A 115,343-nucleotide genomic window follows, 5' to 3' on the forward strand; every position below is an offset into this window, starting at 1 on the left:
GGCTGAGTCTGTTTGCTACTTTTATTGTATTAATCGTGCTGATTTTTCTGATCTATGTCCAAGAGGGAATAGAAACTTTAAGTCAGGCACGAACCTACCGAATTATCTGTCCTTATCAACGTAAAACCTTAGAGCAATACGAAGAATTATTTAAAACTTATAATATGAAAGTCGTTCGCAGTGTGCAGCATAAAACGGAACACCGTATTAGTGGACGCTGGATTTTAATTGGCTCCGCCGAAAATCATAAAAAATTGACTAACTATTTACTGAATGATTCAAATATCCAGGAACTCAGCTTTTAATCCTTTAAGCCTCAAAGCTAAAGGAATTCTGTCTAATCCCGTTTATACTATGCGTATTTGCCAGAGAAAGGATATTGGTCATGACCAAAGAGCTAGAAATTATTGATTTGAAAGTGGGTGAAGGTAAAGAAGCGGTTAAGGGCGCGCTTATTACGACTCACTATACTGGCTGGCTAGAAGATGGCACCAAGTTTGACTCATCACTGGATCGTGGTAACTATTTTGAAACCGTGATTGGCACTGGCCGTGTGATCAAGGGCTGGGATCAAGGGATTATCGGTATGAAAGTGGGCGGTAAGCGTAAACTAATTGTGCCTGCTCATTTGGCTTATGGTGAACGTAAAATGGGGAATATCATCCCGGCCAATTCAAACCTGATTTTTGAAATCGAACTGTATGATGTTAAAACACGTGATTGATTCACTGAAATAAGCTTCATTCATTGTGATGAGTGAATGTTGAACGGGTGAAGTCATAGCTAGATGGACTTCATCCGATGAACTACAAAAAAAGCTTTGCACTCTCTGTTATTCGACGTAGATTATAAGAAGAATAAAGCACTTTTCAGGAAAATACTGTCTTTGCAAAACGTGATAAGGAACGTCTATTCTGTAATATTGATTTGGAGCATTAGCTGGATTCTATTAGTGACGATCCCAGTTTTCGCCCAGGCATCTCCTGACTCTTCCTCTGTCACACAGCACAGTCAACCGCATATTTCCGAAATTCACTTTACTGAAGATCATAGTAGCCAATTGCCCCAAAATTGGCAGTTTTATCCAAACCAGTTTATTACTGAACCAAGTTCCGTACTTACTCCGCAAGAGGTTCAATTACCCGCTTCATTTAAAGACCTGACCGGTTCAAATATTGGCTATGGAACCTTTATCGGACATTTCAAAATTCCATCAGAATTTATCGGACGTCGGATCGCCGTGCATATTCCGGCTGAATATGGTGCCTATCGAATCTATATCGATGGCAAATTTATTCTGCGTCATGGGGAAATTGCCAAAACAGCAGAAGAGCAGAGAAATGAAAGGGCTCCTCGAATCGGTTATTTTGTTCCTGAGAGTGAATATTTCACCATGAGTATTCAGGCTTCAAACTATACCCATCTGCATGGTGGGATTGAGCAGCCTATACGCATTGGAACAGCCGGAACTATTAACCGTCAGTATCAGCAGCTTATGATGAGCATCAGTATAGTCTGTGGACTGGTGCTTGGGGTGGGTTTTTTTACGATTCTTTTTTCAATGTTTAGGGGATCAACAGAACGCAATAGCAAAAGTATTTTTATCTTTGGCTTGTTCATTATTTTTCTGGCCCTGCATAACTTTTTTGCAGCGCCGTATGCCTATTCGATCGTGACTAAGCTCGGTTGGCTATGGGGAACACGCCTAGAATATCTGTTCACTTTCCTGGCGATTCTATTTTTCCTCAGTTATATGTACCTGTTTAATCAGCGCTATTTGCATCGATTTATTTATAGTGTTGCCGCAGGACTTTTACTACTGAACTGTGTCGTAACCCTGTTGACCGATCCGGAAAATTTTCAACGTCTGGCCTTGTATAGTGCGATTTTCGGGATAGTCGTGGTGGTCAATTTTATCTATGGCTTTTATCAGACTTTACATCATAAAGACAATTATTCGCGCTTGACTCTCTATGCGGTCATTTTTCTATGCCTGACCTTTATAAATGACTATTTATTGCTGATCAATGTGATTGAAAGTGTGCATCTGTCTTTTATCTCGACCAGTCTGTATGCCGTGATCATTATGTTTCAGCAGTCGCAAAATTATGCCCATCAAACCTATGCGACAGAGCAGTTGAATATGAATCTGAAAGAGTTAAATAATTCACTCGATCAGAAAGTCAAAGCACGTACCGAGCAATTACGTGAACTGAATGCCAAACTCGAACATCAGGTGAATATTGATGCTTTGACGGGTGCCTTTAACCGCCGTGCTTTAAATGACCAAATCCAGCAGCAGTTTTTATACTGTCAGCAACATCCACACAGTACACTGATTTTTGCCATGCTCGATGTCGACTATTTTAAAAACTACAATGATTATTATGGGCACTTAAAAGGAGATGAAATTTTACAGAATCTGGTCAAGGTCATTCAGACGGTACTCCCCGAATCCGCGTATTTAGCCCGTTATGGTGGAGAAGAATTTGCGATTCTACTTACTGATGTACCTGTCCAGGCAGCATTTCAATCTCTGGAAAAAGTCTTAATCAAGATTCGCGAACAGCAATTTGAACATTTAAATCGCACAGATGATAAATCCTATGTCACGGTCAGTATGGGCATTTCCTGGATGGATCAAACACATCCCTATCCAGATATTCATGCACTGATGAAAGCGGCAGATGTACAGTTATATGCGGCTAAGCAGGCAGGGCGAGATCAATTTAAAATGACATAAAAAAGTTTTAATTTTAAAAAGCGTATTTATATAAATGATAATTTTCTTCATTTTCCGATTGAGGATTCGGTGAGAAAAATCCATTTTTTTGATAATAACTTAAAGCCGTTTGAGTCGATTGGACTTTAATTTTATGAATATTTTTACGCACTAAGGATTTGTGCATCTGATCAAAAAGCTGAGTGCCAAAGCCGAGTCGCTGAAAACGTGCAGCCACATAGTGCATCAGGATTTCTCCTGTGTCACTGACCAGCAAAAAGCCGACAATCTGATCATTTAAAATATACACCCAGCAGTCGTTATAAAGCATTTCCACAATCAACTGGGCATGATTAAACTGTTCCAGCCAGCGCTGGATCACGCTGTCTTCACGTTGATGATCCAAAATACAGGATTGAATACTGTCGTGGATGACCTGAATTATTTGAGGTATATCTTGAATCTTCCCTTCACGAATCATAATTTTATTCATTTACTCGACCATAAAGAGGGACCTTTTATTTGAAGGAAAATGCTCAAAAAAACAAATACCAATCGTGTAGCTTTTTGAGTGCATTTGCTAAAGAACCAAGAGTTAATGATCAATTCTGTAGTGATTTGTCTGCTTTATTTATCCTGATCAATATTGGTCTTTTGAATTAATTCTAATTTTTAACAAGATTTTAGATTTTCATTTCAAATTAAATACTAGGAAATAGGGCTCAACCAAAGAAAAAATCCAAGAAGATCTAAAAAAATCCTCAAGTTTGCTGTACAAAAAATAGACTTGTGTTAAGTTGAAAGAAGATCGCCAAATCAAGAATTGGCAGACCGTGATAAAAATAAAATTAACCACACGAGATGATCAATGATTCTTAAATTCCTGATTTTTTCATGTCTAGCCCTGATAATTTATGCGATGTGGTTTATCGGCATGAAAATCTATAAAACCCAGCGTTATGTAAAAAGTAAACGTGTCAAAAAAGCGGACCCGATTTCCAGGAATGCTGAAGAGAATCAATCTGAGTCTCAGGAAACATTGCATGTGGTCGATGCCTATGAGCTGGAACTGTTTGATGATGTGGCGCAATTATTTTTCCAACATCAGGTTCAGATTCAGGATCGCAATGAAGCAGAGCAGTTACAGCAGGAATTGCTCCGTAAGATGCCGATGCATACCGGTACACAAATCCGTCAGATGGATTTAGGCGAATGGTCAATTTTCTGGAATTTTTATGACCAGTCACTGGAATATTATGTCGGCCGTTATGGGGTATTTTATGCCCATGTCGACCGTTTCGGCGAGGAACACCGTCAGGAAATCAGAACCGATATTCAACAGGCACGTTATGCTTAAGCAGCTAAATGCTTAAATGCTCTAGAAACTAAAATCAAGCTGCATATTTGAGTTGATGTAATTCGCTGAACTTGGTGAGCACTTCATCCCAGAGCTGTTCTGCGCCCTGACGGAAATAACCCATATGTCCCATATGCTTGAGTCCATAATCAGCTGCCTGAATATTGATATAATGCAACGGAGCCTGACGATAATGTTGCATAAAGGCTTGTCTGGATTCAGGTAAGGCCCAGGCATCATCAAGCGCGGCTACGGCATAAATAGGTGTTTTTACCGCCGCATAATGGGCATGCAGGTCTTTCAGTTCAGGATCGGCAAAGAAATAGGTCGGATTTTTACACCATTTGCGCCACTGACGATAAACATCACGTGGCAAGTCAGCGCCCATATTTAAACGGTTCCATGGCAAATAACCTGTCACTGCCACCATCGGTGGGAAAACAATATTCCAGATTACCTGAACCTTGATTCTTTCAGTTAAAGGCATATAACCATGCCAGCCAGCACCAGTGCCAAAGCAGTACATTGCTTCAATGCGATCATGATATTTGCTTAATCCCAAGGCCTGTCCGCCATAGGAATGGCCAATCATATAGATGTCCAGACCGGTTTGGCTGAGATAATCAATCGCAGCGCTGAGATCATATTGTCCCCAGTCCAGATAGGACATCTTAAAATTCTTTAACCGTTTAGGCGCAGAATTAGCCACCCCACGATAATCAAAAGTCAGTACCTGAAAACCTGCATGTGCTGCATAATCGGCAAAGCGCCGGTAAAAAGCTTGGGGAACACCTGTCGCACAGGCGATGACAATATTGGCTTTGGCATATTCACTGCGGTAAAGCTTGCCGGTTAAGGTATAGCCATCTTCTGCCAGAAACTGCACGGTTTCAACCTGAACTTTTCCTTGTTGCATACTGGATATCCTTATACGTGGATTGAATCAGGGGAGGTGAATCTATATTATTTTTAATCTGATCTAAGCCATGATGTCAAAACTCACGAGTCGTAAATGACATCTATGTTTACCTATATGGCATGTAATCGCCTCATACAAAAGGAAGGGCTGCCTCATGCTGATTGATTTTCATCAGGCACAATTACAGAAATTTATGGCTTTAGCGACTCAGGTTGAAGCTGAACCGGAACACTATTTACAGTTTGATTCCGTTTCTGATTTTTATAAGGCCAGCTGGTTAAAGAAATTTCCTGCGGGTACGGTCTGGTATGCTTCCGGCCTAGATGATGGGGCAGAAGAATTTCATGCGGTCATTGAGTATCGTGAAGTTCAGCTTTTACTCAGCTGTGGACCCTGTATATCTGCAAAAATTGCCTGGAAACATTGACCTCAATGCCAATTTTTCTCAATAAAAAAATAATGACAGCCGATGTAAAATTGACTTAAATAGCTTATCTTCTCTGTCAGATGATTCATTTGACTTAATTTGAGTCCATAACCCCTAATAAAAATAAGGAAAATAGATATGGCCCACCAGTTTACCGTAAATGCAATTATTCGCGGTGTTTCGATTGATGAGTTTAAACGTCTGGCAAATGACATCAGTTTGCATGAAGCGGTTTGTCATCGGATCCCTGCTCAAAATATGGAAATTCTGGTTTCAGAAAAGCAGGGACACCTGTATACCCTGAAACGTGCCTACAATCTGGATGTCAAAATCCCAGATATTGCCAAAAAACTGCTAAAAGATGCATTTCGCTTGCAACGTACCGATGTCAGCAATTTAGAAGAAATGACTTCTGTTGTGGAACTAGGTGCCAATCTGCCAATTGAAGCCAAATGTCAGCGTGCCGTTACAGGTGATGAACAGCAGATCCAGTTCCTGTTGAACTGGACGGTGAATGTGAAAGTGCCTTTGGTCGGTGGCATGCTGGAAAAACATGCCGAAGGTGAAATCCGTAAATTCAGTGAGATCGAGATCAGCATCGTGGAAGATGAGCTACGCAAGAATCTGAAGGCTTAAGCTCGTATTTTTACGCTTAGGAAAAGAGCCTGTGAGTCAGGCTCTTTTTTATTTTAGGCTGTTTTTTCAAATTTGCTGCGGTAAAGCAGGGCAGTAAATAGCGTCACTAGACAAACGGTCCAGATATAGTACAGGGCACCAATATTGCTATATAGGCTCAACCATTGTACCAGTGGCAAGGTGATTCCACCTGCAATCGCATAGGCCAGATTATAGGAAAATGAAATTCCGCTGAAACGGATTTGTGCCGGGAACATTTTCACCATGCTATAGGACACCATGCCCACGGTTCCTGAGCTCAGGCCTAGGAGCATATACAGCATGAATACGGTAGATGCTTCAACATTACCTAGACTGTGATAAAAAATCCCAGCCATTGCCGCGACAAAAATAGAGCCAAGCAAAATCACTTTACCTGCACCGAAACGGTCAGCCAGTACACCCGCAATAATGCAACCGAGCATTTGCATCAGGATCGCAGCACTTTGCATTTTGAATGCATCAGCACGTTCGAAGCCAAAACTGGCCACCAGCAGATTCGGCATCGCCAGAATCAAGACCACCACACAGCCGGTCAGGAACCAGGTAAATAACATCCCAATGCCTACAGCAGTTTTGTGGCTTAATAGTACCTGTTTGACTGGTAATTCTTTCGCCAGTTCTTTTTTCGCCTGCATGGCTTTAAAGACTGGAGTTTCTTTCAAATAACTGCGCAGGTACAGTGCCACAAAACCGAAAATCCCACCCAGAATGAAAGGAACGCGCCAAGCCCAGTCTTTGATTTCCGCTTCAGTGAACTGAAGTGAAATAAATAGCGACATTAGGGCACCAAGTAGAATCCCGAGCGATAGGCCGGCAGTCAGCAAACCATTGGCAATCCCAATTCGGCGTTCTGGCACATGCTCTGACACAAAGGTCCAGGCAGCCGGAATTTCACCGCCAATCGCAATACCTTGAATAACACGCATCAATAGCAGCAGTAATGGTGCAGCATAACCAATACTTTCAAAGGTTGGCATGATCCCGATCATGAGGGTCGGTAGCGCCATCAGCAAGATGGATAGACTGAATAGACGTTTACGACCGATCAGATCCCCAAAATGTGCCATCACCACACCACCGAGTGGGCGGAAGAAATAGCCTGCAGCAAAGATGCCATAGGTATTCAGCATGGCCCAAAATGGACTCAGGGTACTTGGAAAGAACAGTTCGGAAATTAGTTTGGCGTAGAACACATAAATGACAAAATCATAGAATTCCAGTGCGCCACCTAGGGACGATAGTCCGAGGGTGCGTTTATCAGCACGGCTCAGATAGGGTTGTGCATTCATGTGGTCGTTCCATTATTTAATATCCATGACTTGAATGCTGATTTTAAAGAAGGGTTATTTTCTTGAATAATCAATCTTTCTTTGTTTAATCTAAACTAAAAGTTATTAAAATTTGAACGAACGAAATTATTTGGAATATTTTGATTAATTATTTTCCTTTCAGGTGAAGTTTTTAAGGCAACCATAAGCTGGATTTCGACATACTACTTAAAACACAGCTTATCTTTTTTAGACGTATTTATTCATTTTAGTATGATGTTCATTCTGTAATTTTCTCTCTAAGATAGAGTTGGATGAAAAAAATACAGGATAGCGCGATGACAAATACCTTGGCGGTGGCGCAGCAAGGCGAGACCATTTTGACCTTAATTGCCAGTCCGGTCACACAAGCTGAATTTGACAATGACTGGTTGCGGCAATTTAATAGTGCCTTGATGGAAACCATGCAGCAACGTCAGGGTGTGGGCATTGCAGCACCGCAGGTTTATGTCTCTAAACGCATTATTATTGTCGCATCACGGCCCAATTTACGTTATCCAGACGCGCCGTATATGGAAGCTGTGACCATGATCAATCCGGAGATTATCAGTGCTTCAGCTACGCAAGTATTGGGTGAGGAAGGCTGTTTAAGTGTGCCCGAACAAAGAGGGAGAGTAGCTCGAGCAGAAGAGATTCAGGTACGTTATTTTACCTTAGAGGGAAATGAAGTGGTTCAGTCATTCAAGGGCTTTCCGGCACGAATTGTACAGCACGAAATTGATCACTTGAATGGAATTCTATTTGTAGAGAAGCTTGCAGAAGCATAATTACTTGGCTTGAATTGCGGTGCCATAAGCGAAGACTTCAACCATACCACCTTGCATGCCAAGTTCAGTCGTACTGAGACGGATTCCCATAATCTGGTCAGCACCCATTTTTTCTGCTTCCAGTTTTAACCGTACTATAGCTTCACGTCGTGCCCGTTCAACGACACTCTCATAACTGGTCAAACGACCACCTAACATGTTTTGCACATTAGCAATCGCATATTTAAAGTAATCATGTGAAATGACCACATTGCTGCTGATCATATGACCGGGGAATGTAGATTCGTTAAAACGGCTATTAGTGACCCGGATATAAGCTAAACGCTGTTCCTGCTCATCCAGATATTGCAGATGCTTGCGCTCGTTATAGCGACCAAAACCGAAACCCACGCTGAACAGAATGGCAAAAATGACAATCTGTATAATCAATCCGTCCATGCATTAGTTCGCCTGTGGAAATGGATCAGGCAGTTTAGGCATGACTGGATCAGCGATGACTGCTGTGCCATAAACAAACAGTTCAGAAGCACCTTGGGCAATATTTGAGGTAGAAAAACGGATACCCACAATCGCATTGGCACCCATACTGCGAGCTTTTTCAATCATCCGGTTCATGGCTTCCTGACGGGATTCTTCCAGTAATTCGGTATAAGCGGTCAACTCGCCGCCGACAATATTTTTCAGGCCGGCCAGCAAATCACGTCCAACATGCTTACTGCGCACAGTACTGCCATAGACCACATCGATTTGCTGGCGAATGGTATGTCCCGGTACAGATTCCAGATTGCTGAGTAACATTCATATCCCTAAATTAGAAAAAATACTTTGATTATTATTACACTTAAAATAGATAGTTTAGTCATTATAAATTTCTTCAGATGACTCAGGCAGCTGGGGTAAATACTTTGTTTGGATCACCCCTTGAGCTGACCAATAGGGAAGTTCAAGTTCAGTAATACCTTCTGCATAAGAAGCCAATTCATACAATGGATAGACAAATACAATTCCATTGGCATTGAAATAGAAATTATCACTTACTTCAAATGCATTTTGCTCAATATGATGTTGTTCAAGCCACTCACGATTATGTTCGTAAAGTTCAGTTTTGAGTTTTTCTTTGCTTGCAGGTGCCAAAATATCATTTAGGCTTAAACGCTGCTTGGTATTGAGATCAAAAATAACGTAGTCACTATGATGCATACCATGTGCAGCGCCTGCTGGGTAATATTCGGAAAAGTATGTAAAGTTTGCGATATTGTAATGCTGACCGATATAACGTACAGCAGTGGTACTGTAGTTGGTTGATGGCATTTCAGGATCAAGAGTGACCTCTACAGCAGGTGATTTGTCGAAAGCTTCAGCATGGTCTTTTTGTAAACGCTCCAAAAAATATTGGTTTAACCAATTTACATTCGTTTTCACTGTTTGCAGATGATATTTAGTGCAACTGGCAAACTCATCCTCACTGGCTGGATGGCATACTTCATTTTTACTGAGCTGTACACGTTCAGTTTTAGCCTTAATCAACGGTAAGCTTTCTTTTTCAGCGACGGTTTCCGCTGTTGGTTCAGGTTTTGAATCTACTGTATTTTTTTGTTGGCATGCGGTTAAGAAAATTGAACTTACCAAGGCAGATAACAATATTTTTTTCATCGATTTACATTTTATAAAGTGTTAAGTCTCATCCAATTGAGTATACAGATTTCTTGATTCAATAAAATATATCGGCTATTGGACCAACGTATAAAAAAAGCCCACCGAAGTGAGCTTTTCTGAAAAAGAGGTTGAGCTTATTTTGCCTGTTCCACACGACGCTGTTCGGTCACAGATGGGCGATACGGCACAGTGTCTGAGGTGTTAACTTTCAAACCACCACCAAGGCTCTTGTACAGTTCAACCTGGCTGTTCAGATTCGCCTGTTCAAGTAATAACAAACCTTGTTCTGCTGCATATGAAGCACGTTGTGCATCCAGTACAGTCAGATAGCTGTCAATACCGGCACGGAAACGTGCTAGAGACAGGCGGTAAGTCGTGTTAGTCGCATCAACCAGACGGCGTTGAGCAGCAATACGGTCACCAATATTCTGACGTACCGCCAGGGCATCATTCACTTCACGGAATGCAGTCTGAATGGATTTTTCATAATCTGACAGCGCAATTTGCTGATCTGTTTCAGAAATACGAATATTGGCCTGACGTGTACCCCAATCGAAAATTGGAATATCCAGACTTGGGCCTATAGACCACGCAAAACTGCCAGATTTGAACAGATCACCCAGATCCGCAGATGCAAAACCTGCAGAACTCGTCAGGCTGATGGTTGGGTACAGACGCGCACGGGCAGCACCAATATTGGCACCTGCAGCAGACAGACGATATTCAGCTGCACGTACATCCGGACGGTTAATCAGCAGATCACTTGGTAAACCTGCACCTAGTGCCGCATTAGAGGTAATGCGGGTAACACGTTGTGCCGGTAACAGGTTGGCCGGTACAGGTTGACCTACAAGTAGATTTAGCAGGTTTTGTGCCTGAGCCACCTGGGTGCGATAGTTGGCAACATCATTACGTGCAGTTTCAACAGAAATCTGTGCTTGACGTACTGGAAGTTCGCTATCGATTCCCACATCAAAACGTTTCTTGTTTAGGTTATAGGATTCAAGCTGGGCTTTCAGTGTTTGCTCAGCCAGTGCCAGATTGGCATTGGCAAATGAGTAACTGAGCCATGCTTGGGCTACCTGACCGATCAGGGAAATCTGAGTCGCATCACGCGCACTTTGAGTCGCCAGATAAGTATCTAAAGCATTGTCACGCAAGCTACGCACACGACCCCAGAAATCTAGCTCAAATGCAGTTACGCCTAGACCGACATTATAAGTCGTCACAGCGCCACGGCTTTGCGGGTTGTTACTGCCAGTATCCTGACGTAACACGCTGCCGCTCGCACCAATGGTTGGCAGACGGTCATTTTCAGAAATCTGATAAGCCTGTTGGGCACGCTGAATGTTTAATGCGGCAGTACGCAAATCACGGTTATTGGTCAATGCCAAGTCCAGTACCTGTAACAGGCGCTGGTCAGCAAAGAATTCTTTATAACCCTGTTCTGCTACAGAAGTACCTGAAGCATTGGTATAACTGCTTGGGATATTTGCCTCTGCAACGGGCTCTGGGCCACGCATGCTTTGACATGCAGTCAAAGCAAGCGCGAGGGCAGATACCGCAATGCTACGACCTGTAATAGACCATATATTTTGCATTACGACTAGTACTCCTGATTTTGTTGTTTTGGTTTGTATTTAAAGATACTTCGAATCCACACGTAGAATACAGGAATAAAGAAGATACCTAAAAGCGTCGAACTGATTACACCACCGAGGACACCGTAACCGACAGAGTGCTGGCTACCCGCACCGGCACCTGAAGCAAGTGCTAGTGGAAGTACACCAAAACCGAAGGCAAGGGTGGTCATGATAATTGGACGTAAACGCATTTTTGCCGCATGCAGGGTCGCATCAAACAACTCTTCGCCCTGTTCCTGCAGCTCTTTGGCGAACTCCACAATCAAGATTGCGTTTTTCGCAGAAAGACCAATTACGGCAATAATCGCTACCTGGAAGTAGATGTTATTCGACAGGTTCGGGTCTTTAAACAGAATCATACCGCCAAAGGTCAATAGTAATGCACCCACGATACCTAGTGGTACAACCAGAAGAACCGAGAATGGAATTGACCAGCTTTCATACAATGCAGCCAGACACAGGAACACGATCAACAGTGAAAGCGCGTACAAGAATGGTGCTTGTGCGCCAGACTCACGTTCTTCCAGAGACAGACCAGTCCATTCATAGTCGAAACCTTGCATGCCCATTTCAGGAAGCTTGGCAATGATTTCTTCCATTGCGCGCATTGCATCACCTGAGCTCACACCCGGTGCTGGTGTACCCTGAATGTTCATCGCAGATACGCCGTTATAGCGTTCCAGACGAGGCGAACCATAGGTCCATTCGCCGGTTGCGAATGCCGAGAACGGAACCATTTCGCCACGGTTGTTACGAACATACCACTGGTTCAGGTCTTCCGGCATCATACGAGAGCTGGCTTCACCCTGAACGTACACTTTTTTCACACGACCACGGTCAAGGAAGTCGTTAATGTAAGAACCACCCCACGCCATGCTCATGGTGCTGTTAATTTCAGAAATGCTGACACCTAAAGCACCGGCTTGTGCATGATCGACAATCACACGGTACTGCGGGTTATCTTCCTGACCATTTGGACGAACACCTGCAAGACGTTTGTCTTGTGCAGCCAGACCCAGAACAGTATTACGCGCTGCTAAAAGTTGCTCATGGCTTTGACCACTTGCTGCTTTTAACTGCATATTAAAGCCGGCAGATACACCCAGTTCAGGCATTGCTGGCAATTGTAATGGCATGATGTAAGACGCATCTTTCACAATCATGTTCAGTGCCATACCACGCTGGATAATTGCACCGACCTGTGATTCTGGTGTGGTACGTTCAGACCAGTCTTTCAGTTTGATAAATGCCAGACCAGCGTTTTGACCTACACCTGTGAATGAGAAACCAGCCACACTGAAGACAGATTGGACATGATCTTTTTCATTTTCCAGGAAGTAGCCTGTCATGGTATTGATGACTTTATCGGTACGTTCCAAGGTTGCATTTGGTGGCAACTGTACCAGCGTCATCACGACACCTTGGTCCTCATCAGGTAAGAATGAAGAAGGCAGTTTCTGGAAGATCAGCACAATAATCCCGATCACCACCGCATAGATGATACCGGAGAAAATCTTGTGGTGGGTCATACGATTGACACCGCCCTGATATTTCACAGAAACACGGTCAAAGCTATGGTTAAACCAGCGGAAGAAACGCGCAGCCGGGTTGTTGCTTTGCGGCTTGTTCGGATCATGCTGTTTCAGAATGGTCGCACACAGGGCAGGGGTAAAGGTTAAGGCCACCACCAGAGACAGAACCATTGCTGTGACCAGCGTGATTGAGAACTGGCGATAGATAACCCCTGTAGAACCACCAAAGAATGCCATTGGTACGAATACTGCAGACAGTACAGAGGTAATACCGATCAGCGCACCAGAGATCTGTTTCATCGACTTTGCAGTCGCGCTCACAGGATCAAGATGCTCTTCAGCCATGACACGTTCAACGTTTTCGACCACAACGATCGCATCATCGACCAGCAGACCAATCGCCAGTACCATCGCAAACATGGTCAAGGTGTTGATCGAGAAGCCGAAGATATTAATGATTGCAAAAGTACCTAATACAACCACTGGAACGGCCATGGTTGGAATAATCGTTGCACGCCAGTTCTGCAAGAACAGGAACATCACGATGAAGACCAGAATGACCGCTTCGATTAGGGTATGAACCACTGATTCAATCGATAACTGAATAAATGGTGTGGTATCAAATGCCAGTGTATCTACCATCCCTTGAGGATAGTTCGGACGTAACTGTTTTAAACGCTCTTCAACTGCTTCAGCGGTATCCAGCGCATTGGCACCGGTTGCAAGTTTAATCGCAACACCGCCAGCCGGTTTACCGTTGAATTTAGAATCAAACTGGTAGTTGTCTGCACCCAGTTCTACACGTGCGACATCACCCAGACGGACTTGTGCACCTGAAGTAGTATTTTTCAGGAAGATGTTTTCGAACTGTTCAGGTGTTTGCAGCAGACTTTGCGCATTCACCGTCGCATTCAGCACCTGACCTTCAATCTGTGGCGCACCACCTAATTGACCGACAGCCACCTGAGCGTTCTGGGTACGGATTGCCTGAGCCACATCACTTGGAGTCACTTGCAGACTAGCCATTTTGGCTGGATCCAGCCAGATACGCATTGCATAAGAACCACCAAAGACCTGAACTTCACCAACCCCGGCCACACGGCTTAAAGGTTCAGAAATATTTGAGTTCACATAGTCTTTAATGTCATCTGCAGTCAGGCTGCCATCAGGCGAATAGAAAGCTAATACCTGAAGGAAGCTGGCACCAGATTTGGTAACACGTACACCCTGACGTTGTACATCATCAGGCAAAAGTGCAGTCGCTGACTGTAACTTGTTTTGTACCTGTACCTGTGCGATATCAGGATCGACACCCTGTTCAAAGTTTAAGGCGATGGATGCCTGACCGTTACCGGCACTGTTCGAAGAAATATAACGCAAGCCATCCAGACCGTTCATCTGCTGCTCGATGATCTGCGTTACTGTATTTTCTACAGTCGCTGCAGATGCACCCGGATAAGTCGCAGAAATGGTGACTGTCGGTGGCGCGATCGTCGGATATTGAGCAATTGGCATTTTGCTGATGGTCAAAATACCCGCCAGCATAATTACCAATGCAATCACCCATGCAAAAATCGGGCGATGGATAAAGAATTGAGCCATGAACCATTACTCCTTATGCATTTGCAGCAGGTTTTTGTTCAGGTTGTTTCTTTGCATCATCTGCCTTTTTTGCATCTGCTGCAGGTTGCTGTGCAGCTGGTTGAGCAGCACCTTGTGGGGCAGCCGCTTGAGGTTGATAAGGTTTAGGCACCACTTGCTGTTCAGGTTTTACCTTAGCAATACCGTCAACAATCACTTTATCACCCGGATTAAGACCTTCGGTTACGATCCAGTTGCTGCCTTGAGTCCCGACTGTCGTTACTGGACGTGGAGTCACTTTATTATCAGCACCCACCAGCATCGCCATGGCTTGACCAGTAGGCGTACGGGTTAACGCCGCTTGTGGAATCATGAAGGCATTTGGAATTTCACCCTGTACGATTTGCGCTGTGGCAAACATACCTGGCAGAAGTAAATGGTTCTTGTTCGGGAATACTGCACGTAAAGTCACAGTACCTGTTTCAGGGTTCACGCTGGCATCCGAGAATGCAAGGCGGCCTTCGACAGGGTAGATGCTGCCATCTTCAAGCTTTAACTTCACTTTGGTGTTGTTTGAGCTGTTGAGGTTGCCTTTACTTAGCTGTTGACGCAGGCGCAGCAATTCAGCACTGGATTGGTTGATATCTACATAGATTGGATCTAGACGCTGAATCGTAACCAGTGGTTCTGTCTGATTTGCAGTTACTAACGCACCCGCCGTAATCGAAGAACGGTTGGTTTGACCAGAAATCGGGGCACGTACGGTTGAATATCCCAGATTGATTTCAGCATTACGTAAAGTTGCACGGTTGGCATTCAAATCAGCTTCAGCCAGTTTGACCTGTGCTGCGATGTCATCGTATTCCTGTTTAGAAATGGCATTGGTACCGACCAGTTGACGGTAACGGCCTTCTTTAACACGCAATACACCTAAATTCGCTTCAGCACGGGCAATCGCTGCACGAGCATTATCGACAGTAGTACGGTTAGTGCTTGAATCGATTTCATAAAGCGCCTGACCTTCACGGACATAGCTACCCTCAGTGAATAAGCGTTTAAGCACCACACCACTAGCCTGTGGACGTACTTCAGAAATCTCAAATGCTGTTGTACGACCTGAGAGCTCTACAGACTGCTCGACACTTTGTGGCTGTGCAACAAGAATACCGACTTCAGTCGGTGGCATTTGCTGCTGAGCACCAGCTTGCTGGCCCTCTTTAGGATCTTTGCTACAACCAACAAGTGCAAGACTTGTTGCTAATGCGCAAGCAGTCAGGGCGGGTGCCCAAAGCTTTGCAGACATCATTGTTCCACCTCAATTGGATTCTTATCTAAATTTTTTTATTTGTGAGCCGTGCAATATCTGATCCAGACCATATACCACAACGAAATCCAAATAAAACTTATACTCCAGCCGGATATGACATCTGAAGGAAAATGTACGCCTAAGTAAACTCTTGAAATACCCATAATCAGCATCCATGCACCTGCACCCATCCAGATGATGGTATGTCGGGGATGTTGCCGATATATGAATATTGCCAGACAGCCGAGACAGGCTGCATAGACACTATGGGCACTCGGGAAGGAGCTTCCATAGCTTTCAACCAGATGAAAAGACTCTGCTGGTCGAGATCGGGCAATACTGAATTTTAAAAGCCAGCCTAGGAGAATTCCTCCGATAATTCCGATACATATAAAAATTACGCTTGCATACTTTTTATACCACAGTAGAAAAATACACCATAGTGTGGATAAAAATAATACAAATGGCATGCCACCTATCACTGATAAGGACTGATTAATTTGATTTAAAAATTCTGTGCGATAGCCGCTAATCCATTCTATTGCAAGCACATCTAACTGGCTTAAAGTTGCAATATCAAGAAATAACACACTGAAAATTAAAAATAAAATTCCGACAATAAGTAACAAGTAATGCATGCCAAAAATCCTTGTCCTTTTAACCGTTATTCAACCGGTTAACTGTCTGCGCTAAAGTGTACTTGCCAGTACACTTTTTTTCAAGAGTGCGTATTTTATGCAAATTCCATTTTTTATTTATGGGATTTTGTACCTAAATGCCCAAATATTCTCGCAATTTTACAGTTTTGTGGATGTATGATTTTCGTCAATTTCAATGGTTTGCTTCGGCGGCCAGAAAAACTCACTTGGGCGAGTCAGGAAATGGGTCATGACCAGTTTGGCGAGCGGTTTCCACTGTTCGAAACGCACCCGTCGTGCGCGTAATGCCACAATAATGGTCAGGCTGAAACTTACAAAAAGGTTAGTCAGACCAATCAGCAGAACACCCAGGAAAGAGATGATAATGAGTCCAATATCTGGACCATTAATATTGATCAGTCCTTGGATAAAGTTGGCAGAGGCAAAGGCAATATGACGAATATCTAAAGGCAAGCCAAGAATGAAACCGATGGTACCCATACTGCCCAGCATAACCCCAAAAATAAAATTACCCGCCAGTGCACCCAGATTACGTTCAATATAATCGGCAAATCGATGCAGACGTTCTTGGCCCATCAGTTGTGACAGACGCACATGAGCTCTCAGACGAGGACCGACCTTCCGATACACTGCCATATTATCGAAATAACCGGCTAATAGGCCTGACAGGAACAAACATACTCCAGCCACTGCTGCATGAGGAATCGCCAAAGAAGTAAATGGATTCAGGTCATATAAGGTTTTGGCTGCTTTGGCATGCGTCATTAATGGCTCATGTAGGGCAAACTCCCACATCAAGGCAATCAGTGCTGCAACCGGAATTGCGATGGAAATATTCCCAAGAATTGCGACAAACTGGGTCCGAATGATATTCACAATCAGTGCAGCCAGTTCAGCAATCTGGGCGGTTTTCGAACCCTTACGCTGTTGTACGGTAGAAGCGAGTGCAGCTGCAGTCATCGCCGGCTGTTTGGTTGCAACGGTGAAGTGCAGCACATGAATGAGCATAAAACCGAGCGAATAGTTCATGCTATAGCTAAAGGCCTGCATTAAAGGTGCCATCGTGACACGCGCCATTAAGACTTTCAGCGAGGCCATAAAGGCAATGATAACACCGGCACCGGCTGCCGATTTATACATGGCCAGAAAGCCTTGCTTGTCGGTACTTACATAATGTTCACCGGTTTTACTGGCATTTTCAGTCACCTGTAAAGCCAAGAGTTCACTATTGGTGGTCAGTAAAGCACGCACACTACGTTCACTATAAATTGCTTCGGTAATATCGGCGATAAACAGACCAATGGACTGATAACGCAGGTCATCGTCGTCCAGCACCATATTCAGCAGGATTTCAATCCGTTCCAGACACTGTTCCAGTAAGGCCAGCATATAGGTCAGGCTGACACTGACCCCAATCCGTTTGGTAGAGCGGCGAATTTTGGCGACAACATCGTGACACTGCTCCAGCATGACCAGAGCTTGGGAAGCATCTGGCGGCGTAATCGCATCCACCAGTTCTACCGTGTTATAGCGTTTTTTATATTCCTGGATAAATTCAATGATCTCACGGTTTTGCACCAGAAAAGGTGATTCATATTCCATGAGCTCAGGCTGAGCATTAATAAATTCAGGATGCAGACCGATCCCACTCACCCGGTAGGACAGAATCGTTAGTGCTTTAATGATCTGATCTTTGATTCGGGTTTTTTCTACCTGATTAGAATGACCCTGATTTGCAACAGCAAAAAGTCGCTGCCAGTCTGCTTCATCAAAATAATCCAGCCAGTATTTATCGGTACGCAAATAGAAAATTTTGCGGAACAATTCCTGAAGCTGCAGATGATCTGGAATCACCGGCAGGATATGTGCCCCGATCCTCTGATTCAGCTGGTTCCAAAAACCATCTAGAGAAAGAATCCCAGTATCGGAAAACAGGCTGGCTTGTTTATAACGATTGATAACTCTTAAAGTGAAACTTTGTAAGGTTAGGACTGCATTGGGAGTGAGCAGTAAGGCCCGGATAAATGCATTAAATTTTGTTTCGATTTCTTCTGTATTTCTGCTGTCTTCTGGGCGTATACGTTCTACAAGTTGGATGAGCAAATTCTCATCCAGCACCGCCTGTGGTTGTTCAAGCTGGTGCTGCATGCTTTGAAAAATATCAAGAAAATTAATATGCATAGGCGAGGTAAGCGGCTATTGAATCCGGTGAAGAGCCAGTTTGGCCAGATTAACGAGGGCCTGACGATACTCTGAATCGGGTAGTGCATTCAAGGCTTGAATTGCAATTTCTGTTTCTTCAGTTGCACGCTGGCGACAATAATCCAAGGCGCCAGAATCATTTACGATCTTGATGACTTCTGCCAAATGATCTGTTCCGCCCGTTGCAATACTGCGACGGATAATTTCATGTGATTCACCTGTAGTATTCTTCATGGCAGCAATCAATGGCAGGGTCGGTTTGCCTTCCATCAGGTCATCACCGATGTTTTTACCTAGGGTTTCAGCATCAGATGTATAGTCCAGAATGTCATCAATAATCTGGAAAGCATTACCGAAGTGACCGGCGAATTTACGTAACGGTTCACGGAACTCAGTCTTGTCGGAAAGAATAGCGGCACCTTCGGTCGCCAGTTCAAACAGGCGAGAAGTCTTGCCATGAATAATGCTCAAATAGGTTTCTTCTGAGGTTTCTGGCTGATGTTGCGATTGCAGTTGCAGAACTTCGCCTTCGGCAATTTCGCAGGTACCCGTAGAGAAGTCTTTGAGCAGGGTCATATTGTTAAGGTCGACCAACAAATCAAAGGCACGCGAAATTAGGAAATCACCCACTAGCACAGCTGTCTGATTGTTCCAGGTCGCATTGGCAGTTGGACGGCCACGGCGTAAGCCTGACTCATCCACAACATCATCATGAACTAGAGTTGCCGTATGCAACATTTCGATAATGGCGGCCAGTTTGCGATGTTGTTCCAGTTCTACGGCACCACAGGCTTTTGCTGCCAACAGGCACATGATTGGGCGCATACGCTTGCCGCCAGCTTCAACCACATGCTTGCTGACCGCCATCACCAGCGCTACTTTTGAGGTAATTCCTTCGTTAATGAATGTGTCCATCGCAGCAAAGTCGTTAGCAACAGGAGCGAGAATATCTTGCTTAAAGTCGATGGCCATGTGAAAGAAAACCTCTAGTTTGGTAAATCGCAGCGGGTAGTTTAACAATTTATAACATGAGTGAAAGCTAAGAAAAGCACAAACTCCACTAAAAATCAGCTTTTTATAGCACTTCTTTGAGTTTAGCCTAAATTTTGACATTTAAAAAATGAACAATATCTTTCCGCTAAAGTTTTTTTCTAAACATTCTCAGGCAGCTGGAAAACTCGGAATTGAGCAGCGTTTTTTGGTCAGTATATCCGGTATTAATCTTTGATTTTGAATGAATAATTTAATGATTTATAGGCTTTGTAATGGAGTTCATGATTATTTCCTTAAAATGGCTTGTTGTTTCTTATAATATCCCTTAAAATCTTTGCCCTTGTATAACCCCCAGTGGCGCGCGTTTTAAGATCGATATATTCCTTTATCGGCACGTCGACACGGGCATGTTTGGAGTACATTATGTACGCAGTAATCCAAAGCGGTGGTAAACAGCACCGTGTAGTTGAGGGTGAAACCCTTAAAGTTGAATTATTGAAAGCTGAAACTGGTTCAACAATTACGTTTGATGACGTACTTATGCTTGTAAACGGTGATAGCATTCAAATCGGTGCTCCAGTTGTAGCTGGCGCTAAAGTAACTGCAGAAGTAGTTAGCCATGGTCGTCACGACAAAATCCGCATCATCAAAATGCGTCGTCGTAAGCACTACCGTAAACAACAAGGTCACCGTCAATGGTTCACTGAGTTGAAAATTACTGGTATCTCAGGCTAATTACTAGGAGTAAATAGACATGGCAACTAAAAAAGCCGGTGGTTCGACTAAGAACGGTCGTGATTCGAATCCTAAGATGTTAGGTGTTAAAGTTTACGGTGGCCAAACTGTAACTGCAGGTAACATCATCGTTCGTCAACGTGGTACTGAATTCCACGCTGGTCAAAACGTAGGTATGGGCCGTGACCATACATTATTTGCTACTGCTGATGGCGTAGTAAAATTCGAAGTGAAAGGTCAATTTGGCCGTCGCTACGTATCTGTTGAAGCATAATTTGCTGAAATAGAAAAAAGACCCACAGTTTCTGTGGGTTTTTTTATGCATGAAGATTTATCGGCTTATAAAGCTGTGACAGCGAATGTAAATATCACTATTGAATCTTCATCATGATGAATAAAAACAGGAATTCTGCATTAATAACAATACAAAACTTCTTATTTTCTATCATCTTAGTTCGAGAAATTGGTTTAATATGAGCCATTAGATAAATAGCAATATGCAAATACAAAAAGGTGAGATTATGAGTATGCTTCGTAAAACTGTATGTGCCATAACAATCGGTACGGCGACACTGGCACCTGTCATGAGCACGACTGTATTTGCCGCAACTGCAGCGACGGAGCAGCAAGCTACTGCGAATCTGGTGAAACAGCTCAGCAATATCCGTAGCTTAACTGCAAATTTTGAACAAACGACTAAAGTCACGAATCCGAAAGCGACCCAGAAAAAAGGCTTAACCGCCCAGCACATGAACCAGACCTTTAAAGGTGTGATGAAGGTGGCGCGTCCAGGTAAATTCTACTGGGAAACTTCTAGTCCATCTAAACAGACCATTGCCACTACAGGTAAAACCGTATGGATCTATGATCCAGACTTGCAGCAAGCAGTGCGTCAGAGTCTAGACGATCAAGTGGCAAATACACCGGCATTATTATTGTCCGGCAATACCAGCCAGATTATGCAATCTTATCGCGTAACTCAGCCGAATAAAGCTAAAACCTATTACACGCTTTATCCGAAAAATACCGATGGGGTGTTTGAAAGCCTGACTATTAGTTTTGGTGCGAACAAAGCGCCTAGCTTGATGATTTTGCAAGATTCCTTAGGTCAGACTACGAATATTAAATTTAGTAATGTAAAACTGAATACCACGATTCCGGCATCTACGTTTAACTTTACTCCGCCAAAGGGCACAGACATTATTGATCAGTAAGCATCAATACACCCTAAATAAAAAAGCAACCTCCGGGTTGCTTTTTTTTGTTCCTAATCGGGATGGATTTGGAGTCATTACAAGGTTGGCGTATATCTAGAAGTTCGGGTGTTTTAGAATAAACAAAAGTTGAGTCAATGAAATTGCAAAATTTTAGGAGCTCAGGATGAAAATCACTTTATATAAAATAGGCTGGATCGGTTGTATCTTATGTTTGAATCTGGGGTTATTTGCCTGTCAGCCTCAAACCTCTTCAGTCACTACATCCGCGCAATCAGAAGACACGGGGCAAATTCAGTCCAAAACAATTCCGGTTAAAGATGCTAATCAGGTCGTGTGTGAAATCGAAGGTTGTGTGCGTTTTGATTTGCAGACTGTAGATACCAATATCAACTGGATTGATCAGTATTTTATGGAGCGGATCCAGCGTACTGAGCCGGTCGCTTTTAGCAAAGTGACCAGTAATAAAATTAAAGCAAAGGATGAGCCGAAATTTATTGATCAGCGTTCCATTCAGGTGAGTTACCTGAATCAGCATGCTCATCTAGCTACTTTTATCTTCAAAACTACTCATCAGCCTGAACGTGCCCAGTCACAATCTCATAGTGAATATGTCAATCTAGATATAAAACAGAAGAAACGTCTAGCTCTTCATCAGGTTGTGCGCGGTAATACAGATGAAAAACTGAAACAGGCTCTATATCAAGCAAATAAAGACTGGCTAGATCGCTATCAAATCACCCAGCAGAAATTAGCATTGAGCGACAATTATTATTTTGACGGTCAGGGCTTGGTACTGGTTTATCCGGCAGGTGAGTTGAGTAAGCCAATCAGTGACATGGCAGAATTAAAAGTACCTTATACGGCATTAAGCGAGATCATCCGGCCCGAATATTTATCACTTTTGCCTCAAACAAGCCTTTAAATATTGCGCTAATAAACTCCAGCCGGTAGGTCAGTCACTGTATTTTTTGACGTTAAGAGCTTACACTATAGCCAGTTTTTTTCTTATCCAAAGATTGGCTATGATCGACCCGAAATTACTTAGAAATAATATTGAGGCTGTAAATTTAGCCTTGGCAAAACGTGGTGTTCAACTGAATGTTGAGGAGTGGGCATCATTAGAAGCTCGACGTAAAGAGATTCAATCCAAAACTGAATCCTTGCAAGCTGAGCGTAATGCCGGTGCCAAGCAAGTGGGTCAGATCAAAAAATCAGGTGGCGATGCCTCTGAAATTATGGCACGCATGTCTGCGATTGGTGATGAAATTAAGGCTGCTGAAGCTGCTCTGGCTGAACTGCAAGCTGAACTAGAAGAAAAATCACTGTCTATTCCAAACCTTCCAGATGAATCTGTACCTGAAGGTAAAGATGAAAATGACAATGTGGAAGTCCTGAAATGGGGGACACCACGCGAATTTGATTTTGAAATCAAAGACCATACTGACCTGGGCGAAATGATGGGCGGTCTGGAATTTGAAACTGCGACCAAACTGACCGGTTCACGTTTCAGCGTTCTGAAAGGTCCTTTAGCGCGTCTGCAACGTGCGATTACCCAGTTTATGCTGGATACGCATACCACTAAAAATGGCTATACCGAAGCCTATGTTCCTTATTTGGTGAATGCAGATTCTCTACGTGGTACTGGTCAATTACCAAAATTTGAAGAAGACCTGTTCAAGCTGCAAGGTGAGAAAGAATTCTACCTGATCCCTACGGCTGAAGTGCCTGTAACCAACTTCGTGCGTGATGAAATCATTGATGCTGACCGTCTGCCACTAAAATATGCAGCACATACCCCATGTTTCCGTAGTGAAGCTGGCTCTTATGGCCGTGATACCCGTGGTCTGATCCGTCAGCACCAGTTTGACAAAGTTGAGATGGTGCAGATTGTAAAACCTGAAGACTCTATGCAGGCACTGGAAGAGCTAACTGGTCATGCCGAAGGTATTTTGCAGGCATTAGGTCTGCCATACCGTAAAATCATTCTGTGTGGCGGTGATATGGGCTTTGGTGCATGCAAAACTTATGACCTTGAAGTCTGGGTGCCAAGTCAAAATACGTATCGTGAGATTTCATCTTGCTCAAATATGTGGGATTTCCAGGCACGCCGTATGAAAGCGCGTTACCGTGCTGACCAGAAAAAAACTGAATTCGTACATACGCTGAATGGTTCAGGTCTGGCTGTAGGTCGTACTTTACTGGCAGTGATGGAAAACTATCAACGTGCTGATGGTTCAATTGAGATCCCTGAAGTACTGCGTCCGTATATGGGTGGCGCAACTTACATCGACTAAATATCGGTGTATGCACCAAAATGTGCATGAAAATTGCTTAGACAGTCAGATTTAAAACTTTTTGAGGCATTTTGTGGATATCTTTCCAATCTCGTTAAAGTTGCAACAGCAACCTTGTCTGATTGTCGGTGGTGGACATATTGCATACCGTAAAGCGGTATTGCTACAGAAAGCAGGGGCAGTCATTTCGGTGGTTGCCCCTGAGATCGAAGCGAGTCTGCTTGAGATTGTTCAAGCGACCGCCGGTCAATATGTTCAGGCACCTTTCAATTCTGAAATTTCTCTACGTTCCTATCGTCTGGTGATTGCAGCGACCAATGATGCTGGAGTCAACCGTCAGGTGTTTGAAGACTGTGAAGCCGAAAATGTGCTGGTCAACAGTGTTGATGATCCGCCACATTGCCGTTTCATGGTTCCAGCAATTATCGACCGCTCACCACTGATTATTTCAGTAGCCAGTAACGGTACTTCACCGGTATTGTCTCGTCAGATCCGTACTCAGCTTGAAGCTACCATTCCGCATGGTATGGGTAAACTGGCTGAGTTCTCTGGTAAGTGGCGTAGTGCAGTTAAAGCCAAGATCACTAATCCCGAGGAACGCCGTATCTTCTGGGAAGACTTGTACGCCAGCCCTTTGAAAGAACAGGTATTTAATGACAATCTGACTGAAGCTGACCGTCTGATTGAACAAGCTTTAAATGAATGGCAAAAGCCAAAAGGTGAGGTTTATCTGGTCGGTGCTGGACCGGGTGATCCAGAGTTATTGACGCTAAAAGCCTTACGTTTGATGCAACAAGCCGATGTGGTGATCTATGACCGTTTGGTCTCTGCACCAATTATGGATCTCTGTCGCCGTGATGCAGAGAAGATCTATGTCGGTAAGGCGCGGTCTAATCATGCAGTGCCACAAGAAGGAATTAATGCCTTACTGGTGAAATATGCCAGCGAAGGCAAGCGCGTTTGTCGTCTAAAAGGCGGTGATCCGTTTATCTTTGGTCGTGGCGGTGAAGAGATTGAAGAGCTGTTTGCTGCTGGCGTGGCCTTTCAGGTCGTGCCTGGCATTACTGCAGCTTCAGGCTGTTCAGCTTATGCTGGTATTCCGCTCACTCATCGTGATTATGCGCAAAGCGTGCGTTTCCTGACAGGCCATTTAAAAGAGGGTTCACCAGAGCTGCCTTGGAATGAACTGGTCTATGAAAACCAGACACTGGTACTGTATATGGGACTGGTTGGACTGGAAAAAATCTGTGCACAATTGATTGAGCATGGTCAGCGTCCAGATATGCCTGTGGCCCTAGTCTCAAAAGGCACCACACCAGAGCAAAAAGTCGTGGTGGGAACGCTCCAAGATATTGCATCGAAAGTGAATGAGCACCATATTCAGGCACCAACCTTGACCATTATTGGTGAAGTGGTGCGTTTACGTGAAAAATTGAAGTGGTCCTAAACGGCCATTGGACTCCCAAAAGTAGAGAAAAGCTGTGATCCATGTTGTTTTATATGAACCTGAAATTCCTGCCAATACAGGTAATATTATTCGCCTATGCGCAAATACGGGAGCACAGTTACATTTGGTCAAGCCGCTTGGCTTTGAACTGGATGATAAAAAACTAAGACGTGCCGGTCTCGATTATCATGAATATGCCAATATGCAGATTTGGGAAAATATTGAAGACTGTCTGGCCGATCTGGCTACTAAGGGCGTAGGTGTGGATGCGGTTTATCCACTCACCACCAAAGGTTTTGAAACCCCGCATACCTCAGAGCTAAATCGTTCTGTAGCCTTGTTGATGGGGCCTGAAACTCGTGGCTTGCCAGAGCATGTCCGTATGATGTTCCCGAAAGAGCATTGGATTCGTCTGCCAATGGCAGAGAATTCACGCAGCTTAAACTTGTCTAATGCGACTGCTGTGATTGTCTATGAAGCATGGCGTCAGCAGGGTTTTAAACCGCTTTAAGTTTATCGTACCAATTTAAAAAGCTGCCTAAGGGCAGCTTTTTTATTTTATGTAACAGATGCGGGTACATATTAGGTCTTTCAGGTAATCTTGTAGATAAGCTCTTGAGAATGTAGAAAAAAGGAACAAGATGTGAAAAAAGGATGGTTTTTAGCAGGCTGTAGTACGTTGTTGCTGGCCAGCATGATGACACAGGCTCAAGAAGCGCCACAGCAATTAGTATCATTACAAGATACAGTTCAGCCCATTACTCAGGAAGAAATCCGCCAAGGGCTGGCAGCGATGCAACAGCGCTTGAATAGCCGCATTGAGCAGTGGGGTAAAACCCTTAGCCGTGATGATTTCGAGTGGACTTGGCGTGGACGTCAGATGAAACCTGCCAAACGTCAGGAAGTTTGCGATATTTTTCAGGGCGTGGTGAATGAAATGTATCAAATGGCAGTGAAAAACAAGGCTCGGCTCAGTCCGGAAGATCAGAAACTATTATCCAATCGTGATCAGTTTATTGAAAAATTGGGCTTTCAAAATAACCGGGTAAATACCCAGATGGGCTTCGATTGTCGTCTGCAATAAGCTCAGTCTATTATCCAAGAAAATAAAAAAGGCGCATAAAGCGCCTTTTTTAGGTATGAACAATATCGATTATTCAAACTCGTTATGTTGTGGAGCAGGGTGCTTAAAGCCCTTGGTTTTATAACCCAGGTACAAAATACCGAACATCGCCCACCATAAACCGTATTTCAGTGCAGTTTCTTCAATTTCCAGCCACATCGCAAAGATGCTGATAAAACCAAGCATCGGGATGACCACAAAGCTGAAAATATCTTTTGCAGTTTTAGTACGACCATCACGCAGTGCATAACGGGAAATCACTGACAGGTTCACGAATGTAAACGCAGTCAAGGCACCGAAGCTAATCATTGAAATCACGATATCCAGATCCATGAAGCCAGCAGTTAAGGCCACTGCACCTACAATCAGAATGTTGTAGTTTGGTGTATAGCTTTTCGGACTGATATGACCAAAGATTTTCTTGTTGATCACGCCATCACGGCCCATGACATACATCAGACGAGATACACCTGCATGAGCAGAGATACCAGACGCCATTACGGTAATGATCGCAAAAGTCAGAACATAAGACTGGAACAGTGAGCCGCCTACAAGAAGCAGAATTTCTGGCTGAGTTTCAGCAATATTCTTGAAGTAAGAACCCGGTGTAGAAGGGAAGTACAGCTGCATGAAATAAGTGCTGATAATGAAAATCACACCAGCGATTAAAGCAGTCAAGAAAATCGCTTTAGGCAAGGTGTTTTCAGTATCTTTGGTTTCTTCTGCCAGAGAACTTAAAGAGTCAAAACCAGTGAATGAGAAGCACAGTAAGGTCGCACCAGTAATCAGGGCGCCTACCGAAGTCAGTTCATTCCAGAACGGTTCAAGACTCCAAAGCTGGTAACGCTGTTCAGCTGTAATCGGACCATCAGCATTGAAACCGGCCTGCAGTTTGGTAAAGACCATCCAGGTAAAGATACCGATCACCAGTAACTGTACCAGTACGATCAAACTGTTAAAGTTTGCCACGAAGCGTGCACCGCGCAGGTTCACCCCGGTCATAAAGGCAGTCAGGACGATCACCCAAACCCAGTGGTTCACATCAGGAAACAGTGCTTCAAGATAGATCACTGCCAGGATGATGTTCACCATTGGTGATAACAGATAATCCAGCCAGGAAGACCAGCCCACCATGAAGCCAATATTCGGGTGAATCGATTTTTGGGCATAGGTATAGGCCGAACCCGAAGAAGGGTAGCGGCGAATCATGTGACCATAGCTGATCGATGTAAACAAAATTGCAATTAGGGCAATGATGTAAGAAGTAGGAACATGCAAATGACTTTCTTCAGATACCAAACCAAAAGTATCAAATAAGGTCATTGGTTGAATGTAAGCTAAACCAATAATAATGATGTGCCAGAGCCCTAGCGTTTTTTGCAGTTTAGCTGCCGATTGAGTCCCAGAGAAATTTGTCAACGGCGTTATCCTCTTAATCGTTGATCAAGGATCAGTCATATTTAATAAGGATCGTTTGAGACGAACGATCCCCCCTACAATTTTCTATAAAAGCGCGCCAATCTACTTTAAAATTACGGCTTTTACTAGCTATTTTTTGAATTTAGGCCTGCACGAAATGTGCCATTCGAAGCAAAAAACGGCGATTTCCTGCAAGATAAAAGCCCGATGTCTAAAAAAACATCAGGCTTAAATTTTTCGCTATATTGGCTTATTTTTCAGTAATTACCAAGCCTTTTTTAAGATAGATTTCAAATCTTCCAAACTGGCTTCTTTTGGGTTGTAAATGATGGAACCATCATTTAATGCTTTTTCAGCAACTTCATCCAGCTGTGCTTCAGAAATCTTACCTGTTTCACTTAATGTGCGCGGTAATTTGGTCAAGCTATAGATTCGATCACGCATGGTTAAAATTGTAGCAATGGTCTTGTCTGCACGTAAGTGTGCTGGTGTTTGTGCATAGATGTCTGCACCCGCCAATGGCAGCAGCAGCTCGGCAATCTTGTCGCCATTCACTTCCTTGTTGTATTCCAGTACATAAGGCAGGAACAGATTCATACATAGGCCATGCGGCAAATGCGCGACTGCACCTAGAGCATGTCCAAGGGAGTGCACCAGACCCACCATTGAATTGGAGAAGGCAATACCAGCCATGGTAGAGGCCTGAGCCAGCTCCAGACGACCTTGAGCATCAGTTGGGTTGTCGAGTACGTTAAACAGGTTGGCACTGACTTTTTTCACTGCAGCTGTGGCATAGGCATCGGAAATTGGATTGGCTGCCATACAGGTATAAGCTTCTACCGCATGAGTCATCGCATCCATGGCTGTCATGGCAGTTAGATGCGGTGGCAGGGTCTGAGTCATACGTGGATCCAGAATCGCTGCATGCGGCATCAGGTAGTAGGATGCAAATGGCATTTTCACATTCTTTTCAGTATCCGATACCACAGCAACCATCGTCACTTCAGAACCAGTTCCTGAAGTCGTAGGAATTACGAAAAATGGCTTCAGCGGTTTAGGCAGGTTATGCGCACCAGAATATTTGAGTAAGTCGTCACCACCTTCAGAGACCAAAATATTGGTCGCTTTTGAAGTATCAATCACTGAGCCACCACCCACGGCAATAATGGCATCGCAATCATGATCACGATAAAGCTGTGCTGCGCTGCGCACTGTACCTAAACTGGAGTCTGGCGGGACATCATCGAAAATCGCTGCAATTTTGGCATCGGTCGATTCAAAAGCAGCTTCAATCGGTGCCAGCAGGTTATTGGCACGTACACCTTTATCGGTAATGATCAATGGACGTTTGGCACCTAAAGTGGCCAGTTCAAAAGGAATGTGTTCTAACGCGGCATGACCAGCAATTACTTTGACTGGACAGAAAAATTCATAATAAGGTTTTGCCATGTTATACACTCCGTTTCAAATAAGATTGAGCGACTTTTAAGTAGATGCTGCTCGCTTCCATGATTTTATCTTTGAATCCCAGATTATTCGGGTATTCTTTTACTGCCAGTTGCGCCACCATTTTCGGCAAGATCAGCGCTTCCATTTTATTCAGGCAACGTACCAGACGGATCGCATAGGAAATATCACCATCGGCAACCATGCGGTCATTGGCAAAGGCCTGAGACGTGCTTTCCTGAAAGGAAAACACCAGAAAGGCATGATGCAGATGCTTAAAAGTAATGGTCAGGTTTGGCTTGATATTGCTTTCTTTGACCAGTTCCAGCTGATGTTGTTCCGTGACCCGGGCAACGAAGGCCGGGCCATGTGGAAAAACATTCATTGAAAGCCTAAAATTGGCGGGAAACTGGACAACTTCCTGTTTGATTTCTGGGTCTACCTGACTTGCCATGACCAGGCCACGGCCAATGATATCCATCATCAGTTTGACATAGGCAAGCTGCAAAGCGGGTTTTACGGATTTTGTCGCAATCACGTGATGATCCCTATCTTGATATTATTGGTTTAGAGTAATTACTCTAATTTATTTATTATTAAAATGCAAAGGCTTTATCTTTGCTCGACGTTCACCTGCTTAAAGTAACCGCTGCTGCTTAAAGTTTCAATAATTTCAACACACAAGTCATTAAACTTTGGCGGGTTGCTGACGAGGTCATTAATTCGCACCATTTCCAGGCCTGCATAGCCGCACGGGTTGATGGTATGGAAACCAGTCAGGTCGCAATCAATATTTAAAGATAAGCCATGATAGCTACGGCCTTTACGGATTTTAAAGCCGAGAGAACCAATTTTACGTTCATTCACATAGACGCCCGGAGCATCGGGTTTGGCATAGGCTTCAATCTCATGCTTTTTAAGTAGTTCAATCATCAGGTTTTCGGCATAAGACACCAATGTACGGACATTCCAGCCCAGACGGTTCAGGTCAAACATAAAGTATGCGACGAGTTGACCAGGACCATGCCAAGTGACTTGACCACCACGGTCGGTTTGAATGACAGGAATATCAGTTGGAATCAGGATATGTTCCGGTTTACCGGCCTGACCTTGGGTCAGTACATCATGGTGCTGCAAAATCCATAACTCATCAGGCGTATTTTCATCACGGTTTTCCGTGAAGCTTTTCATTTCCAGAAAACGGTCTTCGTAGGGAGTCAGGTTATTATATTGACGGATAATCAGGGAGGGTTTTTGAACCGCAGCTGTCACAGTGTGCGTCCTTAGAAAATTAAATCATACTGCAAATAATTATAATGATTTCAGCAATAGATAGGGGAGAGATTCGTAGTAATTGTTGGTGAGCTAGTCACACACATAAAAAACACGCCCGAAAGCGTGTTTTTTAATTTGCCAAGGTTGGAGCAGAATAATCTTAAAGTGCAGTCTTGATCAGTGGGCAAGCTGCAAGATCAGCATATAAGGCATGCACCTGTTCCAGTTCAAGGAAACGTAGCTGAGCAGTGATCGAATGATATTTACCAGTACGGGATGGAGTGATGCTTACGCTATCGCCATCAAAGTCAGGGAAATGCTTGGTAAAAATCTCAACGACTGCATCCAGCAGTTCTTCACCTGCCAGGCCAATGAGTTTGATTGGATAATCCATTGGAAAAACCCAAAGATCTTCGCGGAGTTCACGAGATGGTGTACGGTCTAACATGTAGTCCCCCTATTCGAAACGCCTGCATAGCGCAGGCGTTTGGGTGTATTGCAATACAAAATGGAGACGAGAGATGAAATTTCAAGTCTCCAAAATTGTATTAAATCTTAATCATTTTCCAGGAATGAACGCAGGTGTTCAGAACGGGAAGGGTGACGTAACTTACGCAGTGCTTTCGCTTCAATCTGACGGATACGTTCGCGGGTTACATCGAACTGTTTACCGACTTCTTCTAAAGTATGATCCGTTGGCATGTCGATACCGAAACGCATTTTCAGGACTTTCGCTTCACGTTCAGTCAGGTTTTCCAGTACTTCGCGAGTCGCTTCTTTCAAGCCTTCTGAAGTTGCAGCATCAACAGGAGAGGTGATGTTGCTGTCTTCAATGAAGTCACCCAAATGCGAATCTTCATCATCACCGATCGGTGTTTCCATCGAAATCGGTTCTTTAGCGATTTTCAGTACTTTACGAACCTTCACTTCATCCATTTCCAGACGTTCGCCCAGTTCTTCCGGAGTCGGTTCACGGCCCATTTCCTGAAGCAATTGACGAGATACACGGTTGATCTTGTTAATCGTTTCAATCATGTGCACTGGAATACGAATGGTACGTGCCTGATCCGCGATTGAACGGGTGATCGCCTGACGAATCCACCAGGTTGCATAAGTCGAGAACTTGTAACCACGACGGTATTCAAACTTGTCTACCGCTTTCATCAGACCGATGTTACCTTCCTGAATCAGATCCAGGAACTGCAGACCACGGTTGGTATATTTCTTCGCGATCGAAATTACCAGACGTAAGTTTGCTTCAACCATCTCTTTCTTGGCACGACGCGCTTTCGCTTCACCAACTGCCATACGTTTGGCAATGTCTTTGATGTCACGAACTTTAAGATCAAGGTCTTTTTCGATATCTGCAATTTTTTGCTGGAAGGCCAATACGTCAGGACGTACTTTTTCCAGATAAGCTTTCTGATCAGCAGGCGCTTTTGCAATTTGCTCATCTAACCAGGCTGGATTCGATTCCTGACCCGGGAAAGTGGTACGGAACTGGGTACGGTCCATACGGCCACGACGGACGGCATAACGCATCACTTCACGTTCTGCACCACGGATCTGGTCATGTGTGCCACGAATCATTTCAGAAATGATATCGAACAGACGCGGCGTGAACTTGAACATCATGAACACAGTAGCAAGCGCTTGAAGTGCTTCTTCTGCTTCTTTGCTGTTACGGCCGTGTTTTTCCAGTACCGCTTTGGTATTTTTCCAGGCATCAGAAAGTTCGGCAAAACGAACTTTGGCAATTTCTGGATCTGGGCCTGAGTCACCTTCAGAATCGTCATCGCTATCAGACTCTTCATCTTCCTCGTCATCATCCAGTTTTACATCTTTGGTTGACTTGGTCGTTGCTTCTTCGTCTTCTTCGATTTCAGCGACTTCTTCCAGGACTTCTGGAATTTCTTCATCTGATTCAGGGTCTAAATAACCTGACAGAATGTCAGCAAGGCGGCGTTCGCCAGCTTCATAATCTTTGTATTCTTGTAGTACAACTTCTACAGCATTCGGCCAGTAAGCAATAGAGTGAAGAACGTCTCGGATACCTTCTTCAATGCGTTTTGCAATGCTAATTTCGCCTTCACGCGTTAAAAGTTCAACGGTACCCATTTCACGCATGTACATACGTACAGGGTCAGTCGTACGACCTGGTTCGTTTTCTACAGATGCAAGTACAGCCGCAGCTTCTTCTTCTGCAACTTCATCAGCAGCTTCTGCAGTATCCTCGAACATTGCATCATCAGATTCAGGCGCACGATCATGGACAGGAATACCCACATCATTCAGCATTTGAATGATGTCTTCAATCTGTTCGCTTTCTGTGATGGAGTCCGGGAGATGATCGTTAACCTCAGCGAAGGTTAAGTAACCTTGTTCTTTGCCTCGGCTAATCAGAGCCGCTACTTGAGAAGTAGGGGAAGTCATATCGCTCATCTTTGCTTACTCTTCGTTGAATCTGTGGCAGTGAAAAACCGTGCATGATAGCACAATTCACCTGAAATAGTTTTGGAATTGATCAGTCAAGCATGATTTTATAAATATGTTTGAATAACAATTGAATATCGATATTGGGTCTAAGTTTATCTTTTCAAGTGTATTTCCCAATCTAATTTTAGAAACGTCCCTCATCCATGGGATAAAAAGCGTTCACTATCTAACCAGCTAATAAATACACAATTATGCTGTAGAAAAACAAGAGCTAACTAGTATAAACATACAAAATATATAAATAAAACTTGACAAGTTTTTAAAGGCAAGATAAATAGCGCCTAGACCCATTTACATTTTTCACTACGAGGTAGTTTTAGTGTCTTCGACAGATTTTGAACTAGATGATAGCTACGGTGATGATGATGTTAATTTCGATGAGGCATCGAGTAAGCTAAGTGCGAAAGAGTCGTTGGAAAAACGTCGTCTGATTGATGATCTGCTCTCGCAACGCCGCCTGGAACGCGAACTCAAAGATTTTGATTATGACTTCGACGATGATGACGACTTTGACGACGAAGATTAACGAATTCAGATTTAGCATAGCCTGAATAAATGCTATGCTAATCCTTTCGGTTTTCTAAGTTTGGATGTTAAATGAGTGCTTTAGATTTAGACCTGTTGAGTGAATATCTGGATGGCGACCAAAATGAGTATGGTCTGGATTTTGCGGCAACTCATGGTTTCTTATGTGCTATCGCAGTAGGCCCGCAATTTGACAAATGGATGGATGAACTTTTTGAAGGCAACCAGAAAAAAGTGCCTGCAGAAATCATCAATCAGGTTAAAGCATGGTTAGAGTCAATCCGTCAAAGCTTGGCCAATGAAGAAGGGATCACTTTCCCGTTTGAAATTGAAGAAGCAGATACCGAATCAAGTCTAGGTGACTGGAGCGTGGGCTTTGTAGATGCCATGTTCCTAAACGAAGAAGCCTGGTTTACAGAAGAATTTGAAGAACAGTTGGTCGATTTAACGCTGCCAATTATGGTATTCAGTGGCATCGATGAAGAAGATCCGCAAATGGAATCTTTCCGTCGCAATGGCCAATTAATGGATGAGCTTGCAGAAGAGATTCCAGAAAACTTGAATGAATTATATCTGATGTACCACACACCAGAATAAGTCATGCCCCGCCATGAAAAAGCACCGTCAGGTGCTTTTTTTAGCTCAGGTGTTTTGTACAACGTTTGGACTAGTGGATGATTTAATCTAAGGTTTATGATCAGCACCGGTACGCTTGCTCAAGCTGTAACGCGCATAGCCATTGTAGGCGATATGAAATAGCAAGGCATGTAAAGCAATACTTGCAGCTACCAGAAACGAATTTGGCCCGCGTCCTGTATAGGCCATCCTTCTATAGATTTCCTCCGTCTGCGGATGCAGCCAGATGACTATAAACAAAAAGATAAATCCGAAGGTCATGGCAATAATCGTGGAACCCCAGACCAGTCTGCTTTTCTCTTCCTGGGTGGGTAGTCGGAGTTCTTTTTTTACAAAGTACCGGGCGCTGAGAAAGGCGGAGGCAATCAGGGCAGGAATCAGCAGAATGGCGCCCAGATTGAACACGTAGATGAGTATGCCGACTATTAAGACCAGAGTCAGATAAACGGTGGCAAAATATTTAAGATAGTGCGACATCGTTTTAGCCTCCTTATGCTGAGGTCTCTTCAGGATGGACGATTTTTACGTTGATGTCTACGGTATAAAACCCAGCCCATGATGATCACGACAATCGCAATAATCACATAACTGACCTGACTGAAGATTTTGTGCATCAATTCCTGATTTTCACCAAAATAAAAACCGACACAGGCCAGGAACGTGGTCCAGATAACAGTACCTAGTCCACTATAGAACATGAATTTCCAGAAAGGCATATGGCTCATGCCAGCCGGGATACTGATGAGGGAACGTACTGCCGGAACCATCCGGCCAAAGAATACAATCCGGTGTCCATACTGCTCGAACCATTCCAGAGATTTTTTCACGTCTTCAGATTTGATAAACAAGAATTTTCCATATCGGTCTATGAATCTGAAAATACTGTCGTGGTTAAATTTATAGCCAATCCAATAGAGCAATGCCGCTGCCAATAACGAACCGATACTGCCTGCAATAATGACTCCAACCAGCAGTAATTCTCCTTGAGATGCGGAATAGCCGGCAGAAGGCATAATAATTTCAGAGGGGATCGGGGGAAAGACATTGTCAAGAAACATGAGCAAGGCAATGCCCCAGTAGCCCAGCTGTTCCATGACAGAAATAATCCATTCAGTCAGATTCATAAAATTGGCAAAATAAAAAATACTGCTTGTATCCTAAGCAGTATTTTTAAGAGGGTAAAGTTAAGTTATATAAATGGCCAAGTGCGGATTAACTATGGGTTAAGGTATAAATGTAAACTTTACGTAAGCTGTAAGCCAGGCAAACTGGCAGAGCACTGAGCAGTAAATAGTGTGCTGCTGTAGCCTCAATATGGTAGCCAATAAACAGGGCAAGAATGGCACCAATGATAGTTCCTAAGATCACAATAAACAGATGTGATTCTGCTTCTAGCTCATCTGTCAGTTGGGTAATACATTCCAGTTTTGTATTTTCTTTAGGTTGGAATCTAACAATATTATCTGGATCCCGAGCAAGTGAATTGGCCATTTTGTTTTCCTTTTCATTTAAAAAATTAATTAATAATGAAAGACTTATGGTAACAAAGTAATGTGATATAAAGACTATCAAGCTTAGCTGTAAAAATATGCTGTTCTTGGTAAGGGATTGGTAAGTTTTTTATTGCAGATGTAATGCTTATGTAAACAAAAAGCCCTCCGAAGAGGGCTTAGATATTTTTAGTTACAAAACTGGAATTAGAGACGTTTACGTTTTGCAGCCAGAATTTGCGATTGACGCATACGGAAACCTTCTTTTTGTTTCTCGGTAGTTTTATCGATGCAGTACACACAAGATACGCCGTGTTCATAACTTGGCAGCGCTGCCTCTTCAGGTGTTAATGGCCAGCCACACGCATGACATTTGGTATTTTGACCTTCTTCCACACCATGTGTAACTGCAGTACGGCCATCAAATACGAAACATTCACCTTCCCAAAGACTTTCTTCAGCTGGAGTTTCTTCTAGGTATTTCAGAATACCGCCTTTCAGGTGATACACCTCTTTAAAGCCTTCCTGAAGCAATAAAGAAGTTGATTTTTCACAACGAATACCACCGGTACAGAACATGGCAATTTTCTTATCCTTGTGCTGTTCCAGGTTCTTTTTCACATATTCAGGGAATTCACGGAAAGTTTCAGTTTTTGGATCGATTGCGCCTTTGAAGGTACCGGCTTTGTATTCGTAATCATTACGGGTATCAACCAGAATCACATCATCACGTGCAATCAGCTCATTCCATTCTTTAGGATCAAGATAATGACCAACCAGATCACGTGGCTTAACCGGCACACCTAAAGTCACAATCTCTTTTTTCAGCTTGATCTTCATTTTACGGAATGGTTTGTCAGAGCTATGCGACTCTTTGTATTCCATTTCGTTGAAGCCTTCATCAAGCAGAAACTGATGTACTTTGTCGATGGCTTCACGGTTACCCGCAACAGTCCCGTTAATGCCTTCACCTGCCACAATTAGAGTACCGCAAAGGTTGATGGTTTTTACCAAGTCTAAAAGACGTTGTTGCAGACCCTCAGGATCTTGAACTTCTTTGAATTGATAAAGTGCGGCAACAACCCAACCAGTCGTCGCTTGCTGTTCTACAGGTGCAAGCTGTTCTACAGTAGCGTTCATGGAATACTCCAACGTAGCATGATAATTTGAAAGGCGCATATTTTAACGTGATTTGAATGAATAAGCGAGTAAAAGGCCGGGTTTTAACGGACTTCAAATCGATAGGGAGAGCGTGTATAGTCATGCCGACCCAGGATTTTGATGCAATGATGCAGATGCTGGAAGTTGCAGCACAGTTGGAGTAAGTTTTGAGTTCGGATCGTCGTATTGCATCTTTGACCCCTTGCGCAGGGCGTTGCTCAACCGTATTTGGTGATGCGGTCTGTCGTGGTTGCCGCCGTTTTAATCATGAAGTGATTCACTGGAATAGTTATAACGCAGATCAACATACTGCGGTCTGGCAGCGGCTGGATGCACAGCTAGATCAGATTTTGGTCCCGATGCTGCCGATGGCGAATCTGGCCAAAGTGGAAACATTTGTCCTGTCTAAACGGGTGCGTCTACGTGAAGATGCGACTAAAGGTCGTAAGCTTTACCATGCCTTAAAACTCTGTGAAAAGAATCGTCATTTTACTGATGAAAGCGGTTTAGGCATTCATTACAAACAGGTGCGCCCGCTTTGGGATGAATTCGAACGTCGGGTACTGGCACTCGCCAAAGCCAGTTATGACCTGGCTTTTTTACGGGCAGATGGGATCAGCCAGCATCTGATTCATATGCAGGAAGAGGACTAAGTCCTCTTTTTTATTTAGTAAAATCATGATAGCTGAGGAAATGGCATGAATATCAGTGAATATATTCTCTATTGTCTGGCCGTCGTTATCATGATTGCCACACCTGGGCCTGTGATGTTGCTGGTCGCTAGTGCTGGACTGAAAGGTGGCTATAAGCATGCTTTGCAGACCATTTTCGGGACGAATTTTGCTTCTCTGGTATTGATCACCTTTTCTATTTTTAGCTTAAAAGGCTTATTGGTCATTAATGAAAACTGGCTGAATGGCATCAAGCTGCTTGGCTGTTTATATATTGCCTGGCTGGGAATCCAGATTTTCCGGGAAGTCTGGCAAGGGCAGGGTTCAACCAGTTCACAAGGCTTGCAGCCAGTACAGGGTGGCTTCCGAACCGGTTTTCTGGTAGGGATCTCCAACCCCAAAGATATTATTTTCTTTGCTGCGTTTTTCCCGCAGTTTATTGGCATTACTCCAAACTTAGATTCCAGCTTAGTGATTCTGACGATCAGCTGGATTGTGCTGGATTTTTTGACTCTGTCATTAGTTTATTTAGGCTTTCAACGCTTTGCTAAATCCAGGCTGTATCCTTATTTGCTTGGTTTGTGCGGTTTGATTTTATTAGTAGTCGCAGTCTATGGAATATTGTCTGTACTCATCTAAAAATATTTATATAAAATAAAAATCCCGGTCTTAAGCCGGGATTTTTTATCTTTACGTCTTAGACATTGTGCTGCTGGCGGTAATGCACCAGTTCATCAATAGTGATCACGGTCAGCTGATGAGTCTGTGCATAAGACAATACCTGAATACCAGAAGCCATGGTGCCATCTGGATTGGTCAGTTCACACAGAACCCCGGCAGGTTTCAGTCCAGCCAGGCGTGCAAGATCAATCGTACCTTCGGTATGACCACGACGGGTCAGCACACCGCCTTCACGGGCACGTAAAGGGAAGACATGCCCTGGGCGATTCAGGTCACTGGCGACAGCGCCGTCTTTAATGGCTGCTTTAATCGTGGTGGTACGGTCTTTGGCAGATACACCAGTCGTCACACCTTCCGCAGCTTCAATGGTGACAGTAAATGCAGTTTTAAACTGGCTAGAGTTATCCTGCACCATAGGTGGCAGTTCTAAATGATTGGCCAGTTCATCAGTCAGACATAGGCACACAATACCGGAACCATCACGAATCATACGAGCCATGGTTTCTACAGTCAAAGTCTCTGCTGCAATGATGAGGTCGGCTTCATTCTCGCGGTCAAAGTCATCCATCACCAGAACAGGTCTGCCTTGGCGGATGTCTTCGAGTGCTTGTTGGATGCGCTGTTCAGCGGGAGCTAAAGCGGAAAAGAAAATTTCGGGTTGAATCAAACTTGACATTGAAACGCTCACGTAAAGTAAAAGTACGATTGAACATTTCAGGACATAGTGAAAATAGGCTTATAGCAAAACAGTTTCATGCCAGGCATAAAACAGGGTGTACTGCTTTCGTCTTCTTTCATCCGGACTATACCGTCGGCTCTGGATTTGCACCAGATCTGCAGATCAATCGAAATTGACCGCTCGTGGGCTGATTTAGGAATAGAGATTTACTACCCTGAAATTACCACCGGTGGGGAATCTCACCCCGCCCTGAAGCGATGTAGGGCCATTATAGTCCTGATTTTTAAAAGATGGGATAGTTTGGCCAGTCACGAATTTGCAGAATTTCAGATAAGCAAAACAGATTATCTGAATTACTACAGTCCTTTAGCAAAAAACTGGAAACATGTTATGTTGCTATTAACAATAGAAATTGATCAATCATTCTGACAATGAAGAAAACCGAGCTGATCCATAATAATCCATTTTCTCCCTTGCTGTTTTGTGATGCAAAGGTTTTGCGTTATCTCAATATTTTGGGCGTTGCGCTGATTGCAGTCAGTTTGCTGTATTTAATGGCTGCGAACTGGTGGATGCTACCGAATCAGGTACAGTTAGCAATTCCAATGCTGGTTTTACTCTGTAGTGCAATAGCCAGCATTTACTTTAATCAGCGGGAATGGATCAGACAGAGTCTGGATACTGTATCTGGCCTGATGCTGGGCTTAAGTCTGGTGGTGATTGGGCAGATCTATCAGACTGGTGCGGATAGTTATCAGTTATTTCTGCTCTGGGCCGTATTGCTGTTGCCGTGGCTATATCGACCAAATATCGGGGTTTTTGCCATGCTTTGTGTGGTCAGTCAGCTGGCATTGTATTTTTACTTTAAGCAAAGTTTCTGGATGATACGGGCAGAAGGATTATATCTACTGACTTTGAATCTACTGACGGCCATCAGCTTTGCCTTTGCCATACGTTATTATTCGTTACTGCGATATCTGTTTATTGCATTCATTATCATGATTTCGATCAGCAGTATGATGCAGTTTACCCATCATTTTCAGCTGATCTATCTGGCTTCTTCAGTTGTTCTACCAGCAGGGGCTGCATTTTATTTTTATCGTAAGCATCAGGCACTAGAAACCATTTTACTGATTGCAGGCTTGGCTGCCAGTTTGAGCCTATGGCTGTTTGAACTGGTGGACGATCAGCTTACCAATTCAGCAGCGGGCTTATTTATCTTGGCAATGCTGATCTTTGGCTGGTTTGCGATGATCAGTTTTGCCCTAAAGAAAATTTTTCCACAAACCAAATTCTCCGTCATTCCTTTGGCACTTGGTGCATGGATAGCTGGAATTATTCTGGCAGTCTTATTACTGACCTATTGGAAAGCAGTTTCAATTGTTTTAGGTCTCATTTTTATTGGCATCGCTTGGAAATTATTAAGTCAAAAGAATTCCATATTTCTACGTCAGTTTGCCTATTGTCTTTGGGTTTGCGGGCAAGCTGCGGTATTAATTCATACGGAACTGCTCACCGATAGTCTGTTTATAGTGTGGCTGTTGCAATTAATGATGCTGGCTCTGACTGTGATCAAACGGATGCACTGGTTCATTCTAACCTTACAGCTCTTGATAGCTCATGCTTTAGCAATTGTGGTTTTGGCATTAGAGAATTCCTTTAAGCATGATGATATTGTAATCACGCTTGCCCTAAGCTTGAACTATGTCATTTTTATCGGGCTAATTCTAACCGCTAGATATTGGCAGTCCTCAATTTATCAGAAAAGTATTCTGCTCTGGATCATTGCTATGCTGACAGGTTCAGCCGTGGTTCAATCTGTGACTGGATTAGAGCACTGGCAGGGCATCGGGCAGATCAGCCTTGACCACGTTCTGCTGTTTTATGTTCTTCCGAGCTTATTGTTGCTTGGTTTTATCTGGCAAAACTGGCAGCAATTTTCTGAAAAATTGCTCTGGCTGATTCCTGTATTTGGCATCTTACTCATTCTGTTGGGCTATTTTGAGATTTTTATTATTATGCTGCTTATGGCATGGGTAGTAGTCTATCAGCAACGACTTATACAGGCACTTACCATTTTATTGCTGATCTTCTGGCTATGGATGCTGTATTACAATCTGGGTTTAAGCTTTCTGTTTAAAAGCATCAGTATCTTTGCTTCAGGGATACTGGTCTTGTTACTGGTCTATATTTTAAAGGAGTCAAAACTACAACATGATCAAGGAGAAGCAAGATGAAAAAGTTTCTTCCTTTGCATCTGGCTATTTTCAGTATTGCCTTATTTTGTGGATTGATTGCGCAACATGAATGGCATCTTCGAGATAGCCAAAGTATTTATGTGGAGCTGGCACCAGTAGATCCGCGATCAATTCTGCAAGGAGATTACATGGCTCTGAACTATGATCTGCATTTTAGTGTACTAGCAGCGGAGAATAGATCAGAACAATCAGAACCTAAAATCAGTATTCAAGATTTTGAAAACCAGCCCCGTGTACTAAGCTATGTACAGCTTGATGAGCAAAGAAGAGTTGTCAAAACCAGTTTTGATCAAAGTGCATTGGATCAGCCACGCTCAGTGCGATTAATTCTGAAGAATCCGCGGAATACCTTTGAAGGCTTATATCCGGCTGCCAACAGTTTTATGTTCGCCGAGGGACTTGAGTCTTGTTATCGTAATGCTAAATTTGCCGAATTAAAGCTAAAAGAAAATGGAGAAACTTTGTTGGCTGACCTGGTAGATCAAAATCTTAAGTCCTTAAACTGTGAGAACCGAAAAAGCTGGTGGCAGGGGCGTTAGTTTTATTTTAATCAGCCCATAAAAAAGCCCGCGAGAAGCGAGCTTTTGAGAATCTTGTTGAACCAGCTTAGGCAACCTGTACCGGAATGCAATTTGCAGTGTGATTCACAGTGTTATCCGGGTTGGCATAAACCAGACGTGGTTTATGAGCATTGGCTTCGGCTTCAGTGAAATCACCAAATGTTGCGATAATCACGATATCACCAACATCAGCCTGGTGCGCAGCACCACCATTCACAGAAATAATCCCTGAATTATCTTCACCACGAATGGCATAAGTAGTAAAACGCTTACCATTGGTCACGTTCCAAACATGAATTTCTTCGTATTCACGAATGCCAGCTAGATCCATCAAAACGCCATCAATTGCACATGAACCTTCATAGTGTAATTCTGCATGTGTAACAAAAGCGCGATGAATTTTGCATTTTAATAAACGAGATAGCATGGCTAGCGTCCCCTTAGTTGACCTAAGACTTTGATCTTATGGTTGAATCAATTTCTACGACACTGGATAAGTGGGTAGGCTTGCGCATTTTGCGCCTAAATGGCCAGCAAGGCAAGCGGAATTGTCCAGCAATTTATGAATGTTTAGTTCGGTTTATAAGCATTGATTTGATTCATTGCCTGTTGTACTTCACCGTTCACCAGCATTTTGGCGCGAGCAAGTGCATGGGCAATTGCATCGTCCATTAACTCTTGTTCACTGCTTGGTGCTTTACTCAGGACATGACCAGAAACACGGTCTTTAGAACCTGGGTGACCAATACCAATGCGTAGACGATGAAAGTTCGGACCGATATGCGGCACGATATCGCGTAAACCGTTATGTCCACCATGACCACCGCCAGTTTTCAGGCGAATAATGCCTGGATTCATATCCAGTTCATCATGGGCAATCAGGATTGATTCGGGTGCGATATTGTAGAATTTGGCGAAAGGAACAACACTTTTACCGGAAAGGTTCATGAATGTTGTAGGAAGAAGGAGACGGACGTCTTGACCTTCGATATTGCCACGACCGCTGAATCCATTGAATTTAGGGTCTTTTTTAAGGCTAATGCCATATTGATCTGCAAGGCGTTCTACAAACCAGAAGCCTGCATTATGGCGGGTTTGAGCATACTCAGAACCTGGGTTGCCCAAACCTACAATCAGTGAAATATTTGACACTAATCTACACCATTAACACTTATGCGCGTTTGAAGTCAGCGTGCATTGGAGTGTTTTTAGCTGGGTGACGTTGTAACGCTTGGATTTTAACGCTTTCAACTTTACCGTTTACATCAATTTCGATTACTTCTTCGAAGAATGAGTTGCTTTCTAAGAATTTAACAAGCTGACGAAGTTCAAGAGAAACAGCTACAGGAGCAGCTTCGCCACCATAGATGATCGCTGGAACTTTAGCAGCATGACGAAGGCGGCGGCTCGAACCTTTCCCTTGTTGTGCTACTTCACGTGCTTCTGCGTTTAATACGAAGTTTGCCATGATAGACATCCTATTTAAGTTTTAAATGAACCGGACCTGCGACCGATCCGGTGATAGAAAGCCCCGCCAAATGGCAGGGCTTTGGAAATTCAGCGCACTATTATAGATAAGAATCGAACATTGCGCTAATAGATTCTTCGTTGTTGATACGACGAATTGTTTCAGCAACCATGCTTGCAACTGAAACCTGGCGAATCTTGCCAAGAGCTAAAGCTTCTTCTGAAAGAGGGATGGTGTCAGTCACAACCAGCTCATCGATCACAGAATTTTTCAGATTTTCAAGTGCTTTACCAGACAATACTGGGTGAGTCGCGTAAGCAACCACTTTACGGGCACCGAAAGTTTTTAACGCATCAGCAGCTTTACAAAGCGTACCAGCAGTATCCACCATGTCATCAACGATCACACAGTCACGATCTTTCACATCACCAATCAAATGCATCACTTGTGATTCATTCGCTTTTTGACGACGTTTATCGATGATCGCCAGGTCGATATCACCCATTTGTTTCGCAACAGCACGAGCACGAACTACACCACCCACGTCAGGAGAAACAACCATCAGGTTATGATGCTGTTGTTGGCGTAAGTCAGCAAGCAGGGCTGGCGTACCGTAGATGTTGTCTACAGGAATATCGAAGAAACCTTGGATCTGGTCAGCGTGAAGGTCAATCATCACCACACGGTCAATACCTACAGTGGTCAGCATATCTGCAACAACTTTTGCAGTAATCGGCACACGGCTTGAACGGGGACGACGGTCTTGACGAGCATAACCGAAGTAAGGAATCACGGCAGTAATACGACCAGCACTTGCACGGCGTAACGCGTCAGCCATGACCAGGATTTCCATCAGGTTATCGTTGGTCGGTGCACAAGTAGGTTGTACGATGAATACGTCTTTACCACGAACATTTTCAGTGATCTCAACAGCGATTTCGCCATCAGAGAACTGGCCTACAGAGGCAGCGCCTAGAGGAATATGTAAGTGACTTACGACTTTTTGAGCGAATTGTGGATGCGCGGTTCCACTAAAAACGACAAGATTGGGCATGAAGCACCCTTGGCGGTTGGTATGTATGGAAGTAGATGGCAGGGGTAGCTGGATTCGAACCAACGAATGCCGGGATCAAAACCCGGTGCCTTACCACTTGGCGATACCCCTAATGCGGCAGAACTTTAATATTTTTGCAGTATTGTGTCAAGGTAAATTAACAGTCTTACAGCAAATGATGTTCTGTCTTTTTTCGAGAAAATGGCAGGGGCGGCTGGATTCGAACCAACGGATGCCGAGATCAAAACCCGGTGCCTTACCACTTGGCGACGCCCCTAGATTTGATGAACTGTAAGATGGCAGGGGTAGCTGGATTCGAACCAACGGATGCCGGGATCAAAACCCGGTGCCTTACCACTTGGCGATACCCCTAATACAGTACATCTACAGGTGAATAATGGCAGGGGTAGCTGGATTCGAACCAACGGATGCCGAGATCAAAACCCGGTGCCTTACCACTTGGCGATACCCCTATTGAACCTTGAAATGACGTAATGGCGATTCTTGCAGACTGTTCACCAGGTAAGATTTACATGGTGCATTCTCAAGAATGTCGGTCACATTCATATCATCAGTTACTTCGATAAAAACACAAGCACCTGTACCTGTAAGCTTTGCAACACCGAATTGATCGAAATATTGCATCGCCTCATCGACTTCTGGATATAAGCTTCGTGCCACTGGCTCAAAGTTATTTCCGAAATCAGATGGCTTTATCTGATAGGCGCAAAATTTAGAGGGCTTCGTGTCTCTTGTCAACGTTTTTTGTGAAAAAAGCTGTTGAGTGCTGATAAAACAGTCAGGTTTTAACACAATGAACTGTTTTTGATCTAAGTCTATGAATGTTAAGTGTTCACCAATACCTTCAGCCCAAGCATTGCGACCATGAACAAAAATAGGCACATCCGCGCCCAGCTTGACGCCGAGCTCTGCCAGTTGCTCAGAATTTAAGCCACAATGCCATAACTGATTCAGCACAATCAAGGTCGTTGCTGCATTGGATGAGCCACCACCAAGACCTGCACCCATGGGAATATTCTTCTCTAGTCGAATGATCAGACCAGAAGGCGTTTTGGCATAAGGCTGCAAAATCTGCGCTGCACGATAGATGAGATTCTGTTCCAGATCGACTGAGGACAAACCTTCAATCTGGATCTGCTGATCATCTGTTTGCTCAAACTCTAGCCAGTCACACAAATCTATCAACTGAAAGATACTTTGCAGCTCGTGATAACCATCCGGACGGCGACCGGTGATATGGAGAAACAAATTCAGTTTTGCAGGTGAGGGAACACGAATCATCATAGGCTTGCATCAGACCAGTTAACGGTTTTGAATCACCATTGTAATACGGTTTTCACCCCCATTCTCAAGCGACTGCTTTAAAATCAAGCGGTTTGGAACAGTTGCCTGCTGGTTATAACTCAGATCTACCATCCAGCCTTGTTCAATAATCTGGCTGATACGCTGTGAGCTGTCTTTCTGGATCTGGGCAGATTGAGTCGCGGGACGTGCCTGTACCCAATCAACTAAATGACTAATCGGGGCTTGCCAGCCGGTTGCACGTTGCAATAGTTCTTCTGCCGTTGCTGCCTTGATCAGGCCGGTTTTGGCACTATTCAAAGTCACTTGGCCAGGAGTACCTGAAATCTGGGTTTTTCCGGCACCTAAGATACCAGTTAGTTCAATATCAAATTCTTCTTGCTGCTGAACCCAGGTAAAAAAGGCACTGCCGCTTTGCTGAGGTGTACGTACCCCGATTTTACCTTGCAGCTGGAACTGGTTTTCAGCCTGTACCGATGGCGTGACAGGCGCTTTTTGCTGCACCATCTGCTGACAGCCACTCATGAATAGGGCAGTAGAAGCAAGGAAACAGCAGCCTAAAGTACTTATGTTGCGCATAAAAGAATGGACTCGTTCAGGATTGTGGTGCTAACAATAGCGAATTAAGTTGGTTTAATTCTGGGTCATTTGGATGGTTTTGTTGTAATTGTTGTAACACTTGATGGAATTGTTGTAGATCACCTTTCATATAAAGCGAACGTGCATAACGGACGCCAATTTTCGCACTTGGATTCAGTTCATAGGCTTTAAGCAGCACTTGGGCAGCTGTGGCAAAGTCATTTTGCAAATAACAGATATAGCCATAGGTATCCAGAATAGAAGCCTGTTCTGGTGCGTATTCCAGTGCCTGTTCAGCATAGCGCCGTGCTTCATCCAGACGGCGATTTTGACGGGCCAGCGTATAGGCATAAGCATTCAGATAGGTTGGACTATTCGGCTCGATTTTAAGCAGGGTTTTTAACAGCTGATCCAGTTGATCACGATCTTCATGTGGATCTAGCAATAAAACTTGAGCATAGACCAGTTCCGGATCATCCGGCAGGTTTTTGCTGGCTTCTTCCAGAATTCGGATCGCTGCGTTCTTATTGTTCATGCGTTTCAGAATATCCGCTTGAGCCAGATACAGGAAACTGGCATGTTGCGGATAATTGACCCGTTCCTGAGTCAGAAAGCGCAGTGCATCATGCAGTTTATCCTGCTCGGCAAAGATAGCAATGATATTGCGTCGTGAGACCGTATACAGGCTGCCATCCACTAGGCGGTAATAAGCCTTGGCGGTTTCATAATGCTGTTTGCGTTCTGCATTGACTGCCAGATAGTAATAAGCTTCATTCTGGTACTGAGCCGAATAACGGAGCTCTACCAGATATTTTTCGGCCCGTTCATATTGCTCCAGGTCAATACTGGTCAGACCGGCAATAAACAGTGCTTCTTCGTGTTGTGGTGATTTTTTCAGGATCGCTTCTAGTTTCTGTAAGGCCTTTTCAGCTTCATTCAGCTTGATCAGGTATTTGACCTCAGCCAGACGTATATCCATATTATTGCGATGTTTACGACTGGCTTTCTCGTACCATTTCAGCGTTTCCGCATCATCACCCAATGCCGCCAACAGATTGGCTTTCATCAGGATATAGCCAGTCGACTTTGGACGTTTTTTTAGGGCGCGATTAATAGTGTTGAGAGCCTGTTCTAGTTGACCTTTTTGTGCTTCCAGACCGGCGACCAGCACCAGAATCGAAGGATTGTCTTTGGCTTTGCTGGTACTTAGAGCCTGAATTAAATATTCACGGTCATCCGGCTCATCCGGGGCAATCCCGGCCAGAATTTCTTCCAGATCGGCGTTATCATCAATTTTCAGGATCTTTTCCAGCGTTTCTGCCGCCAGTTCGTACTCATGGGCTTTTAAGGCAATATGCGCCAGATAGAATAATGCCGGCACATCCTGTGGTTCTTGAACGACCCAGTGGGTAGAAATATCCAGCGCTGCATTCAGGTCTTCATGTTCGAGGGCGATATTGAGTGCGCGCTGTTTAACCGCGGTGGAATTGCTTTTAATGGCCAGCACAGTATAGTTGTGTAAAGCGTTTGGAATATCGCGATAGGCGAGTGCGAACTCGGCTATCATACTTTGTTTTATCGCATCATAATTTTGATTTGCATGGTAAACTGCTTCTGCTGCATAAAGATGAGCAGTTGAAGCCATGCTAACCACCAGCAAGAATGTGGTAGAATATTGCTTAATGGTAGGGCCGTTTATACGGCTAGTTGTTAGACGCAATTTTTCTTTATCCAAGTAATGCTTTTTATGACACCGATGTTGCACAATAGCATAAATTTAGTGAAATGATGACCTGATATGTCTTTCTTTGCATTGGGTGTCAACCATCAAACTGCCTCTGTAGAGCTGCGCGAAAAGATTGCTTTTAACCCTGAAAAGTTAAGCATTTTACTTGCCGAGCAAAGCCAGCACCCTGTACTGAATGATATGGTGGTGGTGTCTACATGTAACCGGACCGAAGTTTACGCGATGTCGGACAATGTCGACATGGTGCTGAACTGGCTCGCCCAGACCAATGGTATTGATCCCAAGCAATTACAGAATCATGTTTATCGTTATGAGAATGCGCAAGCCGTCACTCATCTGATGCGTGTCGCCAGTGGTCTCGACTCCCTGATGCTTGGTGAACCGCAGATTCTGGGACAGGTCAAAACCGCACTCTCTCTTGCCAAAGAATCTAAAACCGTTTCGCAAAACCTGAATCGTATCTTTGAATATGCCTTTTATGCGGCCAAGCGTGTGCGTTCGGAAACAGCAGTCGGCAGTCATGCAGTATCGATGGGCTATGCAGTTGCACAATTAGCATTGCAAGTATTTAGCCGGCCTGAGCAGTTAACTGTAATGGTAGTAGCCGCCGGGGAAATGAACAGTCTGGTGGCCAAACATCTGGCAGAAATGGGCGTCGGAAAAATCATTATCTGTAACCGAACTCGTGCTCGTGCAGAGAATCTGGCGCAGGAAATTGCCCACCGTGCAGAAGTCGAGATTATTGATTTTGATCAACTGGCAGCAAACCTGCATCGTGCAGATGTGATTTCCAGTTGTACCGGTAGTTTGCATCAAGTCATTCACTATCCGGATGTCAAAGCTGCCTTAAAGAAGCGCCGTTACCAGCAAATGCTGTTGGTCGATCTGGCTGTACCGCGTGATATTGATCCAAAAGTTGAAAAGCTGGATGGAGTTTATCTCTATGGCGTGGACGATCTGCAAAGCGTGATTGATGAAAACCTGGCGCAGCGTCGTCAGGCAGCGGTCGAAGCGGAAGTGATGGTCAATCAACTGGCGACTGAGTTGATCACCCAGCAGAAGGTGAGTGAGGCGGGTAGTACGATTCATGCTTACCGGGATTATGGGGAAAGCTTACGTCAGGAAGAACTGGCAACTGCTATGCAACGTATTGCCAAAGGTGAAAGTGCTGAAACAGTATTGGCCGAATTTTCGCATCGTTTGACCCAAAAACTTCTGCATCCGACCTCAATCATGCTGCGTGAAGCTGCCAAAGCTGAAGATCCAAGCTATTTTGAAATGCTACAGAACAGTTTGCAGGACGTGGTTCAGCATCGCCGTAAGGTTAAACATTAAGATGATGTCGGGATAACTTTCCGATATTTAAAAGGCGTTTAAAATAAACGCCTTTTTTATTTTCATGATTTTTAATCTTCGAGTAAGGTCATGGAACGTTTTTTATCAATTTCATAAATCCGCATCTTGAGATTTTTCATCTCCGCGATGCTACTAAACTTTTTCGATTTTAATTTGTGTTGTAGACACTGATATTGCAGCTTGATCGAGAAGTCTGCCGCCAGTTTGTCTGCCTGCTCAGGAGAAGAGGTGTAATCACTGACATTGGCATGTTGCAGGATATGCTGTAACTCATGATGATGTGCAGCACAGGCACCGAGTACATAATAAGTTGACAGTTCCGGGTCATCCGGCAATTCATCAAAAATCACATTAAATATATTTAGAATCTTGAACAATAGCTGATCTTCACTGACCAGTGCACGTAGCGGTTCAAAATGAATATACAGATACGGATGATTTAGCAAAATCGCAATGACATACTCTTCGGCATCAATTTTGGTGCTAAAGCTTAGAGAGGCGTCATTATTGACTTTGGGTTGCCATTTGCGGCTAAAACCGAGTTTTTCCCGAAAGAACTGCTGTAGTAGATAACGGAATGAGCCAGCTTTTGGCAATAATTCGGTTAGCTGACGTAGCTCACCCATGACCTGACTTTTACCTTCAGGCGTTGCAATGTCGTGATTCTGGGTGAGATGAGCAAAGACAAAGTCAGAGAGCAACGGTGCCTGATCCAGCAGACGGCGGAAATTTTCAATGCCTTCACGACGAATCAGGGAGTCTGGGTCATGGTCATTCGGCAGGACAAAGAATTTTAGCTCACGCCCATCGTTTAGTAAGGGTAGAGCAATTTCCAGAGTACGGCGTGCCGCTTTTTGTCCAGCCGCATCACCATCAAAGGCAATGGTAATTCGATTATTCTGCTTGAACAGAATATTTAGGTGATCAGTATTACTGGCCGTTCCCAAAGTAGCTACTGCACCATGAATGCCATATTGCTGCAAGGCAATGACATCCATATAGCCTTCCACCATCAGCCAGTCTTGAGCTTTCTGCTTGCGACCTTCATACAGCCCATACAATAACTGGTTTTTATGGAAAACTTCTGAATCGGGTGAGTTGATGTATTTCGGTTTGATCTCGTCATTCAGCGCACGACCACCAAAACCGACCACACGGCCTTTACTATCACGAATCGGGAAGATGACACGGTCACGGAGCAGGTCAAAATCCCGACCACTATCGCTAGTACGAATCAGACCTAAAAGTTTGAGACCTTCAATATCCTGCGGGAAGGCTTTTTCCAGATGCTGCCAGTCTTCCGGTGCATAACCGAGTCGCCAGTAAGCAATCGTTTCTGCGGTTAGACCACGCTGTTTAAAATATTGCTGGGCACTTGGACTGTTGGGTAATTGGCGCTCATAAAACTGCGCGATATTTTCCAGCAGGTCGTATAAGTTGCCATCCGCTTGTGCTTCTGCTGCAGGCATCTGCTCAAAAGCGGCAAAAGGATCATCCGTATAAAATTCGGCTTCAGGTACCTGAATTTCAGCAAATGGATCAAAATAAGCAGGTTGTTCGGATACTGGATTTGTAGATGTATCTGCAGTTTTTGCTGGTGGCGTAGCAACCGGTTTTGGTTTAGCTTCGCGTTTGTATTTTAAGCGGTTGGAATCTTTATTGTCTTTAGGCAGTTCAATTCCGGTCTGGCTGGACAGATCTTTCATCACTTCAATGAAATTGCGGCTGCCAATATCCATTAAAAAGCGAATGGCATTACCATTGGCCTGACAGCCAAAGCAGTGGAAATACTGCTTGTCACGGTAGACGTGAAAAGAAGGCGATTTTTCCTGATGGAAAGGGCAACAGCCCGAATAAGTACGGCCAGTTTTTTTTAGTTTCACGTATTGACCAATCACATCGACAATATCGGTGCGATCGAGAATCTGATCAATCGTATGCTGAGGAATGGCCATGGTTTGCTAAGCTTCTCGTGCTGCGTTATTTAGGTGTTAAATCATTGAAAATTAAGAGTAGGATGATTCATCCAACGCTATAAATGAATTAATTGGTATAACCTGTTTGCACAATTTGTTCAAGCATTGCTCAGAAAATGCAAAAGGGCAAGTATGATAACTTGCCCTTGAGGAAATTGCACCTTCGAGAGTCGGCTTATTCAGCAATCGGTTCAGGTAGCCCAGTTTCATTAGTTTTAGGACGATCGAGTAAACCAAACGTCATGCGATTGGTCAGACTGCGTTTTTCTGACTGGTCTTCAGATGATTGGCTAGACGTATCGGTCACGGTTTTGGCTTCTTTACCGAAAATACCCAAAGTCGCACGGTTGAAGAAACTGCCTTCACTACGTGCTGCACGCAGGTTCACAGTACCATCAGCATTCACCAGACCTGGATAGTTCAGTTTCAGTACTTCGATATATTGCTGTGCTGTGGCTTTATCACCTAGTTTGTCATAGCCGTAAGCAACGGTTGCCAGCGCTTCTGGAATCTGTGGCGTTTGTGGATAGTGTTCAATTACCCATAAACCACGTTCAACAGCAGCCAGATATGCTTTACGCTTGATATTGAAACGGGCCGCATTCATTTCGCTTTCTGCCAGTTCCTGACCGATAAACTTCATACGTTGTGCAGCGTCTACTGCATAGGTGCTTGATGGATAGCGGCGAATGAAATCGACAAAATTCTGGTAAGCTACTTTCAGGTAGCTCACATCACGGTGTGACTGTTTTAGTGAGGTATAACGTAGCAGGCCATTATAGTTCTGCTCCATATTCGCTACGCCACGGACATAGTAAGCATAGTCGACATTTGGATGTTGCGGATTCAGACGGATAAAGCGTTCTGCCAGTGCAACAGCACCTTCATAATCTTTTTGCTGGAATTTGACATACAGCAGTTCCAGTTGCGCCTGCGGTGCATACTGGCTGGTTGGGTAATAGGTTTCCAGTGCTTCGAGCTGTTTTGCTGCATCAGTATATTGTTTGCGATCTAGCGCGTTCTGTGCTTTCTGGATATAAACCTGTTCGCTAGATTCTGGACCTTTGTCCACGACTTCTTTTTTTGGATTACTGCTACAGCCTACCATTGCCGATGCAATGCCTAACGTCACAGCAAGCATTGTCATTTTATAATGTGGTAGCGACATAAAAATTCCTCTGTTAATACGGGCAATGAGCTACAATTGCACTATTAAACCACTTTTGTCTGAATGAGCAAATGAGTCAAGCACAATCTTCCAATTCTAATATCCCTGATACTGATTTCAATTTACTTGAAGATTCTGAGGATGCAGATAACCATACTTCAGACGCAACTGCAACACGTTTATCGTTGCAATTTCAATTGGATGAAAGTTATATCGGGCAACGTATCGACCAGATTGCGGCCATGGTCTGGAGCGATTTTTCTCGAGAAAAGCTCAAGCAATGGATCAAAGACGGCAATTTATTAGTGAATGGTCAACCAGTTAAGCCGAAATTTAAAAGTGACGGTTTTGAAACACTGACTTTAAACGTTGAACTGGAGGCACAAACCCGTAGTCTGCCTGAAGATATTCCACTGGATATCGTCTATGAAGATGATGACATCATTGTCATTAACAAACCAGTGGGCATGGTGGTGCATCCGGGTGCAGGTAATATGACTGGTACACTGGTCAATGCTTTGCTGCATCATTATCCGAAATCTTCTGAACTGGCGCGTGCAGGTTTAGTGCACCGGATCGATAAAGACACTAGTGGCCTATTGGTCGTTGCAAAAAATCTGGAAGCGCAGTTTGCGCTTAGCAAACAGCTCGAAAAAAAGACCGTCTACCGTGTGTATGACCTGATCGTATATGGCAACATCATTGCCGGCGGTACCATTGATGAACCGATTAAACGTCATCCAGTGGATCGTGTGAAAATGGCAGTCCTGCCAGGCGGTAAGGAAGCGGTGACGCACTACAATGTGAAAGAACGCTTCCAGCATTTCACCCGTATTCAGGCACGTCTGGAAACCGGTCGTACGCACCAGATTCGTGTGCACTTTAGCTACCTGGGCTATGGTCTGGTGGGTGATCAGGTCTATATGCCACGTGTGCGTATGCCAGCCGGTGCTTCGCAATTGCTGGATGACACCTTGCGTGGTTTTAAACGTCAGGCACTGCATGCAGCGACTCTAGGCCTGAAACATCCACGTACCAAAGAAGAAATGACCTTTAATGCGCCGTGGCCAGAAGACTTCGCCAATCTGGTTGAAGTGCTGCGTAGCGAAAACAAGGCCTATTAATTTTTCATTCTATTAGCAGTCATTAAAAAAAGGGAAGCGACATGCAATTTGTACAAGGTTTGCCTCAAGGCGTTTATGTGGGTCAGACCCGTGTTCATCATGAACAGGTACAGCCTTCAGCCCAGCCAGAACTGGCCGGCTTTAACCTGGCTTTGCATGTCAATGATGATGCTGCACGTGTACAGAAGCATCGCATCCAGCTGTTGAAAGACTTCCAGCCTTTTGGTGTGGACAAAATTACCTGGATGACACAGACGCATAGCACCATTTGTCATACCATCAATGAGCAGATGCCTTTCGAGGCATTGGTCGGCGATGGCCTGGTCACACAGCGCAAGGCCCATGCCTTGATGATGATGACGGCAGACTGCTTACCTGTGGTACTGGGTAATGCTGAAGGCACTGAAGTAGCCAATCTGCATGCGGGTTGGCGCGGGCTGGCAGGCGGTATCGTTGAAAATACCATTGCCGCGATGCAATCCAAGCCTACCTGGGCGTGGCTCGGTGCAGCGATCAGCCAGCCTTGTTTTGAAATTGGCTCAGAAGTAAAAGAAGCTTTCTGTTCCAAATATCCTGAACTGGACAGTGCATTTCAGGCAGGGGAACAGGCCGGAAAATACTATGCGGATCTGTATGCGATTGCGCGTTACATCTTACAGCAGCAGGGTGTTGAGACTGTTTTAGGTGGCGATCAGTGTTCATATCGTCAGGCGGATGAATATTTTTCCTATCGCCGTGAAGCCAAAACCGGACGCATGGCAACATTCGTGTTTATGGCATGAAAATGTTAAACTTGATTGAAATTCTTGGTTTTTGATTGTTATGTCCCTATCTTCCCAATCTGTTGCGATTGTTTATCACAGTCCTTATGGACACACGGCTAAAGTGGCAAACTTCATTGCCGAAGGCGCACAAAAAACTGGTGTCCAGGTGCATATGATGAATGTGGAACAGGTGGATTGGGAGGTGCTGGACGCTGCCGATGCAATTGTATTTGGCTGTCCGACCTATATGGGTAGTCTGACTTCTGCCATGAAGTTATTTATGGAGCAGTCGTCCAAGCGCTGGCTGGCACGTAGCTGGCAAGGCAAGCTGGCAGCAGCCTTTACCAATGGTGGTGGCTTAAGTGGGGACAAACTCGCTGTCTTGCAGCAGATCAATCTGTTTGCGATGCAACATGGCATGTTGTGGTCAGGTCTACCGTTAATGCCGACAGGTCGTTCCACTACAGATCTGAATCGCATGTCGAGCTTTCTGGGCCTCATGACCCAATCTGACAATGCGCCTGTTGAAGTGACACCACCGGAAGGGGATTTAAAAACCGCAATCTGGTTTGGTGAATATATTGCCTTGACGCTAGCGCGTCTGAATCTGAAAGCCTAATTCGATCCGTAAAAAAACCTCCATCAATTGGAGGTTTTTTTATTGCTGGCATTATTTATGGAAAATACGCGCTTTATCACGTTGCCAGTCACGGTCTTTTTCAGATGCACGTTTGTCGTGTAACTGTTTACCTTTTACTAACGCAATTTCCAGCTTGGCATGTGGGCCTTTCCAGTAACAGGCCAATGGTACACAGGAATAACCTTTCTGGTTGATCGCGCCCATGAGTTTTTCAATTTCACGGCGTTTTAGCAGCAGTTTACGGGTACGCGTCGCTTCAGGGACAACATGGGTAGATGCACTCAGTAAAGGCTGAATCTGTGCGCCGAACAGGAAGGCCTCACCATTTTTAAAGGTGATATAGCTCTCCACAATACTCATACGACCGGCACGCAGGGATTTTACTTCCCAGCCTTGCAAGGAAAGTCCAGCTTCAAATTTTTCTTCAATAAAATAATCGTGACGGGCACGTTTGTTCAGAGCAATCGTTCCGCCGTTATTTTTTTTAACTACAGTTGCTTTCGCCATAATCAGACACTTCCAAAGTTGTAGCTATTGTACCGTAACTTTTATTGAGTTGAAGTGTTTAAATTGATGGAGTTTCTTCACTAAAAAATGAAGATTTTGTTAAAATGGAAACTTACACAATAAACAGAGTACAAATGGATGACTAAAACTCGTGTAATTTATCCGGGAACTTTTGATCCGATCACCAATGGCCATATTGATTTGGTGACCCGCGCAGCAAAGATGTTTGATGAAGTTGTAGTTGCGATTGCCATCGGACATCACAAAAACCCGGTATTTAGTCTGGAAGAACGAGTTGAACTGGCCAAAACGTCATTAAGCCATTTGAACAATGTTGAATTTGTAGGATTTGATGGCCTGTTGGTGAACTTCTTCCGCGAGCAGAATGCGACAGCGGTATTGCGTGGTTTACGTGCAGTGTCTGATTTTGAGTATGAATTCCAGCTGGCCAACATGAACCGTCAACTGGATTCTCATTTTGAAGCGGTATTTTTAACCCCTTCAGAGCAATATTCTTTTATTTCATCCACATTGGTGCGTGAAATTGCTCGTTTAAGAGGTGATGTGACCAAGTTTGTTCCGCCAAACGTGGTTGAAGCCTTCGAGCGTAAACTTCAACAAGGTTGGTAGAGTGTCTTTATATATCACCGATGAATGTATCAATTGTGATGTCTGTGAGCCTGTCTGTCCGAATGAGGCAATTTTTATGGGTGACGTCATCTATGAAATTAACCCGGACTTATGTACAGAGTGCGTCGGGCATCATGATAAACCACAGTGCCAGTTATTCTGTCCTGTGGACTGTATTCCGCTTGATCCGAACCATGCCGAGACGCGTGAGGAGCTTCAGGCCAAGTATGAAAAACTGACTGTTCAAAAAACATCAAGCAATTAGTCGCCAGATTTGATACTATGCGGCTCGAAGTGAGCCAGACGATCGCTGCTGTGGAGATCTCCGTGATTGAAGCAGGGGAGGAAAGTCCGGGCTTCATAGGGCAAGGTGCCAGGTAACGCCTGGGCGGCGTGAGCCGACGGAAAGTGCAGCAGAGAGTAGACCGCCTTCATTATGGTTCTGAGCAATCGGAATCGGAGGTAAGGGTGAAAGGGTGCGGTAAGAGCGCACCGCATGACTGGTAACAGTTCATGGCATGGTAAACCCCACCGGAAGCAAGACCAAATAGGGATCCTTTAGGCATGGCCCATGCTGGATCCGGGTAGGTCGCTTGAGCGTATGAGTGATTGTACGCCTAGAGGAATGATCGTTCTCGACAGAACCCGGCTTATCGGCTCACTTCACCAAATTTTGATCAATCAGCACAATATGGGCTTGACGTTCTAAACAGAAAAACCCATAATGCGCGCACAGTTTAAGGCTATGTAGCTCAGTTGGTTAGAGCACCGCACTCATAATGCGGGGGTCACAAGTTCAAGTCTCGTCATAGCCACCATATTCTGAAAAAACCCGCTCCGATTGAGTGGGTTTTTTTATGTCTGATATTTGATGATGATGTTGGTGGAAAATCTAAAAAGCCTTACAATAGTTAAAATAAAACAAATAACAAGAATATGTATGATGATTAAAAATTTAATGCTATCAACTCTGATTTTCTTTATTGCTTTACCTGTTTTTGCTGCAGATTCAATTAAGTCACTTCCTTTTAAAGAAAAAAGTATTTCCAAAGCAGAAATACGATCAATTTGTCAGAAAATAAAACTTAGTTGTGATGAGAGTGGTGCAAAACTTTGGGTAGTTAAAATTGCTGAAGCTGAAAAATATTATTTAATTAATGAAAATTTACAAATGATTCAGCTTTCAAAACATCTTGGAAAGTATCAAATCGTTGATTATTGGGATCTAACCAGGTATCAACAGGTTTATGGGCTTGAAGAGGATAAGAGTGGTATAGAATTTATATATCCTGCCTTATACCCACTCAATCGGCATAGTTATGCTATTGCCTTAATTCATGGCTGGGTTTCAAATGATGCAGGTGAACAGAATGCACAGTTTATTCAATTACTTCCAAAAGGAAAGACAAAACTGGTCTTCGAGCATTTACCTTTTTACGAATACCAGAATCGACTTTCCTGCTACAAAGATATGAAAGATAAAAAGAATAATTATTGTGATGATCAGAAGGAGACCGTACTTAAGATCAGCTATAGAGATGTAGGATTGGCTTATTATGAATGGCGTTTAAGTTATTTGAATATAAACTGGCTTAAGAATAATAAAATCGACGAATATAAACAGCGGAGTTTGGCGTTAATCCCTTTTATTCAAGCGCAGTAAAGGCATGTAGCAGTGATCTAACATCATCCGTTTGCAACTGCTCACGCATTTTTAAAAACTGCTTTTCATCTAAGTCATAGAGCTTTAGAGAAAGTAGTTTCTTAATATCTTCTTCAGGGAAGCGATATTTAATAATTTTCGCAGGCACGCCACCTACAATCGCATAAGGTGGAACGTCTTTTGTGACGACAGCACCTGTTGCCACCACAGCACCTTCACCGAGCTTTACACCTTGCATAATCATGGCACGTGAGCCAATCCAGCAGCCATCTCCAATGACTGTATCACCTGCAGGCACAAAACTACGTGTATCGAATGGAAACGCAGAAATCCAGTCTGTTCGGTGTAACTGGTTACCACCCATCATAATCACGCATTCTGCGCCAAAACAGACGAAATTGCCGATATAAAGCTGGTCAATCGGCTTCTCTGGTGTAGCTGGCTTATCATGCAGATAACGCACCACACAACGCTCAAAACCTTGATCCCAATAGGCTGAGTAATAACTGTAATTGCCCTTAATATCAATATTTGGATTCTTCACGGTTTTGGAGATGAATTCGAACTCGCACCAATGGTTCACAGGGGAATTAATCAGTTTTTCAGCCATAACTAGGATTCAATAACAATTAATGCGTCATTATAGCGAATTGATCTTCAAGCTGGAGAACAATCCCATTCAATAACAGACCTGATTGCAGGGTTAAGTTTTACATGGTCTTAGCGGATTGAGGGATACGCGCAATGACTTTGATTTCGAAGTCAAACCCCGCTAGCCAAGTCACGCCTACAGCGGTCCAATTTGGATAGGGCTTTTGCATAAAAATCTGGTTTTTAACTTTCATAATGCTTTCAAATTGCTGTTCAGGATCGGTGTGAAAAGTCGTGACATCGACAATATCATCGAAAGTACAGCCGGCTGCTGCCAATGTAGCAGCCAGGTTTTCAAAGGCTCGTTCTACCTGTTTCTCAAAGTCAGGTTCAGGACTACCATCTTCACGGCTACCAACCTGACCAGAAACAAATAATAAATCTTCTGATTTGATCGCAGCAGAATAACCATGTTGTTCATACAAAGCATGGCGATCTTGGGGGAATATTGCAGTTCTAGTCATGATAATCCTCGCTCAATTTTAATTTATACGTATTTTAGAAAGCAGTTCAAATCTTCACATACGCTTCGTATGTAAACATAATTGACATACGAGGCGTATGTCAATTAAAATTTTTCACAATGCTGATGGAAACAACATATGTCTGTACGTGAACAAAAAATGGCGGAAACCCGCAAAAAACTCATAGAAGTCGCACGTCGTGCATTTGCTGAATACGGTTATGCGGACACTTCCATGGATAAGCTCACGGCAGAAGCGGGGCTGACCCGGGGTGCGCTATACCATCATTTTGGAGATAAGAAAGGCTTGTTTGCCGCCGTGGTCGATCAGATTGATTCAGAAATGGCTGAATATGCCGGGCAACATCTGGAGCAGCCTGATGATCTGTGGGAAGGATTAATGCTTGAAGGGCGTACCTATATCGAACATGCATTAAATGCTGAGTTTCAACGGATTGTGCTACGTGATGGTCCGGCAGTATTAGGGGACCCCGCACATTGGCCAAGTCAAAATAAATGCCTGCAGTCGACACGTGAATGTGTAGAACAGTTACTGGCTGAAAGTAGATTAAAACCAGTCGATGCACTTGCTGCAGCAGTCTTGCTCAATGGTGCAGCAATGAATGCAGCACTGTGGGTCGCTTCTAGTGAGGATCCTGCACAGGTCTTACCTCAGGCTTTACAGGCATTTGAAGCCTTGGCATCTGGCTTCTTAAAATAAAGCCGATAGAAATTTCTAGTATCAATAAAAAACCCCTCATTTGAGGGGTCTTACAGCCTAAAATATCTATTTAAAGATTAGATATATTCAACGCTTACGATTTCGTATTCAACTTCACCTTGTGGAGTTACGATTTTCACATCGTCGCCTTCGTTTTTACCCAGCAAGCCACGCGCGATCGGCGAGTTCACAGAGATCTTGTTGATCTTAAAGTCTGCTTCGTCATCGCCTACGATTTTGTAAGTTTTGCGTTCTTCAGTGTCCAGATTCTCAATAGTCACAGTGACACCAAAAACTACACGACCGTTCTGCTCCAGTTCTTTAACGTCAATCACCTGGCAAGCGCCTAGTTTACCTTCGATGTCCTGAATACGGCCTTCACAGAAACCTTGCTGCTCACGCGCAGCATGATATTCCGCATTTTCTTTTAAATCCCCATGCTCACGTGCCTCTGCAATCGCTGCAGTAATACGTGGACGATCCACAGTTTTCAGTTGGTGTAATTCTTTCTCTAAGGCAAGTTTGCCTTCGGGAGTCATAGGATAACGTTGCATAGTTGTCCCTCAGTAATAAAAATGAAAGTCTATAAATGAAAAAAAGCCCGCCACCGAGAAGGTGACGGGACTTCTCAGTAACGAATTAACCTACTGTTAAATCTTGCAAACGATATACATCCATTGGCAATTTAATTGCTAAAGCTTGGCATACAGCATCAGCACCATTCAGGGTAGTGGTATGGTATACCTTACCTTGAAGCGCAGAGCGACGGATCGAGAATGAATCCTGCTGAGCTTGTTTACCTTCAGTGGTATTGATAATGAGGTGAATTTCACCATTTTTCAAGCGGTCTACAATGTTTGGACGGCCTTCGGTTACTTTATTTACACGTTCACATTCAATACCTGCAGCTTTAATTACATCGTATGTGCCGCCAGTCGCAAGAATCTTGAAGCCGAAGTCAGCAAGCTGCTTCGCAATACCTACCGCACGTGGTTTATCAGAATCACGTACAGAGATGAATGCATGTTTCACTTCGCCTTCAGTTGGCAGACCTGGTAAACGATCGTTAGAGCCTAAAACAGCTTTGTAGAACGCTTCACCAAATATTTTACCAACACCCATCACTTCGCCTGTAGATTTCATTTCAGGGCCAAGGATCGGGTCAACACCAGGGAACTTGTTGAATGGGAATACTGCTTCTTTCACAGAGAAGTGAGCAGGGATAATCTCTTTGGTAAAGCCTTGAGACTCAAGAGATTGGCCAGCCATACAACGTGCAGCCACTTTTGCTAAAGATTCACCGATACATTTAGAAACGAACGGGACTGTACGTGATGCACGAGGGTTCACTTCCAGAATGTAAACGTCGTTACCTTTAACAGCAAACTGTACGTTCATCAAGCCCACAACGCCAAGCTCTTTAGCCATAGCGATGGTTTGACGACGCATTTCGTTTTGCACGTCTTCAGACAATGAATATGGAGGAATCGAACATGCAGAGTCACCAGAGTGAATACCGGCTTGTTCAATGTGCTGCATAATACCGCCGATCACCACGTCTTTACCGTCAGATACGCAGTCCACGTCAACTTCAATCGCATCATCAAGGAAGTGATCCAGAAGAACAGGCGCTTCATTCGATGCTTGTACAGCATCACGTAAGTAGCGTTTTAATTCTTCGTCGTTATACACGATTTCCATCGCGCGACCACCGAGTACGTATGAAGGACGTACAACCAGTGGATAACCCACTTTAGCTGCTTCTGCCATACCTTCTTCAGCAGATTTTACGATGCTGTTATTTGGTTGACGAAGTTGCAGACGTTGAATCATTTGTTGGAAACGTTCACGGTCTTCTGCACGGTCAATCGCATCTGGAGATGTACCGATAATTGGCGCACCAGCTTCTTCCAAAGCACGAGCCAGTTTCAGTGGAGTCTGACCGCCGTACTGAACGATAATACCTTTCGGCTTTTCAGTACGTACGATTTCAAGAACGTCTTCAAGTGTAATCGGTTCGAAGTACAGACGATCAGACGTGTCATAGTCAGTTGAAACCGTTTCAGGGTTACAGTTCACCATGATGGTTTCATAACCGTCATCACGCATTGCCAGGGCAGCATGTACACAGCAGTAATCGAATTCGATACCTTGACCAATACGGTTAGGACCGCCACCAATCACCATGATTTTGTCACGGTTAGACGGATTAGATTCACACTCTTCATCGTAAGTTGAGTACATGTACGCTGTATCAGATTCAAACTCTGCTGCACATGTATCCACACGTTTGTAGACTGGAGTGACGCCCAGGTTCCAACGGTGCTTACGGAATTGTTTTTGTGAAATACCCATCAGGTTGGCAATACGATGGTCAGATAAACCTTTACGTTTAAATGAACGGATATTGTCAGCGTTCAGATCACCAAAACCTAAAGATTTGATTTGTTCTTCAGTTTTAACGATGTCTTCGATCTGGATCAGGAACCAGCGGTCAATATTGGTTGCCGCAAATACTTCATCAAGCGTGAAACCGTGACGGAATGCATCAGCCACATACCAGATACGTTCTGGACCTGGAACTTTAAGTTCTTGAAGAATCTTTTCGCGCGCACCTTCAGTACCCACTTCGATTTTTTCATCAAAACCAGTTGCACCAACTTCAAGACCGCGAAGTGCTTTGTTCACAGACTCCTGGAAGTTACGACCAATCGCCATAACTTCACCTACAGATTTCATCTGTGTAGTTAGTGTCGCATCAGCTTGCGGGAATTTTTCGAAGTTGAAACGTGGAATCTTGGTAACAACGTAGTCAATTGCTGGTTCGAACGATGCTGGAGTTGTACCGCCAGTGATGTCGTTTTTCAGCTCATCAAGGGTATAACCAACAGCCAGTTTCGCTGCGATTTTCGCAATCGGGAAACCAGTCGCTTTAGATGCCAGTGCAGATGAACGCGATACACGTGGGTTCATCTCGATGATTACCATACGACCATCTTTCGGGTTAATACCGAACTGAACGTTAGAACCACCCGTTTCAACACCGATTTCACGAAGAACTGCTAAAGATGCATTACGCATCAACTGGTATTCTTTATCAGTCAGTGTTTGTGCAGGCGCAACAGTGATCGAGTCACCGGTGTGTACGCCCATTGGGTCAAAGTTTTCGATCGCACATACAATGATACAGTTGTCGTTTTTGTCACGAACAACTTCCATCTCGTACTCTTTCCAGCCAATCAATGATTCATCGATCAATAATTGGTGAGTAGGAGAGAGGTCGAAACCGCGTTCACAGATTTCCAGGAATTCTTCACGGTTGTAAGCAATACCACCGCCTGAACCACCCATCGTAAATGATGGACGGATAATCACAGGGAAACCGAAGCGCGCTTGAATCTCAAGTGCTTCTTCCATAGATTCAGCAATAGCCGCTTTTGGACATTCCAGACCAATTTTACGCATTGCTTCGTCAAACAGTTTACGGTCTTCTGCTTTTTCGATCGCTTCTTTGGTCGCGCCGATCAGTTCAACGTTGTATTTTTCAAGAATACCGTTGGCATCCAGTGCAAGGGCACAGTTCAGTGCAGTCTGGCCACCCATCGTTGGAAGCACAGCATCTGGACGTTCTTTTTCAATAATTGCTGCAACAGTCTGCCAGGTAATCGGTTCGATATACGTCGCATCTGCCATTGCAGGGTCGGTCATAATGGTCGCTGGGTTAGAGTTCACCAGAATAACGCGGTAGCCTTCTTCACGAAGCGCTTTACATGCTTGAGCACCTGAGTAGTCAAACTCACATGCTTGACCGATGACGATCGGACCAGCACCAATGATCAAGATGCTTTTAATGTCAGTACGTTTAGCCATGATGCTTCCTTAATTACTTCTTAGATGCTTCGATAAGTTCGATGAAATGATCGAACAATGGTGCGCAGTCATGTGGACCAGGGCTTGCTTCAGGGTGACCCTGGAAGCTGAACGCAGGTTTGTCTGTACGATGGATACCTTGGTTTGTACCATCAAACAGTGAGCGATGAGTCACACGCAATACCGCAGGCAAGGTGCTTTCATCCACTGCGAAGCCGTGGTTTTGAGAAGTAATCATCACTGTACCAGTTTCGATGTTCTGTACAGGATGGTTAGCGCCATGGTGACCGTGCGGCATTTTTACCGTTTTAGCACCCGATGCAAGAGCAAGAATCTGGTGACCTAAGCAGATACCAAATACTGGAATTTCAGTTGTTTCAACAATTGTTTTTACAGCTTCAATTGCGTAGTCACATGCAGCTGGATCGCCAGGACCATTTGACAGGAATACGCCATCTGGATTTAACGCAAGTACTTTTTCAGCAGGAGTTTGTGCAGGCACCACAGTCAATTTACAGCCGCGGTCTGCGAGCATACGCAAGATGTTGGTTTTGACACCGTAGTCGTATGCAACCACATGGAATTTAAGTTCAGGTTGAGTAAAGCCTTTGCCAAGTGCCCATGAGCCTTCAGTCCATTCGAAACCGGTCGGATCACAGCATTCTTTCGCAAGGTCTAAACCACTTAAACCACCGAATGCACGTGCTTTTTCGACTGCTTCTTCTTCAGTGATGTTTTTACCCGCAAGGATACAACCGTTTTGTGCACCTTTATCACGCAAAATTCGAGTTAATCGTCGCGTGTCGATGTCAGCAATGGCAACTACATTGTGCTGTTTTAAATAATCACCGAGTGATTGATTCGCACGGAAGTTACTATGTAGTAAAGGAAGGTCACGGATAATTAAACCGTTTGCCCATACTTTATGAATACGACCTGATTCAGCGTCTTCTTCGTTGCAACCTGTGTTACCGATATGTGGGTAAGTTAGCGTTACAAGCTGCTGTGCATAACTAGGATCAGTCAAAATTTCTTGATAGCCAGTCATGGCAGTGTTGAAAACGACTTCACCAGTCGTACAACCCGATGCGCCAATTGAAGTACCTTTAAAGATAGTTCCGTCGGCAAGGGCTAAAATTGCTGGGGTGCTCAAACCAAAGCTCCTGAAATTTAGGCTGTAAAAAAGCGAGTAGACGAAAAAAAAGGAAGGTTAATTTTTAAACCTACCCTCCTATGTCTGCTCGCTTGAACTTAACACGGCATTATACGCAGAACCACCCCCTAAGTCCAATAGCTTTACAGCAAAAGTATGAGATAAATGGCTTGCTTTTTGCTTGAAAGTCTGTTTTACGAACAACGTAAAAAAATGTAAGCAATTAAGAATTGTCTAACAAATCAAATCTTAATTTTTATCAAAACTACTAATATGGATGAGTCGTAATATAACTATAGGAATAAGACACATGACTACAGCAGCGAAATCTTCCCAATCCAAGAAAAAGATCAATACCGTGGTTTCAGAAACGACTGAACAGCTTGAAAAAGTAGCAGCTGAAGCCAAAGAACAGGTGGTGGAAACCATCGAAGAAAGCAAAGAGAAACTTGAAGTCGAAGCGAAACAGCTGGGTGATACTGTGCAGGAGCAGTTACGTCAGTTGAAACAGGATCTGTTGCAACGGATCGATACTTTGAAAGAGCAGTTATTTGGTTCGCAAAAAGAACTGACTGAATTAACCAGCTTTATCAAAACCGAATTTACTGCAGTCATTGAAGACTTATCCAATATGGGTAAGGAACTGAAAGAAGATGTCAGCCAGATCTCGACCAAACATAAAGAGCATCTGACTGGTACATTCAAGCGCTCAAAAGACAGTACCATTGAAGTTCTAAAAAAGGTCAAACCCATGGTAAAAGCTGAAAGTTCAGAAAAAAGCCCTGAGCTGAAGAGTTAAGGGAAGACGCTGACTTAAATTGCATGAAAGGAGAACTGGATACGTTCTCCTTTGTCTTTTTGAGGCAAAACGGACTCACAATAATAATGAAAGGGGGTCACGATGCAGCAGCATTATTTTGTAGGTGTACTTTGTTTACTGACGCTGATTATGATGCTTAATCTGGAAAGTTGGTTGATGCGTGCACTTTATCTCGGTGTGATGATGTTATGTCTGGGATTCTTTGGACTAACTTTTGGAACGATTATCCTGATCATCTTCACGTTAACTGTAATTTTTTATGCCGCGGTAAAATCAGTGCAGGACAATTACCGCTTACATCACTAAAATGTCGAAAACAATTAAAATGAACTCTTAGTCTATCAGCTTAAATAACGTTTAAATCATTATCAAAATAGCCAGCCCTAAGTGTTGAGAGCAGGCTAATTATTTCAATTTAATATTGACCTGAATCTACGTAGAGAAAATACAGAAAAATATTTTCTTCAAGCTATAACAGCGAACTTTGAGCGGATGAGCCGGAAAAGCCCATAAAAAAACGTGAGACTTTAATGCTCACGTTTTTTAATATCTTTGTTATCCAGCAAATGCTTTTAATCTGCATTAAAAGACATGCAGCCAATCCCGTTTATTGTGGAAGTCTGCTTCTGGGCTGCTGTGCTGCATCGCGTAGTACTGGTCACCTTGTGAGGTTTTTAATACTGCTGTCAGACCAATAAACAGGTCTGCCCATTTAAGTTTATGCTCAACCATAAACTCGGTCAGATCCAGACTGACATTCAGACCATAATGGGTACGTTTAAGCTGATTCAGTTCGATATCGTATGCAGCAGGTGGCGGCATATCTTCCGGATAGCGATATTCCTCAAACTGATAGGCTTGCCAAGCCTGAGAAGGAGAGAGATTGATTTCACGATAATAATCTTCACCCTGAACCCCGATAAAGATTTCAAAGCAGGTCTGTTCCCACAAAAAATTACGACGGGGATGTGCAGTAACCATTTCTGGCCACAGCACGTACTGGTTGGGATCGCGCAACCAAAATCCGACATTCAAGCTGCATGGATTTTGCTGTTCGATGGCACCGACCAATGAGATTGCCTGAAAACGGCGATCAAATGCGCTGAGTTCGTAACTGGCCATAAATCCTGTACTTAGTTAGAAAGATGGGCAAAACGGACAAGATTGGATAACTTCTGGTTTTGCTTTGGAGCTTTCTTGTAAAGCAGCGCAATTTTACCAATAGTTTGTACCACTTCAGCACCTGTAGTTTCTGAAAGTTCAGCAATGAGTGCTGCACGTGCTTCACGGTCTTCAGCCACAACTTTTACTTTAATGAGTTCGTGATCATTAAGGGCACGATTTAGCTCTTCAACTACAGATTCAGTTAAGCCTTTGTCACCAAGCATTACAACCGGGTTTAATGCATGTCCAATTTGACGTAAACGCTTACGTTCCTGAATAGATAAAGACGCCATGAGAGATAACCTGATTTTTAAAACGGCTTAGTATAGCAAAAGCGAAAAACAAACGCTGTAAATTCTCAGGAAATAATCACTTGTTAATAATCGGGAATCACACCGGAATACTCAGATTTAGATACACATGTATACTGCAAAAAATGTGTTTTTCCCGTACAATGAATCATTAGAAGTTTTTTTTATTTAGAGAGTTATGGCAACACGCATTACCAACCAAAAGTTATCTAAAAGTAGTCGTGCGTGGATGAGAGAGCATCTTGATGACTTTTATGTGAAAAAAGCACAAAAAGAAGGTTATCGTGCCCGTGCTGCGTACAAGTTGCTAGAAATTCAGGAAAAATACGGCATTATCAAACCCGGCATGACGGTAGTGGACTTGGGTGCTGCCCCAGGAAGCTGGTCCCAGATTGCCGGAAAACTGGTCGGTGATAAAGGTCTGGTGATTGCATCAGACATCTTGGAAATGGATGCGCTACCTGATGTGACTTTCTTGCAGGGCGATTTCCGTGAACAAGAAGTATTCGATAAATTGTTAAATATTTTAAACGGACGCACAGTAGACGTTGTAATTTCAGATATGGCCCCCAATACATCAGGTAATAGAGCTGTAGATCAACCACGTCAGATTTATTTATGTGAACTTGCTCTGGATTTTGCCAACAAGGTACTCGGTCCGAAAGGACAGTTTGTAGTGAAAGTATTCCAGGGTTCAGGTTTTGATGAATTTCGTAAAGAAGTCGTCAACAGTTTTGATGTATTGAAGACGATTAAACCTGCTGCATCACGTGCCCGTTCGAAAGAAGTGTTTTTGGTCGGACAGGGACGCAAGAAGGCTTTGAAATAAAGTTTACTTGCCAACACGTTAAAAATTGTGCATTTTGTAGGTTTTTACATTATTGCAAATTGATTTGCAGCTTATTGATTAAGGTCACCCTTCGAGGGCATGATCAAATTAGATTGGAATGGGAAATAAAGCTTTGAGCGATCTTTTTAAGAATGCCGTATTGTGGCTCGTGATACTGGGTGTGCTGGTGTTAATCTTCAGCAACGTCAGTGACCGCAATCAACCGACTACAATGAACTATTCGGAGTTCGTTGCCGCGGTCAATGCTGGCCAAATTAAACAAGTTACAATTGATGGCGAAAGAATTCGCGGTGAAAAATCAAACGGTTCAGAGTTTGAAAGCATTCGCCCGGCAGTTCAAGACCCAGAACTGATGCCAAGCCTGATTAAAAATAATGTGGTCGTTGAAGGTGAAGCGCCTCAACGTCAAGGCTTGCTCATGCAATTGCTGATTGCAAGTTTCCCTGTGCTTCTAATCATTTTGTTATTCATGTTCTTTATGCGCAACATGGGTGGCGGTGCAGGCGGCAAGAATGGCCCAATGAGCTTTGGTAAATCTAAAGCGAAAATGCTATCTGAAGACCAGATCAAAGTAACATTTACTGATGTGGCGGGTTGTGATGAAGCAAAACAGGAAGTAGTCGAAATCGTTGACTTCCTGAAAGATCCTGCAAAATTCAAACGTCTGGGTGCGACTATTCCTAAGGGCGTCCTGATGGTAGGTCCTCCAGGTACAGGTAAAACCCTGCTGGCTAAAGCCATTGCGGGTGAAGCAAAAGTTCCATTCTTTAGTATCTCAGGTTCTGACTTCGTTGAAATGTTTGTCGGTGTCGGTGCATCACGTGTACGTGACATGTTCGAACAGGCAAAACGTCATGCGCCATGTATCATCTTTATTGATGAGATTGATGCAGTCGGTCGTCATCGTGGTTCAGGTACAGGTGGTGGTCATGATGAACGTGAACAGACTCTGAACCAGATGCTGGTGGAGATGGACGGTTTCGAAGGCAATGAAGGCATTATCGTCATCGCAGCAACTAACCGTGCTGACGTACTGGATAAAGCCTTACTTCGTCCAGGTCGTTTCGACCGTCAGGTAATGGTAGGTCTGCCAGATATTAAAGGTCGTGAGCAAATCCTGAATGTACACTTGAAGAAACTTCCTTCTACTACAGGTGTAGATGTCAAAGTACTTGCACGTGGTACACCGGGCTTCTCAGGTGCACAGTTGGCGAATCTTGTAAACGAAGCGGCATTATTTGCTGCCCGTCGTAACAAGAACACAGTCGATATGCATGACTTTGAAGATGCGAAAGACAAACTGTACATGGGTCCTGAACGTAAATCGATGGTACTTCGTGAAGAAGAACGTCGTGCTACGGCTTACCATGAAGCAGGTCATGCGATTGTGGCAGAAATGCTTCCAGGTACAGACCCTGTGCATAAAGTTACCATCATGCCGCGTGGCTGGGCATTGGGTGTTACCTGGCAGTTGCCTGAATTTGACCAGACTAGCCATTATAAAGACAAAATGTTGAATGAACTTTCAATCCTGTTCGGTGGTCGTATCGCAGAGGAAGTCTTCATTAACCAGATGTCGACTGGTGCTTCGAATGACTTTGAACGTGCAACTAAAATGGCACGTGCAATGGTGACCAAATATGGTATGTCGGACAAGTTAGGCGTCATGGTCTATGAAGATGACTCTCAACAGTCATTTATGGGTAGCATTGGTACCCGTACGATTTCTGAGGCAACCCAACAACAGGTAGATGCGGAAGTTCGTCGCATCATTGATGAGCAATACAAGGTTGCACGCGATATCCTTGAAAATAACAAAGATATTGCCCATGCCATGGTGAAAGCGCTGCTTGAGTGGGAAACAATTGATCGTGAACAGATTCGTGACATTATGGAAGGTCGTGAGCCAAAACCACCTAAAGTTTATGTTTCAGACAATCCAGTGATTGATGTAACACCGACTGATGGTCCAATGACTCCTCCGCCATTACCAGCGAACTAAGTTAACAATTAAAACCACCTTCGGGTGGTTTTTTTATGGCTATTGTTTTGTCATATCTAGTTGAATGCTATAGTCAATTTATAAAAATCAATGAGTAAAAATAAGAATGAATTTACTTGTTCTGGAATCCAGTATTTATCAGCTACGTTTGGAGCCACTGAGCTGGGAACATTTTGCAGACTTAGAAAATGCATGTGCCGAAGGGGACTTGGGGGAAGTGTTATATAATTCGGTACCTTACCTACATAAACTTAAACACTACTTTACCCAAGCTTTTGAACAGCAGTCCAAAGGTGAAAGAATGGCTTTTGCCGTGATTGATTTAACTTCAGACCGAGCAATCGGCACCACCAGCTTTCATGATATCAAGCCGGAAATTCCACGTGTTGAAATTGGCTTTACCTGGTATGCCAAACCTTATCAACGAACCTATGTAAACCGGGTCTGTAAATATCTTTTGCTGCAGCATGCATTTGAAGAGCTGAATGCTCAAGTGGTAGGCTTTCGGACTGATCATCTGAATCTTAAAAGTCAAAAAGCTATTGAAGCTCTGGGTGCCAAACAGGATGGCATCATTAGATGTCATATGCTGCGTAAAGATGGCGTGACACTCAGAGATAGTTATATCTATAGTATTTTAAAAAGCGAATGGGTTGATGTAAAAGCGTTACTGCAATCCAAGCTGATGCAATATTCCAATAAGAACTATTTTGAAATCTAGCTATTGAATAGATTGAGCTTTGCTTTATTGATCTTTCCATAAGACAATACCGGGGTTATTGTGAACTAGGATTGAACCATGCAGCTGAAGCCACTACGACCACAGATCTGGACTTTCGGTCATTTGAAACTGGATTTGTCTCAGCCGCATGTGATGGGAATTTTAAATGTGACTCCGGATTCCTTTAGCGATGGGGGGCTGCACAATCAGAAAGATCAGGCAGTAGTAAAAGCCCTGGAAATGATTGCTGATGGTGCCACCGTAATTGATGTGGGTGGTGAATCTACACGTCCAGGTGCATCAGTCGTGGAAGTTGAAGAAGAAATCCGTCGTGTTGTGCCTGTAGTTGAAGAACTGGCTAAGCATGATGTGATCATCTCGATTGATACTTCACAGCCAGAAGTGATTAAAGCAGCCGTGAAAGCGGGTGCACATATCTGGAATGATGTACGCGCGCTCACTCGTCCACAAGCGTTAGAGACGGCAGCAGAACTGAATATTCCGGTGATCATCATGCATATGCGTGGTGAGCCGACTACGATGAATAATCTGGATCAGTATGATGATGTGACTCAGGATGTGATTCGGGAACTGTCACAACGGGTTCAAGATGCTCTAGATGTGGGTGTTAAAGCTGAACATATCATGATTGATCCTGGTTTTGGATTTGCAAAAAATGCCCAGCAAAATTTAAAGCTGTTGCAAGAGTTTTATAAATTGACAGAAATGGGCTATCCGATTTTGTCTGCTTTATCCCGCAAACGTTTTATTGGTGCTGCTCTGAATGGTGCAGAACCACAAGCACGTGCAGTAGGTTCGGCTGCGGCGCATTTGCTGAGCATTCAGCAAGGTGCCTGTATGGTTCGAGCACATGATGTCAAGGTAACAGCAGACGCCATCAAAATCTGGAAAGCTATGCAAAATGCCTAAATCTGGGCTGAAAGACATATAGGAGCACAAGCTGTTTGGCTTTTAAACAGCAATGTGCTATACAGGCACGCTTAAGTTAGATTGTCATCTTTTAGAGTGCCTGTAATGTTTGCAGATTTACTTCTCCCCATGTTCGATGATGAATATTATCCCGATATTCTGGTTGCAGAAATCAAGCAACACATCGAACGTTTTGCTTCAAAAGTATCTAAATCCGGTTTATCAGATCAGGATGTATATCAGCTGGCCCATGAGACTGTGGCAGACATCAATGCCATGAAGCCACAGTTTGAAGATCTGGACTCTTCTCTGGATGATACTGCCGCAGACTATATTGCCGAGGCCATGATGATGGTCGTGCAAGAGCAGGGTCTGTTTGATATTGAAATGGAAGAACTGGTCGTTAATCGCGAATGGTAAAAAAAGCCCTGTTAAACAGGGCTTTTTTTTAATAATCTGAAAATACGTCTTTTAAATTTTTATAATGAATTTCATCCAGTAATTTCTGCTCTTCCAGCATGCAGCTATGATGCAAATCCAGATAATACTGTTTTAAATCTTTTTGATAAGGCACCGGTTCCGGCTCTTTGCTTTGCGATTGCTGATAAGACCAGTAAGCCAGCTGACGGATTTTCTGCAAACGTACCAATAGGGTGCTGCGAGTCGAAACTCTAAAGCAGGGCTCAACTAAAACCGGTACGAGGCTACTGAAAGCAAGCAGGGCCAAACAAGGCAAGGTAATAAATGCTGAGTGAAAATACTGATAATTTATAAATGACAGAATCGCAATCAGGGTTTGCATATACAGGCAGAGTTGCAAACGCTTGGCATAGCGAACAGAACTGTATTTCGCCTGAAACTGGGCGCGCCAGATATAAGGATAGAGCATGCCGATCATTACAATAGTACCTGCACTAAGCGCCTGATATTTTGAAGTCACAAAGTCAGGGTAAAACGGCAGCGAAAAGCACAGGCAACAAAATCCTGTGATCATGATCAGAATACCAATACGTAAATACAGATAGAGATCAGTGGTCTGGTTCAAATATTTATAATGGCCATAGCTGAGGCTGCAAAAGAATGCATCAGGATGGCGTAATTGCAATCTGGCTAGATCAAAAGAACGGGATGCAGACATGGGAAGGGCACATTCTATTGGTGATAATCACGCATAAAAAAAACCAGCTGAATGCTGGAGATTTTCATTGCACCATTCTAATCAGAATTAAAATGGTGCCCGAGGCCAGACTCGAACTGGCACGCTTTGTGGGCGGGGGATTTTAAATCCCCTGTGTCTACCGATTTCACCACTCGGGCATGTGCGCAATAATAGAGGACGAAATAAAGCTTGGCAAGTAAATTTCAATACGTTTGCTTTATTTTCAAGCAATTCAGTAGTTTAAATTAAAAAATTAAATCCATAGTGCTAGATGATAAGCGTGAGAAGTCATGTAATTTTCTATTTCAGGCCGTGATTCATAAAACATTTACAGGTGCTCGTCCAGATAAGTATCGATATCGATGTATTTAATCTTCTTGCACTGCTCATGTTCCAGTTTAAACAAGCGGGTATGTAAATCCGCATAGTGCTGAAGCTGATTTTTCAATTCTTCATTTGGGGAGGTCGGCTTGGAATGAAAAAATAATTTCAGACGTAGTTTCCAGGTTTGTTGATAAGCCCAGAAACAGATGCGACGTAACTGCTGCAGTTGATATTGTTCAGTGCTATTGGTAGCAGGGCGGAACATATTTTCTTTATAGAACCGTACAAAACCAAAACTGATCCCGAAAAAGAATAGAATCCACATGGTCATACTGCTTTGTAGAAAAACCAGATTCAGCGCTTCCAGCACAATGACTACAGTGAGTTTAATCGGTGTATGTCTTAAAAACTGATAGAGGGAATGAGAAGAGTGCCGGATCTGCTTGATCACTAGTGGAACCACCAGCATCAGAAATAACAGAATAGTCAGAATTGCATAAGCTTGCGCCTGAAAGTCTGGGGTAGTTGATAGCTTAGAGGAATAAACATCTTTGAGAACCAGGCTAATCGGTACAAAGATCATGGCAGCCAGCACCCAGGGAATCAGTTCCTTGAGATCACTTAAAATACCCTTGGTCTTGATCTGGCCATAAAACAGATAATTTCTTTTGAAGGCAGCGGGATAAAGCAGTTTAAGTTGCTGCAATAAAAGATCAATCTGTTTGGTTTGCATGATAAAAAGTAAATAAGAAACTTGCCGCCTACTATAGCCAATTTACGCCAGAATGATAGAGATGATCCGGATTTTGCAATTATTAGAGTTGAAGCTAAAGATTTTAATTTTTTAGTGAGGATTTATGCGAAAATAGTCCATTGCATATTTATTTTTTAGGGACAGTTTATGACTGATCAATCTCCTGCGACGCTAAGCGACATCGAAATTTTAGACATCCTTCAAACCATGAAGAATGATGAGCTAGATACGGAAGCAAAAGAAGTTATTCGTCAGGGTGGTAAAGCGGGTCGTCAGGAAGCGCATAAACAGGCGCTGGTCGTATTGAATCAGTCATTTGAAGAAAAATTTGTTGAAGCAGTTTCTCTGGCCCTGAATCTGAATGAAGCCCAAATCAAAAAAATCCGCTATAAGAAAGACCGTATCCGTATTTTAAAAGCGCGTGGTGTTGATTACCTGGCAATTGATGGTGCGGAAACTGCCTTTGTACTGGCACAGATTGCACAGGCGATTCTACGTGAAGATGCTGTTGTGACTCATGACTTACATAATATTTTCCCATTCTGGAAAGAAGGCTGGCCAATGGTGCAATTTGATAATGCCTACAAAATTTTGCAGGAAGATATCCAGATCCATTATCAGGCAGTCCTTGAAGCACTTTTATCAAAAATCTAAATTGAATTGAATGTAAAGAAGCACCTTCGGGTGCTTTTTTAATGAGAATAAAATAGGGAAAGCAGCCAACGCACAGGAAAGATAAACAGCCGCCACCAGGTGATGAGTGGATAATAAAAATATTCGCCTATTCTTAAAGTCGAATCAAATCCTTGCCGGCGCCGTTCATAAGGATAGGGAGTCAGCCAGATTGAAAGTAAAATGAGCACAATTGCTAGGATCAGAAATATAGGCTGTTGATCTTGCATAAAGAAGAAATAGATTAAATATAAGGCCGAATAAAAACTCAGACAGGCGAGTAGCGCAGCAATATTCATAAAAGTCTCATTATTATTGTTTTTCGAGTTTTAAAAAAATTGAAGAAGAACCAGATTATTCTGATTCTTCTGTCGGTGGCTTTTTCACTTCCAGCATACGTGTAACCAGTAACTGGTCAATCTTGAAATGATCAACATCGACAACTTCAAACTTGTAACCCGCATGTAGCACAATATCTGCAGGACGTGGAATCTTGCGCAGCTTGAACATCATAAAACCAGCTAGGGTTTCATAGTTCTCTTCATCTGGCATTTCATCAATTTCCAGCGCATGTTTGATGTCTTCAATGGGCGTACTGCCATCAATCAACCATGAATTGCTGTCACGCTTAATGATCTGCTGGTCTTCTTCCAGGGGAGTAACCCAGTCGCCCATCACGGTAATCATAATGTCGGAAAGGGTAATCACACCTACGACCAAGGCATATTCATTAATAACGACGGCGAACTTTTCCTTGGTTGAACGGAAGCGATCCAGTAATTCAGATAGAGTCAGTGTATCTGGAATGGTTAGAACCGTACGGATGGTATTTTCATTTAACTGAAGTAAAGACTGATTATTCAGAATACGAACCAGAATATCTTTGGAGTCGACATATCCAATCACATCGTCGATATTTTCATTACAGACCAAAAACTTGGAATAAGGAAATTCAGCCAGTTTTTGACGAATACTGGCTTCTGATTCTTTCAAGGTAAAGAACACCACATTTTCGCGAGTCGTCATACTGGAAGGAACATTACGTTCTTCAAGCTCAAACACATTCTCAATAAAGTGATGTTCCTGTTTCTGTAACACACCTGCCTGAGCACCCGCATCCATTACCGCAGAAATATCCGCAAAGGTAATATTATCATCTCGGATGGTATTCACTTTAAATAAGCGGAACAACAGGTTCGCAATGGCATTGATGAACCAGGCCAGTGGTTTACAGATTTTGATAAATACCTGAATTGGATTAATCACCGAGACAGAAATTTTTTCTGGAGCGATCATGGCCAGACGTTTCGGCATCAAGTCCGCAAACAGAATAAATAATGAAGTAACTGCAGTGAAGGACAGGCTGAACGCAATCGTTTCAGTCCAGGGACCTTGATAAAATCTGGAAAGTAAATTGATGATATAAGGGCGGAAGGCGCCTTCACCTAAAATACCGCCTAAAATGGCAACGGCGTTTAAGCCGATTTGGGAAGCTGCAAAAAAGTCAGCAGAGTTTTCTTGTAAATCTAAAACTTTTTGAGCGCGAATATCTCCCGATTCAGCCAAAATTTTTAATTTGACCTTACGGGCACCTGCAAGCGCGATTTCTGTTAATGATAAAAAACCGGCCCCCGCGATGAGTAATAAGATAATCACGATGTTTTGAAAGAGGCTCACGAATCCACCTGTGGATTAATATGATCTAGCTAAAAATATTTTTAACACAAAAAAAGACTTGAGGTACAAATAAAGCAACTCAAGTCTCTAGAGTATAAGCTTAAAAATGAGCAATTTAGCTAATATTCAATTCAATAATGCGAAAATTGCGAATTATTCATTAAAAATTCACGATTTTCTTCTTCGATCATCTGACGCGCTACATATAGAATCAGCTGACGTAACCAGCGATGGGCGGGATGATGATGCAATAAAGGACACCACGCCATCTTCAGTTCAAATTCAGGAATATAGAATGGTGGGTCTTTAATGAGTAGGTTCTGGTTTTTGGCTTGCAGACGTGCAATACGGGTCGGTAATGTTGCTACAAGATCTACATTGGCAGCCAAAAGACCGGGCATCTGATAATGACGGGTAAATACCGAAATCTTACGTTTTTGGCCAATACGTTCAAGAGCCTGATCAATCCAGCCGAGACCTGCCTGTTTCTCAGGATTCACCCCAAAGCCAACGCCCATACCAGTTTTTGATACCCAGATATGCTGTGCATCGAGATAGCTTTTCAGATTCAGGTTACCTGCAGCCGGATGCTTGTTATTTAACAGGCAAGAAAAACTATCACGCCAAACCAGTACTTGATGGAAACTTTGTGGAATTTCATTAAAACGGTTAATCGCCAGATCAACTTTACCTTGTTCCATGTCACGATAGGACACATCACTTGGTGTTAAGAAGTCGAGAACCACATTTGGTGCTTCTGAACGTAATGCTTTTACCAGGCGTGGTACCAGCGTGGCTTCAGCATAATCTGAAGTCATGATACGGAAAACACGGTTTGAAGTATAAGGGCGGAACTCGGTACGCGGTTCCAGAATCATGGAAAGATCCGCTAAGGCGTCGCGGATACGAGGTTGGAGTTCTAGTGCACGTTCTGTTGGAGTCATACCTTCAGAAGAGCGAATCAGGAGGGGATCATTAAATAAATTTCGTAAGCGACGTAAAATGTTACTCATCGCAGGTTGGGTTACCCCAAGTTGTTCTGCTGCACGCGTGACATTTTTTTCACGTAAAAGTACGTCAAGATAAATGAGGAGATTAAGATCGACCCGCTCCAGATTCATAAAAAAAATACCGAAAATAAAATTATGAAATTATATGGATTATGCCATAACTACTATAGCTTGTGTACGCAACTGATGAAAAAAAGCCCAGCTGATTGTACTGAAATACCTTTTTAAAGTCTCTTTCACCGTAGATTTTGCCAGTCTGAATCCTTCTCTATTTTTAAGAGCAGAAAGGAAATCTGGCTGCCTTCGAAACGAAAGAAAGGTATTTCTGAAAAACAGAGGGAATTAGCAAATAATGTGCCAGGTTTGATAAAAAATATTTCAACAAATAAATGAAAAATGATTCCTTTGAAATAAGTATTCTAGGTTTTAAGGCTCATAAAATAAACAAAAATTGCTGAAATTAGGCGCTGCTAAAGTCTTGCAAGACTTAAGTCTAATGAATATTTTTTGCTCTTATTGCTGATGTTTTAGACAAAATCCAATTTCAAAAATTCAAAAATAAAATATAAAATACAATAACTTATAAAAAATTGATCAATATATAATTAGACTTTCATCTACATATTTTTTAAATAAATAATGATAATTCTTGCAGAATATTGGATTAATTTTTCGAAGCCCACTAATCTTTAGCTATCCCAACGGATCGTCGAAAATCTGAACAAGTCATTGAGGGTGTGATTTGAGCGGTTCGTTGCAGAAAAATCCTAATATTAATACAGGAATATATCATGACTACATACCAAACAGCGATTGATGCAATCCGCGAATTAAAAGCGAAATTCGGTAACACTTGGGCAGACATCAGTCCTGAAGATGCTGCGCGTATGCAACTTCAAAACCGTTTCAAAACTGGTTTAGACATTGCTAAATATACAGCGGCGATTATGCGTCGTGATATGGCTGCTTATGATGCAGACTCTAGCAAATACACTCAATCACTAGGCTGCTGGCACGGTTTCATCGCTCAGCAAAAAATGATTGCGAACAAAAAATACTTCGGTACAACTGAACGTCGCTATATCTACCTTTCTGGCTGGATGGTTGCTGCACTTCGTTCAGAATTCGGTCCTCTTCCTGACCAATCTATGCACGAAAAAACTTCTGTTCCTGCATTGATCGAAGAAATCTACACATTCTTACGTCAAGCTGATGCGAAAGAACTGAACGACCTGTTCCGCGCACTTAAAAAAGCTCAAGACGCTGGTGATACAGCTAAAGCTGCTGAAATCACTTCACAAATCGACAACTTCCAAACTCACGTTGTGCCAATCATTGCGGACATCGACGCTGGTTTCGGTAACGAAGAAGCGACTTACTTACTAGCTAAGAAAATGATCGAAGCGGGTGCTTGTGCACTTCAAATCGAAAACCAGGTTTCTGACGCGAAACAATGTGGTCACCAAGCTGGTAAAGTTACAGTTCCACACGAAGACTTCATCGCGAAAATCCACGCTCTTCGCTATGCATTCCTTGAAATGGGTCTTGACGACGGTATCATCGTTGCACGTACTGACTCTGAAGGCGCTGACTTGACTCAAAAAATCCCAGTGGTTAAAGAGCCAGGCGACATCGCTTCTCAATACATCAGCTACTTAGACACTCAAGAAATTGACATCTCTGAAGCACAAGAAGACGAAATCCTGATCAAACGTGATGGCAAACTTCACCGTCCTAAACGTCTTGCTTCTGGCTTGTACCAGTTCCGTGAAGGCACTCAGATCGACCGCGTTGTACTTGACTGTATCACTAGCTTACAAAACGGTGCTGACCTTCTTTGGATCGAAACTGCGACTCCAAACGTAGCTGAAATCGCCCACATGGTTAACCGTGTACGTGAAGTTGTGCCAAATGCGAAACTTGTTTACAACAACTCTCCATCATTCAACTGGACACTGAACTTCCGTCAACAAGCGTATGACCGTTGGGTTGCTGAAGGTAAAGACGTATCTGCATACGATCGCGCTAAATTGATGAGCGCTGAGTACGACGATTCTGAATTGGCTGCTGAAGCTGACGAAAAAGTTCGTACATTCCAAGCAGACGCTTCTCGTGAAGCAGGTGTGTTCCACCACTTGATCACTCTGCCTACTTACCACACAGCTGCTCTTTCTACTCACGAGCTTGCTCAAGGTTACTTCGGTTCTGAAGGTATGTTGGCGTATGTTGCTGGCGTACAACGTAAAGAAATCCGCGGTGGTATCGCTTGTGTGAAACACCAAGCAATGGCTGGTTCTGACATCGGTGACGACCACAAAGAAATCTTCGCTGGTGACAACGCGCTTAAAGCGGGTGACGATGCGAAAAACACAATGAACCAATTCTCTGCTTAATCAGCTCTGAATCGATTCTAAAAAACCCTGCGCAAGCAGGGTTTTTTTATACCTAAAATAAAATGAATAACCTTATAAATTGTTGAAATAGCTAGATGAAAGGCAAAATCTTCACAATTTCTTCATGATTCAATTTTATACATATTTTTCTGTGATCAAGCCTTGCATTCTCTAGGCCACTGCCTGAATATCCTTAAGCTGACTCAATAATGCAACGCTTTCCATAATTCATTAAATTCAAAGTGATTCAGACTTATGCTGTCTAAGTTTTTCATTCATCGTCCTATTTTTGCAGGTGTGCTGGCCATTGTAGTCATGGCCATTGGACTTTTTGCGGTGATGAATTTACCTGTTGAACGTTATCCGGATATTGCACCGCCTCGTATTACTGTGGCAACAACCTATACCGGTGCATCTGCAGAAACAGTAGAAGAAAGCGTGACCCAGGTGCTGGAACAGCAAATTAAAGGTATCGACCGCTTGCTGTATTTCAGCTCAAGCAGTGATTCCTCAGGTCGAAGCCGGATCAGCATCAGTTTTGAAAATGGTACCGATCCAGATACAGCACAAGTACAGGTTCAAAATGCGATTAACGGGGTTCTCAATCGTTTGCCAGATGATGTCCAGCGACAGGGCGTGAATGTCTTCAAATCTCTTGGCGATACCCATATGGTCATCGGTTTGTATGATGAGTCACGGCGTAGCAGCAATATTGAACTGTCTGATTATTTGACCACGCATCTGGAACAGGATATTTCCCGAATTGATGGCATTGGGGAAGTGGATGTTTTTGGTTCACAGTTCGCGATGCGCATCTGGCTGAATCCAGCAAAATTGAAACAATATAACCTGATGCCAAGTGATGTGCGGGCAGCGATTGAATCACAAAATACTCAAGTGGCAGCCGGCGCAATTGGTGACTTGCCAACAGTCGATGATCAGTATCTGAATGCCAAAGTCACATCAGGCAGCCGTTTAAAAACAGTCGAAGAATTTGAAAATATTATTGTGAAGTCTGCCCGGGATGGTAGCTTTATCTACTTAAAAGATGTTGCACGGGTTGAATTGGGTGCGGAAAATTATCAGTCATATAGCACTACTAATGGCTATCCTTCTGCCGGTCTGGGCATTTCACTGGCCTCCGGTGCCAATGCAATTGCGACGTCGAGTCTGATCAAGGCTGAAATCGAGCGACTTTCCCAGCAGTTGCCGGAAGGCTATAAAATTGCCTATCCGCGTGACAATACACCGTTTGTTAAAGAATCGATTAAAGAAGTCGTTAAAACTTTATTCGAGGCGGTCATTCTGGTCGTCATCGTGATGTTTATCTTCCTGCAAAACTGGCGTGCCACCTTAATTCCGACTGTAACTGTGCCTGTAGTTTTACTCGGAACCATGGCAGTACTTTATGTTTTGGGACTGAGTATTAATACGCTGACTTTGTTTGCCTTAGTACTGGCCATTGGCTTGCTGGTCGATGATGCCATTGTGGTGGTAGAGAACGTTGAACGTCTGATGCATGAGCAGCAGCTTACAGCCAAAGAAGCAGCGCTGGAATCCATGCAGGAAATCAGCGGCGCACTGATCGGGATTACCCTGGTTTTAACCGCGGTCTTTATTCCCATGGCATTTTTTGGTGGCTCAACCGGGGTGATCTATCGTCAGTTCTCGATTACGCTCGTGGCAGCGATGTCTCTGTCGCTGATGGTCGCACTGATTCTGACACCTGCACTTTGTGCGCTGATTCTAAAACCAAATCCAAAACCTGCCAAGTGGGCGAGTTGGTTTAACCAGAAACTGGATGGTTTGAAGCATCGTTATCTGAAAGTTTCTAATGTCACTCTACAACATAAGGCCATTAGTCTGGTGCTGTTTGCCGGATTGCTCTGCGTATTTGCTTTATTTTATCGCGCCTTACCCACCAGCTTTTTGCCGAGTGAAGACCAGGGTATTCTGAATCTGCAAATCCGGCTACAGGAAGGCGCGCCAATGAAAAACACCATTCAGGTCGGTGAGCAGATTCGTCAGTATTTTCTGGAAGAAGAAAAGGACAATATCGACTTGGTCATGCTACGTTATGGCCGTAACTTCTCAGGTACCGGTCAGAACCTGGCTACCGGTTTTGTAGCCTTGAAGCATTGGGATGACCGTGCTGGAGAAGAAAATACCGCGCAGGCGATTCGTGAACGTGCCATGAAGCATTTTCGCAGTAACCGTGATGCCCAGGTCAATATCAGTATGCCAGCTTCAGTGAATGGTTTAGGGCAAACCGACGGCCTGGATTTCTGGATTCGTGATATTAACGGTAATGGCCGTCAGTATCTGGAAGAGCAGTTCCAGAATATGCAGGCTGTAGCAGCTCAATATAGTAGCTTTGAAAATCTGGATAAGCGTTCCAATCCGGAAAAAGCCGAACTGAAAGTCAATATTGACCAGAAACAGGCTATGGCCAATGGTCTGAGTCAATCCGCAATCAACAGTACGCTTTCAGCGGCCTGGGGGGGTAATTATATTAATGACTTTATTGATCGTGGCCGGATTAAACGGGTGATTATGCAGGGCGATGCAGAATTCCGTTCCAAACCTGAAGATCTGGCGCAATGGCATGTACGTAATGACCTGAACGAGATGGTGCCTTTCAGTAATTTCGCTCAGGTGGACTGGAGTGGTGGTCCTGAGGTGGTCAACCGTTTTATGGGCTATACCTCGCTGCAAATGCAAGCGGATATGGTCAAAGGTTCCAGTTCTGGTGAAGCGATGCAAGATGTTGAAAATCTGGTGGCAGAACAGGATGGCATTGACGTGGTCTGGAGCGGTTTATCCTTTGAGGAAAAACAATCCAGTAATCAGGCAATCTGGTTATATCTGGTGTCGATTGGTTTCATTTTCCTGTGCCTGGCCGCTTTATATGAAAGCTGGACGATTCCGACTGCGGTCATGTCCGCTATTCCTCTAGGGATTGGTGGGAATATCATTTTTAGTTTTCTGGCAGATTTTCCGAATGATATTTACTTCCAGATTGCTTTGCTGACCACGATTGGTCTGTCCTGTAAGAATGCAATTTTAATCGTAGAGTTTGCGGCATTGGCTCAGGAAAAAGGTAAATCGGTAGTTGAAGCTGCACTTGAAGGTGCTTCACTGCGCTTGCGCCCAATCCTGATGACATCTCTGGCCTTTGGTGCTGGGATTTTGCCACTGGTCTTTGCTTTTGGTGCTGGTGCAGCCAGTCGTCGTGAGATTGGAATCAGTGTTTTTGGTGGAGTGATCTTTGGAACGATACTGGTGCTAATTTTTATTCCATTTATGTACGTTTTAATTCGCCAAATGACGATGAAGAAATCACATACATAATATCAATTGAGAATATAGCATTCTAAAATCCCCGTTATAACGGGGATTTTTTTATCGGAAATAAAGAGCTAAAGATTGGCTTAAATTTAAGCATGGTGTGAAAATTGCTATAGAAATCATCTATTCATGGCGTGTGCATCCTAAAGATGCATTTGATGGGGATTTCTGATTTATGTTGTCGCGCTTTTTTATTTATCGTCCCAAGTTTGCAGCGGTCATTGCAATTTTAATGATGGCCCTTGGGGCATTTGCACTTCAAAAAATTCCCATTGAACATATGCCCAATATGGATACGCCAGCTTTAGGCGTTTCCGCAGGTTATCGTGGTGCGTCGGCTGAAACAGTTGAGCAATCGGTGACCCAGATTCTGGAACAGGCGGTAAAAGGCATTGCAGGTCTGGAAACTTTTCACTCCAGCAGTTCGGTGGGACGGGCCCAACTTACGCTGCAATTTGAGCCAGGAGTCGATCTTGATCAAGCCCAGTTACAGGTTCAAAACGCCGTGAATGGTGTATTGAGCCGCTTACCTGAAGAGACGCAGCAGGGCGGAGTCAATGTTTATAAATCAGGGTATGACCAGTTTGCACTATTAAGTTTATATGATGAGAGTGGGCAGAGTAGCGTTACCGAACTTTCAGATTATTTGATGGTCCACGTCGAACCGCGTTTGTCACGTATTGAAGGTGTAGGGGAAATTGACCTGTACGGTGCAGGTTATGCCATGCGGATTTGGCTAAATCCGCATAAGTTGCACCAGTTTAACCTGATGCCAAGCGATATCCGTAATGCCATTGAAACTCAAAACGCGCCACTGGCTTCAGGCGCAATTGGTGGTTTGCCGACGATGCAGGATCAATATCTCAATGCCAAGGTCAGTGCCGGTTCACATTTAAGCAGTGTGAAAGAATTTGAAAATATCATCGTTAAAACCACAGATTCCGGTTCATTGCTGTATTTAAAAGATGTGGCACGGGTAGAACTAGGTGCAGAAAGTTATAACCACATTAACTATACCAACGGACAGCTCTCTTCAGCTTTATCGATTACTTTGGCGCCGCGGAGTAATGCTATTGCCGTGTCCAAACAGATTCAAGACGTATTAAAAAACGCTCAGGCCAATTTGCCACCGCACTACCAGTTGCAAATGACCATGGACAAAACTCCATTTATTACCAGCTCAATTGAACAGGTAGCTAAAACTCTGGTTGAAGCCATTATTCTGGTCATTGTGGTGATGTTTATCTTCCTGCAAAACTGGCGTGCCACGATTATTCCGGCCGTTACGATTCCGATTGTAGTTTTGGCGACCTTTGCAGTGCTGTATGTCTTGGGTATGACTCTGAATAGCTTTACCTTATTTGCCCTGATTTTAGCCATCGGTCTGCTAGTCGATGATGCCATTGTAGTGGTGGAAAATATTGAACGCCTGATGCAGGACGAACATCTGGATGCCAAAGCGGCTGCCTTAAAATCCATGCAAGAAATGAGTGGAGCACTGGTCGGTATTACGCTGGTACTTACTGCAGTATTTATCCCGATGGCTTTCTTTGGCAGTATTACTGGGGTGATTTATCGTCAATTTTCCCTCACTTTGGTAGTGGCGATGTTGCTGTCTTTATTCGTGGCCTTGGTCATTACCCCAACATTTGCGGCACAGTTATTGAAACGCAAACATCATCAGGCTCGCTGGGCACAGCGCTTTAACCATGGCATGGATCAGCTCAATGCCGGTTATCAAAAAGTTTCAGCTCGGAGCATGCGATTGAAATTCACGATGTTGGCACTGTTTGGTGTGTGCATAATGAGCTTCGGCTGGGTATATAAGCATTTGCCGGAAGGCTTGATGCCCACGGAAGACATGGGCTTTGTCATGGGGCAGATCGTCATGCCTGGCAACGCACCGCGTTCAGAAGTCGAAAAAGTCGGGCGTGAAGTACAAGACTATTTAATGAAACATGAATCAGAACGCATTCAGAGTGTAGGCGTTTGGTATAGCGGCAACAACGTTGGTGTAGGCCCGTATCGTGGGCAGCTCTTTGTGGTATTAAAAGACTGGGCTGAACGTAAAAATCCTGAAGATTCGGTCTTTGCCATTGTCGATCGAGCACAGAAACACTTTGCCAATCATGCCAATGCCCAAATTTTCTTTATGGCGCCTTCCATGTCGAGTAATGGTCGTGTAGTCGATTTCTGGTTGCAAGACCTGGATTATAAAGGAGCTGAATTTTTACAGGAGGCATTTGGCCAGATTGAAGCGCGTGCCCAAGGCAAATCATCGATTGAATTTTTACAGCTGGACCAACCCAAAGAAAGTGCTGAGCTGAATATCAAACTTGATGCAGAACGCGTGTTAAAGCATTCCATTCCTCAGCAAAATGTAAACAGTACTTTGGCCGCAGCGTGGGGTGGAACTTACATCAATGACTTTATTGATCGCGGGCAGATTAAACGTGTGATTATGCAGGGTGAAGCAGAATACCGTTCCAAACCTGAAGATCTGGCCTTCTGGCATGTACGCAATCAAAAAGGTGAAATGCTGTCATTTAACCAGTTTAGCAGTCTGAATTGGCAGGGCGGGCCGAACAGTATTAACCGCTATATGGGCTATAACGCTGTTCCAGTCTATGCCGGGATTCCAAAGGACAAGTTTTCCAGTCAGACCATGCAGGATGTTGAAACATTGGTAGATACTCAGGAAGGCGTGAATCTGGCCTGGAGCGGAGCCGCATTGGAAGAAAAGCGTAGCAGCGGTCAGGCGATTTTTCTTTATGTGATTTCGATTGCCTTTATTTTCCTGTGTTTAACCGCTTTATATGAAAGTTGGACCATTCCTGCGGCCGTAATCAGTGCCATTCCATTGGGCGTAGGTGGCAGTATCTTATTTTGCTGGGTCTTTGGTTTCGCCAATGACATCTTTTTTCATATTGCCTTGCTGACGACGATTGGTCTGTCCTGTAAAAATGCCATTCTGATTGTGGAGTTTGCTGCACAGGCAGAGAAAGCAGGAAAAACCTCAATAGCTGCAGCTTTAGAGGGAGTAAGCTTACGTTTGCGGCCTATTCTCATGACCTCTATTGCATTTGCTGCGGGAGTAATCCCTTTGATTTTTGCTTCTGGGGTCAGTGCGATCAGCCGTCAGGAAATTGGTGCCAGCGTTTTGGGCGGGGTCATTTTTGCAACTATTTTGGTATTATTCTTTATCCCGTTTATGTATGTGTTAATCCGAAACCTGTTTCGTGTCAAAGCAACAAATAAAGTTATACAAATCAATCAGGAAAATGAGGAATACTCACTCTAGGGCGGGTATGTTTCATACCTGCATGGAATGATGGTAGGGAAATGCAGTACCAAGAAAAAATACAGCAACTTCATGAGACTCTGCTGACAGGGGAAAATAATATTCATCAGCTTCTACAAAAGCTAAATATTGCCGATCAGGCCAGAATTTTGTCTGAGCTTGGACCAGCAGAACGCTGTCACCATTTCAAGCAGCTGGAACGTCAGGCAGAAGTACTGGAGTACTTACCACTGGCCATGCAAATCCAGCTGGCCTATCAATTTCCTCTGGAGCAACTGGCCAGTCTGATGGATGCCATGCATTCCGATGACTTCATTGATTTATACAAGCAGATGCCCTGTGAAGTGCAGCAGCAGTTACTTGGAAAATTATCTACCCAGTCGCTACAAACCCTGCGAGAGCTGCATGCTTATCCGGAAGAAACAGCCGGTGCATTAATGAGTTCAGACTTCGTCACGCTTGCTCCCGAACTGAGCATGACGGAGGCGATTGAAACGCTACGTGATATTGCGGGGAATCATGACACTTTATATCTGATCTATATCGTGGATGAGAAACAGCATCTGCTCGGTGTGATTTCCTTGCGACAAATTATTCAAGCACGGCCGGATGCCACCATTAATGAGGTCATGACCACAGATGTGGTCTATGCCACAGTGGATGAGGATCAGGAGCAGGTCGCCCGTACCTTGGCCTATTATGATTTTATTGCCTTGCCAGTGGTCGACGCGACCCAGAAGCTGGTCGGGATTATTACCTATGATGATGCCATGGATATTGCAGAGGCAGAAAGTACTGAAGATATTTTAAAATCCGGTGCAGTGACGCCTTTGAATGAACTGAGTCTGAAAACCGCACCGATTCTCAGATTGTATCAAAAACGGGTATTCTGGCTGGTCATTCTGGTGTTTGGCAGTCTGCTCTCCGGAATCGGAATTGCCCATTTTGAAGATATTATTTCCACCCATATTGTGCTGGTATTTTTCTTGCCATTGTTGGTGGGAAGCGGCGGGAATGCTGGTTCGCAATCTGCCACCTTGATGGTGCGTGCCTTGGCAACAGGCAATGTGCAGTTTAAGGACTGGTTTAGCCTGCTGGGTCGTGAATCCCTGGTTGCGTTATGTCTGGGTGGAACGATGGCCATTGCTGTATCAATCTTGGGTTATATTCGAGGTGACGGGATGGTCGCCATCGTACTTGCTTTAAGTATGTTAGGTATTGTGCTGATGGGCTGTCTGATTGGCATGAGTTTACCCTTTATTCTCAACAAGCTGAAAATGGACCCAGCCAGTGCATCAGCACCGCTGGTAACGTCGATTTGTGATGCCACTGGGGTGATTATTTACTTGTTTATTGCCTCTCAATTATTGTTTTAAATACTTAGCAATTACAGCTTAAATAGAAAAAATACTTTATGCTCAATTACATCAGCTTCATTTCTGGAAGAACCTATGCCTGATCCCGGACAAAAAAATAAATTGAGCCAACAGGATGTCATTCGTCTGGAGCGGGATCTGGCCAAGTTTGCCAATATGATGGATTCGGTGGTACGGATTCCATTTACCAAGCAGGGCGTCGGGGCAGATGCTGCTTTGAGTACCATTCCGGTAGCTGGAGATATCGCAGGTTTTGTATTGACCAGTTATGCGATTTATAAAGCCCGTCAGATCGGGGTGCCAAGTGAAAAATTAAAGCCAGTCCTGAAAATGGCCGTCATGGATGCTGTGGTCGGCTTTATTCCTGTAGCAGGAACAATATTTGATATTTTTATTCGTCCTAGCCGTAAGGCACTGGATATTGTGCATCAGCATATCCGGGACGAATACCAGATCCGTACCGATCATCATGTGGTACATCCATTTCTGCATGAAAGTTTGGAACGCAGACAACAGCAATCTGCTTTCTGGCGTAATCCTGTGGTGGCCTGGATCTGGATTCATCTACCAGATATCTTAGGAACTTTCTTTTTGATTCTGTTAATTATGGCCATTGGCTGGGGCACAATGCAGCTCTTTCAATGGTTTAAAGCCTGAAGGTTTATAAACCTAAACTTAATAAAAAAGCCTGCAAATGCAGGCTTTTTTCTATTAAGCAATCAATGCGTTGCTTAAGGGCAATCGAGTTGTTGCAAAGCAGCAACACGTTGTTCAATCGTTGGGTGAGTCTGGAACAGTGCCGCCAGACTAAAACCTTGTTCCTGACCAGCAGAAATTGCAAAGGCTTTCATTTCTTTCGGCATAGTATCCGGCATTTCTGATTCCGCCTGTAAACGTAATAACGCTGAAATCATCGCCTGTTTGCCTGCCAAACGTGCACCTGCTTCATCAGCACGATACTCACGGTAGCGTGAGAACCACAGCACGATCGCTGAAGCCATAATACCAAATACGATATCCAGCACAATGGTAATCACAAAATAGCCAATACCCGGTGCCTCACCTTCTTCACGACCGAAGATCGTACGGTCTACAAAGTCGCCAACTACACGGGCAAAGAACATGACAAATGCGTTGACTACACCTTGGATCAAGGCCAGTGTCACCATATCGCCATTGGCAACGTGACCAATCTCGTGTGCCAGTACCGCACGAAGTTCGTCTTTATTCATGCGTTCAAGCAGACCCGTGGACACAGACACGAGCGCATCGTTCTTGTTCCAGCCTGTTGCAAAGGCATTTGACTGATAAGATGGGAAAATACCCACTTCCGGCATTTTAATGCCAGCGCGCTGAGAAAGTTGCGCAACTTCTTGTAATAACCATGCTTCTGCCTGGTTACGAGGGGCATTTGGGTCAATCAGTTCAGTACCGGTTGTTTTTTTCGCCATCCATTTAGACATGAACAGGGAAATCAGTGATCCCACCATACCGAACACAAAACAGATCACCAACAGGTTGCCTAGATTCAAGCCACCCGCGCCATGGTAACTACCGACACCGAAGAGTGACAGGATAATGCCAGCTACAACCAGTACCGCGAGGTTGGTTAGCAAGAACAAACCAATCCGCATCATTGAGAAATCCTCTTATTATAAAAAAATAATCTGATTAGCAAATGAAAATCATTGAAATCAATATGGGGTGAAATGACTAAAAATTCAAGAAAAAAAATGGCCCTGGATCACAAAACACAGCTTTATTTTTTGCTGCATTTTCGCTAAGGCTATTTAGAATCAAATGATTTTGATTTATTTATTCACTTAAATAAATTTTAGCTGCTGCTGTTGCATTCGCCGTTGCATAAGAACCCATCGGTGCATCGGTATAACTGCCATCAGAATTCATAATAATCTGACGCTGATACTTGGCTGCCTGAATGTGTGAAGTACTGCTGCTATCATTGGAGTAGTTCGCTGAACTGGCAATGATGCGGCCTTCACTGGATGATGTGCTAGACGTGGTTGTACTTGCACTCAGGCCATGAGTATACAGATTTTGATAACGGCTGGTCACACGGCGTACATAATCCTGAGTCTCCCGGAAAGGCGGGATTCCACCATATTTGCTGACATTGCCTTCACCGGCATTGTAGCCCGCCAGTGCCAGGCTGGTATTGCCATTAAAACGCTTTAATAACCAGGCCAGATATTTAGCACCCGCCATAATATTCTGATGAGGATCATAAGCATTACTGACATTAAAGCGACGTGCAGTGGCTGGCATCAGCTGCATCAAACCTTGTGCACCCACAGGGGAGCGGGCATGGGTATTAAAGCCGGATTCAGTATGCATGATTGCTTTAATTAAGCCTTCAGACACACCATAAGTCTGGGCGGCCTGACGAATGATCGAATCAAAAGCGTTCTTATTCTTGCTATAGCTAGGCAAAACTGACGACTCGCTGCTGCCCCAGTTACTATAGCTATGAATATTGCTATCCGGATAATAAGTCTTCTTTTCGACCTGAAGATGATTATAACGGCTCTTCTTATTGGTCAATAAGGTACTGCCGTTTTTATCACGCAACTGATAGATGGTTTCACCGGCATACACCAAATGACTGCAGCCCAGCATAAGCAAGCTACCGATCAGTTGACACCCCAAGAAATACGTCTTTATTTTCATTGTTTATATTTGATAAATAATAAGCTAGAAAAATTCATGGATGAGTTTAACAAAAAATTACGTAATGCACAGCCTTATACGCTGCATTTATAAACGAGTATGTAAACGGGAACGCCTGTCAATATTTTGAACACTAAAATATTTTTTTTATTTAATTTAAAACCTTAGGGTTGACAGCTTTAAGTTATTGATTTTAATAATAAAATAAATTGATCAAAAAATGATCAATTTAAAGAAAAGCCTTAAATTTTGAGGTGAACAAGTTGTCAAGTCCATTTCAATCCACAAAGTTATCCACAGCTTTTGTGGACAACTGTGGAAAAGTCCAAAAGATAAGCATCTCGCTTAAAAATTGAACTAAATCGTTCAATATATCAATCTAAATAAAACATGAAAATGAAACTAATATGGCATTTGTATGAAAATAAATTCTTTTGATGCGATACGGAACCGAATCAGCTAAAATTGCGCGGTATTTCTATTTATGGGTTATTCTCGTCTATGTACTCGCCAGTTGAATCCGAGCAAGGATTTAATTTCAAACCTGAACTGCCAACAAGCTCTGCCTACTACCGTTTGTTGAAGAAGCTTCGCCGCCAGGTCGGACATGCCATTCGCGACTTCAAGATGATTGAAGACGGCGACAAGGTCATGGTGTGTATTTCTGGTGGTAAAGACAGTTATACCTTGCTTGATATCCTGCTTCAGTTTAAACGCATTGCACCGATCAATTTTGATGTAGTGGCAGTTAACCTGGACCAGAAACAGCCCGGTTTCCCGGAAGATGTATTACCGCGTTATTTAGAAGAAAATAACATTCCGTATTACATCTTGGAAAAAGATACCTACAGCATTACTAAAAAACTGACACCAGAAGGTAAGACTTACTGTGCAGTATGTTCACGTCTGCGCCGTGGTTCTTTGTACGGTTTTGCTCAGGAAATTGGGGCGACTAAAGTGGCACTGGGTCATCACCGTGATGATATTCTGGCAACATTCTTTCTGAACCTATTCCATGGGGGCAGCCTGAAAGCCATGCCGCCAAAACTGCTGTCTTCTGACAAAAAGAATATCCTGATTCGTCCATTGGCCTATGTGGAAGAAAAAGACATCATCAAATATGCACAGATGCGTCAATTTCCAATTATTCCATGTAATTTATGTGGCTCTCAGGAAAATCTTCAACGTGCCATTATCAATGACATGTTACGTGAATGGGACAATGCACATCCAAAACGTCTGCACAGCATCTTTGGTGCCTTGCAAAATGTTTCACCATCTCAGTTAGTTGACCGCGAATTATTTGATTTTGAAATTCTGGATAGCCAGCGCGAATTCGATTTCAAAGGCAGCTGTTCAACTGAAGAGGCGGTAGAAGGTGAGAACCGCCGCATCAATATGGTCAATTTGGGCTTTGCAGCGGACTAATCGACCTATATAAAGTTAAGCCGATACAGGCATGGGCTACGGCCTATGCCTGAATCAAAAATAACACAAGATAAGAACTACAAAAATTGAACGGTGCGTACAAAATTCGTTAGCCTTTGCCATAATGATCATGTTATAACAAGTCACAAGCATAATAGCTTCAACCTGATGTCGTCTGGATAGTCGACACAAATGAATAAATAAATTGAGGAAAGATCATGCCTGCTTTTTTAACTGATGATTGGTTTTCGACTGTAGACACGCTCACTGCACAAGCTGGTGATTTGGATTTGCCACCTGCTTTGGCGAATCTGGCAATTAATTTGGTCGTTGCAGACACTACAGGTAATACAGAATTATCTTTGGAAGGTGGCGCGATTAAAAAAGGTTTGTCTCCAAATGCAAAAACAACATTGAACATGGATGGCGAAACCTTACGTAAAGTTTTCCTTGAGTTTGATATGGCGGCTGCAATGCAAGCCTTCATGACAGGTAAAATCAAAGTGCAAGGCGATATGTCTCAATTGATGGCATTACAAACAGCGAAGCCAAGCCAAGCTCAAAAAGACCTCTTCAAGAAAGTTCTTGAAAATACCACAGCTTAATAGTTTTGATCTAAAAAGCTGTAGTAAAAAAAAGCTTACCCTGAGGTAAGCTTTTTTTTATAGCTGAATATCTGGATTTGAAATGATCAGGCTTAAATATTCACCAGCTGTGGAGTGGTCTTGATGTGTTCCAGATAGGCACGAATACGGGTCACGTATTGCAGGGCCTGACGGTAACGACCATTACTGGCTTTATTCTGTTCCAGATAAGCATACAGGTTTACCCAGTTATTCGGATTCTTGCCTTGGGCCTGAATACGTTTTTGCAGCTGATTCACAGCACCTGGGCCCATGTTATAGGCAACTAAAGCAAACCAGTTACGATCCGGATAAGGGATATGTTCATAACGGCTCAGCATCTGGTCATAGTATTTGGCACCCCCATCAATACTTTCGCCTGGATCTGTCCGGTTACTAACCCCCATCGCTTTTGCGGTAGAGCTTGTGAGCATCATCAGACCGCGGACACCGGTGGGAGATACGGAGTTTGGCTTTAGATAGGATTCCTGGTAACCGATCGCGGCGAGCAGGTGCCAGTCCAGATCGTACTGCTGAGCAGATTTCTGGAAGCTCGCCTTGTATGTGGGGAGTCGCTGGTTCAGGTCCTGTTGAATTTCATCCCAAGAATGTTCTTCTACCACATTCTGATTGTAGAAGGATGCAAGCTGCTTGATCGCACCGCTTTGTTTGCCTTGACAGACAAAAGCACTGGCGGTTTGACTCAAGGGATCACTGGCTGATTTAAATACCAGATTCAGATTGGAATTCAGTCCATTACTGGCCAGTGCAGACTCATCACCACAAGTGGCAGAAAAAGCTGTTAAACGCTGTTGTTCAATCGTACCCAGATCAGTGGTGGTCATGGCCAGATTGGCTTTGCCTTGGGCTACCCATTTCAGGGCCGTGGCATTATCCGGAACAGTTTTAAAATCCAGCTTAACATTCAGGCTGTTGGCATAGTTACGAACCAGGTCATAACCAAAGCCATGCTGATGTTGTCCATCCTGAAACACAGTCGTTGGACTTTGAACTGTGACGACGGTGAGTTTGTTGCTATTGACCACATGATCATATTGAAATGTGGTTTTAGTGGCATTGATACTATGAAAGGGGATAAGTGCCGTACTCAGTACCAGTGCTTTTACAGGGAGAGAAGAGATAAAAGAGCTAAGGCAAAGCCTCGACCCAGTGGTTGAACTACTGTGCATGTTGTCTCCGCTACAAGTAATTTATGCCCTAAAAATCACAGCCAATACTAGCCAGAAACTTTTAAAAGTTTGATAAATTCAATAAGGGTTGGGCAGTCATGACGTCATTCAAAAATGACTAAATTGATCGGGAAATATGTAGAAAAACTACATAGATTAAAAAATAAGCGATTCCAAAAGTAGGGTGCATATTAAAGATCAAAAAATGAATTGTCAAATTTTGTACATAATTTATTTTTTAAATGTAATTTAAGTTATTAAATTTATTGAAGAAAAAAATTGCATATTCTGGCTTGTCCTAAAACTCCAAATAAAATAAGCTCTTAATGTCTAAAAACTGGTTCAAAATTGGCAATTAAAATACATGAAATCTAACCTGATTACCCGTGGTGGACATGATAAATTGGTGGCAGAACTTAAAAATCTCTGGCATGAAGAACGTCCTGAAATTACCAAAAAAGTGAACTGGGCAGCCAGTCTCGGCGACCGTTCGGAAAACGCAGATTACCAGTATAACAAACAGCTTTTACGTAAAATTGATCGTCGGGTTCGTTATCTGGGCAAGCGTCTGGAAGAGCTGCGAATTGTTGATTTTTCTCCTGAACAGGAAGGCAAAGTTTATTTTGGTGCCTGGGTCGAAATTGAAAATGAACAGGGTGAGCAAAAGAGCCTTCGGATTGTGGGCGTCGATGAAATTTATGATCATCATCCGCAGCATATTTCGATTGATTCACCCATGGCGCGTGCCCTGTTAGGCAAGTCAGTGGATGATGAGGCTGAGGTGATGACACCATCCGGCAAGAAACTCTGGTTTATCAATTCAATTCGCTATGAAAAGCCAGAAAATTCAGAAGATTAATGAAATTGATTTTATTTTGCGCAGTTGATGCAGAGAAATTGGAAAAATATTTGCCAAGCGCAATTTTTATTTATATGATGGCGGCCATGGAAGCGTGGCAGAGCGGTTTAATGCACCGGTCTTGAAAACCGACGAGGGCTTATACCCCTCCGTGAGTTCGAATCTCACCGCTTCCGCCAGATACGAAAAACCCCGATCATTGATCGGGGTTTTTATTTTTAACTCATTAAAATGATTTTAAATTTTCATTGTTCAAAATGATGTAAATATAGGGATTAAATTTCATCCTTAAAATAAAAATATCAGCACCAAGATTCTGTGTATAAAATTTTATCTACTCTAAAATTTTCGTCTGATTTTTGACTGAATGAACTGATTTTTACAGAAGTTTTGCGAAAATTTATTGCCAAGAAACAGAAATATTTATATGATGGCGGCCATGGAAGCGTGGCAGAGCGGTTTAATGCACCGGTCTTGAAAACCGACGAGGGCTTATACCCCTCCGTGAGTTCGAATCTCACCGCTTCCGCCAGATACGAAAAACCCCGATCATTGATTGGGGTTTTTTATTGTCTGATCATTGGGGTTTATAGGTCAGACTCAGATGGAAGGCTGCCCTGAATTTCCTGTTGTATCCATGCAACAAATTTTTCAATCAACGGTGAGCTTTCCTGACTGGAATGGACCAGATAATAGCCTCGTTTCTTTTCTAAGGTCTTACTGGATACCAGCACCAATTCCTGTCGCTTTAATTCTTTTTCAATCAGCATTTGCGGGATCAAGGCCATTCCCATGCCATGGCTAGCCACTACAGCGAGCATAGAAAACAGTTCATGTCGTTGCCCCTGAAAAGGATTCGGATGCTGGATCTGATGTAGCTTGAACCAGTCTTCCCAGATATTCGGTCGGGTGGTTTGCTGTAATAAAGGGAGTTGAACCAGTTGTTCAGCACTTAAGTCATAGCTGTAGTCATTAATCTTCTGTGCATCGGGAAAATACTGTTGAATCAGATCAGGCGTACAGACAGCAACTACATCTTCATGCATTAGAAAATGGCTATGCGTACCCGGCCATTGTTCGACCTGTTGAGGTGTTCCTGCATAAATGGCAGCATCAAAAATCTGTTCCTGAAACAGAAAAGGGCGGGTGCTGGTTTCCAGATGTATCGTAATTTCAGGATACAGCCGATTAAAGCTCTGGAGTTTAGGTAATAGCCAGCGAGTCGCAAACGTAGGCACTACGCCCAGTTTTAAAGTACCGCCGCGCCCTTGATGCGTAATGACATCCAATGTTGCCTGTTCCAGTCCTTTTAGATATGGAGTGATACTTTTTAAATATTGCTGTCCAGCATGATTGAGTTCTACACCATGCCGCGTACGGGTAAATAAAGCTGTGCCTAAATACTCCTCCAGTTGCTGGATCTGGCGTGAAATTGCACTTTGGGTTAAAAACAGTTCCTGCGCTGCATAAGTATAACTGGCATGACGTGCAGCAGATTCGAAACAGATCAGCGCTTGCAGGGAAGGTATTTTTCTACGCACCTGTTCATCCTTGAACTTAAAATGGTCAGATATCAATAAATGGTATATCACTCTTATACTACTATACGACTTTGGTATAAAAAACAGGCAAATAAGCTAAGAAAATAATTTCTAGAAATAGCAACTTATATAAGGTATGCATAAAGTGCATAGCTGCATGCAAATTTATTGTTTGAACAAGTCATGATTCATGCCTAGAGTCAATCTGAAGGATAAAACAACATCATCTAATAGATAGATGAAGGATTGGAAGGGAATACTATGAATCAAATGGTCGATACGAAAAAAACCAGCAAAGTCTATTTTAACTGGCAGGATCCGTTCTTACTGGAGCAGCAGCTGACTGAAGAAGAACGCATGATCATGGAATCTGCGCGTGCATATTGTCAGGGACAGTTACAGCCGCGTGTATTAGAGCAGTTCCGTCATGAAAAAACCGATCCAATGATTTTCCGTGAAATGGGTGAACTGGGTCTGCTGGGCCCAACCATTCCTGAGCAATACGGTGGCGCAGGTCTAAACTATGTCAGCTATGGTCTGATTGCACGTGAAGTAGAACGTGTGGATTCGGGTTATCGTTCTATGGCCAGTGTGCAAAGTTCTCTTGTGATGGTGCCAATCAATGAATTTGGTTCTGAAGAACAGAAACAGAAATATTTACCGAAATTGGCGACCGGTGAATACATCGGTTGTTTCGGTCTGACTGAACCAGATCATGGTTCAGATCCGGGCAGCATGATTACCCGTGCGAAAAAGGTGGATGGTGGTTACCGTCTGACGGGCGCGAAAATGTGGATTACTAACAGTCCGATTGCTGATGTCTTTGTGGTTTGGGCAAAAGAAGTGTCTCCTGAAGGCAATGTCGGTGATATTCGTGGCTTTATTCTAGAAAAAGGCTGGGAAGGGCTTTCTGCACCAGCGATTCACGGTAAGGTTGGCCTACGTGCTTCGATCACCGGCGAAATCGTCATGGACAATGTTTTTGTTCCAGAAGAAAACGCGTTCCCGGAAATTCGTGGTCTAAAAGGTCCATTTACCTGTCTGAACAGTGCCCGTTATGGTATTGCCTGGGGTGCGATGGGTGCAGCTGAATTCTGTTGGCATACAGCGCATCAATACACCATGGACCGTAAACAGTTTGGCCGTCCATTGGCTGCGAATCAGCTGATCCAGAAAAAACTGTCAGACATGCAAACTGAAATTGCATTAGGTCTGCAAGTGGCTTTACGTTTCGGACGCATGAAAGATGAAGGCATTGCTTCAGTAGAAGGCACTTCACTGATCAAGCGTAATAACTGTGGTAAAGCTTTAGACATTGCCCGTTTAGCGCGTGACATGATGGGTGGTAACGGGATCTCTGATGAATTTGGTGTAGCTCGTCATCTGGTGAATCTGGAAGTGGTCAACACTTATGAAGGTACACATGATGTACACGCCTTGATTCTAGGTCGTGCGCAAACAGGTATTGCTGCATTCTCCAATTAAAAAAGGAAACTTTTTCGTGCAGGGTATGGCTTTCAATCGCCTAACCTTGCGTCATTTTCTTACTCCAATTACACTCCTTTGCCGAAGTGATGTTTGACTTCGGCATTTTTTATATCTCTATGTTTGCAAGAATTCATCTAAAGCTTGAGTGAAAATAGTCACATTCCGGTTGACGCGGTATGATAGACAGATTCAGTCATTGGAACAGATTATGAAAATTGTCGCAGATGAAAATCTGGCATTTACCGATTATTTCTTTGCAGAATTTGGCGATATTCAGCATCGTGCAGGAAGAACTCTCACTTCGGAAGATGTAAAAGATGCCGAGGCTTTATTGGTCCGTTCCGTGACCAAAGTCAATGCAGCACTCGTACAGGACAGTCAGATTAAATTCGTCGGCAGTGCCACCATTGGTACAGATCATCTGGACATTGCTGCACTAGAACAACAGAACATCCGCTGGAGCAATGCACCCGGTTGTAATGCGCAGGCGGTAGCTGAATATGTGATTACGGCTCTATTATATTTACAACCCCAATTGATCAATGCAAATAAAGATTTCACCTTGGGTATTGTCGGTCTAGGAAATGTCGGTTCGCGTTTAGCAACAATGGCCAAATTGCTAGGCTGGAATGTGATTGCCTATGATCCCTTTGTACAGCGCGATCAGGTTCATCAGGTTGAATTTGAAGAACTGCTAAAAACTGCAGATGCCATTTCCATTCATGTACCTTTAACCAAAACAGGTCAGCATCCAACTTATCATTTAATTAATGCTAATGCTCTTGGACAAATGAAGCCTGAAGCCATTTTAATTAATTCAGCGCGTGGGCCAGTCATTGAAGAAGCAGCACTAATTGCTGATATTCAGGCAACTCAACGTCAGGTTGTACTGGATGTGTTTGAGCATGAACCGGAAATTTCTGAACAGTTGCTGAATCTGATTACTTTGGTGACGCCGCATATTGCAGGTTATAGTCTGGAAGGTAAGGCACGCGGTACTCAAATGATTTACGACGCATTTTGCCAGACTTTCGGCTTTGAGATTAATAAGCAGTTTGAAAGCCAGTTGCCTGTCTGTGAACAGTTTTTCCAGAATCAGGATTTAAAACTGGCGCTACAGCAGCATTTAACCCAGATCTATGATATCGCCCGTGATGATACCAATCTGCGTGCCTGTTTAAAAGATGGCAAAGTCGATCAGAAAGCATTTGATCATTTACGCAAGACTTATCCTTTACGCCGTGAATGGGCCGCTCATGGAGGGCCAAAGGCATGAGTCAGATTGTATCTTATCAACCGACCTGCGACTTAAAAGCCATTAAAGCACGTGCCAACATGTATGCCCAGCTCCGTCAGTTTTTTGCTGAACGTGACGTGCTGGAAGTAGAAACACCGATTTTATCTCAGGCTGGTGTGACCGATGTGCACCTGGCTTCGATTCAGGCCCAGCGTCATGTCATGGGTAAGCTCGGCACACATTATCTACAGACCTCACCTGAATTTGCCATGAAACGTTTATTGGCCAGTGGTAGTGGGCCGATTTACCAGATCTGTAAAGTGTTTCGCGATGATGAACACGGCCACAAGCACAATAGTGAATTCAGCATGCTGGAATGGTATCGTCCGGCCTTTAGTCTGAAAGATCTGATGTTTGAAGTGACAGATCTATTAAATGTGACGCTTAAGGCACGTTTTGGAGAAATCCGCCCCACTGTGCTCAGCTATAAACATGCCTTTATGGATCGCCTGGATCTCAATCCTTTACAGGCCACTTTGCAGCAACTCAAAGATTGCTGTCGCAGGGTAGGTCTCAATCTGGACTTGGGGGATGACCGTTTAGGGTATATCGACCTTTTATTCTCGCATATGGTCGAGCCAAGCCTGGGTTTCGATACGGCTGTATTTCTGACAGATTTTCCACCGGAACTGGCATCATTGGCTAAAACCAGAATCGATGAAGATGGGGAACTGGTTGCGGCCCGTTTCGAGTTGTATATCGAAGGGCTGGAACTGGCCAATGCTTATGATGAGCTGATTGATGCTGAAGTTTTGCGTTCCCGCTTTGAAGCAGATAATGCAGAACGGGCAGCGCTTGGCTTGCATGTCATGCCGATTGATGAGTATTTGCTGGCGGCATTGCCACAAATGCCGGAATGTTCAGGTATTGCCCTGGGTCTTGATCGCTTGCTGATGATTGCAACCAATCAGATGAAATTGGAAAAAGTGATTACTTTCCCTGCTGAAATTTCATAAATTAAATCCACGATTGATCAGCTGGTTATGACTGGCTGATCATTCCAGATGCTTGCGAAATCCAATACTGTAACTGTCAAATCCCAGTCCTTGATAAAAGGCATGCGCAGGATAGCGTTCTTCGCGATTTCCGCTGTTGAGCTGAATCATCTTGAAGCCTTGCTCTTTTGCAATCTGTTCAATAACAGCCATCAGTTGCTTGCCAATACCTTTTCCACGATGGGCCTGATCAATTACAAAAGCCTGAATCCTTAAATATCCACCGTCAAATTCCCAGGTGTATTCTTGAATAAAACCGGCATAGCCGATCACATGTGAATCCTGTTCTATAACCAGTGTCTGATAATGACTGTCTTGATGCAGATGCTCCCAACGCTGTTTGATATTTTCCAGCGTAGAGGGCTAGCCAAGCTGAATCGTGAGTTGATGAACATCATGCAGGTCTTTTTCAAGATCCAATGTACGGATGAGATAAGTCATTAGACATGGTCTTAGCTAAAAATAATATCAATCATAATCAATATTTAATTTGCTTAAGTTTTTAAATTACACGATAGCTTCAAAGAATTATTGCTATTTATATAGAAAATCGAGATGAGTGAGATTTGAGATATTAAAAAGGCCCCCGAAGGAGCCTGATGTTTAGAGTATGGCACTATGCTGTTCTTTCAGTTCTGCCAAAGCCGCAATCCGTCGTTCAATCAGCATTTCACCAATATCCGGACCTTGAATTTCTGGTGGCAAATCTTGTGCTTTGATGCTACGTACAACCTGCATGGCATCCAGCACATATTGAGCCTGAGGATAAGCACGATTTTCCAACCCCAAGCGGCCGCGAGAGTCACATTCACAGGCCTGTACAAAGGCTTCAACACGTTCAGGACGACGCAATACATCCAGACGCTGCAATAAACGCCATAAAGTGCCTGGCTTTAAATTAAAAGCCTGGTGACATTTTAAGTGTTCTTTACAGACCGCCAATGCCAGTTGTTTGGTATGAGTCGGAACTCTTAAACGTTCACACAGCTCATTTACCGGTTTGATCCCACGTTCTTCATGCATGATATGGCGTGGCAATTCTTCTACAGGGGTTAATGCCTTACCCAGGTCATGAACCAGAACTGCAAAACGCACATCTAAGCTATAATTTTGGCGGCAGGCTTGCTGTAAAGACATCATGGTATGAATACCACAGTCAATTTCAGGATGATATTCAGGACGTTGCGGAATCCCGTATAAGGCATCCAGTTCCGGGAACAGTACTTTTAAAGCACCACAGCTGCGTAATACTTCAAAATACACATCTGCATCCTGTTCCATCAGTGCGCGTGTAGTTTCTTTCCAGACCCGCTCAGGTGTCAATGCATTAAGCTCACCGGATTCCGCCAGCTGTTTCATCAGCACCAAAGTCTCTTCTGCGATGCTAAAACCCTGATGTTGATAACGCGCAGCAAAGCGGGCAATCCTTAAAACACGTAAAGGATCTTCGACAAAAGCTTCTGATACATGACGCAGAACACGATCAGCCAGATCTTTTTGACCGCCATAAGGATCATAAATCTTGCCTGAATCATCCATGGCCATGGCGTTGATGGTCAGGTCACGGCGGATCAGATCCTCTTCCAAGGTGACATTGATATCGGTATAAAATTCAAAACCATGATAGCCATAGCCAGACTTGCGTTCGGTACGTGCCAGAGCATATTCGTCTTTGGTTTCAGGATGAAGAAAAACAGGGAAGTCCTTGCCAACAGGTTGAAAACCTTCAGCAAGCAATTGTTCCGGCGTCGCGCCGACAACCACATAATCTTTTTCGTGATAGGGGTGTCCAAGTAAATGATCCCGAACTGCACCGCCTACTAAATAAACTTGCATGAAAAAACCTCTATTCTTACAAGCATCATGCTACAGAATAGAGGTTTTCTCAAGTCAAGAAGTTACGCTGATGCGTACATTCCTTAGAGCGCGTTTTTTTCTGCTTCCTGAATTTCAGCGACAGTTAACGCAGTCATATTCACTACGCGACGAGTCGTTGCAGTTGGTGTCAGGATATGAACAGGTTTCGCAGCACCAAGCAGGATAGGACCAATGGTCACGTTATTACCTGAAGTTGCTTTTAACAGGTTAAACGAAATATTGGCTGCATCCAGATTTGGCATGATCAGCAGGTTTGCAGAACCTTTGAAACGAGAGTTCGGGAATGCAAACTGACGGATATTTTCGTCTAATGCTGCATCACCATGCATTTCACCTTCAACTTCAAGCTCAGGTGCAGTTTCAGAAAGGATTTCATATACACGGCGCATTTTTTGTGCGCTGGCATCGTGCTGGTCTGAACCGAAACTAGAGTGAGAAAGTAGGGCAACACGCGGTGTAATACCGAAACGACGTACTTCTTCAGCAGCCAGAATCGTCATCTCAGCAAGCTGTTCAGCTGTTGGATTACGGTTGATGTAGGTATCCGCGATGAACAGGTTACGCTCTTCCAGCATTAATGCATTTAAGGTAAAGAAGGTATTATGGCCATCCTGTTTGCCGATGACATTGCTGACAAAGTCTAGATGGATGTCGTAGCTTGAGTAAGTACCACATAACATACCGTCCGCCATGCCATGACGTACCAGCATCGCAGCGATCAGGGTAGAACGGCGACGTGCTTCACGGTGTGCATATTCAGGCGTTACACCTTTACGTTGCATCAGGTTGTAATAGTCATCTGCAAATTTTTCGTAATCTGGGTTCTTTTCCTGATCCACGATAGTGATATTCACACCATCTTCAAGACGTAAGCCTAATTTCTTGATATTGGCTTCGATGACTGCTGGACGACCCACCAGAATCGGTTTTGCCAAGCCTTCATCCACTGCAATTTGCGCAGCACGCAGTACACGCAGGTCTTCACCTTCTGCATAAGCGATACGTTTAGGATCTGTTTTAGCTTGTGCAAAGATTGGTTTCATCATGAAGGCTGAGTTGTAAACAAACTCAGACAGACGTTGACGATATGCCGAGAAATCCTGAATCGGACGAGTCGCCACGCCAGAATCCATTGCAGCTTGTGCAACTGCAGGCGCAATTTCCAGAATTAGGCGTTGATCCAGTGGACCAGGAATCAGGTAATCACGGCCGAAAGAAGCTGATTTTTCGCCATAAGATGCAGCATCTGCTTCTACGTGTGCCATACGTGCAATCGCGTGTACGCAGGCAATTTTCATTTCTTCATTAATGGTGGTGGCACCAACGTCTAATGCACCGCGGAAGATGTAAGGGAAGCACAGTGCATTGTTTACCTGGTTCGGATAGTCAGAACGGCCAGTCGCCATGATGACGTCATCACGAATTTCGTGTGCATGTTCAGGCAGAATTTCTGGATCCGGGTTCGCCAAGGCAAAGATAATTGGATCTTTGGCCATCAGTTTCACCATTTCTTTGGTGAGAATACCGGCTGCAGAAAGACCCAAGAACATATCTGCACCTGCAATCACGTCACCGATCTGAGAGGCATCAATGTCTTGTACATATGCTTTTTTAGATTCGTCCAGACCTTCACGTTTAGTTGTTAATAGACCACGTGAGTCAGCAACGATGATATTTTCTTTTTTCGCGCCAAGGGCACAAAGCAAGTTCAAGCAAGACAGGGCAGCAGCGCCGGCACCTGAAGCAATGATCTTGATTTCATCAATTTTTTTGCCATTTAATTGCAATGCATTCAGAAGAGCAGAACCTACAATGATTGAAGTACCATGCTGGTCATCGTGGAACACAGGAATTTTCATGCGTTCACGAAGTTTCTGTTCAATATAGAAACATTCTGGAGCCTTAATGTCTTCCAGGTTGATCCCGCCAAAAGTGGGCTCTAGAGAAGCGACAATATCAACAATCTTGTCTGGATCATTTTCAGCAATTTCGATATCGAATACATCAACACCCGCAAATTTTTTGAACAGTACGCCTTTACCTTCCATGACTGGTTTAGACGCCAGTGGGCCAATATTACCCAAACCAAGAACTGCTGTACCGTTACTGACCACTGCAACCAGGTTACCGCGTGCGGTATAAAGTGCAGCTGTTGAAGGATCGCGTTCAATCTCAAGACATGGTGCGGCAACGCCAGGCGAGTAAGCAAGGGCTAAGTCACGTTGGTTGACCAATTGTTTGCTTGGTGTAACGCTGATTTTTCCTGGAGTAGGGAATTCGTGATAGTAAAGAGCCTGCTGCTTTAAAGATTGTTCGTCCATCTGTATCTCTATCGTTGTAAAGATTACCCAGAAAGCGGGTAAAAAATTGCATTTATGGCTCTGAATATAACATTTGTTAAGCACTTAGCCCAGTCAAAGTCGACCATTTTTGCGACAATCTTATTCGAGGTAGATATAGACTTAGACTTGATATATATAAGTTTCAGCGACGCGATTCTGTTCTAAATATGCAGTTGCTTCCAGTTCCGGCAATGGCTTGGAGAAGAAGTAGCCTTGGGCAATATCACAATCTAAATCACGCAGATATTGCAGCTGTTCTTCAGTTTCAATACCTTCAGCGACGACAGTCATGCCCATGGCTTTACCCATCGCAACCATGGCGCTGACAATCGCTTCCTGTTTATGTTCGCCAATTTTAGAGACAAAACTGCGGTCAATTTTGAGAATGTCAATAGGAAAATCGGCAAGATAGGACAAAGAAGAATAACCGGTTCCGAAGTCATCCAGCGAGATATTAATCTGGCGCTGCTTGATCTGGTTCAGCAGATTTTTGACAGATTCAGAGTTTTCAATCAGTGAAGATTCAGTAATTTCCAGTTCCAGACTGGTGCCAGAAATCTGGTTTTCGCTAATGGCCTGATCCAGATCATCGAGTAACTGACCACGACGCAGTTGCTGTGCCACGATATTCACAGAGACACAGATATTATGAAAGCCAAGATCATTCCATTCACGAATCTGTTTGGCAGTTTGCTGAATCACCAGACGGCCGATCTCGGAAATCAGGCTGGTCTGTTCGGCTAAAGGAATAAACAAGCTAGGTGGGATGATGCCTTTTTCTGGATGTTTCCAGCGCACTAAAGCTTCAAAGCCATAAATATGCTGGTCATTGAAATTAATTTTCGGCTGATAATAAACTACGAGTTCGCCATTTTGGATGGCTTTACGCAGATCGCGTTCAATGAAAATTCCTTGCTCTAGCAAAGCTGTATTTTCATTGGAGTAAAAATGGATAGTATTCCCGCCTAGATTTTTGGCTTCACTCAGCGCCTGTTCTGCACAGTTATTTAAATAGTCTAACTGACGACCATGATCTGGATAGAAGGCTACACCCATCGACAGGGTAATCACATAATCTTGGCCGAAAATATGGAAAGGAGCCTGGAAAGCTTCAGCAATACGTTGACAATGTTCTTGTACAGAAGGGCGAATATGCGAGATTTCATACAAAATCGCAAAGTCATCGCCATTTAGATGAGCAACAAATAGAGCTTCAGCATTGGTCAGACGTAAGCGTTGTGCCACCTGACGCAACAGCTCATCACCGCCATTATTAGACAGATATTCATTCAATGGACGGAAACGATCGATATTGAGTCGGATCACCGCCATTTTCTTGATGGAATCTTTTTGCGTCATCAGATATTGATGCAGCTGGTAGTTATAGTAAAAACGGTTCGGTAAATCAGTCAGTGTGTCGTAATTTTCCAGATAAGACAGGCGCTGTTCCTGTAATTTACGCTCAGTCAGATCAGAGACAATGCCGATATAGTGAGTGATACGGCCTTCATCATCGGTAATTGCATTGATATGTAACCAGAGTGGCATCTCTTTGCCAGACAGGAATTTCTCACTCAGTTCGCCATCAAAAGAACCGATTTTCACAACTTGTTTGATGATATTGGAATGAATGCTGCGCTGCTGTGACTTATGACTCGCAGTAATATCAAATAGATATTTACCTAGAATTTCATTACGTTCAAAACCGGACAAATTTTCGAAATAAGGGTTCACTTCGATATAACGTAATTCATCATTTAGGATGAAGATCCCTTCAGCTGCTTGCTCAATTACACTGGCTGCCAGTTTCAGGCGTTCTTGAGAACTACGTTCCTGTTGAATATCACGCAAAATTCCCACCATGCGTAAAGGACGGTGAGTTTCGGGATCGCGACTGATCACCCGACCTACATCATGTACCCAACTCCAGACTCCCGGCGCTTGCTGAATCCGGTAAGTTACTTCATAGCGCTCAGTTTTCCCACGCAGATGCTGTTTCATATTGCTTTTGAATGCAGCCAGATCATCGGGATGAATCATATGTTGTAACTGCAAATGATGCTCACTGGATTTCCGTTGTACCTTCTCATCTTTATGATTGGTCAGCAAAATACTGCGGTCTTTGATATTCCAGTCCCATGGACGGATACCGGCGATTTCATGGGTCAGCTCAAGGTTTTGCTGCTGGTTTTTCAGATCAATATTAATCTGTTCGATATCATAAGTACGTTCACGAACTTTCTGTTCCAGTAACTGATTGCTGAGCTGTAGCTCCAGTTCGATATCTTTTGATTTATTGACTTCAGTCTGTAACTGTTTGCACAGTTCATCCGTCCAGGCGACCTGCTGTTCGGCATTGCTCACCAGTAATTCATTTTCCGCATAAAGGCGGGAAGTACGTGTGTGAATACGATAGGTACTATTGGCACAGAGCAGGATCACAATAACTGCAAAATTTAGAGCTAGACCAAAGACCGGATTGGCACCAGAAATATGAAAAAATTGAAAGAGTAAAAAGGGTACCAATGAAGGCAAAAATACCAGTGAAAAATAACTGAGCTTCTGGGTTAAATAAGTCAGACCGAAAGCTTGAGTCACTATTAATAGCAAGGCTGATAGAGTCAGTGCTTCTATTTCATCAAAATTAATATTGGCCTGCGGCAAGTAATAATAAATCAGGGAAATACCGGAAGCGATACAGCAACCTACCGCAAGGCTCTGAATTTGTAACCAGTAATGCGCATTTTTTAGTTGATATTGTTCAGGCTTAAAATACAGGGTATTGATGAGCCAGCACATGCTGACGGTAATTTCAGTCAGGATAAACCAGAGATTAAAGTAACTATTCGATAAGCTATATTGAATGTGATAAACACAGAAAATATAGAGGCAAATAATCATGATACTTAACAGAAAATATCGGCTATGTCGAAGCGTGTTCGCAATCTGAGCACGATGCAAGTGCTCTTTGATATAAGCCTCTTGATTATCAATCATATAATTAAGTGCCTTGTATTCGTCCTGAACGGTTTTTATCCTAGATTTTAATTTTTATTCAAGCTTGAATGATTCTTAAATCAATCAATATGTGTTTCATTATTATTGACTCAAGAGTAGAGCGCTTATAAATAAAAATCAATAAAATTAATAACTAAATTTTACAATTTTGACCGCTTAAATAGTGTAATTTAAAATTGAGAGGGCAACGACAGGAGCAGTTTCGGTACGCAGGACACGTTCACCAATACACCAATTGACAAAGCCTTGCGCATTCGCCGCTAGGATTTCTGCTTCACTCAAGCCGCCTTCAGGGCCAATCAGCAAGGCAATATCCGGCGTGGCATTCACCAGAACATCAATTTCTTCTTTATTTGGCGCTAGCACCAGTTTGGTAGTAGGAAGATCAGTTTCCAGCCATTTTTCAAGTGACATTGGCGCTAAAATTTTAGGAACAATATTCATTCCACACTGTTCGCAAGCGGCAATCGCCACACCTTGCCAATGATCCAGTTTTTTCTGGTTGCGGTCGTATTTCAGGCGCATCTCACAGCGTTCAGAGGTTAAAAGCTGAATTTCAGATACACCCAGTTCGACCGCTTTCTGGATCGCATAATCCATGCGGTCACCTTTACTCATGACCTGGCCAAGCAAAGCCTTAAATTTGGGTGTGCGATCCGTAGGGTTGTAACTATTGACCTGTACAGCAGCCGACTTTTTGGAAACTTCAACCAGTTCAACTTCATATTCACCACCTTGTCCATTAAACAGGGTGGCTTTTTCGCCGACTTGAGCACGTAAAACTTTAACCCAATGATGAAACACTGTTTCAGTCAGTTCTACAGTGGTATCTACTGCTAAATCAGCTTCAATAAAAAAACGTGGCATTAAAGTTTTACTCTCAAATCAGGTATTTTACTTATGCAAGACCGAGGTCTTTAACAAGTTGACGGGTTGGATCAGTGGTATTCATGGTGTAGAAATGCAGGCTCGGTGCACCGCCAGCAATCAGGCGTTCGCAGAATTTTACGACGACTTCATGACCAAAGGCTTTAATGCTTGCAGTGTCATCCCCATAAGTTGCCAGTTGCTTGCGAATCCAGCGTGGAATTTCTGCGCCTGTACCATCTGCGAAGCGAATCAGGTTGCTGGCATTGGTAATCGGCATGATGCCTGGCGCTACTGGAATATCAATGCCTGCTTTCTGGATACGGTCTACAAAGTAGAAGTATGCATCCGGGTTAAAGAAGAATTGCGTTAATGCAGCATTGGCACCAGCATTTACTTTATCCACAAAGTGCTGAATGTCTTTATCAAAGCTGTCTGCTTGTGGATGCATTTCAGGATAAGCGGCAACTTCAATATGGAAGTGGTCACCTGAATGTTCACGGATAAAGCGAACTAGATCCTGTGCATATGGCAGTTCACCTAGGCCCACCTGACCAGATGGCAAGTCACCACGCAGGGCAACAATACGGTCAATACCTTGTGCTTTATAGATATCTAACAGTTCAGCAATACGTGCCTTGTCATCACCGATACAAGACAGGTGAGGGGCAACCGGTGTGCCTTTACCATTAAATTCCTCAATGGTGTACAGGGTACGTTCGCGTGTTGAACCACCCGCCCCATAAGTCACAGAGAAGAATTCTGGATTCAGCAGTTGTAGTTCTTGATGTACGGTTTTGAGCTTTTCCGCACCCGCATCAGTTTTAGTCGGGAAAAACTCAAAAGAAATTGGAATCTGTTTAGACATGTTCAAATCCTTTTTATAAATACTTTTTACTTATCACCCTCTCCCTGACCTCTCCCAAAGGGAGAGGAGAATTCATTACTGAATTATGCAGGGTTTAAGCCCATATTTTTTTCACTTGAAGTCATTAAAACTTCATTGAAAATAATTTGGATGGTCACCCTCTCCCTAAGGGAGAGGGATGGGGTGAGGGATATTAATATTTATAAGCATCAGACTTGAATGGACCTTCAACAGGTACGCCTAGGTAATCTGCCTGTTCTGGAGTCAATTGAGTCAGCACACCACCGAAACCGGCAACCATTGCAGCAGCAACTTCTTCGTCTAATTTCTTAGGAAGCAGTTCTACACGAATCGCTGCTTGTTTTTGATCTTCAGGAAGATCCGCAAATTTCTCAGCGAACAGGTGCATTTGACCCAATACTTGGTTCGCAAATGAACCGTCCATCACACGTGATGGGTGACCAGTTGCATTACCCAGGTTCACCAGACGACCTTCAGAAAGCAGGATCAGGTAATCATTTTCATTTTCTGAACGATATACTTGGTGTACTTGAGGTTTCACTTCAACCCATTTATAACTACGTAGGTAGTTGGTATCGATTTCAGTGTCGAAGTGACCGATGTTACAAACCACTGCGCCAGCTTTCAGTGTATCTAGCATCGCAGCGTCACATACGTGGTAGTTACCAGTTGTAGTCACGATCAGGTCGGTATTTTGAAGAAGATCAACGTTCACATCTTCTTTCTTGCCAGTTTGAACACCGTTTTTGTACGGAGAAACCACTTCATAACCGTCCATGCATGCTTGCATCGCACAGATTGGATCGATTTCAGATACACGTACGATCATACCTTCTTGACGAAGAGACTGAGCAGAACCTTTACCTACGTCACCATAGCCGATCACTAATGCACGACGGCCAGAAAGCAGCATGTCAGTTGCACGTTTGATCGCATCATTTAGAGAGTGACGGCAACCGTATTTGTTGTCGTTTTTAGACTTGGTTACTGAATCGTTGACGTTGATCGCAGGAACTTTCAGAGAGCCGTCTTTCCACATTTCCAGAAGACGTGCTACACCTGTAGTTGTTTCTTCAGTAATCCCGTGAATTTTTGCAATCAGTTCAGGATATTTTTCGTGAACAACAGCTGTCAAATCACCGCCATCATCCAGAATCATATTGGCATCCCAAGGTTTGCCATTGACATTAATCTGTTGTTCAAGACACCACATGTATTCTTCTTCTGTTTCGCCTTTCCATGCAAATACAGGAATACCGCGTGCAGCGATTGCAGCAGCAGCATGGTCTTGAGTAGAGAAGATGTTGCAAGAAGTCCAGCGAACTTCAGCGCCTAATTCAACCAGAGTTTCAATTAAAACCGCAGTTTGAATAGTCATGTGGATACAGCCAAGAATTTTGGCACCAGCAAGCGGTTTAGCAGCTGAGTAGCGTTTACGCAAACCCATTAGGGCTGGCATTTCAGCTTCTGCAAGTTTGATTTCTTTACGGCCGTAGTCAGCTAGGGAAATATCAGCAACTTTATAATCTGTAAATGAAGCATTAACCGCGTTCATCACGATCTCCTTATAAAAAAACAATAATTGATCATTCAGTTCGCGGATGCCGTTGTTGGTCTGTCTAGAAAAAGTTGGACCGATCGTCGAGCCTGGCGCTTTTACATTTCGTACCTGTAAAACGTCGCAGCATCCCTCGACTAGCGAGGTATTGTACTTGGAAATTAATTTGGTTCCAATCCGAAATTGTTTATTATCTAACTAATAATAAAATTTTGAAAATATTTTGAGAAATATCCTGATATTTGAAGACTGAAATAAAGTTTTATTCTCGTAAAAAAGCCCATCATCTGACGGGCTTGTTATTTATTCTATGTCCTGCTCAATTTCATCTGCTTTCTTAGTCCAGTAATCTGCCTGTATGTCATCAGCGGCCACACCAAGACCATTGGCATAAATAAAGGCAAGATCACGCATGGCTTGAACTTCACCCCATTCAGCTGCTTGCTTTACAAGAGCGATAGATTTTTCAACATCTTTTTCGACCACATCACCACGACGGTAAAAACCAGCCAGTTCTAAAGTCGCTGCAGGGTGTTTTTCGAAATTGGCTTTACTCAACCAGTAATAGGCTAACTCAAAGTGAGCTTTAGAATCTTCTGGGTCTTCCTCAGCGATTTCTTTGGCATAAACCGTATAACCCTCACCGAGCCAGTACATGGCTTCAACCCAGCCACCATTGGCTGCTTTCAATGCCCACTCTTCGGCCAGCATGATGTCTTCGTCATGCTCGCTTTGCATATAGAGCTCGGCAAGCTCAAATTGGGCTTCGGCATTGCCTGCCAGTGCGCGGTTTGCCAGCGTGGCAGGGGGAGAAACACGCTCAGTCATGTCAGTATCTCAAATATATTTGTATTTAGATTAAAAGGTTCAAAATAAAAAAGCCAATCCGAAAACTGGCTTTTGTATAAAAGTCGACTGAAAGCGCTTAAAACACGCAAACTAAGCTATTTGTTTAGGAGAATAACAATAAAATGAATAGAAAGAGAGCAAGAATAAATTTAAATAGTTTTCAATGATTCAGAAAGCAAAACAGCGGCCCGAAAGCCGCTGTTGATATACGATTAATGAGATAAGAATTTAGTCTTGCTGGATTCCTGCAACCACCCAATCTTGTTGAGAACCGGCAGGTTTGACAAAGTGCCAGATTTCAGCAAACGGTTGAGGTTGGCTATTCAAGTCTTCACTTACAGTACCAGTGAAGCGTACGCTTACTACGTATTGACCATTCTCATTCGATGAATCCACAACCATTGCATTCAGGTTAGAGAACTCAGCTACGTCCTGATCCTGATTTGCCATAATATCGTTATACATCGACTGGTAAAGATCAGGGGTCAGGTAACGTTTAATTTCTGAAATGTTGCTCGCCGTATTCATTGACTGAATGTGGTTGAAGCGCTGACGTGCAACACGTAAGAAAGTCGCAGGTTCTGTTCCATCTGGAAGCTGGTTGCCGCTATTAGTATAGGCTGCACCAAATGGCGCGTTATTTACCGGAGCTGAACCAAACGGAGCATTTGTGCTTGGTGTGCTACCACCCACGTTCTGACCAAAAATATTGGTGTTGTCACCACCGCGAGGAGGTGTCTGACCAAATGGTGCTGAATGACCAACACCACTATTTGGGGCATACGGATTAGAAGCTACTTTTTTTTTTGCGCCCATCTTACGGAAAATGAAGAAGGCAACAGCGGCAGCAAGCAAGATCCAGATCCAGCCAGGAATACCACCTTTTTCCTCTTGTTGCTGTTGAGCTGCTTGAGCTTCAGAAGCCGCTTGTACTTCTTTGTCATCAGCCAGCGCATTGGCAGCAACTGCACCCACTGCAGCACCTGCTACACCGGCAGCAACCATACTACCTACACCTGGACCAGATCTTTGCTGAGTTGCAGCACCAGCGGCTGGAGCCTGTTGTGCTGGCGCAGCTTGACGAGGTTGTTGATAAGATTGAGTAGGCGCAGCAGAACGTTGCATACCATGGCTTTTACCGCCACCGGCACGTTTTGCTTCAGCAGTTAAAGGAGCAACCAGTAATGCTGCTGTTAAAAGACCTGCAACCAAACCACGCTGTCGAACTTCCATTCAATTTTCCTATGTGAAAAAAACTTATTTGAATACTCTATTTATATAGGCTTTATAGGGGATTTCAATCAAAAATGTGTATTTTTTTAAGCTTTTTGCAAGATTTATCGATTAAAACTAACTGAGTTCATCACTTAGGCTCATGGCTTCACTCAGGGCTTCATGCAATCGGGCTACAGCAATGACCTGTACGCCGGGAATCGGTTTTTGCGGTGCATTGGCACGCGGTAAAATAATATATTTAAAACCGTGTTTAACGGCTTCCTTCAGACGCTCCTGACCATTCGGCACCGGACGAATTTCACCAGAAAGACCAACTTCACCAAAAACAGCGAGTTGCTGAGGCAAGGCTTTAGTCCGGATACTGGATGCACAGGCTAAAAGTACAGCCAGGTCAGAACCGGTTTCGGTAATTTTTAAACCACCGACGATATTGACATAGACATCCTGACCGGATGTTTGTACGCCACCATGACGATGCATTACAGCCAGTAGCATATTCAGACGATTCTGTTCTAAACCTAAGGCTACACGGCGTGGCTGGCCATGGGCATCATCGACCAAAGCCTGAACTTCAACCAGGAGTGGGCGAGTTCCTTCACGGCTAATCATGACGATGGAACCTGGAATCGCTTCATCATAACGACTGAGGAAAATGGCAGATGGATTGGCGACTTCGCGCAGACCTTTATCGGTCATGCCAAAGACGCCAAGTTCATTGACTGCACCGAAACGGTTTTTGACTGCGCGGATCATACGGTAACGAGAATCCGACTGGCCTTCAAAATACAGCACACAGTCCACCATATGTTCCAATACACGCGGACCTGCTAAGGCACCTTCTTTGGTCACGTGACCAACAATAAACAGGGCAGTGCCGCTATTTTTGGCGAAACGGGTCAGTAGGGCTGCAGATTCACGAATCTGTGACACACCACCTGGTGCAGACTGCAAGGTTTCGGTATATAAAGTCTGAATCGAGTCCAAAATCGCAACAGCAGGACGTTCCTGTGCAAGCACCTCGCAAATGCGTTCCACACAGGTTTCTGCCATGACTTTCAGTTGGTTAGTTGGTAAGTCCAGACGCTGGGCGCGTAATGCCACCTGAGATAAAGATTCTTCACCTGTCACATACAGGGCAGAGCTATTGCCTGCTGCCATATGGGTTGCGGTTTGCAATAGGATAGTTGACTTACCAATCCCCGGGTCACCACCAATCAGCACCACAGAACCTGTAACGAGACCACCGCCTAAGACTCGGTCAAACTCACCAATCCCTGTTTGCAACCGGGTTTCATGTGAAACGGAGACTTTGTTTAAGGTGGTAATCGCTGCTGCCTGACCGGCATAACCTCCAATTTTTGGCTGAGCACGATGTGTCGTTGCTGGCGCAATACTGACTTCTACCAGACTGTTCCATTCCCCACATTCAGAACACTGACCTGCCCATTTAGGATGGTCTGCTCCACATTGTTCACAACGATACACACTTTTTGCTTTAGCCATAATTTCCGAAAATAAATATTGGGAATGGGGGCTACAGCATAGCGGTGAATGAGACTGAAAACCAAGACCTTTGGCTGAAAAAGTCACTGATTTACGTCAGCATATGACGCATATGGATTAACCTTTCTACATGAAAGTGAAATACCTCCTATAATGAGAAAATTCATCACGGGTACAGGAAACCTGACATGCCACAACTTTTAAAACATATCGATGCGATCGCACGTGAAAAAGACCGTGATGTATTATTTGTACATTTTGAAAATTACGAACATGAAAATGTCGATGCTGAGTCCTATCATTTGCGTCAGAACCTGATGGAATGGCTGGAGCAACGCCAAATTAATTTTGCACCCTGTATGGGGATAGAACAGCCTGGCGTAATTGAAAGTTATTCGGGTGATCTTTATGTCGATGTGCCATTTGATGAAGCTAATCCAATTTACCAAATGGTTAGTGAACATCTTGAAGATGCCGAAGGGGAAATGAAGATTCCGGGAGTGCTGTTCTTTGTATTATCTCTAGAAACTGCGCTGGAAATTGAAGCCGATCGTGAAGAGTTCTTAAATCTAAATCAAGCTCATGATGATGACGATGAATTTTCTGGCCGTGTGAACTGATATTTTTAGCAAACTTAAATAATAAAAAAGCCACTAGAAAGTGGCTTTTTTATTAAGGGTTTTAAATTTTATTAATACAATTCACCTGATTTACGGCGAGCAATAAAATCTTTGGATTCTTTCACGATCACTCCAGACAGCAGTAACAGGCCGATCAAGTTTGGAATCGCCATCAAACCGTTGAAGGTATCTGCAAACAGCCAGACCAGATCTAGTGTCGCGACACAGCCAATAAATACTGACAGGATATAGATGATGCGATAAGGGAATACAAATTTCTCACCGAGCAGATAAGTGGCACATTTTTCCCCGTAGTAGCTCCAGCCTAAAATGGTGGAATAGGCGAAGAAGATAATGCCGAAGGTCACAATCCAGCCACCAACACCTGGCAGCAGTTTGTTAAATGTAGAAACGGTCAGAACAGCACCGGTTTGTCCACCAAAATCACTGCCGGCCATGATGAAGCCCATCACTAGGACAATACCGGTAATCGAACAGACAATAATCGTGTCAATAAAGGTTCCGGTCATGGAAACCAAGCCTTGACGTGCAGGGTGATCGGTTTTTGCAGCAGCTGCGGCAATCGGTGCTGAACCCATACCAGCTTCATTTGAGAATACACCACGCGCGACACCATAACGAATCGCCGCACCAATCGCACCACCTACGGCAGCTTCACCAGTAAAAGCATAGGTGAAAATCATTTTTAGTGCAGGACCCACTAAATCGAGATGGGTGAAAATAATGATCAGACCCCCCGCCACATAACCAATCGCCATAATTGGAACGATGAAGGAAGCAGCTCTAGAAATCCACTTAATCCCGCCTAGAATTACCAGTGCAGAAAACGCAGTGATCACGATCCCTGTAACCCAGGTTTCCAGACCGAAACCATTTTCTACTGCAAGTGCAACAGTGTTGG

Annotated in this window: 111 protein-coding genes, 8 tRNA genes, 1 other RNA gene and 1 riboswitch (2 of these 121 cut by a window edge); of the genes, 55 read left to right on the top strand and 65 right to left on the bottom strand. The window is 43.6% G+C overall.

Annotated elements, in window-relative coordinates; all coding sequences use genetic code 11:
* The 3 genes from FTV25_RS02550 to FTV25_RS02560 form a co-directional block, all read left to right on the top strand.
* Positions 1-305: the 3' portion of an MgtC/SapB family protein gene (locus FTV25_RS02550; RefSeq protein WP_103799665.1), read on the top strand. Its footprint begins 319 nt before the window's first position; 305 of the gene's 624 nt are visible here — the last part of the coding sequence; its start codon lies beyond the left edge, outside the window; it ends in the stop codon at positions 303-305.
* Positions 306-385: 80 nt separating this feature from the next.
* Complete coding sequence (locus FTV25_RS02555) at positions 386-724, top strand: FKBP-type peptidyl-prolyl cis-trans isomerase (protein WP_159123393.1); 339 nt, start codon at positions 386-388, stop codon at positions 722-724.
* Between the two features lie 219 nt (positions 725-943).
* Positions 944-2,743 (top strand): diguanylate cyclase domain-containing protein, encoded by a 1,800-nt coding sequence (locus FTV25_RS02560; RefSeq protein ID WP_373683616.1) that lies wholly within the window; start codon positions 944-946, stop codon positions 2,741-2,743.
* 13 nt (positions 2,744-2,756) lie between these two features.
* Here FTV25_RS02560 and FTV25_RS02565 read toward each other — a convergent pair whose 3' ends face one another.
* Positions 2,757-3,203, bottom strand: coding sequence for a GNAT family N-acetyltransferase (locus FTV25_RS02565; RefSeq protein ID WP_180002160.1), 447 nt, complete (start codon positions 3,201-3,203; stop codon positions 2,757-2,759).
* Between the two features lie 390 nt (positions 3,204-3,593).
* On the opposite strand from FTV25_RS02565, the gene FTV25_RS02570 reads away from it, so the two are divergent.
* Entirely contained in the window at positions 3,594-4,079 is a 486-nt protein-coding gene (locus tag FTV25_RS02570) for a hypothetical protein (RefSeq protein ID WP_180002159.1), read from the top strand.
* Positions 4,080-4,113: 34 nt separating this feature from the next.
* Here the strand turns inward: FTV25_RS02570 and FTV25_RS02575 are convergent, their stop codons facing one another.
* Complete coding sequence (locus tag FTV25_RS02575) at positions 4,114-4,995, bottom strand: alpha/beta fold hydrolase (protein ID WP_180002135.1); 882 nt, start codon at positions 4,993-4,995, stop codon at positions 4,114-4,116.
* Between the two features lie 157 nt (positions 4,996-5,152).
* Between FTV25_RS02575 and FTV25_RS02580 the strand changes: the two genes are divergently transcribed.
* Together FTV25_RS02580 and FTV25_RS02585 are read left to right on the top strand one after the other, a co-directional pair.
* Positions 5,153-5,425: a hypothetical protein gene (locus tag FTV25_RS02580; RefSeq protein WP_004784921.1), complete on the top strand. Its 273-nt coding sequence runs from the start codon at positions 5,153-5,155 to the stop codon at positions 5,423-5,425.
* A 138-nt stretch (positions 5,426-5,563) separates the two neighbouring features.
* Entirely contained in the window at positions 5,564-6,061 is a 498-nt protein-coding gene (locus FTV25_RS02585; RefSeq protein ID WP_004784919.1) for a DUF2505 family protein, read from the top strand.
* A gap of 53 nt (positions 6,062-6,114) precedes the next feature.
* Here the strand turns inward: FTV25_RS02585 and FTV25_RS02590 are convergent, their stop codons facing one another.
* Positions 6,115-7,392: an MFS transporter gene (locus tag FTV25_RS02590; RefSeq protein WP_180002134.1), complete on the bottom strand. Its 1,278-nt coding sequence runs from the start codon at positions 7,390-7,392 to the stop codon at positions 6,115-6,117.
* Between the two features lie 317 nt (positions 7,393-7,709).
* On the opposite strand from FTV25_RS02590, the gene def reads away from it, so the two are divergent.
* Positions 7,710-8,198, top strand: coding sequence for a peptide deformylase (def, locus tag FTV25_RS02595; RefSeq protein WP_180002133.1), 489 nt, complete (start codon positions 7,710-7,712; stop codon positions 8,196-8,198).
* Here the strand turns inward: def and FTV25_RS02600 are convergent, their stop codons facing one another.
* From FTV25_RS02600 to sdsA, 9 genes are all read right to left on the bottom strand, one after another.
* Positions 8,199-8,636 carry a YbjQ family protein gene (locus tag FTV25_RS02600; protein ID WP_180002132.1) on the bottom strand — a complete coding sequence of 146 codons (438 nt, stop codon included), beginning with the start codon at positions 8,634-8,636 and terminating at the stop codon, positions 8,199-8,201. It lies immediately after the preceding gene.
* A gap of 3 nt (positions 8,637-8,639) precedes the next feature.
* Positions 8,640-8,996 carry a YbjQ family protein gene (locus tag FTV25_RS02605; RefSeq protein WP_004784911.1) on the bottom strand — a complete coding sequence of 119 codons (357 nt, stop codon included), beginning with the start codon at positions 8,994-8,996 and terminating at the stop codon, positions 8,640-8,642.
* Between the two features lie 57 nt (positions 8,997-9,053).
* Positions 9,054-9,851 carry an RsiV family protein gene (locus FTV25_RS02610; RefSeq protein ID WP_159123400.1) on the bottom strand — a complete coding sequence of 266 codons (798 nt, stop codon included), beginning with the start codon at positions 9,849-9,851 and terminating at the stop codon, positions 9,054-9,056.
* A 137-nt stretch (positions 9,852-9,988) separates the two neighbouring features.
* Positions 9,989-11,455 carry a multidrug efflux RND transporter AdeIJK outer membrane channel subunit AdeK gene (adeK, locus tag FTV25_RS02615; RefSeq protein WP_180002131.1) on the bottom strand — a complete coding sequence of 489 codons (1,467 nt, stop codon included), beginning with the start codon at positions 11,453-11,455 and terminating at the stop codon, positions 9,989-9,991.
* A gap of 5 nt (positions 11,456-11,460) precedes the next feature.
* Complete coding sequence (locus tag FTV25_RS02620; protein ID WP_159123402.1) at positions 11,461-14,631, bottom strand: efflux RND transporter permease subunit; 3,171 nt, start codon at positions 14,629-14,631, stop codon at positions 11,461-11,463.
* 13 nt (positions 14,632-14,644) lie between these two features.
* Entirely contained in the window at positions 14,645-15,916 is a 1,272-nt protein-coding gene (locus FTV25_RS02625; protein ID WP_179992619.1) for an efflux RND transporter periplasmic adaptor subunit, read from the bottom strand.
* A gap of 35 nt (positions 15,917-15,951) precedes the next feature.
* Positions 15,952-16,554, bottom strand: a complete 603-nt coding sequence (locus FTV25_RS02630) for a phosphatase PAP2 family protein (protein ID WP_180002130.1) — start codon at positions 16,552-16,554, stop codon at positions 15,952-15,954.
* 159 nt (positions 16,555-16,713) lie between these two features.
* Positions 16,714-18,756 (bottom strand): site-specific recombinase, encoded by a 2,043-nt coding sequence (locus FTV25_RS02635; protein WP_180002129.1) that lies wholly within the window; start codon positions 18,754-18,756, stop codon positions 16,714-16,716.
* 15 nt (positions 18,757-18,771) lie between these two features.
* Positions 18,772-19,749, bottom strand: coding sequence for an All-trans-nonaprenyl-diphosphate synthase (sdsA, locus tag FTV25_RS02640; RefSeq protein WP_004784900.1), 978 nt, complete (start codon positions 19,747-19,749; stop codon positions 18,772-18,774).
* A 444-nt stretch (positions 19,750-20,193) separates the two neighbouring features.
* Here sdsA and rplU point away from each other — a divergent pair, with 444 nt between their 5' ends.
* From rplU to FTV25_RS02680, 8 genes are all read left to right on the top strand, one after another.
* Positions 20,194-20,505 carry a 50S ribosomal protein L21 gene (rplU, locus tag FTV25_RS02645; protein ID WP_004784898.1) on the top strand — a complete coding sequence of 104 codons (312 nt, stop codon included), beginning with the start codon at positions 20,194-20,196 and terminating at the stop codon, positions 20,503-20,505.
* Between the two features lie 19 nt (positions 20,506-20,524).
* Entirely contained in the window at positions 20,525-20,779 is a 255-nt protein-coding gene (gene rpmA, locus FTV25_RS02650; protein WP_004784896.1) for a 50S ribosomal protein L27, read from the top strand.
* Between the two features lie 247 nt (positions 20,780-21,026).
* Positions 21,027-21,719, top strand: a complete 693-nt coding sequence (gene lolA, locus FTV25_RS02655; RefSeq protein ID WP_004784895.1) for an outer membrane lipoprotein chaperone LolA — start codon at positions 21,027-21,029, stop codon at positions 21,717-21,719.
* Positions 21,720-21,885: 166 nt separating this feature from the next.
* A complete protein-coding gene (locus FTV25_RS02660) occupies positions 21,886-22,644 on the top strand; it encodes a DUF3298 domain-containing protein (RefSeq protein ID WP_180002128.1) in 759 nt (252 codons plus the stop codon).
* A 100-nt stretch (positions 22,645-22,744) separates the two neighbouring features.
* Positions 22,745-24,016, top strand: coding sequence for a serine--tRNA ligase (gene serS / locus FTV25_RS02665; protein WP_180002127.1), 1,272 nt, complete (start codon positions 22,745-22,747; stop codon positions 24,014-24,016).
* 73 nt (positions 24,017-24,089) lie between these two features.
* Positions 24,090-25,463, top strand: a complete 1,374-nt coding sequence (gene cysG, locus FTV25_RS02670; protein WP_180002126.1) for a siroheme synthase CysG — start codon at positions 24,090-24,092, stop codon at positions 25,461-25,463.
* A gap of 34 nt (positions 25,464-25,497) precedes the next feature.
* Positions 25,498-25,974 carry a tRNA (cytidine(34)-2'-O)-methyltransferase gene (locus FTV25_RS02675; protein WP_180002125.1) on the top strand — a complete coding sequence of 159 codons (477 nt, stop codon included), beginning with the start codon at positions 25,498-25,500 and terminating at the stop codon, positions 25,972-25,974.
* A 183-nt stretch (positions 25,975-26,157) separates the two neighbouring features.
* Positions 26,158-26,547, top strand: a complete 390-nt coding sequence (locus tag FTV25_RS02680; protein WP_180002158.1) for a hypothetical protein — start codon at positions 26,158-26,160, stop codon at positions 26,545-26,547.
* A gap of 69 nt (positions 26,548-26,616) precedes the next feature.
* On the opposite strand, the gene FTV25_RS02685 is transcribed toward FTV25_RS02680, so the two are convergent.
* The 6 genes from FTV25_RS02685 to rpoD form a co-directional block, all read right to left on the bottom strand.
* Positions 26,617-28,005, bottom strand: coding sequence for an APC family permease (locus FTV25_RS02685; protein WP_004784881.1), 1,389 nt, complete (start codon positions 28,003-28,005; stop codon positions 26,617-26,619).
* 264 nt (positions 28,006-28,269) lie between these two features.
* Entirely contained in the window at positions 28,270-29,454 is a 1,185-nt protein-coding gene (locus FTV25_RS02690) for an iron-containing alcohol dehydrogenase (protein WP_034170151.1), read from the bottom strand.
* Between the two features lies 1 nt (position 29,455).
* Positions 29,456-29,989, bottom strand: coding sequence for a hypothetical protein (locus FTV25_RS02695; RefSeq protein ID WP_180002124.1), 534 nt, complete (start codon positions 29,987-29,989; stop codon positions 29,456-29,458).
* A gap of 74 nt (positions 29,990-30,063) precedes the next feature.
* On the bottom strand, positions 30,064-30,723 hold the full coding sequence (gene lipB, locus FTV25_RS02700) for a lipoyl(octanoyl) transferase LipB (RefSeq protein WP_159123448.1): 660 nt from the start codon (positions 30,721-30,723) through the stop codon (positions 30,064-30,066).
* A 163-nt stretch (positions 30,724-30,886) separates the two neighbouring features.
* Positions 30,887-31,174, bottom strand: coding sequence for a YbeD family protein (locus FTV25_RS02705; protein WP_180002123.1), 288 nt, complete (start codon positions 31,172-31,174; stop codon positions 30,887-30,889).
* Between the two features lie 107 nt (positions 31,175-31,281).
* Positions 31,282-33,168 carry an RNA polymerase sigma factor RpoD gene (gene rpoD, locus FTV25_RS02710; protein ID WP_180002122.1) on the bottom strand — a complete coding sequence of 629 codons (1,887 nt, stop codon included), beginning with the start codon at positions 33,166-33,168 and terminating at the stop codon, positions 31,282-31,284.
* Positions 33,169-33,541: 373 nt separating this feature from the next.
* Here rpoD and FTV25_RS02715 point away from each other — a divergent pair, with 373 nt between their 5' ends.
* Both FTV25_RS02715 and FTV25_RS02720 read left to right on the top strand, forming a co-directional pair.
* On the top strand, positions 33,542-33,748 hold the full coding sequence (locus tag FTV25_RS02715) for a PA3496 family putative envelope integrity protein (protein ID WP_004784869.1): 207 nt from the start codon (positions 33,542-33,544) through the stop codon (positions 33,746-33,748).
* 71 nt (positions 33,749-33,819) lie between these two features.
* Complete coding sequence (locus FTV25_RS02720) at positions 33,820-34,344, top strand: YecA family protein (RefSeq protein WP_004784868.1); 525 nt, start codon at positions 33,820-33,822, stop codon at positions 34,342-34,344.
* A gap of 87 nt (positions 34,345-34,431) precedes the next feature.
* Here FTV25_RS02720 and FTV25_RS02725 read toward each other — a convergent pair whose 3' ends face one another.
* The 4 genes from FTV25_RS02725 to FTV25_RS02740 all read right to left on the bottom strand — a co-directional run bounded on the left by FTV25_RS02725 (position 34,432) and on the right by FTV25_RS02740 (position 37,013).
* On the bottom strand, positions 34,432-34,860 hold the full coding sequence (locus FTV25_RS02725; protein ID WP_159123450.1) for an ABZJ_00895 family protein: 429 nt from the start codon (positions 34,858-34,860) through the stop codon (positions 34,432-34,434).
* A gap of 29 nt (positions 34,861-34,889) precedes the next feature.
* Entirely contained in the window at positions 34,890-35,507 is a 618-nt protein-coding gene (locus tag FTV25_RS02730) for a DedA family protein (protein WP_159123451.1), read from the bottom strand.
* A gap of 88 nt (positions 35,508-35,595) precedes the next feature.
* Positions 35,596-35,874: an FUSC family protein gene (locus tag FTV25_RS02735; RefSeq protein ID WP_180002121.1), complete on the bottom strand. Its 279-nt coding sequence runs from the start codon at positions 35,872-35,874 to the stop codon at positions 35,596-35,598.
* Positions 35,875-36,080: 206 nt separating this feature from the next.
* Positions 36,081-37,013, bottom strand: coding sequence for a rhodanese-related sulfurtransferase (locus FTV25_RS02740; protein ID WP_004784858.1), 933 nt, complete (start codon positions 37,011-37,013; stop codon positions 36,081-36,083).
* 56 nt (positions 37,014-37,069) lie between these two features.
* Here FTV25_RS02740 and FTV25_RS16030 point away from each other — a divergent pair, with 56 nt between their 5' ends.
* From FTV25_RS16030 to FTV25_RS02750, 3 genes are read left to right on the top strand one after another with little or no spacing between them, the layout of a single operon-like run.
* Entirely contained in the window at positions 37,070-37,198 is a 129-nt protein-coding gene (locus tag FTV25_RS16030; RefSeq protein WP_257218376.1) for a hypothetical protein, read from the top strand.
* A 3-nt stretch (positions 37,199-37,201) separates the two neighbouring features.
* Positions 37,202-37,687 carry a DUF1289 domain-containing protein gene (locus FTV25_RS02745; protein WP_179992824.1) on the top strand — a complete coding sequence of 162 codons (486 nt, stop codon included), beginning with the start codon at positions 37,202-37,204 and terminating at the stop codon, positions 37,685-37,687.
* A gap of 45 nt (positions 37,688-37,732) precedes the next feature.
* Complete coding sequence (locus FTV25_RS02750) at positions 37,733-38,344, top strand: LysE family translocator (protein WP_180002120.1); 612 nt, start codon at positions 37,733-37,735, stop codon at positions 38,342-38,344.
* Between the two features lie 58 nt (positions 38,345-38,402).
* Here the strand turns inward: FTV25_RS02750 and ribB are convergent, their stop codons facing one another.
* Positions 38,403-39,062 (bottom strand): 3,4-dihydroxy-2-butanone-4-phosphate synthase, encoded by a 660-nt coding sequence (ribB, locus tag FTV25_RS02755; RefSeq protein WP_159123456.1) that lies wholly within the window; start codon positions 39,060-39,062, stop codon positions 38,403-38,405.
* 106 nt (positions 39,063-39,168) lie between these two features.
* Positions 39,169-39,325: riboswitch (FMN riboswitch) on the bottom strand.
* 171 nt (positions 39,326-39,496) lie between these two features.
* Here ribB and FTV25_RS02760 point away from each other — a divergent pair.
* Together FTV25_RS02760 and FTV25_RS02765 are read left to right on the top strand one after the other, a co-directional pair.
* Positions 39,497-41,302, top strand: coding sequence for a DUF2157 domain-containing protein (locus FTV25_RS02760; RefSeq protein ID WP_180002119.1), 1,806 nt, complete (start codon positions 39,497-39,499; stop codon positions 41,300-41,302).
* Complete coding sequence (locus FTV25_RS02765) at positions 41,299-41,862, top strand: GDYXXLXY domain-containing protein (RefSeq protein WP_180002118.1); 564 nt, start codon at positions 41,299-41,301, stop codon at positions 41,860-41,862. The genes FTV25_RS02760 and FTV25_RS02765 overlap by 4 nt, the downstream gene beginning before the upstream one ends.
* A gap of 67 nt (positions 41,863-41,929) precedes the next feature.
* Here FTV25_RS02765 and panD read toward each other — a convergent pair whose 3' ends face one another.
* The 11 genes from panD to FTV25_RS02820 all read right to left on the bottom strand — a co-directional run bounded on the left by panD (position 41,930) and on the right by FTV25_RS02820 (position 48,027).
* Positions 41,930-42,310 carry an aspartate 1-decarboxylase gene (gene panD / locus FTV25_RS02770; protein WP_004784844.1) on the bottom strand — a complete coding sequence of 127 codons (381 nt, stop codon included), beginning with the start codon at positions 42,308-42,310 and terminating at the stop codon, positions 41,930-41,932.
* 143 nt (positions 42,311-42,453) lie between these two features.
* A complete protein-coding gene (gene pth / locus FTV25_RS02775; protein WP_005236857.1) occupies positions 42,454-43,035 on the bottom strand; it encodes an aminoacyl-tRNA hydrolase in 582 nt (193 codons plus the stop codon).
* Positions 43,036-43,054: 19 nt separating this feature from the next.
* On the bottom strand, positions 43,055-43,351 hold the full coding sequence (gene rplY / locus FTV25_RS02780) for a 50S ribosomal protein L25 (RefSeq protein ID WP_004784841.1): 297 nt from the start codon (positions 43,349-43,351) through the stop codon (positions 43,055-43,057).
* Between the two features lie 100 nt (positions 43,352-43,451).
* The gene (locus FTV25_RS02785; protein WP_004784839.1) at positions 43,452-44,405 is read right to left on the bottom strand and encodes a ribose-phosphate pyrophosphokinase; all 954 of its coding nucleotides are present in this window, start codon (positions 44,403-44,405) and stop codon (positions 43,452-43,454) included.
* Positions 44,406-44,441: 36 nt separating this feature from the next.
* A tRNA-Gln gene (locus tag FTV25_RS02790) sits at positions 44,442-44,516 on the bottom strand.
* 91 nt (positions 44,517-44,607) lie between these two features.
* Positions 44,608-44,682, bottom strand: a tRNA-Gln gene (locus tag FTV25_RS02795).
* A 20-nt stretch (positions 44,683-44,702) separates the two neighbouring features.
* Positions 44,703-44,777: transfer RNA gene (locus FTV25_RS02800), tRNA-Gln, on the bottom strand.
* Positions 44,778-44,803: 26 nt separating this feature from the next.
* Positions 44,804-44,878 (bottom strand) — tRNA-Gln (locus tag FTV25_RS02805).
* Positions 44,877-45,707, bottom strand: a complete 831-nt coding sequence (gene ispE, locus FTV25_RS02810) for a 4-(cytidine 5'-diphospho)-2-C-methyl-D-erythritol kinase (protein WP_180002157.1) — start codon at positions 45,705-45,707, stop codon at positions 44,877-44,879. The genes FTV25_RS02805 and ispE overlap by 2 nt, the downstream gene beginning before the upstream one ends.
* A 21-nt stretch (positions 45,708-45,728) precedes the next feature.
* Complete coding sequence (lolB, locus tag FTV25_RS02815) at positions 45,729-46,307, bottom strand: lipoprotein insertase outer membrane protein LolB (protein WP_180002117.1); 579 nt, start codon at positions 46,305-46,307, stop codon at positions 45,729-45,731.
* A gap of 16 nt (positions 46,308-46,323) precedes the next feature.
* Complete coding sequence (locus tag FTV25_RS02820) at positions 46,324-48,027, bottom strand: tetratricopeptide repeat protein (RefSeq protein WP_180002116.1); 1,704 nt, start codon at positions 48,025-48,027, stop codon at positions 46,324-46,326.
* A gap of 78 nt (positions 48,028-48,105) precedes the next feature.
* Between FTV25_RS02820 and hemA the strand changes: the two genes are divergently transcribed.
* The gene (gene hemA / locus FTV25_RS02825) at positions 48,106-49,389 is read left to right on the top strand and encodes a glutamyl-tRNA reductase (protein WP_180002115.1); all 1,284 of its coding nucleotides are present in this window, start codon (positions 48,106-48,108) and stop codon (positions 49,387-49,389) included.
* Positions 49,390-49,460: 71 nt separating this feature from the next.
* Here hemA and FTV25_RS02830 read toward each other — a convergent pair whose 3' ends face one another.
* Together FTV25_RS02830 and FTV25_RS02835 are read right to left on the bottom strand one after the other, a co-directional pair.
* The gene (locus tag FTV25_RS02830) at positions 49,461-51,365 is read right to left on the bottom strand and encodes a DNA primase (RefSeq protein WP_180002114.1); all 1,905 of its coding nucleotides are present in this window, start codon (positions 51,363-51,365) and stop codon (positions 49,461-49,463) included.
* Between the two features lie 196 nt (positions 51,366-51,561).
* Positions 51,562-52,554 (bottom strand): outer membrane protein assembly factor BamD, encoded by a 993-nt coding sequence (locus FTV25_RS02835; RefSeq protein ID WP_180002113.1) that lies wholly within the window; start codon positions 52,552-52,554, stop codon positions 51,562-51,564.
* A gap of 71 nt (positions 52,555-52,625) precedes the next feature.
* On the opposite strand from FTV25_RS02835, the gene rluD reads away from it, so the two are divergent.
* From rluD to FTV25_RS02850, 3 genes are read left to right on the top strand one after another with little or no spacing between them, the layout of a single operon-like run.
* Positions 52,626-53,678, top strand: coding sequence for a 23S rRNA pseudouridine(1911/1915/1917) synthase RluD (gene rluD / locus FTV25_RS02840; protein ID WP_004784827.1), 1,053 nt, complete (start codon positions 52,626-52,628; stop codon positions 53,676-53,678).
* Between the two features lie 41 nt (positions 53,679-53,719).
* The gene (pgeF, locus tag FTV25_RS02845; protein ID WP_180002112.1) at positions 53,720-54,460 is read left to right on the top strand and encodes a peptidoglycan editing factor PgeF; all 741 of its coding nucleotides are present in this window, start codon (positions 53,720-53,722) and stop codon (positions 54,458-54,460) included.
* Between the two features lie 40 nt (positions 54,461-54,500).
* Positions 54,501-55,061 carry a flavodoxin family protein gene (locus tag FTV25_RS02850; protein ID WP_180002111.1) on the top strand — a complete coding sequence of 187 codons (561 nt, stop codon included), beginning with the start codon at positions 54,501-54,503 and terminating at the stop codon, positions 55,059-55,061.
* Positions 55,062-55,112: 51 nt separating this feature from the next.
* Here FTV25_RS02850 and smpB read toward each other — a convergent pair whose 3' ends face one another.
* Complete coding sequence (gene smpB, locus FTV25_RS02855) at positions 55,113-55,589, bottom strand: SsrA-binding protein SmpB (protein WP_004784822.1); 477 nt, start codon at positions 55,587-55,589, stop codon at positions 55,113-55,115.
* Between the two features lie 138 nt (positions 55,590-55,727).
* Here smpB and coaD point away from each other — a divergent pair, with 138 nt between their 5' ends.
* The 5 genes from coaD to FTV25_RS02880 all read left to right on the top strand — a co-directional run bounded on the left by coaD (position 55,728) and on the right by FTV25_RS02880 (position 57,882).
* Positions 55,728-56,219: a pantetheine-phosphate adenylyltransferase gene (gene coaD / locus FTV25_RS02860; protein WP_180002110.1), complete on the top strand. Its 492-nt coding sequence runs from the start codon at positions 55,728-55,730 to the stop codon at positions 56,217-56,219.
* 1 nt (position 56,220) lies between these two features.
* Positions 56,221-56,484 (top strand): YfhL family 4Fe-4S dicluster ferredoxin, encoded by a 264-nt coding sequence (locus FTV25_RS02865; RefSeq protein ID WP_180002109.1) that lies wholly within the window; start codon positions 56,221-56,223, stop codon positions 56,482-56,484.
* A 26-nt stretch (positions 56,485-56,510) separates the two neighbouring features.
* Positions 56,511-56,888, top strand: an RNA gene (gene rnpB, locus FTV25_RS02870) — RNase P RNA component class A.
* A 72-nt stretch (positions 56,889-56,960) separates the two neighbouring features.
* A tRNA-Met gene (locus tag FTV25_RS02875) sits at positions 56,961-57,037 on the top strand.
* Positions 57,038-57,090: 53 nt separating this feature from the next.
* Complete coding sequence (locus tag FTV25_RS02880; RefSeq protein WP_257218901.1) at positions 57,091-57,882, top strand: hypothetical protein; 792 nt, start codon at positions 57,091-57,093, stop codon at positions 57,880-57,882.
* Here the strand turns inward: FTV25_RS02880 and FTV25_RS02885 are convergent.
* Both FTV25_RS02885 and FTV25_RS02890 read right to left on the bottom strand, forming a co-directional pair.
* Positions 57,866-58,492 carry a CatB-related O-acetyltransferase gene (locus FTV25_RS02885; protein ID WP_180002108.1) on the bottom strand — a complete coding sequence of 209 codons (627 nt, stop codon included), beginning with the start codon at positions 58,490-58,492 and terminating at the stop codon, positions 57,866-57,868. The genes FTV25_RS02880 and FTV25_RS02885 overlap by 17 nt on opposite strands.
* 100 nt (positions 58,493-58,592) lie before the next feature.
* On the bottom strand, positions 58,593-58,997 hold the full coding sequence (locus tag FTV25_RS02890) for a RidA family protein (RefSeq protein WP_180002107.1): 405 nt from the start codon (positions 58,995-58,997) through the stop codon (positions 58,593-58,595).
* Between the two features lie 138 nt (positions 58,998-59,135).
* On the opposite strand from FTV25_RS02890, the gene FTV25_RS02895 reads away from it, so the two are divergent.
* On the top strand, positions 59,136-59,717 hold the full coding sequence (locus FTV25_RS02895) for a TetR/AcrR family transcriptional regulator (RefSeq protein WP_180002106.1): 582 nt from the start codon (positions 59,136-59,138) through the stop codon (positions 59,715-59,717).
* 77 nt (positions 59,718-59,794) lie between these two features.
* Here FTV25_RS02895 and greA read toward each other — a convergent pair whose 3' ends face one another.
* The 3 genes from greA to carA form a co-directional block, all read right to left on the bottom strand.
* Positions 59,795-60,271 (bottom strand): transcription elongation factor GreA, encoded by a 477-nt coding sequence (gene greA, locus FTV25_RS02900; protein ID WP_005236827.1) that lies wholly within the window; start codon positions 60,269-60,271, stop codon positions 59,795-59,797.
* Between the two features lie 85 nt (positions 60,272-60,356).
* Positions 60,357-63,587 (bottom strand): carbamoyl-phosphate synthase large subunit, encoded by a 3,231-nt coding sequence (gene carB, locus FTV25_RS02905; RefSeq protein WP_180002105.1) that lies wholly within the window; start codon positions 63,585-63,587, stop codon positions 60,357-60,359.
* A gap of 13 nt (positions 63,588-63,600) precedes the next feature.
* The gene (carA, locus tag FTV25_RS02910; RefSeq protein ID WP_180002104.1) at positions 63,601-64,740 is read right to left on the bottom strand and encodes a glutamine-hydrolyzing carbamoyl-phosphate synthase small subunit; all 1,140 of its coding nucleotides are present in this window, start codon (positions 64,738-64,740) and stop codon (positions 63,601-63,603) included.
* Positions 64,741-65,050: 310 nt separating this feature from the next.
* Between carA and FTV25_RS02915 the strand changes: the two genes are divergently transcribed.
* The gene (locus FTV25_RS02915) at positions 65,051-65,539 is read left to right on the top strand and encodes a hypothetical protein (protein ID WP_004784804.1); all 489 of its coding nucleotides are present in this window, start codon (positions 65,051-65,053) and stop codon (positions 65,537-65,539) included.
* Positions 65,540-65,641: 102 nt separating this feature from the next.
* Positions 65,642-65,866, top strand: a complete 225-nt coding sequence (locus FTV25_RS02920) for a hypothetical protein (RefSeq protein ID WP_159123475.1) — start codon at positions 65,642-65,644, stop codon at positions 65,864-65,866.
* A 276-nt stretch (positions 65,867-66,142) separates the two neighbouring features.
* On the opposite strand, the gene FTV25_RS02925 is transcribed toward FTV25_RS02920, so the two are convergent.
* Positions 66,143-66,682, bottom strand: a complete 540-nt coding sequence (locus FTV25_RS02925) for a DOMON-like domain-containing protein (RefSeq protein WP_180002103.1) — start codon at positions 66,680-66,682, stop codon at positions 66,143-66,145.
* An 11-nt stretch (positions 66,683-66,693) separates the two neighbouring features.
* Positions 66,694-67,017 (bottom strand): ribosome assembly RNA-binding protein YhbY, encoded by a 324-nt coding sequence (yhbY, locus tag FTV25_RS02930; RefSeq protein ID WP_004784797.1) that lies wholly within the window; start codon positions 67,015-67,017, stop codon positions 66,694-66,696.
* A 196-nt stretch (positions 67,018-67,213) separates the two neighbouring features.
* Here yhbY and rlmE point away from each other — a divergent pair, with 196 nt between their 5' ends.
* From rlmE to FTV25_RS02955, 5 genes are all read left to right on the top strand, one after another.
* On the top strand, positions 67,214-67,864 hold the full coding sequence (rlmE, locus tag FTV25_RS02935; RefSeq protein ID WP_004784794.1) for a 23S rRNA (uridine(2552)-2'-O)-methyltransferase RlmE: 651 nt from the start codon (positions 67,214-67,216) through the stop codon (positions 67,862-67,864).
* 133 nt (positions 67,865-67,997) lie between these two features.
* On the top strand, positions 67,998-69,887 hold the full coding sequence (gene ftsH / locus FTV25_RS02940; protein WP_034170205.1) for an ATP-dependent zinc metalloprotease FtsH: 1,890 nt from the start codon (positions 67,998-68,000) through the stop codon (positions 69,885-69,887).
* Between the two features lie 106 nt (positions 69,888-69,993).
* The gene (locus FTV25_RS02945; protein WP_159123477.1) at positions 69,994-70,608 is read left to right on the top strand and encodes a GNAT family N-acetyltransferase; all 615 of its coding nucleotides are present in this window, start codon (positions 69,994-69,996) and stop codon (positions 70,606-70,608) included.
* 78 nt (positions 70,609-70,686) lie between these two features.
* On the top strand, positions 70,687-71,538 hold the full coding sequence (folP, locus tag FTV25_RS02950) for a dihydropteroate synthase (protein ID WP_005236811.1): 852 nt from the start codon (positions 70,687-70,689) through the stop codon (positions 71,536-71,538).
* A gap of 105 nt (positions 71,539-71,643) precedes the next feature.
* The gene (locus tag FTV25_RS02955) at positions 71,644-71,958 is read left to right on the top strand and encodes a DUF5713 family protein (RefSeq protein WP_125278212.1); all 315 of its coding nucleotides are present in this window, start codon (positions 71,644-71,646) and stop codon (positions 71,956-71,958) included.
* 28 nt (positions 71,959-71,986) lie between these two features.
* Here the strand turns inward: FTV25_RS02955 and FTV25_RS02960 are convergent, their stop codons facing one another.
* From FTV25_RS02960 to FTV25_RS02970, 3 genes are all read right to left on the bottom strand, one after another.
* Positions 71,987-72,676: a hypothetical protein gene (locus FTV25_RS02960; protein ID WP_180002102.1), complete on the bottom strand. Its 690-nt coding sequence runs from the start codon at positions 72,674-72,676 to the stop codon at positions 71,987-71,989.
* Positions 72,677-72,769: 93 nt separating this feature from the next.
* Positions 72,770-72,855 (bottom strand) — tRNA-Leu (locus FTV25_RS02965).
* Between the two features lie 170 nt (positions 72,856-73,025).
* Positions 73,026-73,754, bottom strand: coding sequence for a hypothetical protein (locus FTV25_RS02970; protein ID WP_180002101.1), 729 nt, complete (start codon positions 73,752-73,754; stop codon positions 73,026-73,028).
* 168 nt (positions 73,755-73,922) lie between these two features.
* On the opposite strand from FTV25_RS02970, the gene FTV25_RS02975 reads away from it, so the two are divergent.
* Positions 73,923-74,429, top strand: coding sequence for a hypothetical protein (locus FTV25_RS02975; RefSeq protein ID WP_180002100.1), 507 nt, complete (start codon positions 73,923-73,925; stop codon positions 74,427-74,429).
* A gap of 38 nt (positions 74,430-74,467) precedes the next feature.
* Here the strand turns inward: FTV25_RS02975 and FTV25_RS02980 are convergent, their stop codons facing one another.
* From FTV25_RS02980 to FTV25_RS02990, 3 genes are all read right to left on the bottom strand, one after another.
* A complete protein-coding gene (locus FTV25_RS02980) occupies positions 74,468-74,746 on the bottom strand; it encodes a hypothetical protein (protein ID WP_180002099.1) in 279 nt (92 codons plus the stop codon).
* A 55-nt stretch (positions 74,747-74,801) separates the two neighbouring features.
* Entirely contained in the window at positions 74,802-76,124 is a 1,323-nt protein-coding gene (locus FTV25_RS02985; RefSeq protein WP_004784777.1) for a hemolysin family protein, read from the bottom strand.
* Between the two features lie 131 nt (positions 76,125-76,255).
* Positions 76,256-77,245 carry a LysR family transcriptional regulator gene (locus FTV25_RS02990; protein ID WP_004784775.1) on the bottom strand — a complete coding sequence of 330 codons (990 nt, stop codon included), beginning with the start codon at positions 77,243-77,245 and terminating at the stop codon, positions 76,256-76,258.
* Between the two features lie 680 nt (positions 77,246-77,925).
* On the opposite strand from FTV25_RS02990, the gene FTV25_RS02995 reads away from it, so the two are divergent.
* The 5 genes from FTV25_RS02995 (at position 77,926) to FTV25_RS03015 (ending at position 88,209) form a co-directional block, all read left to right on the top strand.
* Complete coding sequence (locus tag FTV25_RS02995) at positions 77,926-79,527, top strand: isocitrate lyase (protein WP_159123482.1); 1,602 nt, start codon at positions 77,926-77,928, stop codon at positions 79,525-79,527.
* 255 nt (positions 79,528-79,782) lie between these two features.
* Entirely contained in the window at positions 79,783-82,878 is a 3,096-nt protein-coding gene (locus FTV25_RS03000) for a multidrug efflux RND transporter permease subunit (protein ID WP_180002098.1), read from the top strand.
* A gap of 172 nt (positions 82,879-83,050) precedes the next feature.
* Positions 83,051-86,176 carry an efflux RND transporter permease subunit gene (locus FTV25_RS03005; protein ID WP_180002097.1) on the top strand — a complete coding sequence of 1,042 codons (3,126 nt, stop codon included), beginning with the start codon at positions 83,051-83,053 and terminating at the stop codon, positions 86,174-86,176.
* Positions 86,177-86,217: 41 nt separating this feature from the next.
* Positions 86,218-87,552: a magnesium transporter gene (mgtE, locus tag FTV25_RS03010; RefSeq protein ID WP_180002096.1), complete on the top strand. Its 1,335-nt coding sequence runs from the start codon at positions 86,218-86,220 to the stop codon at positions 87,550-87,552.
* 75 nt (positions 87,553-87,627) lie between these two features.
* Complete coding sequence (locus FTV25_RS03015) at positions 87,628-88,209, top strand: DUF4112 domain-containing protein (protein ID WP_005236796.1); 582 nt, start codon at positions 87,628-87,630, stop codon at positions 88,207-88,209.
* Positions 88,210-88,283: 74 nt separating this feature from the next.
* Here FTV25_RS03015 and htpX read toward each other — a convergent pair whose 3' ends face one another.
* Together htpX and FTV25_RS03025 are read right to left on the bottom strand one after the other, a co-directional pair.
* Positions 88,284-89,189 (bottom strand): protease HtpX, encoded by a 906-nt coding sequence (gene htpX / locus FTV25_RS03020; protein WP_166137792.1) that lies wholly within the window; start codon positions 89,187-89,189, stop codon positions 88,284-88,286.
* 178 nt (positions 89,190-89,367) lie between these two features.
* Positions 89,368-90,240, bottom strand: a complete 873-nt coding sequence (locus FTV25_RS03025) for a lytic transglycosylase domain-containing protein (RefSeq protein ID WP_218947782.1) — start codon at positions 90,238-90,240, stop codon at positions 89,368-89,370.
* Positions 90,241-90,741: 501 nt separating this feature from the next.
* Between FTV25_RS03025 and ttcA the strand changes: the two genes are divergently transcribed.
* Positions 90,742-91,668, top strand: a complete 927-nt coding sequence (gene ttcA, locus FTV25_RS03030) for a tRNA 2-thiocytidine(32) synthetase TtcA (RefSeq protein ID WP_005236792.1) — start codon at positions 90,742-90,744, stop codon at positions 91,666-91,668.
* A 218-nt stretch (positions 91,669-91,886) separates the two neighbouring features.
* On the top strand, positions 91,887-92,273 hold the full coding sequence (locus FTV25_RS03035; protein WP_004784757.1) for an SCP2 sterol-binding domain-containing protein: 387 nt from the start codon (positions 91,887-91,889) through the stop codon (positions 92,271-92,273).
* A gap of 92 nt (positions 92,274-92,365) precedes the next feature.
* Here FTV25_RS03035 and FTV25_RS03040 read toward each other — a convergent pair whose 3' ends face one another.
* Positions 92,366-93,481, bottom strand: coding sequence for a transglycosylase SLT domain-containing protein (locus tag FTV25_RS03040; protein ID WP_179992802.1), 1,116 nt, complete (start codon positions 93,479-93,481; stop codon positions 92,366-92,368).
* Positions 93,482-93,845: 364 nt separating this feature from the next.
* Between FTV25_RS03040 and greB the strand changes: the two genes are divergently transcribed.
* From greB to FTV25_RS03055, 3 genes are all read left to right on the top strand, one after another.
* Positions 93,846-94,340, top strand: a complete 495-nt coding sequence (greB, locus tag FTV25_RS03045; RefSeq protein WP_159123487.1) for a transcription elongation factor GreB — start codon at positions 93,846-93,848, stop codon at positions 94,338-94,340.
* Positions 94,341-94,428: 88 nt separating this feature from the next.
* Positions 94,429-94,519, top strand: a tRNA-Ser gene (locus FTV25_RS03050).
* 262 nt (positions 94,520-94,781) lie between these two features.
* Positions 94,782-94,872: transfer RNA gene (locus FTV25_RS03055), tRNA-Ser, on the top strand.
* Positions 94,873-94,927: 55 nt separating this feature from the next.
* On the opposite strand, the gene FTV25_RS03060 is transcribed toward FTV25_RS03055, so the two are convergent.
* A complete protein-coding gene (locus FTV25_RS03060; RefSeq protein WP_159123488.1) occupies positions 94,928-95,881 on the bottom strand; it encodes a LysR substrate-binding domain-containing protein in 954 nt (317 codons plus the stop codon).
* A gap of 261 nt (positions 95,882-96,142) precedes the next feature.
* Here FTV25_RS03060 and FTV25_RS03065 point away from each other — a divergent pair, with 261 nt between their 5' ends.
* The 3 genes from FTV25_RS03065 to epmA all read left to right on the top strand — a co-directional run bounded on the left by FTV25_RS03065 (position 96,143) and on the right by epmA (position 99,622).
* Positions 96,143-97,366, top strand: a complete 1,224-nt coding sequence (locus FTV25_RS03065; RefSeq protein ID WP_180002095.1) for an acyl-CoA dehydrogenase — start codon at positions 96,143-96,145, stop codon at positions 97,364-97,366.
* A gap of 211 nt (positions 97,367-97,577) precedes the next feature.
* A complete protein-coding gene (locus FTV25_RS03070) occupies positions 97,578-98,645 on the top strand; it encodes a 4-phosphoerythronate dehydrogenase (protein WP_180002094.1) in 1,068 nt (355 codons plus the stop codon).
* The gene (gene epmA / locus FTV25_RS03075; protein WP_180002093.1) at positions 98,642-99,622 is read left to right on the top strand and encodes an EF-P lysine aminoacylase EpmA; all 981 of its coding nucleotides are present in this window, start codon (positions 98,642-98,644) and stop codon (positions 99,620-99,622) included. The genes FTV25_RS03070 and epmA overlap by 4 nt, the downstream gene beginning before the upstream one ends.
* 39 nt (positions 99,623-99,661) lie before the next feature.
* Here the strand turns inward: epmA and FTV25_RS03080 are convergent, their stop codons facing one another.
* The gene (locus tag FTV25_RS03080) at positions 99,662-100,015 is read right to left on the bottom strand and encodes a GNAT family N-acetyltransferase (RefSeq protein WP_306669829.1); all 354 of its coding nucleotides are present in this window, start codon (positions 100,013-100,015) and stop codon (positions 99,662-99,664) included.
* On the opposite strand from FTV25_RS03080, the gene FTV25_RS16035 reads away from it, so the two are divergent.
* Positions 99,980-100,105, top strand: coding sequence for a hypothetical protein (locus FTV25_RS16035; protein WP_257218900.1), 126 nt, complete (start codon positions 99,980-99,982; stop codon positions 100,103-100,105). The two genes, FTV25_RS03080 and FTV25_RS16035, sit on opposite strands and share 36 nt — an antisense overlap.
* A 159-nt stretch (positions 100,106-100,264) precedes the next feature.
* Here the strand turns inward: FTV25_RS16035 and FTV25_RS03085 are convergent, their stop codons facing one another.
* The 9 genes from FTV25_RS03085 to radA form a co-directional block, all read right to left on the bottom strand.
* The gene (locus FTV25_RS03085) at positions 100,265-101,497 is read right to left on the bottom strand and encodes a multifunctional CCA addition/repair protein (protein ID WP_004784716.1); all 1,233 of its coding nucleotides are present in this window, start codon (positions 101,495-101,497) and stop codon (positions 100,265-100,267) included.
* An 83-nt stretch (positions 101,498-101,580) separates the two neighbouring features.
* The gene (locus tag FTV25_RS03090) at positions 101,581-103,860 is read right to left on the bottom strand and encodes an NADP-dependent malic enzyme (protein ID WP_005236761.1); all 2,280 of its coding nucleotides are present in this window, start codon (positions 103,858-103,860) and stop codon (positions 101,581-101,583) included.
* Between the two features lie 141 nt (positions 103,861-104,001).
* Complete coding sequence (locus tag FTV25_RS03095; protein WP_180002092.1) at positions 104,002-106,878, bottom strand: bifunctional diguanylate cyclase/phosphodiesterase; 2,877 nt, start codon at positions 106,876-106,878, stop codon at positions 104,002-104,004.
* A gap of 177 nt (positions 106,879-107,055) precedes the next feature.
* A complete protein-coding gene (locus FTV25_RS03100) occupies positions 107,056-107,766 on the bottom strand; it encodes a 16S rRNA (uracil(1498)-N(3))-methyltransferase (protein WP_180002091.1) in 711 nt (236 codons plus the stop codon).
* A 31-nt stretch (positions 107,767-107,797) separates the two neighbouring features.
* Positions 107,798-108,634 (bottom strand): methylenetetrahydrofolate reductase [NAD(P)H], encoded by an 837-nt coding sequence (gene metF, locus FTV25_RS03105; RefSeq protein WP_180002090.1) that lies wholly within the window; start codon positions 108,632-108,634, stop codon positions 107,798-107,800.
* 193 nt (positions 108,635-108,827) lie between these two features.
* Positions 108,828-110,210, bottom strand: a complete 1,383-nt coding sequence (ahcY, locus tag FTV25_RS03110) for an adenosylhomocysteinase (RefSeq protein ID WP_180002089.1) — start codon at positions 110,208-110,210, stop codon at positions 108,828-108,830.
* Positions 110,211-110,516: 306 nt separating this feature from the next.
* Complete coding sequence (locus FTV25_RS03115; RefSeq protein WP_179992793.1) at positions 110,517-111,041, bottom strand: tetratricopeptide repeat protein; 525 nt, start codon at positions 111,039-111,041, stop codon at positions 110,517-110,519.
* Positions 111,042-111,290: 249 nt separating this feature from the next.
* A complete protein-coding gene (locus FTV25_RS03120) occupies positions 111,291-112,295 on the bottom strand; it encodes a Tim44 domain-containing protein (RefSeq protein WP_180002088.1) in 1,005 nt (334 codons plus the stop codon).
* A 117-nt stretch (positions 112,296-112,412) separates the two neighbouring features.
* The gene (radA, locus tag FTV25_RS03125) at positions 112,413-113,801 is read right to left on the bottom strand and encodes a DNA repair protein RadA (protein ID WP_005236740.1); all 1,389 of its coding nucleotides are present in this window, start codon (positions 113,799-113,801) and stop codon (positions 112,413-112,415) included.
* A 188-nt stretch (positions 113,802-113,989) separates the two neighbouring features.
* Here radA and FTV25_RS03130 point away from each other — a divergent pair, with 188 nt between their 5' ends.
* Positions 113,990-114,421: a hypothetical protein gene (locus FTV25_RS03130; protein WP_159124565.1), complete on the top strand. Its 432-nt coding sequence runs from the start codon at positions 113,990-113,992 to the stop codon at positions 114,419-114,421.
* A gap of 71 nt (positions 114,422-114,492) precedes the next feature.
* Here FTV25_RS03130 and FTV25_RS03135 read toward each other — a convergent pair whose 3' ends face one another.
* Positions 114,493-115,343 carry the 3' portion of a sodium:alanine symporter family protein gene (locus FTV25_RS03135; protein ID WP_034701324.1) on the bottom strand. It continues 496 nt past the right edge of the window, so 851 of the gene's 1,347 nt are visible here — the last part of the coding sequence; its start codon lies off the right edge, out of view — the gene reads right to left on this strand; its stop codon occupies positions 114,493-114,495.

It is taken from the genome of Acinetobacter sp. YH12249, assembly GCF_013417475.1.
Classification (GTDB): domain Bacteria; phylum Pseudomonadota; class Gammaproteobacteria; order Pseudomonadales; family Moraxellaceae; genus Acinetobacter.

Excerpts from the sequence above, each read along its gene's own strand:
- FTV25_RS02735 (WP_180002121.1), bottom strand. The coding sequence starts at position 35,874 with ATGGCCAATTCACTTGCTCGGGATCCAGATAATATTGTTAGATTCCAA.
- FTV25_RS02890 (WP_180002107.1), bottom strand. The coding sequence starts at position 58,997 with ATGACTAGAACTGCAATATTCCCCCAAGATCGCCATGCTTTGTATGAA.
- FTV25_RS03015 (WP_005236796.1), top strand. The coding sequence starts at position 87,628 with ATGCCTGATCCCGGACAAAAAAATAAATTGAGCCAACAGGATGTCATT.
- lolB (WP_180002117.1), bottom strand. The coding sequence starts at position 46,307 with ATGCGCAACATAAGTACTTTAGGCTGCTGTTTCCTTGCTTCTACTGCC.
- FTV25_RS03070 (WP_180002094.1), top strand. The coding sequence starts at position 97,578 with ATGAAAATTGTCGCAGATGAAAATCTGGCATTTACCGATTATTTCTTT.
- panD (WP_004784844.1), bottom strand. The coding sequence starts at position 42,310 with ATGCTATCTCGTTTATTAAAATGCAAAATTCATCGCGCTTTTGTTACA.
- FTV25_RS03065 (WP_180002095.1), top strand. The coding sequence starts at position 96,143 with ATGAATCAAATGGTCGATACGAAAAAAACCAGCAAAGTCTATTTTAAC.
- FTV25_RS02705 (WP_180002123.1), bottom strand. The coding sequence starts at position 31,174 with ATGTTAGACCGTACACCATCTCGTGAACTCCGCGAAGATCTTTGGGTT.
- coaD (WP_180002110.1), top strand. The coding sequence starts at position 55,728 with ATGACTAAAACTCGTGTAATTTATCCGGGAACTTTTGATCCGATCACC.
- FTV25_RS02720 (WP_004784868.1), top strand. The coding sequence starts at position 33,820 with ATGAGTGCTTTAGATTTAGACCTGTTGAGTGAATATCTGGATGGCGAC.
- FTV25_RS16035 (WP_257218900.1), top strand. The coding sequence starts at position 99,980 with ATGCAGATGCTCCCAACGCTGTTTGATATTTTCCAGCGTAGAGGGCTA.
- FTV25_RS02590 (WP_180002134.1), bottom strand. The coding sequence starts at position 7,392 with ATGAATGCACAACCCTATCTGAGCCGTGCTGATAAACGCACCCTCGGA.
- FTV25_RS02785 (WP_004784839.1), bottom strand. The coding sequence starts at position 44,405 with ATGCCCAATCTTGTCGTTTTTAGTGGAACCGCGCATCCACAATTCGCT.
- FTV25_RS02600 (WP_180002132.1), bottom strand. The coding sequence starts at position 8,636 with ATGGACGGATTGATTATACAGATTGTCATTTTTGCCATTCTGTTCAGC.
- serS (WP_180002127.1), top strand. The coding sequence starts at position 22,745 with ATGATCGACCCGAAATTACTTAGAAATAATATTGAGGCTGTAAATTTA.
- FTV25_RS02555 (WP_159123393.1), top strand. The coding sequence starts at position 386 with ATGACCAAAGAGCTAGAAATTATTGATTTGAAAGTGGGTGAAGGTAAA.
- FTV25_RS02925 (WP_180002103.1), bottom strand. The coding sequence starts at position 66,682 with ATGGCCAGTTACGAACTCAGCGCATTTGATCGCCGTTTTCAGGCAATC.
- FTV25_RS02760 (WP_180002119.1), top strand. The coding sequence starts at position 39,497 with ATGAAGAAAACCGAGCTGATCCATAATAATCCATTTTCTCCCTTGCTG.
- sdsA (WP_004784900.1), bottom strand. The coding sequence starts at position 19,749 with ATGGCCATCGACTTTAAGCAAGATATTCTCGCTCCTGTTGCTAACGAC.
- FTV25_RS02850 (WP_180002111.1), top strand. The coding sequence starts at position 54,501 with ATGTCCCTATCTTCCCAATCTGTTGCGATTGTTTATCACAGTCCTTAT.
- FTV25_RS02970 (WP_180002101.1), bottom strand. The coding sequence starts at position 73,754 with ATGCAAACCAAACAGATTGATCTTTTATTGCAGCAACTTAAACTGCTT.
- FTV25_RS02580 (WP_004784921.1), top strand. The coding sequence starts at position 5,153 with ATGCTGATTGATTTTCATCAGGCACAATTACAGAAATTTATGGCTTTA.
- rlmE (WP_004784794.1), top strand. The coding sequence starts at position 67,214 with ATGGCAACACGCATTACCAACCAAAAGTTATCTAAAAGTAGTCGTGCG.
- ahcY (WP_180002089.1), bottom strand. The coding sequence starts at position 110,210 with ATGAACGCGGTTAATGCTTCATTTACAGATTATAAAGTTGCTGATATT.
- FTV25_RS03115 (WP_179992793.1), bottom strand. The coding sequence starts at position 111,041 with ATGACTGAGCGTGTTTCTCCCCCTGCCACGCTGGCAAACCGCGCACTG.
- FTV25_RS02980 (WP_180002099.1), bottom strand. The coding sequence starts at position 74,746 with ATGAATATTGCTGCGCTACTCGCCTGTCTGAGTTTTTATTCGGCCTTA.
- FTV25_RS03040 (WP_179992802.1), bottom strand. The coding sequence starts at position 93,481 with ATGCACAGTAGTTCAACCACTGGGTCGAGGCTTTGCCTTAGCTCTTTT.
- FTV25_RS02605 (WP_004784911.1), bottom strand. The coding sequence starts at position 8,996 with ATGTTACTCAGCAATCTGGAATCTGTACCGGGACATACCATTCGCCAG.
- FTV25_RS02955 (WP_125278212.1), top strand. The coding sequence starts at position 71,644 with ATGTTTGCAGATTTACTTCTCCCCATGTTCGATGATGAATATTATCCC.
- FTV25_RS03005 (WP_180002097.1), top strand. The coding sequence starts at position 83,051 with ATGTTGTCGCGCTTTTTTATTTATCGTCCCAAGTTTGCAGCGGTCATT.
- rpmA (WP_004784896.1), top strand. The coding sequence starts at position 20,525 with ATGGCAACTAAAAAAGCCGGTGGTTCGACTAAGAACGGTCGTGATTCG.
- FTV25_RS03000 (WP_180002098.1), top strand. The coding sequence starts at position 79,783 with ATGCTGTCTAAGTTTTTCATTCATCGTCCTATTTTTGCAGGTGTGCTG.
- FTV25_RS02915 (WP_004784804.1), top strand. The coding sequence starts at position 65,051 with ATGACTACAGCAGCGAAATCTTCCCAATCCAAGAAAAAGATCAATACC.
- htpX (WP_166137792.1), bottom strand. The coding sequence starts at position 89,189 with ATGATGCGGATTGGTTTGTTCTTGCTAACCAACCTCGCGGTACTGGTT.
- FTV25_RS02765 (WP_180002118.1), top strand. The coding sequence starts at position 41,299 with ATGAAAAAGTTTCTTCCTTTGCATCTGGCTATTTTCAGTATTGCCTTA.
- rplU (WP_004784898.1), top strand. The coding sequence starts at position 20,194 with ATGTACGCAGTAATCCAAAGCGGTGGTAAACAGCACCGTGTAGTTGAG.
- mgtE (WP_180002096.1), top strand. The coding sequence starts at position 86,218 with ATGCAGTACCAAGAAAAAATACAGCAACTTCATGAGACTCTGCTGACA.
- FTV25_RS02680 (WP_180002158.1), top strand. The coding sequence starts at position 26,158 with ATGATGACACAGGCTCAAGAAGCGCCACAGCAATTAGTATCATTACAA.
- FTV25_RS03100 (WP_180002091.1), bottom strand. The coding sequence starts at position 107,766 with ATGCCACGTTTTTTTATTGAAGCTGATTTAGCAGTAGATACCACTGTA.
- metF (WP_180002090.1), bottom strand. The coding sequence starts at position 108,634 with ATGTCTAAACAGATTCCAATTTCTTTTGAGTTTTTCCCGACTAAAACT.
- rluD (WP_004784827.1), top strand. The coding sequence starts at position 52,626 with ATGAGTCAAGCACAATCTTCCAATTCTAATATCCCTGATACTGATTTC.
- FTV25_RS02960 (WP_180002102.1), bottom strand. The coding sequence starts at position 72,676 with ATGTCTGCATCCCGTTCTTTTGATCTAGCCAGATTGCAATTACGCCAT.
- rpoD (WP_180002122.1), bottom strand. The coding sequence starts at position 33,168 with ATGAGCGATATGACTTCCCCTACTTCTCAAGTAGCGGCTCTGATTAGC.
- FTV25_RS02975 (WP_180002100.1), top strand. The coding sequence starts at position 73,923 with ATGACTGATCAATCTCCTGCGACGCTAAGCGACATCGAAATTTTAGAC.
- FTV25_RS02690 (WP_034170151.1), bottom strand. The coding sequence starts at position 29,454 with ATGGCAAAACCTTATTATGAATTTTTCTGTCCAGTCAAAGTAATTGCT.
- smpB (WP_004784822.1), bottom strand. The coding sequence starts at position 55,589 with ATGGCGAAAGCAACTGTAGTTAAAAAAAATAACGGCGGAACGATTGCT.
- FTV25_RS02880 (WP_257218901.1), top strand. The coding sequence starts at position 57,091 with ATGATGATGTTGGTGGAAAATCTAAAAAGCCTTACAATAGTTAAAATA.
- FTV25_RS02725 (WP_159123450.1), bottom strand. The coding sequence starts at position 34,860 with ATGTCGCACTATCTTAAATATTTTGCCACCGTTTATCTGACTCTGGTC.
- adeK (WP_180002131.1), bottom strand. The coding sequence starts at position 11,455 with ATGCAAAATATATGGTCTATTACAGGTCGTAGCATTGCGGTATCTGCC.
- FTV25_RS02565 (WP_180002160.1), bottom strand. The coding sequence starts at position 3,203 with ATGATTCGTGAAGGGAAGATTCAAGATATACCTCAAATAATTCAGGTC.
- FTV25_RS02575 (WP_180002135.1), bottom strand. The coding sequence starts at position 4,995 with ATGCAACAAGGAAAAGTTCAGGTTGAAACCGTGCAGTTTCTGGCAGAA.
- greA (WP_005236827.1), bottom strand. The coding sequence starts at position 60,271 with ATGCAACGTTATCCTATGACTCCCGAAGGCAAACTTGCCTTAGAGAAA.
- FTV25_RS02945 (WP_159123477.1), top strand. The coding sequence starts at position 69,994 with ATGAATTTACTTGTTCTGGAATCCAGTATTTATCAGCTACGTTTGGAG.
- hemA (WP_180002115.1), top strand. The coding sequence starts at position 48,106 with ATGTCTTTCTTTGCATTGGGTGTCAACCATCAAACTGCCTCTGTAGAG.
- greB (WP_159123487.1), top strand. The coding sequence starts at position 93,846 with ATGAAATCTAACCTGATTACCCGTGGTGGACATGATAAATTGGTGGCA.
- FTV25_RS03025 (WP_218947782.1), bottom strand. The coding sequence starts at position 90,240 with ATGAAAATAAAGACGTATTTCTTGGGGTGTCAACTGATCGGTAGCTTG.
- FTV25_RS02630 (WP_180002130.1), bottom strand. The coding sequence starts at position 16,554 with ATGCATTACTTGTTACTTATTGTCGGAATTTTATTTTTAATTTTCAGT.
- pgeF (WP_180002112.1), top strand. The coding sequence starts at position 53,720 with ATGCAATTTGTACAAGGTTTGCCTCAAGGCGTTTATGTGGGTCAGACC.
- FTV25_RS03095 (WP_180002092.1), bottom strand. The coding sequence starts at position 106,878 with ATGATTGATAATCAAGAGGCTTATATCAAAGAGCACTTGCATCGTGCT.
- FTV25_RS03085 (WP_004784716.1), bottom strand. The coding sequence starts at position 101,497 with ATGCAAGTTTATTTAGTAGGCGGTGCAGTTCGGGATCATTTACTTGGA.
- ttcA (WP_005236792.1), top strand. The coding sequence starts at position 90,742 with ATGTACTCGCCAGTTGAATCCGAGCAAGGATTTAATTTCAAACCTGAA.
- FTV25_RS02885 (WP_180002108.1), bottom strand. The coding sequence starts at position 58,492 with ATGGCTGAAAAACTGATTAATTCCCCTGTGAACCATTGGTGCGAGTTC.
- FTV25_RS02830 (WP_180002114.1), bottom strand. The coding sequence starts at position 51,365 with ATGGCCATTCCTCAGCATACGATTGATCAGATTCTCGATCGCACCGAT.
- FTV25_RS02660 (WP_180002128.1), top strand. The coding sequence starts at position 21,886 with ATGAAAATCACTTTATATAAAATAGGCTGGATCGGTTGTATCTTATGT.
- FTV25_RS02990 (WP_004784775.1), bottom strand. The coding sequence starts at position 77,245 with ATGAATCTGGAGCGGGTCGATCTTAATCTCCTCATTTATCTTGACGTA.
- FTV25_RS02610 (WP_159123400.1), bottom strand. The coding sequence starts at position 9,851 with ATGAAAAAAATATTGTTATCTGCCTTGGTAAGTTCAATTTTCTTAACC.
- rplY (WP_004784841.1), bottom strand. The coding sequence starts at position 43,351 with ATGGCAAACTTCGTATTAAACGCAGAAGCACGTGAAGTAGCACAACAA.
- FTV25_RS02995 (WP_159123482.1), top strand. The coding sequence starts at position 77,926 with ATGACTACATACCAAACAGCGATTGATGCAATCCGCGAATTAAAAGCG.
- FTV25_RS02920 (WP_159123475.1), top strand. The coding sequence starts at position 65,642 with ATGCAGCAGCATTATTTTGTAGGTGTACTTTGTTTACTGACGCTGATT.
- FTV25_RS03090 (WP_005236761.1), bottom strand. The coding sequence starts at position 103,860 with ATGGACGAACAATCTTTAAAGCAGCAGGCTCTTTACTATCACGAATTC.
- FTV25_RS03130 (WP_159124565.1), top strand. The coding sequence starts at position 113,990 with ATGCCACAACTTTTAAAACATATCGATGCGATCGCACGTGAAAAAGAC.
- FTV25_RS02750 (WP_180002120.1), top strand. The coding sequence starts at position 37,733 with ATGAATATCAGTGAATATATTCTCTATTGTCTGGCCGTCGTTATCATG.
- FTV25_RS16030 (WP_257218376.1), top strand. The coding sequence starts at position 37,070 with ATGAATAAGCGAGTAAAAGGCCGGGTTTTAACGGACTTCAAATCGATA.
- ribB (WP_159123456.1), bottom strand. The coding sequence starts at position 39,062 with ATGTCAAGTTTGATTCAACCCGAAATTTTCTTTTCCGCTTTAGCTCCC.
- FTV25_RS03120 (WP_180002088.1), bottom strand. The coding sequence starts at position 112,295 with ATGGAAGTTCGACAGCGTGGTTTGGTTGCAGGTCTTTTAACAGCAGCA.
- FTV25_RS02620 (WP_159123402.1), bottom strand. The coding sequence starts at position 14,631 with ATGGCTCAATTCTTTATCCATCGCCCGATTTTTGCATGGGTGATTGCA.
- FTV25_RS02585 (WP_004784919.1), top strand. The coding sequence starts at position 5,564 with ATGGCCCACCAGTTTACCGTAAATGCAATTATTCGCGGTGTTTCGATT.
- FTV25_RS02895 (WP_180002106.1), top strand. The coding sequence starts at position 59,136 with ATGTCTGTACGTGAACAAAAAATGGCGGAAACCCGCAAAAAACTCATA.
- epmA (WP_180002093.1), top strand. The coding sequence starts at position 98,642 with ATGAGTCAGATTGTATCTTATCAACCGACCTGCGACTTAAAAGCCATT.
- def (WP_180002133.1), top strand. The coding sequence starts at position 7,710 with ATGACAAATACCTTGGCGGTGGCGCAGCAAGGCGAGACCATTTTGACC.
- yhbY (WP_004784797.1), bottom strand. The coding sequence starts at position 67,017 with ATGGCGTCTTTATCTATTCAGGAACGTAAGCGTTTACGTCAAATTGGA.
- FTV25_RS03035 (WP_004784757.1), top strand. The coding sequence starts at position 91,887 with ATGCCTGCTTTTTTAACTGATGATTGGTTTTCGACTGTAGACACGCTC.
- FTV25_RS02635 (WP_180002129.1), bottom strand. The coding sequence starts at position 18,756 with ATGCATATTAATTTTCTTGATATTTTTCAAAGCATGCAGCACCAGCTT.
- FTV25_RS02625 (WP_179992619.1), bottom strand. The coding sequence starts at position 15,916 with ATGATGTCTGCAAAGCTTTGGGCACCCGCCCTGACTGCTTGCGCATTA.
- carB (WP_180002105.1), bottom strand. The coding sequence starts at position 63,587 with ATGGCTAAACGTACTGACATTAAAAGCATCTTGATCATTGGTGCTGGT.
- radA (WP_005236740.1), bottom strand. The coding sequence starts at position 113,801 with ATGGCTAAAGCAAAAAGTGTGTATCGTTGTGAACAATGTGGAGCAGAC.
- folP (WP_005236811.1), top strand. The coding sequence starts at position 70,687 with ATGCAGCTGAAGCCACTACGACCACAGATCTGGACTTTCGGTCATTTG.
- ispE (WP_180002157.1), bottom strand. The coding sequence starts at position 45,707 with ATGATTCGTGTTCCCTCACCTGCAAAACTGAATTTGTTTCTCCATATC.
- FTV25_RS02835 (WP_180002113.1), bottom strand. The coding sequence starts at position 52,554 with ATGTCGCTACCACATTATAAAATGACAATGCTTGCTGTGACGTTAGGC.
- FTV25_RS02740 (WP_004784858.1), bottom strand. The coding sequence starts at position 37,013 with ATGAACGCTACTGTAGAACAGCTTGCACCTGTAGAACAGCAAGCGACG.
- lolA (WP_004784895.1), top strand. The coding sequence starts at position 21,027 with ATGAGTATGCTTCGTAAAACTGTATGTGCCATAACAATCGGTACGGCG.
- FTV25_RS02730 (WP_159123451.1), bottom strand. The coding sequence starts at position 35,507 with ATGAATCTGACTGAATGGATTATTTCTGTCATGGAACAGCTGGGCTAC.